The organism is Delftia sp. BGA-UO-ETr-SB1, assembly GCF_059567865.1.
Map to the genome: position 1 here is coordinate 109,956 of NZ_JCAQOW010000006.1, position 110,462 is coordinate 220,417.

Annotated in this window: 106 protein-coding genes, 1 pseudogene and 1 riboswitch (2 of these 108 cut by a window edge); of the genes and pseudogenes, 59 read left to right on the forward strand and 48 right to left on the reverse strand. The window is 68.4% G+C overall.

What is annotated here, in order from left to right:
• From AC57B5_RS19330 to AC57B5_RS19340, 3 genes are all read left to right on the forward strand, one after another.
• Nucleotides 1-590, forward strand: partial view of a YifB family Mg chelatase-like AAA ATPase gene (locus AC57B5_RS19330; protein WP_496400147.1) — the 3' portion only. 1,060 nt of this gene lie to the left of the window's left edge; only the last 590 of its 1,650 coding nucleotides appear in the window; its start codon lies beyond the left edge, outside the window; the stop codon is at nt 588-590.
• A 172-nt stretch (nt 591-762) separates the two neighbouring features.
• Nucleotides 763-1,062, forward strand: coding sequence for a helix-turn-helix domain-containing protein (locus AC57B5_RS19335; protein ID WP_088166555.1), 300 nt, complete (start codon nt 763-765; stop codon nt 1,060-1,062).
• A 7-nt stretch (nt 1,063-1,069) separates the two neighbouring features.
• Nucleotides 1,070-2,425, forward strand: coding sequence for a HipA domain-containing protein (locus AC57B5_RS19340; RefSeq protein ID WP_496400148.1), 1,356 nt, complete (start codon nt 1,070-1,072; stop codon nt 2,423-2,425).
• A gap of 3 nt (nt 2,426-2,428) precedes the next feature.
• Here the strand turns inward: AC57B5_RS19340 and AC57B5_RS19345 are convergent, their stop codons facing one another.
• Nucleotides 2,429-3,352 carry a LysR family transcriptional regulator gene (locus AC57B5_RS19345; RefSeq protein ID WP_065345440.1) on the reverse strand — a complete coding sequence of 308 codons (924 nt, stop codon included), beginning with the start codon at nt 3,350-3,352 and terminating at the stop codon, nt 2,429-2,431.
• A 102-nt stretch (nt 3,353-3,454) separates the two neighbouring features.
• Here AC57B5_RS19345 and AC57B5_RS19350 point away from each other — a divergent pair, with 102 nt between their 5' ends.
• Nucleotides 3,455-4,657, forward strand: coding sequence for a YbfB/YjiJ family MFS transporter (locus tag AC57B5_RS19350; protein ID WP_016448656.1), 1,203 nt, complete (start codon nt 3,455-3,457; stop codon nt 4,655-4,657).
• A 34-nt stretch (nt 4,658-4,691) separates the two neighbouring features.
• Complete coding sequence (locus AC57B5_RS19355; RefSeq protein ID WP_496400149.1) at nt 4,692-5,762, forward strand: NAD(P)H-dependent flavin oxidoreductase; 1,071 nt, start codon at nt 4,692-4,694, stop codon at nt 5,760-5,762.
• 4 nt (nt 5,763-5,766) lie between these two features.
• Here AC57B5_RS19355 and metC read toward each other — a convergent pair whose 3' ends face one another.
• The 4 genes from metC to AC57B5_RS19375 form a co-directional block, all read right to left on the reverse strand.
• Entirely contained in the window at nt 5,767-6,996 is a 1,230-nt protein-coding gene (gene metC / locus AC57B5_RS19360) for a cystathionine beta-lyase (RefSeq protein ID WP_496400150.1), read from the reverse strand.
• Nucleotides 6,996-7,994 carry a Bug family tripartite tricarboxylate transporter substrate binding protein gene (locus AC57B5_RS19365; protein ID WP_496400151.1) on the reverse strand — a complete coding sequence of 333 codons (999 nt, stop codon included), beginning with the start codon at nt 7,992-7,994 and terminating at the stop codon, nt 6,996-6,998. The genes metC and AC57B5_RS19365 overlap by 1 nt, the downstream gene beginning before the upstream one ends.
• A 191-nt stretch (nt 7,995-8,185) precedes the next feature.
• A complete protein-coding gene (locus AC57B5_RS19370) occupies nt 8,186-9,757 on the reverse strand; it encodes a rhodanese-like domain-containing protein (protein WP_496400152.1) in 1,572 nt (523 codons plus the stop codon).
• A 131-nt stretch (nt 9,758-9,888) separates the two neighbouring features.
• On the reverse strand, nt 9,889-10,425 hold the full coding sequence (locus AC57B5_RS19375) for a cysteine dioxygenase family protein (RefSeq protein WP_496400867.1): 537 nt from the start codon (nt 10,423-10,425) through the stop codon (nt 9,889-9,891).
• A 180-nt stretch (nt 10,426-10,605) separates the two neighbouring features.
• Between AC57B5_RS19375 and AC57B5_RS19380 the strand changes: the two genes are divergently transcribed.
• The 4 genes from AC57B5_RS19380 (at nt 10,606) to AC57B5_RS19395 (ending at nt 13,923) form a co-directional block, all read left to right on the forward strand.
• Complete coding sequence (locus AC57B5_RS19380) at nt 10,606-11,466, forward strand: LysR substrate-binding domain-containing protein (RefSeq protein WP_013800147.1); 861 nt, start codon at nt 10,606-10,608, stop codon at nt 11,464-11,466.
• 146 nt (nt 11,467-11,612) lie between these two features.
• Complete coding sequence (locus AC57B5_RS19385) at nt 11,613-11,939, forward strand: DUF3649 domain-containing protein (protein WP_013800146.1); 327 nt, start codon at nt 11,613-11,615, stop codon at nt 11,937-11,939.
• The gene (locus AC57B5_RS19390) at nt 11,936-13,645 is read left to right on the forward strand and encodes a PepSY-associated TM helix domain-containing protein (RefSeq protein WP_496400153.1); all 1,710 of its coding nucleotides are present in this window, start codon (nt 11,936-11,938) and stop codon (nt 13,643-13,645) included. Before AC57B5_RS19385 ends, AC57B5_RS19390 begins: the two co-directional genes overlap by 4 nt.
• Nucleotides 13,642-13,923, forward strand: a complete 282-nt coding sequence (locus tag AC57B5_RS19395) for a DUF3325 domain-containing protein (protein WP_013800144.1) — start codon at nt 13,642-13,644, stop codon at nt 13,921-13,923. The genes AC57B5_RS19390 and AC57B5_RS19395 overlap by 4 nt, the downstream gene beginning before the upstream one ends.
• 17 nt (nt 13,924-13,940) lie before the next feature.
• On the opposite strand, the gene AC57B5_RS19400 is transcribed toward AC57B5_RS19395, so the two are convergent.
• Complete coding sequence (locus tag AC57B5_RS19400) at nt 13,941-14,732, reverse strand: SDR family NAD(P)-dependent oxidoreductase (protein ID WP_496400154.1); 792 nt, start codon at nt 14,730-14,732, stop codon at nt 13,941-13,943.
• A gap of 93 nt (nt 14,733-14,825) precedes the next feature.
• On the opposite strand from AC57B5_RS19400, the gene AC57B5_RS19405 reads away from it, so the two are divergent.
• The 4 genes from AC57B5_RS19405 (at nt 14,826) to AC57B5_RS19420 (ending at nt 18,575) form a co-directional block, all read left to right on the forward strand.
• Nucleotides 14,826-15,761, forward strand: coding sequence for a LysR family transcriptional regulator (locus AC57B5_RS19405; protein WP_043780301.1), 936 nt, complete (start codon nt 14,826-14,828; stop codon nt 15,759-15,761).
• Nucleotides 15,762-16,021: 260 nt separating this feature from the next.
• A complete protein-coding gene (locus tag AC57B5_RS19410) occupies nt 16,022-16,795 on the forward strand; it encodes a ferredoxin--NADP reductase (RefSeq protein WP_012202207.1) in 774 nt (257 codons plus the stop codon).
• Nucleotides 16,796-16,839: 44 nt separating this feature from the next.
• Nucleotides 16,840-17,646, forward strand: a complete 807-nt coding sequence (locus AC57B5_RS19415) for a helix-turn-helix domain-containing protein (protein ID WP_492905714.1) — start codon at nt 16,840-16,842, stop codon at nt 17,644-17,646.
• Between the two features lie 155 nt (nt 17,647-17,801).
• On the forward strand, nt 17,802-18,575 hold the full coding sequence (locus AC57B5_RS19420) for an SDR family oxidoreductase (protein WP_012202205.1): 774 nt from the start codon (nt 17,802-17,804) through the stop codon (nt 18,573-18,575).
• A 92-nt stretch (nt 18,576-18,667) separates the two neighbouring features.
• On the opposite strand, the gene AC57B5_RS19425 is transcribed toward AC57B5_RS19420, so the two are convergent.
• The 12 genes from AC57B5_RS19425 to AC57B5_RS19480 form a co-directional block, all read right to left on the reverse strand.
• Nucleotides 18,668-18,967 (reverse strand): HigA family addiction module antitoxin, encoded by a 300-nt coding sequence (locus tag AC57B5_RS19425; protein ID WP_349614699.1) that lies wholly within the window; start codon nt 18,965-18,967, stop codon nt 18,668-18,670.
• A 42-nt stretch (nt 18,968-19,009) separates the two neighbouring features.
• Nucleotides 19,010-19,291, reverse strand: a complete 282-nt coding sequence (locus tag AC57B5_RS19430; RefSeq protein WP_099732503.1) for a type II toxin-antitoxin system RelE/ParE family toxin — start codon at nt 19,289-19,291, stop codon at nt 19,010-19,012.
• Between the two features lie 129 nt (nt 19,292-19,420).
• The gene (locus AC57B5_RS19435) at nt 19,421-20,596 is read right to left on the reverse strand and encodes an ABC transporter substrate-binding protein (RefSeq protein ID WP_013800139.1); all 1,176 of its coding nucleotides are present in this window, start codon (nt 20,594-20,596) and stop codon (nt 19,421-19,423) included.
• Nucleotides 20,597-20,773: 177 nt separating this feature from the next.
• Entirely contained in the window at nt 20,774-21,481 is a 708-nt protein-coding gene (locus AC57B5_RS19440) for an ABC transporter ATP-binding protein (protein ID WP_043823207.1), read from the reverse strand.
• Nucleotides 21,468-22,232 (reverse strand): ABC transporter ATP-binding protein, encoded by a 765-nt coding sequence (locus AC57B5_RS19445; protein ID WP_012202201.1) that lies wholly within the window; start codon nt 22,230-22,232, stop codon nt 21,468-21,470. Before AC57B5_RS19445 ends, AC57B5_RS19440 begins: the two co-directional genes overlap by 14 nt.
• Nucleotides 22,219-23,193: a branched-chain amino acid ABC transporter permease gene (locus AC57B5_RS19450; protein ID WP_012202200.1), complete on the reverse strand. Its 975-nt coding sequence runs from the start codon at nt 23,191-23,193 to the stop codon at nt 22,219-22,221. The genes AC57B5_RS19445 and AC57B5_RS19450 overlap by 14 nt, the downstream gene beginning before the upstream one ends.
• Entirely contained in the window at nt 23,194-24,057 is an 864-nt protein-coding gene (locus tag AC57B5_RS19455) for a branched-chain amino acid ABC transporter permease (RefSeq protein ID WP_043823209.1), read from the reverse strand.
• Between the two features lie 236 nt (nt 24,058-24,293).
• On the reverse strand, nt 24,294-25,232 hold the full coding sequence (locus tag AC57B5_RS19460; RefSeq protein WP_043780296.1) for a LysR family transcriptional regulator: 939 nt from the start codon (nt 25,230-25,232) through the stop codon (nt 24,294-24,296).
• A 124-nt stretch (nt 25,233-25,356) separates the two neighbouring features.
• Nucleotides 25,357-26,343: a YihY/virulence factor BrkB family protein gene (locus tag AC57B5_RS19465; RefSeq protein ID WP_034397739.1), complete on the reverse strand. Its 987-nt coding sequence runs from the start codon at nt 26,341-26,343 to the stop codon at nt 25,357-25,359.
• Nucleotides 26,344-26,413: 70 nt separating this feature from the next.
• Nucleotides 26,414-27,979, reverse strand: coding sequence for a galactarate dehydratase (garD, locus tag AC57B5_RS19470; protein ID WP_496400155.1), 1,566 nt, complete (start codon nt 27,977-27,979; stop codon nt 26,414-26,416).
• A gap of 160 nt (nt 27,980-28,139) precedes the next feature.
• Entirely contained in the window at nt 28,140-29,138 is a 999-nt protein-coding gene (locus AC57B5_RS19475; RefSeq protein ID WP_141832844.1) for a Bug family tripartite tricarboxylate transporter substrate binding protein, read from the reverse strand.
• Nucleotides 29,139-29,188: 50 nt separating this feature from the next.
• Nucleotides 29,189-30,505, reverse strand: coding sequence for an enolase C-terminal domain-like protein (locus tag AC57B5_RS19480; protein ID WP_492386143.1), 1,317 nt, complete (start codon nt 30,503-30,505; stop codon nt 29,189-29,191).
• Nucleotides 30,506-30,587: 82 nt separating this feature from the next.
• Here AC57B5_RS19480 and AC57B5_RS19485 point away from each other — a divergent pair, with 82 nt between their 5' ends.
• From AC57B5_RS19485 to AC57B5_RS19515, 7 genes are all read left to right on the forward strand, one after another.
• Nucleotides 30,588-31,376: a FadR/GntR family transcriptional regulator gene (locus AC57B5_RS19485; protein WP_012202192.1), complete on the forward strand. Its 789-nt coding sequence runs from the start codon at nt 30,588-30,590 to the stop codon at nt 31,374-31,376.
• A 148-nt stretch (nt 31,377-31,524) separates the two neighbouring features.
• Nucleotides 31,525-32,502, forward strand: coding sequence for a Bug family tripartite tricarboxylate transporter substrate binding protein (locus AC57B5_RS19490; RefSeq protein ID WP_013800130.1), 978 nt, complete (start codon nt 31,525-31,527; stop codon nt 32,500-32,502).
• A gap of 46 nt (nt 32,503-32,548) precedes the next feature.
• Entirely contained in the window at nt 32,549-33,460 is a 912-nt protein-coding gene (gene kdgD, locus AC57B5_RS19495) for a 5-dehydro-4-deoxyglucarate dehydratase (protein ID WP_012202190.1), read from the forward strand.
• A gap of 58 nt (nt 33,461-33,518) precedes the next feature.
• A complete protein-coding gene (locus AC57B5_RS19500; RefSeq protein ID WP_012202189.1) occupies nt 33,519-34,478 on the forward strand; it encodes a Bug family tripartite tricarboxylate transporter substrate binding protein in 960 nt (319 codons plus the stop codon).
• A gap of 105 nt (nt 34,479-34,583) precedes the next feature.
• Entirely contained in the window at nt 34,584-35,570 is a 987-nt protein-coding gene (locus AC57B5_RS19505) for a 2-hydroxyacid dehydrogenase (RefSeq protein WP_496400156.1), read from the forward strand.
• Nucleotides 35,571-35,614: 44 nt separating this feature from the next.
• The gene (locus AC57B5_RS19510; RefSeq protein ID WP_099732508.1) at nt 35,615-36,952 is read left to right on the forward strand and encodes an enolase C-terminal domain-like protein; all 1,338 of its coding nucleotides are present in this window, start codon (nt 35,615-35,617) and stop codon (nt 36,950-36,952) included.
• A gap of 36 nt (nt 36,953-36,988) precedes the next feature.
• Nucleotides 36,989-38,437, forward strand: a complete 1,449-nt coding sequence (locus tag AC57B5_RS19515) for an aldehyde dehydrogenase family protein (protein WP_496400157.1) — start codon at nt 36,989-36,991, stop codon at nt 38,435-38,437.
• Nucleotides 38,438-38,541: 104 nt separating this feature from the next.
• Here AC57B5_RS19515 and AC57B5_RS19520 read toward each other — a convergent pair whose 3' ends face one another.
• The 3 genes from AC57B5_RS19520 to AC57B5_RS19530 all read right to left on the reverse strand — a co-directional run bounded on the left by AC57B5_RS19520 (nt 38,542) and on the right by AC57B5_RS19530 (nt 40,927).
• A complete protein-coding gene (locus AC57B5_RS19520) occupies nt 38,542-38,856 on the reverse strand; it encodes a hypothetical protein (protein ID WP_238001575.1) in 315 nt (104 codons plus the stop codon).
• Between the two features lie 899 nt (nt 38,857-39,755).
• The gene (locus AC57B5_RS19525) at nt 39,756-40,448 is read right to left on the reverse strand and encodes an LrgB family protein (RefSeq protein WP_013800125.1); all 693 of its coding nucleotides are present in this window, start codon (nt 40,446-40,448) and stop codon (nt 39,756-39,758) included.
• Between the two features lie 5 nt (nt 40,449-40,453).
• Complete coding sequence (locus tag AC57B5_RS19530) at nt 40,454-40,927, reverse strand: CidA/LrgA family protein (RefSeq protein ID WP_046240705.1); 474 nt, start codon at nt 40,925-40,927, stop codon at nt 40,454-40,456.
• Nucleotides 40,928-41,003: 76 nt separating this feature from the next.
• Between AC57B5_RS19530 and AC57B5_RS19535 the strand changes: the two genes are divergently transcribed.
• Together AC57B5_RS19535 and AC57B5_RS19540 are read left to right on the forward strand one after the other, a co-directional pair.
• Nucleotides 41,004-41,912: a LysR family transcriptional regulator gene (locus AC57B5_RS19535; protein WP_012202182.1), complete on the forward strand. Its 909-nt coding sequence runs from the start codon at nt 41,004-41,006 to the stop codon at nt 41,910-41,912.
• Nucleotides 41,913-41,916: 4 nt separating this feature from the next.
• A complete protein-coding gene (locus tag AC57B5_RS19540) occupies nt 41,917-42,552 on the forward strand; it encodes a pseudouridine synthase (RefSeq protein ID WP_496400158.1) in 636 nt (211 codons plus the stop codon).
• Here AC57B5_RS19540 and AC57B5_RS19545 read toward each other — a convergent pair.
• Together AC57B5_RS19545 and AC57B5_RS19550 are read right to left on the reverse strand one after the other, a co-directional pair.
• The gene (locus AC57B5_RS19545) at nt 42,549-43,580 is read right to left on the reverse strand and encodes a hypothetical protein (protein ID WP_496400159.1); all 1,032 of its coding nucleotides are present in this window, start codon (nt 43,578-43,580) and stop codon (nt 42,549-42,551) included. The two genes, AC57B5_RS19540 and AC57B5_RS19545, sit on opposite strands and share 4 nt — an antisense overlap.
• Nucleotides 43,581-43,582: 2 nt before the next feature.
• Nucleotides 43,583-43,939: a zinc ribbon domain-containing protein YjdM gene (locus AC57B5_RS19550; RefSeq protein ID WP_043783113.1), complete on the reverse strand. Its 357-nt coding sequence runs from the start codon at nt 43,937-43,939 to the stop codon at nt 43,583-43,585.
• Between the two features lie 138 nt (nt 43,940-44,077).
• On the opposite strand from AC57B5_RS19550, the gene AC57B5_RS19555 reads away from it, so the two are divergent.
• The 3 genes from AC57B5_RS19555 to AC57B5_RS19565 all read left to right on the forward strand — a co-directional run bounded on the left by AC57B5_RS19555 (nt 44,078) and on the right by AC57B5_RS19565 (nt 46,912).
• Nucleotides 44,078-44,971, forward strand: a complete 894-nt coding sequence (locus AC57B5_RS19555) for a LysR family transcriptional regulator (protein ID WP_013800119.1) — start codon at nt 44,078-44,080, stop codon at nt 44,969-44,971.
• Between the two features lie 94 nt (nt 44,972-45,065).
• Nucleotides 45,066-45,788, forward strand: coding sequence for a DsbA family oxidoreductase (locus AC57B5_RS19560; RefSeq protein WP_013800118.1), 723 nt, complete (start codon nt 45,066-45,068; stop codon nt 45,786-45,788).
• A gap of 92 nt (nt 45,789-45,880) precedes the next feature.
• Entirely contained in the window at nt 45,881-46,912 is a 1,032-nt protein-coding gene (locus AC57B5_RS19565; RefSeq protein ID WP_016448695.1) for a cyclase family protein, read from the forward strand.
• Nucleotides 46,913-47,056: 144 nt separating this feature from the next.
• On the opposite strand, the gene argE is transcribed toward AC57B5_RS19565, so the two are convergent.
• On the reverse strand, nt 47,057-48,220 hold the full coding sequence (gene argE, locus AC57B5_RS19570; RefSeq protein WP_013800116.1) for an acetylornithine deacetylase: 1,164 nt from the start codon (nt 48,218-48,220) through the stop codon (nt 47,057-47,059).
• 164 nt (nt 48,221-48,384) lie between these two features.
• On the opposite strand from argE, the gene AC57B5_RS19575 reads away from it, so the two are divergent.
• From AC57B5_RS19575 to AC57B5_RS19595, 5 genes are all read left to right on the forward strand, one after another.
• The gene (locus AC57B5_RS19575; protein ID WP_071953865.1) at nt 48,385-49,698 is read left to right on the forward strand and encodes an MFS transporter; all 1,314 of its coding nucleotides are present in this window, start codon (nt 48,385-48,387) and stop codon (nt 49,696-49,698) included.
• 318 nt (nt 49,699-50,016) lie between these two features.
• A complete protein-coding gene (locus tag AC57B5_RS19580) occupies nt 50,017-51,360 on the forward strand; it encodes a C4-dicarboxylate transporter DctA (RefSeq protein WP_043823239.1) in 1,344 nt (447 codons plus the stop codon).
• Nucleotides 51,357-52,043, forward strand: coding sequence for a GntR family transcriptional regulator (locus AC57B5_RS19585; RefSeq protein ID WP_496400160.1), 687 nt, complete (start codon nt 51,357-51,359; stop codon nt 52,041-52,043). The genes AC57B5_RS19580 and AC57B5_RS19585 overlap by 4 nt, the downstream gene beginning before the upstream one ends.
• Before the next feature lie 171 nt (nt 52,044-52,214).
• Nucleotides 52,215-53,558: a glycerophosphodiester phosphodiesterase family protein gene (locus tag AC57B5_RS19590; protein WP_496400161.1), complete on the forward strand. Its 1,344-nt coding sequence runs from the start codon at nt 52,215-52,217 to the stop codon at nt 53,556-53,558.
• Between the two features lie 98 nt (nt 53,559-53,656).
• Nucleotides 53,657-54,028: a DUF2195 family protein gene (locus AC57B5_RS19595; protein WP_052155365.1), complete on the forward strand. Its 372-nt coding sequence runs from the start codon at nt 53,657-53,659 to the stop codon at nt 54,026-54,028.
• 184 nt (nt 54,029-54,212) lie between these two features.
• On the opposite strand, the gene metH is transcribed toward AC57B5_RS19595, so the two are convergent.
• The gene (gene metH / locus AC57B5_RS19600) at nt 54,213-56,969 is read right to left on the reverse strand and encodes a methionine synthase (protein ID WP_496400162.1); all 2,757 of its coding nucleotides are present in this window, start codon (nt 56,967-56,969) and stop codon (nt 54,213-54,215) included.
• Between the two features lie 27 nt (nt 56,970-56,996).
• Nucleotides 56,997-57,123: riboswitch (S-adenosyl-L-homocysteine riboswitch) on the reverse strand.
• Between the two features lie 277 nt (nt 57,124-57,400).
• Here metH and AC57B5_RS19605 point away from each other — a divergent pair.
• Genes AC57B5_RS19605 through AC57B5_RS19625 form a run of 5 tightly spaced genes read left to right on the forward strand, consistent with a single transcriptional unit; the run spans nt 57,401 to nt 61,168 of the window.
• Nucleotides 57,401-58,222 (forward strand): FadR/GntR family transcriptional regulator, encoded by an 822-nt coding sequence (locus AC57B5_RS19605; protein ID WP_496400163.1) that lies wholly within the window; start codon nt 57,401-57,403, stop codon nt 58,220-58,222.
• Nucleotides 58,219-59,025: a transporter substrate-binding domain-containing protein gene (locus AC57B5_RS19610; protein WP_071953866.1), complete on the forward strand. Its 807-nt coding sequence runs from the start codon at nt 58,219-58,221 to the stop codon at nt 59,023-59,025. Before AC57B5_RS19605 ends, AC57B5_RS19610 begins: the two co-directional genes overlap by 4 nt.
• 31 nt (nt 59,026-59,056) lie before the next feature.
• Complete coding sequence (locus AC57B5_RS19615; RefSeq protein ID WP_496400164.1) at nt 59,057-59,785, forward strand: amino acid ABC transporter permease; 729 nt, start codon at nt 59,057-59,059, stop codon at nt 59,783-59,785.
• Nucleotides 59,782-60,435 carry an amino acid ABC transporter permease gene (locus AC57B5_RS19620; protein ID WP_012202167.1) on the forward strand — a complete coding sequence of 218 codons (654 nt, stop codon included), beginning with the start codon at nt 59,782-59,784 and terminating at the stop codon, nt 60,433-60,435. The genes AC57B5_RS19615 and AC57B5_RS19620 overlap by 4 nt, the downstream gene beginning before the upstream one ends.
• Nucleotides 60,422-61,168 (forward strand): amino acid ABC transporter ATP-binding protein, encoded by a 747-nt coding sequence (locus AC57B5_RS19625; RefSeq protein ID WP_012202166.1) that lies wholly within the window; start codon nt 60,422-60,424, stop codon nt 61,166-61,168. Before AC57B5_RS19620 ends, AC57B5_RS19625 begins: the two co-directional genes overlap by 14 nt.
• A 70-nt stretch (nt 61,169-61,238) precedes the next feature.
• Here the strand turns inward: AC57B5_RS19625 and AC57B5_RS19630 are convergent, their stop codons facing one another.
• The 7 genes from AC57B5_RS19630 to urtA form a co-directional block, all read right to left on the reverse strand.
• Complete coding sequence (locus tag AC57B5_RS19630) at nt 61,239-61,598, reverse strand: FmdB family zinc ribbon protein (RefSeq protein ID WP_496400165.1); 360 nt, start codon at nt 61,596-61,598, stop codon at nt 61,239-61,241.
• 46 nt (nt 61,599-61,644) lie between these two features.
• The gene (gene fmdA, locus AC57B5_RS19635) at nt 61,645-62,874 is read right to left on the reverse strand and encodes a formamidase (protein ID WP_496400166.1); all 1,230 of its coding nucleotides are present in this window, start codon (nt 62,872-62,874) and stop codon (nt 61,645-61,647) included.
• Nucleotides 62,875-63,055: 181 nt separating this feature from the next.
• Nucleotides 63,056-63,745 (reverse strand): urea ABC transporter ATP-binding subunit UrtE, encoded by a 690-nt coding sequence (gene urtE, locus AC57B5_RS19640; protein ID WP_012202163.1) that lies wholly within the window; start codon nt 63,743-63,745, stop codon nt 63,056-63,058.
• A gap of 20 nt (nt 63,746-63,765) precedes the next feature.
• Nucleotides 63,766-64,509 (reverse strand): urea ABC transporter ATP-binding protein UrtD, encoded by a 744-nt coding sequence (urtD, locus tag AC57B5_RS19645; RefSeq protein WP_012202162.1) that lies wholly within the window; start codon nt 64,507-64,509, stop codon nt 63,766-63,768.
• Between the two features lie 19 nt (nt 64,510-64,528).
• Nucleotides 64,529-65,725 (reverse strand): urea ABC transporter permease subunit UrtC, encoded by a 1,197-nt coding sequence (gene urtC, locus AC57B5_RS19650; protein WP_496400167.1) that lies wholly within the window; start codon nt 65,723-65,725, stop codon nt 64,529-64,531.
• A 72-nt stretch (nt 65,726-65,797) separates the two neighbouring features.
• Complete coding sequence (gene urtB / locus AC57B5_RS19655) at nt 65,798-66,712, reverse strand: urea ABC transporter permease subunit UrtB (RefSeq protein WP_013800106.1); 915 nt, start codon at nt 66,710-66,712, stop codon at nt 65,798-65,800.
• 179 nt (nt 66,713-66,891) lie between these two features.
• Entirely contained in the window at nt 66,892-68,157 is a 1,266-nt protein-coding gene (gene urtA, locus AC57B5_RS19660) for an urea ABC transporter substrate-binding protein (RefSeq protein WP_012202159.1), read from the reverse strand.
• 214 nt (nt 68,158-68,371) lie between these two features.
• On the opposite strand from urtA, the gene AC57B5_RS19665 reads away from it, so the two are divergent.
• Together AC57B5_RS19665 and AC57B5_RS19670 are read left to right on the forward strand one after the other, a co-directional pair.
• Entirely contained in the window at nt 68,372-71,872 is a 3,501-nt protein-coding gene (locus AC57B5_RS19665) for a hybrid sensor histidine kinase/response regulator (protein ID WP_496400168.1), read from the forward strand.
• Between the two features lie 19 nt (nt 71,873-71,891).
• Nucleotides 71,892-72,866 carry a response regulator gene (locus AC57B5_RS19670; RefSeq protein ID WP_496400169.1) on the forward strand — a complete coding sequence of 325 codons (975 nt, stop codon included), beginning with the start codon at nt 71,892-71,894 and terminating at the stop codon, nt 72,864-72,866.
• Here the strand turns inward: AC57B5_RS19670 and AC57B5_RS19675 are convergent.
• Nucleotides 72,839-73,333, reverse strand: a complete 495-nt coding sequence (locus AC57B5_RS19675) for a PACE efflux transporter (protein WP_012202156.1) — start codon at nt 73,331-73,333, stop codon at nt 72,839-72,841. The genes AC57B5_RS19670 and AC57B5_RS19675 overlap by 28 nt on opposite strands.
• 74 nt (nt 73,334-73,407) lie before the next feature.
• Here AC57B5_RS19675 and AC57B5_RS19680 point away from each other — a divergent pair, with 74 nt between their 5' ends.
• The 4 genes from AC57B5_RS19680 to AC57B5_RS19695 all read left to right on the forward strand — a co-directional run bounded on the left by AC57B5_RS19680 (nt 73,408) and on the right by AC57B5_RS19695 (nt 77,363).
• On the forward strand, nt 73,408-74,340 hold the full coding sequence (locus AC57B5_RS19680) for a LysR family transcriptional regulator (protein ID WP_496400170.1): 933 nt from the start codon (nt 73,408-73,410) through the stop codon (nt 74,338-74,340).
• 68 nt (nt 74,341-74,408) lie between these two features.
• Nucleotides 74,409-76,055 (forward strand): M30 family zinc metallopeptidase, encoded by a 1,647-nt coding sequence (locus tag AC57B5_RS19685; RefSeq protein WP_496400171.1) that lies wholly within the window; start codon nt 74,409-74,411, stop codon nt 76,053-76,055.
• Between the two features lie 5 nt (nt 76,056-76,060).
• Nucleotides 76,061-76,462 carry a hypothetical protein gene (locus tag AC57B5_RS19690; protein ID WP_013800101.1) on the forward strand — a complete coding sequence of 134 codons (402 nt, stop codon included), beginning with the start codon at nt 76,061-76,063 and terminating at the stop codon, nt 76,460-76,462.
• Between the two features lie 28 nt (nt 76,463-76,490).
• Nucleotides 76,491-77,363: a PPK2 family polyphosphate kinase gene (locus AC57B5_RS19695; RefSeq protein ID WP_013800100.1), complete on the forward strand. Its 873-nt coding sequence runs from the start codon at nt 76,491-76,493 to the stop codon at nt 77,361-77,363.
• 24 nt (nt 77,364-77,387) lie between these two features.
• Here the strand turns inward: AC57B5_RS19695 and AC57B5_RS19700 are convergent, their stop codons facing one another.
• Nucleotides 77,388-78,206 (reverse strand): fumarylacetoacetate hydrolase family protein, encoded by an 819-nt coding sequence (locus AC57B5_RS19700; RefSeq protein ID WP_496400172.1) that lies wholly within the window; start codon nt 78,204-78,206, stop codon nt 77,388-77,390.
• 176 nt (nt 78,207-78,382) lie between these two features.
• On the opposite strand from AC57B5_RS19700, the gene AC57B5_RS19705 reads away from it, so the two are divergent.
• The 7 genes from AC57B5_RS19705 to AC57B5_RS19735 all read left to right on the forward strand — a co-directional run bounded on the left by AC57B5_RS19705 (nt 78,383) and on the right by AC57B5_RS19735 (nt 85,096).
• Complete coding sequence (locus AC57B5_RS19705) at nt 78,383-79,687, forward strand: Glu/Leu/Phe/Val family dehydrogenase (RefSeq protein ID WP_013800098.1); 1,305 nt, start codon at nt 78,383-78,385, stop codon at nt 79,685-79,687.
• A gap of 310 nt (nt 79,688-79,997) precedes the next feature.
• Nucleotides 79,998-80,966 carry a Bug family tripartite tricarboxylate transporter substrate binding protein gene (locus AC57B5_RS19710; RefSeq protein ID WP_012202149.1) on the forward strand — a complete coding sequence of 323 codons (969 nt, stop codon included), beginning with the start codon at nt 79,998-80,000 and terminating at the stop codon, nt 80,964-80,966.
• Nucleotides 80,967-80,995: 29 nt separating this feature from the next.
• Nucleotides 80,996-82,576, forward strand: coding sequence for a class I adenylate-forming enzyme family protein (locus AC57B5_RS19715; protein ID WP_496400173.1), 1,581 nt, complete (start codon nt 80,996-80,998; stop codon nt 82,574-82,576).
• A gap of 20 nt (nt 82,577-82,596) precedes the next feature.
• Nucleotides 82,597-83,595 carry a tripartite tricarboxylate transporter substrate binding protein gene (locus tag AC57B5_RS19720; protein WP_496400174.1) on the forward strand — a complete coding sequence of 333 codons (999 nt, stop codon included), beginning with the start codon at nt 82,597-82,599 and terminating at the stop codon, nt 83,593-83,595.
• Between the two features lie 26 nt (nt 83,596-83,621).
• Nucleotides 83,622-84,074 carry a PaaI family thioesterase gene (locus tag AC57B5_RS19725; protein ID WP_043783107.1) on the forward strand — a complete coding sequence of 151 codons (453 nt, stop codon included), beginning with the start codon at nt 83,622-83,624 and terminating at the stop codon, nt 84,072-84,074.
• Between the two features lie 36 nt (nt 84,075-84,110).
• A complete protein-coding gene (locus tag AC57B5_RS19730; protein WP_496400175.1) occupies nt 84,111-84,521 on the forward strand; it encodes a Rap1a/Tai family immunity protein in 411 nt (136 codons plus the stop codon).
• 32 nt (nt 84,522-84,553) lie between these two features.
• Nucleotides 84,554-85,096, forward strand: a complete 543-nt coding sequence (locus AC57B5_RS19735) for a hypothetical protein (protein ID WP_496400176.1) — start codon at nt 84,554-84,556, stop codon at nt 85,094-85,096.
• A gap of 77 nt (nt 85,097-85,173) precedes the next feature.
• Here the strand turns inward: AC57B5_RS19735 and AC57B5_RS19740 are convergent, their stop codons facing one another.
• From AC57B5_RS19740 to AC57B5_RS19775, 8 genes are all read right to left on the reverse strand, one after another.
• Nucleotides 85,174-85,719 (reverse strand): hypothetical protein, encoded by a 546-nt coding sequence (locus tag AC57B5_RS19740; protein WP_012202143.1) that lies wholly within the window; start codon nt 85,717-85,719, stop codon nt 85,174-85,176.
• A gap of 138 nt (nt 85,720-85,857) precedes the next feature.
• The gene (locus tag AC57B5_RS19745; RefSeq protein ID WP_496400177.1) at nt 85,858-86,925 is read right to left on the reverse strand and encodes a Bug family tripartite tricarboxylate transporter substrate binding protein; all 1,068 of its coding nucleotides are present in this window, start codon (nt 86,923-86,925) and stop codon (nt 85,858-85,860) included.
• A gap of 187 nt (nt 86,926-87,112) precedes the next feature.
• Nucleotides 87,113-87,985 (reverse strand): HpcH/HpaI aldolase/citrate lyase family protein, encoded by an 873-nt coding sequence (locus tag AC57B5_RS19750; RefSeq protein WP_496400178.1) that lies wholly within the window; start codon nt 87,983-87,985, stop codon nt 87,113-87,115.
• 23 nt (nt 87,986-88,008) lie between these two features.
• The gene (locus AC57B5_RS19755) at nt 88,009-89,016 is read right to left on the reverse strand and encodes a tripartite tricarboxylate transporter substrate binding protein BugD (protein ID WP_017406883.1); all 1,008 of its coding nucleotides are present in this window, start codon (nt 89,014-89,016) and stop codon (nt 88,009-88,011) included.
• A gap of 103 nt (nt 89,017-89,119) precedes the next feature.
• Nucleotides 89,120-90,484 carry an MmgE/PrpD family protein gene (locus tag AC57B5_RS19760; protein WP_012202139.1) on the reverse strand — a complete coding sequence of 455 codons (1,365 nt, stop codon included), beginning with the start codon at nt 90,482-90,484 and terminating at the stop codon, nt 89,120-89,122.
• A gap of 41 nt (nt 90,485-90,525) precedes the next feature.
• Nucleotides 90,526-91,728 (reverse strand): CaiB/BaiF CoA transferase family protein, encoded by a 1,203-nt coding sequence (locus AC57B5_RS19765; protein WP_496400179.1) that lies wholly within the window; start codon nt 91,726-91,728, stop codon nt 90,526-90,528.
• Nucleotides 91,729-91,738: 10 nt separating this feature from the next.
• Nucleotides 91,739-92,905 carry an acyl-CoA dehydrogenase family protein gene (locus AC57B5_RS19770; RefSeq protein WP_012202137.1) on the reverse strand — a complete coding sequence of 389 codons (1,167 nt, stop codon included), beginning with the start codon at nt 92,903-92,905 and terminating at the stop codon, nt 91,739-91,741.
• 30 nt (nt 92,906-92,935) lie between these two features.
• Nucleotides 92,936-93,841: an HTD2 family dehydratase gene (locus tag AC57B5_RS19775; protein ID WP_496400180.1), complete on the reverse strand. Its 906-nt coding sequence runs from the start codon at nt 93,839-93,841 to the stop codon at nt 92,936-92,938.
• Nucleotides 93,842-94,048: 207 nt separating this feature from the next.
• On the opposite strand from AC57B5_RS19775, the gene AC57B5_RS19780 reads away from it, so the two are divergent.
• The 5 genes from AC57B5_RS19780 (at nt 94,049) to AC57B5_RS19800 (ending at nt 99,437) form a co-directional block, all read left to right on the forward strand.
• The gene (locus tag AC57B5_RS19780) at nt 94,049-94,966 is read left to right on the forward strand and encodes an SDR family NAD(P)-dependent oxidoreductase (protein ID WP_230357383.1); all 918 of its coding nucleotides are present in this window, start codon (nt 94,049-94,051) and stop codon (nt 94,964-94,966) included.
• Nucleotides 94,967-94,979: 13 nt separating this feature from the next.
• Complete coding sequence (locus AC57B5_RS19785; protein ID WP_496400181.1) at nt 94,980-95,873, forward strand: MaoC family dehydratase; 894 nt, start codon at nt 94,980-94,982, stop codon at nt 95,871-95,873.
• A 212-nt stretch (nt 95,874-96,085) separates the two neighbouring features.
• Entirely contained in the window at nt 96,086-96,895 is an 810-nt protein-coding gene (locus AC57B5_RS19790) for an enoyl-CoA hydratase/isomerase family protein (RefSeq protein ID WP_496400182.1), read from the forward strand.
• Nucleotides 96,892-98,193: an acetyl-CoA hydrolase/transferase family protein gene (locus tag AC57B5_RS19795; protein WP_013800085.1), complete on the forward strand. Its 1,302-nt coding sequence runs from the start codon at nt 96,892-96,894 to the stop codon at nt 98,191-98,193. Before AC57B5_RS19790 ends, AC57B5_RS19795 begins: the two co-directional genes overlap by 4 nt.
• A 35-nt stretch (nt 98,194-98,228) precedes the next feature.
• The gene (locus AC57B5_RS19800) at nt 98,229-99,437 is read left to right on the forward strand and encodes an acetyl-CoA C-acetyltransferase (RefSeq protein WP_013800084.1); all 1,209 of its coding nucleotides are present in this window, start codon (nt 98,229-98,231) and stop codon (nt 99,435-99,437) included.
• A 10-nt stretch (nt 99,438-99,447) separates the two neighbouring features.
• Here AC57B5_RS19800 and AC57B5_RS19805 read toward each other — a convergent pair whose 3' ends face one another.
• Genes AC57B5_RS19805 through AC57B5_RS19815 form a run of 3 tightly spaced genes read right to left on the reverse strand, consistent with a single transcriptional unit; the run spans nt 99,448 to nt 102,751 of the window.
• On the reverse strand, nt 99,448-100,455 hold the full coding sequence (locus AC57B5_RS19805) for a Bug family tripartite tricarboxylate transporter substrate binding protein (protein WP_034397674.1): 1,008 nt from the start codon (nt 100,453-100,455) through the stop codon (nt 99,448-99,450).
• Complete coding sequence (locus AC57B5_RS19810; RefSeq protein WP_198819887.1) at nt 100,452-101,471, reverse strand: NADPH:quinone oxidoreductase family protein; 1,020 nt, start codon at nt 101,469-101,471, stop codon at nt 100,452-100,454. The genes AC57B5_RS19805 and AC57B5_RS19810 overlap by 4 nt, the downstream gene beginning before the upstream one ends.
• A gap of 56 nt (nt 101,472-101,527) precedes the next feature.
• The gene (locus AC57B5_RS19815; RefSeq protein ID WP_496400183.1) at nt 101,528-102,751 is read right to left on the reverse strand and encodes a CaiB/BaiF CoA transferase family protein; all 1,224 of its coding nucleotides are present in this window, start codon (nt 102,749-102,751) and stop codon (nt 101,528-101,530) included.
• A 131-nt stretch (nt 102,752-102,882) separates the two neighbouring features.
• On the opposite strand from AC57B5_RS19815, the gene AC57B5_RS19820 reads away from it, so the two are divergent.
• From AC57B5_RS19820 to AC57B5_RS19845, 6 genes are all read left to right on the forward strand, one after another.
• Nucleotides 102,883-103,845 carry a LysR family transcriptional regulator gene (locus tag AC57B5_RS19820; protein WP_496400184.1) on the forward strand — a complete coding sequence of 321 codons (963 nt, stop codon included), beginning with the start codon at nt 102,883-102,885 and terminating at the stop codon, nt 103,843-103,845.
• Nucleotides 103,846-104,000: 155 nt separating this feature from the next.
• Nucleotides 104,001-105,008: a Bug family tripartite tricarboxylate transporter substrate binding protein gene (locus AC57B5_RS19825; protein WP_013800080.1), complete on the forward strand. Its 1,008-nt coding sequence runs from the start codon at nt 104,001-104,003 to the stop codon at nt 105,006-105,008.
• A gap of 14 nt (nt 105,009-105,022) precedes the next feature.
• Nucleotides 105,023-106,534, forward strand: coding sequence for a class I adenylate-forming enzyme family protein (locus AC57B5_RS19830; RefSeq protein WP_496400185.1), 1,512 nt, complete (start codon nt 105,023-105,025; stop codon nt 106,532-106,534).
• A 354-nt stretch (nt 106,535-106,888) separates the two neighbouring features.
• Nucleotides 106,889-107,860 (forward strand): tripartite tricarboxylate transporter substrate binding protein, encoded by a 972-nt coding sequence (locus AC57B5_RS19835; protein ID WP_071953887.1) that lies wholly within the window; start codon nt 106,889-106,891, stop codon nt 107,858-107,860.
• A complete protein-coding gene (locus AC57B5_RS19840; RefSeq protein WP_013800077.1) occupies nt 107,838-108,098 on the forward strand; it encodes a hypothetical protein in 261 nt (86 codons plus the stop codon). Before AC57B5_RS19835 ends, AC57B5_RS19840 begins: the two co-directional genes overlap by 23 nt.
• The gene (locus AC57B5_RS19845; RefSeq protein WP_013800076.1) at nt 108,082-109,473 is read left to right on the forward strand and encodes an amidase; all 1,392 of its coding nucleotides are present in this window, start codon (nt 108,082-108,084) and stop codon (nt 109,471-109,473) included. Before AC57B5_RS19840 ends, AC57B5_RS19845 begins: the two co-directional genes overlap by 17 nt.
• 63 nt (nt 109,474-109,536) lie before the next feature.
• Here the strand turns inward: AC57B5_RS19845 and AC57B5_RS19850 are convergent, their stop codons facing one another.
• From AC57B5_RS19850 to AC57B5_RS19860, 3 genes and pseudogenes are all read right to left on the reverse strand, one after another.
• Nucleotides 109,537-109,746 carry a hypothetical protein gene (locus AC57B5_RS19850; RefSeq protein WP_063327789.1) on the reverse strand — a complete coding sequence of 70 codons (210 nt, stop codon included), beginning with the start codon at nt 109,744-109,746 and terminating at the stop codon, nt 109,537-109,539.
• A 57-nt stretch (nt 109,747-109,803) separates the two neighbouring features.
• Nucleotides 109,804-110,013, reverse strand: a pseudogene (locus tag AC57B5_RS19855) (ABC transporter substrate-binding protein); the annotation flags it as partial.
• Between the two features lie 231 nt (nt 110,014-110,244).
• A protein-coding gene (locus AC57B5_RS19860; protein ID WP_034397659.1) for a tripartite tricarboxylate transporter substrate binding protein crosses the window boundary here: on the reverse strand, nt 110,245-110,462 show its final stretch. 808 nt of this gene lie beyond the right edge of the window; 218 of the gene's 1,026 nt are visible here — the last part of the coding sequence; its start codon lies beyond the right edge, outside the window — the gene reads right to left on this strand; its stop codon occupies nt 110,245-110,247.

Below are 110,462 nucleotides of genomic sequence, written 5' to 3' on the forward strand. Positions count from 1 at the left end.
AGTTCGCACGCAGCGCGCTGGAGGCGCTGCGCGAGCCGCTGGAGACCGGCCAGATCACCATCGCCAGAGCCGCCCAGCGCTGCGAATTCCCCGCGCGTTTCCAGCTCGTCGCGGCCATGAATCCCTGCCCCTGCGGCCATTGGGGGTCGACGGTGCAGCGCTGCCGCTGCACGCCCGACAAGGTGGCGCGCTACCAGGCGCGCATCAGCGGCCCGCTGCTGGACCGCATCGACCTGCATGTGGAAGTCGGCGCCCTGCCCCCGCAGGAGCTGCTGGCCGCGCGCTCGGGCGAAACCAGCGAGGCCGTGCGCGAGCGCGTGGTCCAGGCCCGCGCGCTGGCCGTGCAGCGCCAGGGCAGCGCCAACCACCAGCTCCAGGGCCAGGCCCTGGACGACCACCTGGGCCTCTCGCCCGAGGCCCTGGCCTTCGCCCACAAGGCCGCAGCACGCCTGGGCTGGTCGGCCCGCAGCACCCACCGCGCGCTCAAGGTGGCGCGCACCATTGCCGACTTGGCCGGCAGCGCGGCAGTGGAGACGGGGCATGTGGCGGAGGCCATGCAGTATCGGAGGGTGTTGCGGTTGCCGTCATGAGGTTCTGCGTTGGGCGCGGTTGCCTGGGTTTGTTGGATTTGTTTCTGAAATTCCGAAATTTCCACTTGAATGAAACGAAATACTCCCGAATTTCGGAATATTGGAAATTGTTTTGAAAATTGCCGAAGAAATCCTAGAATTTCGGAATATCAGAAATAAGGCCAATCCATCCATGCCGTCTTCCACGCCCATGAACGACCCGCAGCAGGATCGCCCGCAGCCCGGGGCCGTGGTCATCGCTGACCTGTCCGGGCTCGGCGCCCAGATCCGCGCCATGCGCAAGGCCCAGCAACTGCGCATCGATGACACGGCAGCCCTGTGCGGCGTGTCGCTGGATCTGCTCTCCCGTCTGGAGAACGGCAAGGGCGGCGTGGGCTCCGACAAGCTGCTGGCCGTACTCGACGGGCTGGGCCTGGCCATGGTCATCGCGCCCAAGCAGGACGCCCTGATGGCACGACTTCCACGGGCCTGAAGCGCACATGGCCACGTCGCCGTCGCTTTCGCTTTCGCTGTGGAACGATGTCGGCACGCACGTGGCCGATGTGACCCACGACCCGCACAACGATCTTTGGGGACTGCGGTATGCGCCTGCATGGCTGGAGCAGGAACGGCCTTTCTACCTGGCGCCCTGCCTGCCGCTGGCCGCTCCCGAAGGGGGCTACGACTCGCGCTCCATCCGGCGTTTCATCGAGAACCTGCTGCCCGAAGGCGCGGCGCTGGATGTGGTGGCCAGAAGTCAGGGCATAGGCAAGGGCAACATCTTCGGTCTGATACGCGCCCTCGGCGCCGAGACCACCGGGGCTTTCCGGTTTCAGGCCGACGGCAGCAAGCCCGATCCCCAGGCCGCCAATGCCGCTCGCCCCATATCGACAGCCGAACTCGCCCAACGCATTGCAGACCGAGACACACGCCCTTTCATCGAGTGGGATGGCAAAGTGCGCATGTCGGTGGCCGGCTACCAGGACAAGCTGCCCGTGCACGTGGAAGGCGAGAGCGTGCAGGAAGACACCATCTTCCTTCCCGACAACGTTCCGTCCACCCACATCCTCAAACCCCAGCCGCGCGACAGCGCGGTGCCGCACATGGTGGTGAACGAGCATTTCTGCATGCGCCTGGCAGCGGCCATGCGCTTGCCTGCAGCCGAGGTGCAGATGCTGCACGTGCCACAGCCGGTGCTGGCAGTCAGGCGCTTTGACCGCGTGCGGCAGGCGCCGCAAAGGCGGGTCCTGCGCACCCACATCATCGATGCATGCCAAGCGGGCGATCTGCCCGTCAGCTACAAGTACGAGCACCACATCGGCAGCGTGGGCGATGCCCGGCTCTACCGCGACGGCATGAGCTTTCCCCGGCTGTTCGGTCTACTGGAGCACTCGGTGGCAAAGGCTGCGGACAAGCTGGCAATGATCCGATGGGCGCTGTTCCAGATACTGATCGGCAATGGCGACGCACATGGCAAGAATTTCTCCTTCCACGTGCTGCCGCAAGGCCTGGCGACCGCACCCTGGTACGACCTCGTCAGCGTGGCCCAGTATCCCGATGTGTCCCAGGAACTGGCCATGGCCTTCGGCGACTGCTTTGCGCTGGAGGAACTCACACCCTTCGAGTTTGCGCATTTCGCCCACCTGTGTGCGATAGACCGCAGGCTGCTCACACGTGAAGCCCAGCGCATGGCCAAGGCAGCCCCTGGTGCGGCGGCCAAGGTTCTGCGCGAATCGCCTTACACGCCAGAAGAACACGCCTTCGCCCAGCGCATCGCCGCCTATGCGACCGCCCAGGCCCAAAGACTGGTGGACATCGCCCAGAAGGCAGCAGCCTTGCCTTCCGACCTGTTCTGAGCCTCAGGCAGACGCCGCCGGGACTTCCTCCAGGCCAAGGGCTGCCTCGCCCTGCACACCCTCGATCCCCAACACCTCCACGCACGCATGCAGCGCAGGCGACCAGCCCTGGCGCGCGGGCACGACGAACCAGGTTTCCACGCGGGCGACTTCCTGGGCGAGTGCTCCGGGCAGGGCCGTGATGTGCACGCCGAAGCGGTGCTGCTGGGCCTGGACCACGCTGCGCGGCAGCAGGCCGTAGCCCATGCCGGCGGCCACGCAGCCGAGGATGGCGTCCAGCGATCCCATTTCCATGATGCGTGCCGCTACGCCGCGCGCGGCCAGCAGCAGTTCGATGCGCTGGCGGTAGCTGCAGCCCTGGCGGAAGGCCAGGAAGGGCACGGCGCTGAGCTGGGCGGCATCGGGAAAGCGCGGCAGCGCGAAGGCGGTGACCAGCACCAGCTCCTCCTCGAAGACGCGCCAGCCCTGCAGGCGGGACTGGGGCGGCATGCCCGAGACAAAGGCGCAGTCCAGCCGCCCGGCAAGCAGATCGGCCAGCAGCTCGGCCGTGGTGGCCGTGCGCAGCTCCAGGTCCAGGCCGGGCTGGGCCTGGTGCAGGCGCGCCAGCAGCGGCGGCAGGCGCAGCGCGGCCGTGGTTTCCATGGAGCCTATGCGCAGCGCGCCTGCGGCCCGGGCGCTGCCCTGCAGCAGGGCCAGCGCCTCGTCATGGTCGGCCAGCATGCGCCGCGCGTATTGCTCCAGCAGGCGGCCGGCAGGCGTGGCGTGCACGGGTGCGCTGCGTTCCAGCAGTTGCACGCCGGCCTCGTCCTCGAGCTTTTTCACATGGGCCGTCACGTTGGACTGCACGGTGTGCAGTTGCTGCGCGGCGGCGCCGAAGCTGCCGCTGTCGCAGACGGCCAGGAACATGCGCAGGGACTTCAGTTGCATCGCGGCTCCAGTGACATCCATCTTCAATCGAGATCGACGCCATCATTTTGAATCATTGGACATGATGGGCGGCAGCGCCTAATGTATGCCCATCCTCCCCGCATGGCGCCCACTCCCGTGATCCAACGCAACGAAACTTCCCTGCTGCTGACCGGCTTCATGGCCACGCTCAGCGGCGTCGGCCTGGCGCGCTTTGCCTACACGGCGCTGATGCCGCAGATGGTGCATGCCGGCTGGTTCAGCGGCGAGCAGGTGGCCTACCTGGGTGCGGCCAACCTGCTGGGCTATCTGATCGGGGCTCTGGCCGCCGCGCCGCTGGCCGAACGCCTGGGCGCGCTGCGCGTGCTGCTGTGGTGCTGGGTGGCCCTGGCGCTGAGCTTTGCGGCCTGCGCCTGGCCGCTGCCCATGCCCTGGTTCTTTGCCTGGCGCTGCATCTCGGGCATTGGCGGCGCCATCCTGATGGTGCTGGGCCCCTCGGTGGCCCTGGCGGCCACCCCCCTGCAGCGGCGTGCGGCCCTGGGGCCGCTGATGTTCTGCGGCATAGGTGCCGGCGCCCTGCTGTCGGCCACGCTGATACCGCTGCTGGCGCGCCAGAGCCTGGGAGCCGTCTGGTGGGCGCTGGCGGCGGTCTGCGCCTGGGCCGGCTGGCTGGGCTGGCGCCATGTGCGGCGGCTGCCGGTGCCTGCACCCATTGCCATCACGCCCCATGCCCGGCCCGTGCCCGCCGCGCCCCTGTGGACGCTGCCCGTGGTGCTGGTGATGCTGGCCTATATGACGGACGCCTTCGGCTTTGTGCCGCACACGGTGTTCTGGGTGGACTACCTGGCGCGCGAGCTGCAGTTGGGCGATGCCTACGCCTCCACGCAGTGGGCCGTGTTCGGCCTGGGCGCCATTGCCGGGCCGCTGGTGGCCTCGCTGTGCGCCACGCGCTTTGGCTGGTGGGGCACGACCACGGGCGCCTATGCGGTCAAGACCCTGGCCATTGCCATGCCGCTGTTCTGGGTGGGATTTGCGGGGCATGCGACCTCGTCCTTTCTGGTGGGCGCGCTGTCGCCGGGCATGGCGGCCATCACCTCGGGCTATCTGATGCAGCTGATCGGCCCCGTGCAGCACAAGCGCATGTGGGGCTATGCGACGGCGGCCTTTGCGCTGATGCAGGCCGTGTCGGGATATTTCATGGCCTGGAGCTATGCGGGCCTGGGCTCGTACCAGCGCCTGTTCGTCATCGGCAGCGTGTCGCTGCTGCTGGGCACGCTCATGATCGCCGCCAGCCGCGCCAGCGCGCGCCGGCAGGCCGCCGCATGAGTGCGCGGATTCGAGACAGGAAACAAGGAGTCGTATGAGCACTGCAAAGACCGCGTGGATGGCCCGACTGGGCATGCGCCATCCCATCATCCAGGCCCCCATGGCCGGCACGTCCACGCCCGCGCTGGCGGCCGCCGTCACCGATGCGGGCGGCCTGGGCTCGCTGGGCATTGGCGCCAGCGGCACGGAGCAGGCACGCCAGCAGATCGTGCAGACGCGTGCGCTGACATCGGGCGCCTTCAACGTCAACCTGTTCTGCCACCGGCCGGCCCGGGCCGATGCGCAGCGCGAGGCCGCCTGGCTGGACCATCTGGCGCCCGAGTTCGCGCGCTTCGGCGCCGCGCCGCCTGCCACGCTCAACGAGATCTACGCCACCGCCGTCGGCAACGCCGCGCTGCAGGCCATGCTGCTGCAGGAGCGGCCTGCCGTGGTGAGCTTTCATTTCGGGCTGCCTGAGCAGGGCTTCATCGACGCGCTGCGCGCGGCCGGCGTCGTGACCCTGGCCAGCGCCACGTCGCTGGACGAGGCGCGCCAGGTGGAGCAGGCCGGTGTCGATGCCATCGTGGCCCAGGGCGTGGAGGCCGGGGGGCACCGCGGCACGTTCGACCCCGCGCAGGACCGCATGATGGGCACCTTCGCCCTGGTGCGCGTGCTGGCGCGCAACACGGCCCTGCCGGTGATCGCGGCCGGCGGCATCATGGACGGCGAGGGCATTGCGGCCGCGCTGGGCCTGGGCGCCTGTGCGGCGCAGCTGGGCACGGCCTTCATCCTCTGCCCTGAATCGTCCGCCAGCCCGGCCTACCGTGCCGAGCTGCGCAGCGAACGCGCCCACCACACGGGCATCACCGCCGCCATCTCGGGCCGGCCGGCGCGCGGCATGGTCAACCGGCTGCATGCGCTGGGCGCCAGCCATGGCCAGCCCCTGCCCGACTACCCGCGCGTCTACGACGCAGGCAAGGCGCTGCACCAGGCGGCGTCCGCCCAAGGCAGCTCCGACTACGCAGCCCACTGGGCCGGCCAGGGTGCGCCGCTGGCGCGTGAGATGCCGGCCGCTGCGCTGGTGCAGACGCTGGCCGGCGAACTGGCGCGCGCTCAGAGGGCCTGATCGCTCAGGCAGGCATGTCCAGCGCCGCCAACCCCTGCTCCAGGTCGGCGATGAGGTCGCGCGGCGACTCCAGGCCGATGTGCAGGCGCACCACGGGCCCGCGCGCACTCCAGTCGGTGACGCTGCGCGCCTGCGCCATGTGCGCGGCCGTTGCCAGGCTTTCGTAGCCGCCCCAGGAGGCGCCGATGCCGAAGAGGCGCAGGCCGTCGATGAAGCGGTCCACGGCAGCCTCGGCGGTGCCGGGCTGCAACTCCAGCGACACCAGGCCGTTCGTGCCCTGGCAGTCGCGCAGCCACAGCGCATGGCCGGGGTGCGTGGGCAGCGCGGGGCAGAACACGGTGGCCACGGCCGGGTGCTGCTGCAGCCAGTGCACCACCTCCAGCGCATGCGCCTCGTGCATCTGCAGCCGTGCGGCCAGCGAGCGCATGCCGCGCAGCACCAGCCAGGCATCGTCGGGGCTGACCGCCATGCCGAAGGCATCGCAGCGCGCAGCCAGCGGCTCCCAGGCGGCCTCGGTGGTGGCCACGGTGCCCATCATCACGTCGGAGTGGCCCGACAGGTACTTGGTGGCTGCCATCACCGAGACATCGGCCCCCAGCGCCAGCGGCCGGTACTGGCAGCCCGACCCCCAGGTGTTGTCGGCCACGACCAGGGCGCCGCGCGCATGGGCCATGGCCGCCAGCGCGGGCAGGTCGCACATCTCGTAGACCAGCGATCCCGGGCATTCGGCATAGACCATGCGGGTGTTGGGGCGCATGCGCGCCTGGGCGTCGCTGCCATCGGCCGCGAAGAAGTCGTACTCGATGCCGTAGGGCCGCAGCCATTGCCCGGCCAGGTGGCGCACGGGCTGGTAGGCGCTGTCGGTCAGCAGCACATGGTCGCCGGGGCGCAGGTAGCTGAGCAGGGCCATGCCGATGGCCGCCAGGCCGGTGGGCAGCAGCCGCGTGCGGTGGGCGCCTTCCAGCTCGCTGACGGCGTCTTCCAGCGCAAAGCCGGTGGGCGTGCCGCGCGCGCCGTAGCTGAAGATGCGCTCGCCGGCGCGGCGCTCGCGCATCTCGCGCTGCTGTGCCGTGCTCTCGAACAGCACGGTACTGGCGCGCACCAGGGGCGGGTTGACGGCCGTGCCGCCCGCATAGGCCGGGCGCTTGCCCGCATGCAGCAGCCGGGTCTGCAGGTCCAGCGCGGGGGCGCCAGGGGCGGATGCGCCAGGCACGGGGGCGTGTGCGGCAGCCATCAGTCGATCTTCGCGCCCGAGAGTTTGACCACGCGCGACCAGCGCTCCATGTCCTGGCGCAGCTGGGCGGCAAAGGCCTCGGGCGTATTGGCCACGACTTCGCTGCCGCCATCGACGACCAGCTTGGTCACTTCCGGCAGTTGCAGGGTGCGCACGATGGCGTCGTGCAGATAGGCCACGCGCTCGGGCGGCGTGCCGGCGGGTGCGAAGAAGCCGTACCAGTCCTCGAAGCGCGCATTGCGCAGGCCCAGTTCCTCCAGCGTGGGCACCTTGCCGAACACGCCGATGCGGCGCGGGCTGGTGACGGCCAGCGCGCGCACCTGGCCCGCCTGGATCATGCCGGCCACGGATGAGGTGGAGGTGATCAGCACATCGACCTGCTGGCCCAGCAGATCGTTGATGGCCGGTCCCGCGCCCTTGTAGGGCACATGGGTCATGGGCACGCCGTTTTCCTTGGACAGCACCACGCCCACCAGGTGCGACAGCGTGCCGTTGCCGGGCGTGGCATAGGTGACGCGGCCCGGCTCGCCCTTGCTGCGCGCCACCAGGTCGGCAAAGCTCTTGAGGGGCGAGGCCGAGGCGACCACGATGGCCAGCGGCGCCGCGTTGATCTGCGTGATGGGCACGAAGTTCTTGAGCGGATCGAAGCCCGGCGCGCTGTAGAGCGCGGGGTTCACCGCCATCAGCGAGACCTGCCCCGTGAGCACGGTGTAGCCATCGGGCTTGGCCTCGGCCACGGCCTTGGCGCCGATATTGCCGCCCGCACCGCCCCGGTTTTCCACCACGGAGGGCTGGCCCGTGGCCTCGGTCAGGCGCGTGGTGACCCAGCGTGTGCTGGCGTCGTTGCCGCCGCCCGGCGGGAAGGGCGAGATGAAGCGGATCGGCTGGGCCGGATAGCCGTTGCGCGCAGCCAGCGGCTCGGCCATGGCCTGCGAGAGCATGGCCAGGGCCGCGAGGCTGGCGGCCAGCATCCTGGCCAGGGTGGGGATTGCGAACATGTCTTGTCTCCTGTCGTTATGTGATCTGATTTATGTCGCTCTACGGCAAGTCAGCGATATATGGCGCTGCCTTTGCAACTGACGTGACTTTGGCCAGGGGCACCAAGCAAGGGCCGCCCCCGCAGCGAGGGTGCCGTCCCCCTCCCGCGCAGCGAGAGAGGGGGAAGCGGCGAAGCCGCTCAGGGGGAGCTTCATGCACTCGGCAGGCGGAAGGCGGCCAGTTCCTGGGCATCGAGCTGCGGCACCAGGCCCGTCTCCCAGGCCAGGTAGCGGCGTGCCGCTTCCTTGTTGCCGTCGTGGCGGTCGTGCACGAAGAACAGGTAGTCGATGCACTCGGCGTCGGTGGGGCTGTCGGGCGTGGCCTCGACGGGCAGGCCGGCCTGCTGCCATGCGGCCAGGCCGCCTTCGAGCAGCAGCGGCGCGGCGCCCTGCAGTTCCAGCGCGGCCCATTGCGCCATGCCGGGCTCGTCGGCCACCAGCACGATCTGGCGCGTCTCGCCGGCCAGATCGCTGGCAAGGCACGGGCGGATGGACCAGCGGGCCCCGGCGATGTGGCCTGCGCGGTACTTCATGCCCGCGCGCAGATCGACCACGGCCACCTCGCCCTGGTGCATGCGCTCGTGCAGGGCCTGCGCCGTGATGCCTGCCAGTGCGGGGGTCTGGGGCAGTTGGGCCGGTGCGAGGTCCAGGCCGCTGTGCAGGCCGCCCCGCAGCACGCAAGCGTCATGGCCGAGCTGGCGCAGCCAGCTGGCCACCACGGGGGCGCGCACGCCATCGCTGTCGAACAGCACCAGGCGCGCACCGCGCACGCCCACGTACTGGTCGCCGGCCTGCATGAGCTGGCCGCCGGGCGTGTGCTGGGCGCCGGGCAGCGAGCCGGCCTTGAATTCCTCGGGCGTGCGCACATCGCACAGGAACAGCGTGCGCGCAGCATCCTGGCTCCAGGCGCGCACGGTGTCGGCATCGACCTCGGGCACGTCGAAGCGTTCGGCCAGGGCACGGGCCTGTGCTTGCAGCGCGCTGCTGGCCGAGTCGTCGCCATAGCGGTGCGTGCCGCCGTGCTCCAGCGGCAGGTCGGCCAGGTACCAGCCCTGGGTGCCGTTCTCCAGCGCGTAGACGGGGTTGGGAATGCCCAGGTTGATCAAGGTCTGCGCGCCGATGATGGAGCGCGTGCGGCCCGCGCAATTGACCACGATGGGCGTGGCCGCATCGGGCACCAGACGGCTCACGCGCAGCGCCAGCTCGCCATTGGGGCAGCAGATGGCGCCGGGGATGTTCATCTTGTGGAACTCGGAGACGGGCCGGCCGTCCAGCACCACCAGGGGCAGGCCCGCCGCCTGGCGCGCCGCCAGCTGCTGTGCCGTGATGCGCGGCGTGCCATAGGCGTGTTCGGCCAGTTCGCCAAAGGTCTTGGAAGGCAGGTTCACGCCGGCGAACAGCGTGTAGCCCGCAGCGCTCCAGGCCTTGGCACCGCCTTCGAGCACGGCGACATGGGTATAGCCCAGGGCTTCGAGGCGGCGCGCGGCACGCTCGGCCACGCCCGCGCTGGCATCGCCCTCGCCACCGTCGTAGGTGACGACGCGCACCTGCCTGCGCGGCACCAGGCGGGGCACATCCAGCTCCAGCCGGCTGTAGGGCAGGGGCGTGGCGTAGAACAGGTGCGACTCGCCGTACTGGCCGTGCTCGCGCACGTCGAGCAGCGCGATCTCCTGGCCGTCGTGCAGCCAGGATTTGAGGGTGTGGGCGTCAATGGATGCGGTCATTGCATGCGGTCCGGGAAAAAGATCGGCAAGGAATTTCGGGCAAAGCCCTGCCACGCACGCCCCGTGGGGCGCGCTGCGGCATGGACAGTGAAAAGGCAGGAAGCGGGAGATAGCGGCCGGAAGGCCTGGGCTCAGCGGCGCGTCTGCACGCCGATGGCCATGGTCTGGCAGGTGCCGGTGGCCAGGTCGTAGCTGGTGCGCTCGTTGAGCGTCTCCAGCGCGCGGCCGTACATGTGCAGGTGGCGGATGACCTGATCGCCCTGGATCTCCACGGAGTGGATGTCCTCGGGCATGAGGGCGATGCCCTGGCCTGGCGCGACCACCACAAGCTCCGTCTCGCGCAGCGTGCCCTTGCCGGGGACGGAGCCGTCGTCGGTGCGCTCGTAGACGCGGTTGTGCTCCGTGCCTTCCACGGCGGCAATGCAGGCCCAGGTCGTGTGGTTGTGCGGCACGATGCGCTTGCCCGGGCGCATGACGTTGAGGTACAGCGCATAGCTCTGGTCGGCGTCCTCGGCGATCAGGTAGCGCGCCTGGTGCTCGCCCTGCTCGGGTGCGGCGTAGTCGGCCTGCTGCCAGAAGTCTCGGCGCGCGGCCAGGCCCAGCAGTTGCTGGAGCACGGCGTCCAGGCTGGCGCGCGTGGCCGCGTCCTCGCCAATGGCCTGCTTCATGCTGTCGATGGCCGCTGCCACGGCGGCGCTGCGCTGTTCGGTGATGGTGTTGTTGGTGGTGTTGGTGATGGTGATGGTGTTCAAAGGGGGCTCCTTGTCGTCGTTGAAGCCCACTGTAGTGAGGCGCCCCGCCCGCAACAATCCACGCATGCCCAATAAATACTTCAATAAAATTGAAGTATGGAGACGCTTGACCTGGACCTGCTGCGCACCCTGGCCGCCATTGCCAGCCACGACAGCTTTGCCGCCGCCGCCGTGCAGATGGGGCGCACGCAATCGGCTATCACCCAGCAGATGCAGCGGCTGGAGGAGAAGATCGGCCACGCGCTGTTCGAGAAGCAGGGCCGGCAAAAACGCCTCACCGACCATGGCCAGCGCCTGCTGGGCTATGCGCGCCACATGCTGGCCATCCACGACGAGGCGCTGCGCAACCTGCAGCACCGCCAGGTGCAGGGCCTGGTGCGCATTGGCGCGCCCCACGACGCGGCCGACAACATGCTGCCGCCCGTGCTGCAGGAGATTGCGCTGAACTTTCCCGGCATGCAGATCGACATCCATGTGGGGCGCAGCCCTTTCCTGATGGAGTCGCTCAAGCAGGGCGAGCTGGACCTGGCCATCTCCAACCGGGAGGATGAGGGCTTCGAGGGCTTTGCCCTGCGCTCCACACCCACCGTGTGGCTGTGCGGCGCGGGCTATGCCCATGACCCGGGCAAGCCCGTGCCCCTGGTCATGGCAGACGGGCCCAGCATCTTCCGGCGCCTGGGCTGCGATGCGCTGGATGCGGCCGGCATTGCCTGGACGCCGCGCCACACCTGCACCAGCCTGGTGGGCATACGCGCGGCGCTGCGCGCTGGCCTGGGCGTGACGGCACGCGGCGTGGAGCAGCTCGACCCGGGCCTGCGCGTGCTGGGCGCGGGCGACGGCATGCCGCCGCTGCCGGACCTGGCCTACCGCCTGTACATCCGCAGCCATGTGATCAGCCCCGTGACACGCCAGATCTTCGAGAACCTGCAGGCCCGCATGCGCCAGCCGGCGGGCTGAGCGCCGGGGCGCTTGGCGCGCGGCAGCGCTGGATGTGGCGGCGCACTTGACTGCACCGCTTGTAATGGGACTTATTCTCAAATAACATCCGCGCCACCGCCGCCCCCTCCAGCCGGCGTTTTTCGAGCCTTTCCAGGCCCCGTGCCATGCCATCTCCCACTCTTGCCCGCACCCATGACTGGTTCCGTGACTGGTTCCGTGACTACGGGCCGCTGATCTCCCGCATCCTCGCCGCGCTGTTTGGCGGCTACGCCGTGGCGGCGCTGGCCAGCGTGGCCGTGCTGGCCCTGCCCGCAGACCGCACGCAGGCGGCGATCTCGGGCACCTTGCTGAGTTTTGCCGTCTATGCGGGCGCGGTGATCTGGGTGTTTGCCGTGCGCAGCGCCACGCGCGCCTGGGCCGGCCTGCTGGTCGCCGCCCTGGTGCTGGCGCCTGCCGCGTGGTGGACCTGGGGCAAGGGGCTGGGCGCATGAACACGAACACCATGGACACCACGAACACGGCCGGCAAGCCCGCCAAGCCCGCGAAAGCCGCCAAGGCGCCCGGCATCCGCCAGACCATGTCCGACCTGCATACCTGGGTCGGCCTGCTGCTGGGCTGGTTCCTCTACGCCATGTTCCTCACGGGCACGGTGAGCTATTTCAGGAACGAGATCACGCAGTGGATGCAGCCCGAGCAGCCGCACCAGAGCCAGGCGAGCGAGCCCGCGCTGGTGGCCCAGCGTGTGGGTGACGCCATGGCGCGCCTGGCACCGCAAAGCCCTCGGTGGCTGATCAACCTGCCCGATGAACGCAGCACGGTGGCCACGGTGTTCTGGAGCCCTCCCGAAGGCCAGGGCAAGCGCCGCTTCGAGAACGGCCGCTTCGACCCGGCCACCGGCACGCGCCTCGAAGGCCCGGTGCGCGAGACGCGCGGCGGCGAGTTCTTCTACCGCTTCCACTTCCAGTTCCACTACATGCCCGTGCTCTGGGGCCGCTATCTGGCGGGGCTGTGCGCCATGTTCATGCTGGTGGCCATCGTCAGCGGGGTGATCACGCACAAGAAGATCTTTGCCGACTTCTTCACCTTCCGCTGGGGCAAGGGCCAGCGCTCCTGGCTGGACGCGCACAACGCGCTGTCGGTGCTGGGCCTGCCCTTTCACCTGATGATCACGTACACCGGGCTGGTGACCCTGGCCTTGATGTACATGCCCTGGGCCAATCTGGCCACCACCATGACGCCCGAGCAGCGCGTGGTGGCCGGCCAGCAGCTCAGTGCCTTTGTTCCCGCTGGCAAGCCCTCGGGCCAGGCCGCGCCCCTGGCACCGCTGGCCGACATGGTCCGCCAGGCCGAGCAGCGCTGGGGCGCGGGCCAGGTGGAACGCCTGAACGTCAACCTGCCCGGCGATGCCAATGCGCGCGTGACCGCCATCCGCGGCGAGAACGGCCGCGTCTCCATCAGCCCGCAGTTCATGATGTTCGACGGCGTCAGCGGCCAGCTGCTGCAGGCACAGGACAGCGTGGGCGCCGCCGCCGAGACGCGCGGCGTGCTCTATGCGCTGCACATGGGCCGCTTCGGCGACCTGCCCACGCGCTGGCTGTACTTCATCGTCAGCCTTGCGGGCACGGCCATGGTGGGCACGGGACTGGTGCTGTGGAACGTGAAGCGGCGCAGCAAGCTGCCCGACCCGGAAAGGCCGCATTTCGGCTTCCGGCTCGTGGAACGGCTGAACATCGCCACCATCGCCGGCCTGTCCATCGGCATGGCCGGCATGCTCTGGGCCAACCGCCTGCTGCCGGTGGAGATGGCGCAGCGCGCCGAGTGGGAGGTGCACGCCATGTTCATCGCCTGGGGCGCCACCCTGTTCTGGGCGATGGGCCGGCCCGCCAAGCGGGCCTGGATCGAGTTGCTGTGGGCCGGCGCCGCCGTTCTGGCCCTGCTGCCCGTGGTCAACGCGCTGACCACGGATCGCGGCCTCTTGGCCAGCCTGCGCGCGGGCGACTGGGTGTTTGCCGGCATGGACCTCATGCTGCTGGCCCTGGCCGCACTGCATGCCCATCTGGCCCTGCGCACCCAGCGCCACCAGCCCAAGGCCAAACCAGTGCGCGCCGCCCGGCCCGCGCCCAAGGCAGCCACTGCAGCAGCCGCCACGGCAGTGGCCGCCACAGCAGCAGCCGCCGCAGCGGAGACCAGCGCATGAGCATGGCCCATCTGTTCTGTCAGCTGCTGGCCCTGGGCGCCTTCGCCTGCCTGGCCCTGGCCATGGACCGCCACCAGAGCGACCTGTTCGGCAAGGAACTGCCATCTGCCCACACACGGCGCCTGCGCGCGGCCGGCTGGGTGCTGCTGGCGCTGTCGCTGTGGGCGGCGCTGCAGGTGGAGCCCTGGTCGCTGGGGCTGGTGGCCTGGTTCGGCCACATCGCCGCAGCAGCCGCCATCGTGCTGCTGTCCATGGTGGCGCGCGAGCGCCTGCGCTGACGGCCCTCCCGGCGCCTTCAGAGAAACATGCCGCCCGACGCCTCGATGCGCTGGCCCTGCACCCAGCCCATGCCGGGCTGCAGCAGGGCGGCCATCACGGGGCCGATGTCGTCGGGCTGGCCCACGCGGCCCAGTGACGTCTGGCTGGCCAGGGCGGCGCCCATCTGCGCATCGTCGCGCACACGGCCGCCGCCGAAGTCCGTGGCGATCGCGCCCGGCGCCACCGTGTTGACGCGAATGCCGCGCGCCCCCAGCTCGCGCGCCAGGTAGCGCGTCAGCACCTCCACCCCGCCCTTCATGGATGCATAGGCCGCGTAGCCCGGCTGGGTGAAGCGCGTGAGGCCGCTGGACAGGTGGATGATGCTGCCGCCATCGCGCAGCAGGGGCAGCAGGTGCTGGCTCAGGAAGAACGGCGCCTTCAGGTGGATGGCGACCAATTCATCGAACTGCGCCTCGGTGGTAGCCGCGAAGGGTGCATTGATGCCGATGCCGGCGTTGTGCACCAGCGCATCAAGGCGGTCGGCCTGCCAGGTATCGGCCAGCGCCTGGCGCACGCGGGCCGCAAAGTCCGCAAAGCCCGCGCTGCGCGCCACGTCCAGCTGCAGGGCGGCGGCCCGCCCGCCCAGCGCCTCGATGGCGGCCACGGCGGCCTGGGCCTCGTCGGCACGCTCACGGTAGGTCAGCACCACGTCCAGGCCCTGGCGCGCCAGGTGCTCGGCCGTATTGCGGCCCAGGCCGCGGCTGCCGCCCGTGACGAGGACGATGCGGCGGGCGGCAGGGGAAGAAGCGGTCGAAGGAGAAACTGTCATGGCGGACCTCGTTAGGTGGTTTGCAATGACAGCGACTGTATTGAAGGTCGATTTTTGGATAAATTGGCTGTTTCTGATTTATTTGTTCGCCCCATGCAAACAATCAAGCTTCTGGAGCAGATGCAGATCTTCAGCCGCGTGGCCGAGATGGCCAGCTTCACGCGTGCGGCCGACAGCATGGGTTTGCCCAAGGCCAGCGTCTCCCAGGCCGTGCAGCAACTGGAGGCGCGGCTGGGCACGCGGCTGCTGCACCGGACCACGCGGCGCGTGCAATTGACCCAGGATGGCCAGGCCTGCTACGAGCGCTGCCAGGACCTGCTGGCCGACGTGGACGAGTTCCAGGGCCAGTTCCAGCAGGCCGGCGACGCGCCGCTGCAGGGCAAGGTCCGGCTGGACATGACCACCGGCCTGGCGCGCCACGTCGTCATGCCCTTGCTGCCGCAACTGCTGCAAAGCCATCCGGCGCTGGAGCTGGAGCTGAGCTGCACCGAGCGCCGCGTGGACCTGGTGCGCGAAGGCTTTGATTGCGTGCTGCGCCTGGGCCCCGTGGACGAGCCCGGCCTGGTGGCACGCCCGCTGGGCCTGGTGGCGCTGGCCACCTGCGCCAGCCCCGGCTATGTCCAGGCCCACGGGCTGCCCGCCACGCTGCAGGATCTGGGCGGTCACCGGCTGGTGCACTACCAGCGCACGCTGGGCGCGCGGCCGCTGGGCTTCGAGTACGAGGAGGATGGCCAGCCCCGGTACCTGCCGATGGCGGGCGCGCTCACCGTGAACAACGCCGAGGCGTATCTCGCGGCCTGCCAGGCCGGCCTGGGGCTGATCCAGGTTCCGCGCCTGGCCGTGCAGCCGCTGCTGGACGCAGGGGAACTGGTCGAGGTGCTGCCCCGCCACCCGCCGCCGCCCATGCCGCTGTACCTGATCTACGCCCAGCGCCGCCAATTGCCGCGCCGCGTGCGCGTGCTCATGGATTGGCTGGCCGAAGCGGTCCTGCCCTGGACGCTTGGCGCTGGCCCGGCTGAAAAGCCCTAGTGAGCGCTGCAGCGATTCAGCCAGCGTCATTTTACTTATCACTAATCCGTATCAAGACAAAGGTTCGCGCCTGCCCCTTTTGACGCCATTTACCGGACAATAGCGACCTTGCCCCGGTCACCGGCCGCCACGAAGCAGCGGCAACGCGCACACCGCGCCTGCCCCCTGTGCTTCCCGCCACCGCGTGCCTGAATGGCACTGACCTCTCATTGCAACGTCCCGGCGGGCACTGCCTGCCCCGAATTCACCGTATTGCCAACATGAGTGCTTTTCTTGAAGAACGCGTGCTGTCCGTCCACCACTGGACCGACCGCCTTTTCTCCTTCACCACCACCCGTGACACCGCGCTGCGCTTTTCCAACGGCCATTTCACGATGATCGGGCTGAAGGTCGACGGCAAGAACCTGCTGCGTGCCTACTCCATCGCCAGCCCCAACTACGAGGAGCACCTCGAGTTCCTGTCGATCAAGGTGCCCGACGGTCCACTGACCTCGCGCCTGCAGAACATCCAGGTCGGCGACACCATCCTCGTCGGCAAGAAGCCCACGGGCACGCTGCTGATCGACTACCTGCTGCCCGGCAAGAACCTGTACCTGATCGGCACCGGCACGGGCCTGGCCCCCTGGCTGGCCGTGGCCCGCGACCCCGAGACCTACGAGCGCTACGAGAAGGTCGTCGTCGTGCACGGCGTGCGCCACGCCAGCGAGCTGGCCTACCAGGAGCTGTTCGAGAAGGAACTGCCCGAGCATGAATTCCTCGGCGAAATCGTCAAGGACAAGCTGGTCTACTACCCCACGGTGACGCGCGAGCCCTTCCGCAACCAGGGCCGCATCTCCAACCAGATCACGGCCGGCACCTTCCCGCAGAACATCGGCCTGCCCGAGCTCAACCCCGAGACCGACCGCGTCATGCTGTGCGGCAGCCCCGCCATGCTGAACGAACTCAAGGAGCTGCTGGAGCACCGCGGCTTCAAGGAAGGCAACACCACCACGCCCGGCGACTTCGTGGTCGAGCGCGCCTTCGTCGAGAAGTAAAGCCCACGACACCCCGTGGCGGGGCGGCTGCCGATAATCGGCGCATGCCGCCCTCCCGCACCCCGCCGCCCCAGCCCGGCGACGATGACCGCAACTTCATCGTCGCCCTGGCGCGCGGCCTTGATGTCCTGTCCTGCTTTCGCTCCGGCGAAAAGCTGCTGGGCAACCAGGACATCGCCAGGCGCTGCGGACTGCCCAGGTCCACGGTTTCGCGCCTCACGCACACGCTGACCACGCTGGGCTACCTCATCCATGTGCCCGAAGAGGGCAAATACCGCCTGGGCACAGCCACGCTGGCCCTGGGCAGCGCCATGCTCTCGCGCCTGGACGTGCGCCAGATCGCGCGCCCGCTGATGCAAAAGCTGGCCGCCACCACCGATGCCGAGGTGGCCCTGGCCGCACGCGACCGGCACAACATGGTCTACATCGAGCACTGCCCCAGCGCGCGCTTCACGCACCGCGACCTGGACATGGGCTCGCGCATCCCCCTGGCCACCACGGCCGTGGGCCGCGCCTGGCTGGCCGCCAGCCCCGCATCCGAGCGCCAGCGCGCGCTGGACTACCTGCAATCGCACGCCCCCGAGCAATGGGCCGCCGCCCAGGCCCAACTGCCGCTGTGGCCCGGTGCCAGCCCCCATCCGCAACCCTGGCTGTCGTGCTCGTTCGGCGACTGGCAGCCCGAGGTCAACGCCATCGCCCTGGCCTTCTCGCCGGGGCGTGGCCTGCCGCTGATGGCCGTCAGCCTGGGCGGGCCCTCGCGCTTCGTCACGGCCGATGCGCTGCGCCAGGACGGCGTGCCCGCGCTGCAGCGCATGGTGCGGCGGCTGCAGCAGGACATAGACCGCGCCTGACCGCAGACCGGGCCTGGCCGGCTGTCCCGCAGGCGCCCGCACAGTACCCGCGCATTACCCGCACAGTAGCCAAGACGACAGCGCGCGCCGCCCTGGCGCCCTAGCATGGAGGGCGTTGCTCAACCATCAGGAAACCAAGGCAGGAGACACCCAGCATGAGCGTGAAAGCACTGTTCAACCTCACCGGCAAGACCGCCCTCATCACCGGAGGCTCGCGCGGCTTGGGCCTGCAGATGGCCGAGGCGCTGGGCGAGATGGGCGCCCGCCTCGCCATCACGGCGCGCAAGTCCGACGAACTGGCCGAGGCCAAGGCCCACCTGCAGGGCCTGGGCTACCAGGTCGAGACCTTCACCAACGACCTGCAGAAGTTCGACACCATCCCCGCCCTGGTCGACGACGTGCTGACGCGCTGCGGCGACATCGACATCCTCGTCAACAACGCTGGCGCCACCTGGGGCGCCAAGGCCGAGGAATACCCGGACGAGGCCTGGAACAAGGTCATGAACCTCAACGTCTCCGCGCCCTTCTTCCTCACCCGCGAAGTGGCCAGGCGCGTGATGATCCCCAAGGGCCAGGGCAACGTGATCATCACGGCCTCGGTCGCGGCCTTCAAGGGCACGCCGCCCGGCATGAACACCGTGGCCTACAACACCTCCAAGGCGGCCGCCGTGCACCTGGCGCGCACCCTGGCCTCGGAATGGGGCCACTACGGCATCCGCGTCAACTCCATCTGCCCGGGCTTTTTCCCCAGCAAGCTGGCCAACGGCCTCATCGACAAGCTCGGCGACCAGCTCATCGCCCGCGCCCCGCTGCGCCGCATCGGCGGCGAGGAGGACCTCAAGGGCGCCGTGGTCTACCTGGCGTCCGATGCGTCTCGGCACATGACGGGGCAGGCGTTGGTGCTGGATGGTGGAGCGAGCTTGCTGTAAACAACGCAGCCCTGCAATGAGAAAGGCCCCTGTACCGCGGTGCAGGGGCCTTTCTTACTTGAGCCGCTGCGCAGCGACTCAGCATGTCTTCTTCAAGCCTGCAGGGCAAAGGGCTCGATGGTCTCCAGGTCGTCGCCGATGGACTTGCGTGCCATGTCGGCGTCGTACTGGCTTTGCAGATTCATCCAGAACTCCACGGACGTGCCAAAGAAGCGCGCAAGGCGCAGCGCCGTATCCGCGGTGATGGAGCGGCCGTTCTTGACGATGGCCGCGATGCGTGTCTGCGGGACATGGATGGCCTGGGCCAGGCGGTATTGCGTCAGGCCCATGGGCTCCAGGAATTCAGTGGCCAGGATTTCGCCTGGCGTGGGGAGGTTCAAAGGTTTGTTCATGGTCAGCACTCCTGCGCCAGATCCAGGATCAACGCTTTCGCTTCAGTGGTAATCGACGATCTCCAGCTCACTCGGGCCTTCATGGGTCCACACAAAGCACACGCGCCACTGGTCATTGATGCGGATGCTGTGCTGCCCCTTGCGATCCCCCTGTAGCGCCTCCAGCCGGTTTCCGGGCGGGACCCTCAAGTCCTGAAGCACATGAGCTGCATGCAGCATCCGAAGCTTGCGCAGCGCAACCACTTCAATGCTGCTCCACCGACGCACCCGCCTCTGCTGGAACAGTTGCTCGGTGTCGGGGCACTTGAATGACTGGATCGTCATGGAAGCAAATAATAACGCACCACGTCAGTAACGTCAAACGTAAGTATCAGGCAACTGAGTCCACAAGAAAGCGCCTGGGCCAGATCAAGCTGGCACCAGGCGCTTTCGGTCGAAAAACTGAGCGGCGCTCTACTTGTTCGCCACCGTCATCACCGCCTCAATCTTGCCGTCGCGCACAGCGGCGCCGCGTTCCGTGGTCAACGTGCCGCCACGCTCATCCACGCCCTTGACGCCGCCGGGGTTCACGTCGGGGCGCAGGGATTTGTAGGCCTCGTCCAGCTTGGCGTGGATGGCCTTGGTGTCCGAGGCCGAGCCGGCCAGCTGCATGGCCTTGACGGTGGCGTGCACGGCCGTGTAGTTCCACTGCGCCTCCGAGCCGGGGATGCGGCCCGGGTAGACCTTGCCGAAGCGTTCGACGAAGGCCTTGTTCTCGGGCTTGGTGTCCTCGGAGACGGGCATGACGCCGATGGCGCCTTCCAGCGGCGCATAGCCGCCGACCACGCGGGCCATTTCGTCGAGCTTGGCCTGGTCCATGACCACGAAGCCGCCCTTGAAGCCCAGCTCGCGCGCCTGCTTGACGACCAGGGCCGTGGGCTCGGAGGCACCGCCCACGAAGAGCACGTCGGGCTTTTCGGCCAGGGCCTTGCTCACGCCGCTGTAGAAGTCGGTGGCGCGGTTGTAGCTCATGGCGTTCTCGGCCACCACGGTGCCGCCCAGCTTTTCCCAGCCGGGTTTGAAGGCAGCGACCCAGGCCTTGGCGTAGTCGTGGTCGGCGCCGACCAGGGCCACCTTCTTGCCGAAGCGGCCCATCACGTACTTGGAGAACGGGTCGATGTACGAGGTGAACTCGGGCGGGATGCGCAGGGTCAGCTTGTTGCCCCGGTTGGTGATCTGCGGCACCGAGCTGTAGGCCAGCACGATGAAGTTGCTGCGCTCGTTGGTGGTCTGCAGCGCGAAGATGCCGCCCGAATGCGGCACCAGGATGGCCGCCGTCTTGTGCTGCTGCACCAGGCGCTGGGCGTTGATCGCGGTCTCGGACGGATTGTACTTGTCGTCCAGCGGCACGATCTCGATCTTGACCTTCTTGCCACCGATCTCGGGCGCTGCGGCATTGATCTCGGAGACGGCCATCTGCATGCCGTCGAGCACGTTCTTGCCGTACTGGGCAGCGCCGCCGGACAGCGGGCCCGAGTAGCCGATCTTGACCACCTCCTGCGCCAGCGCAGGGCCGGCGGCGGCCACGGCGGCGCAGGCCAGGGCCAGCGTGCCCACCCTGCGGCGGGTCAATGGTGCGAATGCTGTCATGTCTGTCTCCTTGGATAGTGAAGAACGAATCGCTGCTGACGCAACGCATAAATCCGGCGCAGCCCAGACCAGGGACGCCGAGCAAGGGCCGCCCCGCAGCGAGGGCGTCGTCCCCCTCCCTCGCGAAGCGAGAGAGAGGGGGAAGCCGCGCAGCGGCTCAGGGGGTGCAGTGTCATGTCATGCACCGATGTAGGCTTTTCGGATGGAGTCGTCAGCCAGCAGCTCGGCCGGCTTGCCCTCGCGCACGATGCGGCCGCTTTCCATCACATAGGCGCGGTGCGCGATCTTCAGCGCCGCATAGGCGTTCTGCTCGGCCAGCAGCACGGTGGTGCCGGCCGCGTTGATGCGCTGTATGGCCTCGAACATCTGCTTGATGACCAGGGGCGCCAGGCCCAGCGAGGGCTCGTCCAGCAGCAGGGCCTGGGGTCGGCCCATCATGGCGCGGCCGATGGCCACCATCTGCTGCTGGCCACCCGACAGCGAGCCAGCCGGGTCGTGCTGCTTCTCGCGCAGGATGGGAAACAGCTCCATCACCTCCTGCAGCGTCTTCTGGCTGGGGCCGGGGTCGCGGCGGTGCACGTAGGCGCCCAGCTGCAGGTTGCGCAGCACCGACATCTGGGGGAACAGCTTGCGTCCCTCGGGGCACTGCACCACGCCGGACTGCACGATGGCCGATGGCTTGCTGCCAGCCAGCTCCTTGCCATTCCAGACGATGGAGCCGCCCGCGGCCTTGTGGATGCCGCTGGCCGTGAGGAACAGCGAACTCTTGCCCGCGCCGTTGGCGCCCAGCAGCACCACCAGCTCGCCGCGGTCGGCATGCAGGCTCACCCCGTCCAGCGCCAGGAAGCTGCCGTAGCGCAGCGACACGTTCTCAAACTTCAGCATGCTCGCTCCCCAGGTAGGCATCGATGACGGCGGGGTTGCGGCGTATTTCCTCGGGCGTGCCCTCGGCGATCTTCTCGCCGTAGCTGAGCACCAGGATCTTGTCGGCCAGGCTCATGATCATGCCCATCTTGTGCTCGATCAGCGCCACCGTGATGCCATGGCGCACCAGCTTGCGGATCAGCTCGGCCAGGCCTTCGGTCTCCTCTGGGTTGACGCCGCCGGCAGGCTCGTCGAGCAGCATCAGCTTGGGGTCGGTGGCCAGGGCCAGCGCGAAGGCCACGCGCTTGCGCTCCTCCTGCGTGATGTCGCCCGCGATGCGGCCGGCCACATGCGACAGGCCCACGAAGTCCAGCGCGTCGCGCGCCTTCTCGCGGCACACGCGCTCTTCCTCGCGCAGGCGGCTGGAGCCGCGCAGCACGTCCCACAGGCCTGAGCGCGTGCGCAGCCGGTGGCCCACGATGAGGTTGTCCAGCACCGTGGCGCGGTCGAACAGCGCCGTGGTCTGGAAGGTGCGCGCCACGCCCAGTTTCGCCACCTGGTCGGTGCGCAGCGAGGTCACGTCCTGGCCGTTGAAGGTGATGGTGCCCGAGGTGGGCTTGTGCACGCAGCTGATCAGGTTGAAGAACGTGGTCTTGCCCGCGCCGTTGGGGCCGATGATGGCGTTGATGCGGCCTTCCTCGATCACGGTGCTGACATCGCTCACGGCGGCCAGCCCGCCGAAGGTCTTGGTCAGGTGGTCAATCTTGAGCATGCGGCTTGCCCTCCTTGGCATTGCGGCGCGCGCGCCATGCGGTGAAGCTGCCCACCACGCCGTAGGGCATGAAGATCACCAGCATCACGAGAATCGGGCCGAAGACGATGAAGCGGTACTCCTGCAGGAACTGCAGGTACTGCGTGATCCAGGGCATGCCGATGGCGCCCAGCAGCGGCCCCAGCACCGTGCCCATGCCGCCGACCATGGCGAAGATCATCATGTCGAAGGTGTGGTGCACGCCGGCCATGTCGGGACCGATGAAGCGCACGAAGCCCGCATACAGGCCGCCGGCCACGCCCGCGTAGACCACGCTCAGCATGAAGGCCAGCACCTTGTTGCGCATGAGGTTGATGCCCAGGGCCTCGGCCAGCTCGTCGCTGTTGCGGATGGCCATGAAGGTGCGGCCCAGCAGCGACCGGACGATGCGCCGCATCACCCAGACCGAGGCCACGAGGAAGGCCAGCACCAGGTAGTACAGCGCCAGCGGCGACTCGAAGCTCAGCGCGCCCAGGGCCTCGGGCGCGGGGATGCCCATGATGCCCACCGTGCCGTGGGTCAGGCCCTCCCACTTCTCGATCACGAGGAACATGATGTAGCCCACGCACAGCGTGAAGATCGAGAAGTAGTGCCCCTTCAGGCGCAGCGAGACGATGCCGATCAGGTAGCCCAGCACCGCGCACACCACGCCCGACATCACCAGCCCGCCCCAGAACGGCCAGCCATGATCCACCGTGAGGATGCCCACGGTATAGGCGCCCGCGGCCATGAAGCCTGCGTGCGCGAGGTTGAGCTGGCCCGTGTAGCCCGTGATCAGGTTCAGGCCCAGCGTGGCAATGGCGAAGATATAGGCCGTGCTCATCACCGTGAGGTGGTAGTCATTGCCCGCCAGCCAGGGAAAGGCGATGCCGGCGGCCAGCAGCAGGCCCCAGGCGACGCGGGAGTCGATGAATCCGTTCATTCAATGACTCCTCTTGGCGAACAGGCCCTGCGGGCGCAGCGACAGGATCACCACCAGCAGCACGAAGGCGATGATGTCCTTGTAGTCGGTGGAGATGTAGTAGGCGCCGAAGCTCTCGGCAAAGCCGATGATCAGCCCGCCCAGCACGGCGCCCGGGATGCTGCCCATGCCGCCCAGGATGATGATCACGAAGGCCTTGGTGATGACCAGGTGGCCCATGGCCGGATAGACCAGGTTGATGGGCGCATACAGCGTGGCCGCCACGGCCGCGAGCACGCCCGAGATGGCAAAGGTCAGCATGGACACGCGGTTGGCATCGATGCCCACCATGGATGCGCCTTCGCGGTTCTGCGCCATGGCGATGATGGTCGCGCCCGTGATGGTGCGCGTCAGGAACAGGTGCAGGGCCACCATCAGCGCAAAGGCCGCGCCGATGATCAGCAGGCGCTGCGCGGGCGCCGTGATGCCGCCCATCTCCACGATGGAGGTGTAGGGCGTGGGCATGCGCTGGAAGTCAGCGCCCCACAGCGCCTGGGCACCCGCTTCCAGGAACAGCAGCAGCCCGATGGAGGCGATCTTGGGATGCAGGGGCGAGGCCTTGCGCAGCGGATGGAAGATCAGCCGCTCGCTGACGATGCCCAGCACCGCCACCGCGATGGCTGCGGTCAGCATGGCCGCCCAGTAGCCCCAGCTCCAGGCCACCATGGCCTGGAAGGCCACGAAGGCGCCGATCATGTAGAAGCCGCCGTGCGCGAAATTGGGCACGTGCAGGATGCCGTAGACCAGGGTCAGGCCGAGGGCCACCAGGCCGTAGATGCCGCCCAGGGTCAGGCCGTTGAGCACTTGCTGCAGAAAAACGTCCATTCAACGCCTCCTGCGGAAAGGCGCGGCTCGGCGCCCGGCCAGGGTCTGTGCTTGCATTGTCTTGTCTCCTTTGCATGGCCGGCCGGCGCGGCGCGACAACGCATGCGGCAGACAGGCAAGGCCAGCTTAGGAGGGGGGCGGCGCCACGATCAACCCGAAGATTCCGCACAGCGGAATTCACCTGGGAAACCCCGAGACCCTCAGGGCCCCGCCAGTAACCTAGATGACAGCCGCGCTCAGATGGACAGGGCCGGCAAGTTGGCGGGCAGGCCCTGCATGGAGCGCTGCGTGTGCTCGGCCACGAAGTCCAGGAAGCTGCGCACGCGTGCCGGCATGAACTTGCGCGTGGGCAAGGTGGCGTAGAGCGTGAAATGGCCCGTGGTCCATTCGGGCAGCACATGGCGCAGGCGGCCCGAACGCAGGTGGCGCGCAATCAGGTCCAGCGGCTGGGTGCTGATGCCCGCGCCGTCCAGCGTGGCACGCAGCAGCGTGCCAGTGTGGTTGGCCACCAGCACGGGCTGCACGGCCACCTCGGCCTCGCCCGCATTGCCATCGAGCCGGCGCAGGCGCAGCACGTCGGAGCGGCCCTGGGCGCGGCGGCGCAGCAGGCACTGGTGGCCCGCCAGATCCTCGGGCACGGCGGGCACGCCATGGGCGTCCAGGTACTCGGGCGAGGCGCATGCCAGGCCGCAGGTGGTGACGATGGGCCGCGCCACCACGTTGCCGTCATAGCCCTCCTCGGCGTTGAGGAAGGTGATGTCGTACTCGCCCACGGCGGCCTCGCTGGCCGACTCCACGAAGACCTCGATGCAGATGCGCGGGTGCAGGCGGTGGAAGTCCGCCACCAGCGGCGCCAGCACATGCTCGGCAAACACGGGCGGCGTGAGCACGCGCACGGCGCCCGACAGCTCCAGCGTGTGCGCCTGCGCGAGGCTGAAGGCATCCTCCACATCGGCCAGGATGCCGCGCACGCGCTCCAGATAGGCCTCGCCGGCCTCGGTCAGCGACACGCTGCGCGTGGTGCGCTGCAGCAGCCGCGTGCCCAGGTGCTGCTCCAGGTCGGCCACCAGGCGCGTGACCGTGGGCACGGACATGTCCAGGCGACGCGCCGCCGCCGAAAACCCGGCCTCGTCGGCCACGGTCTGAAACACCCGCATGGTCTGCAATCGGTCCATGTTGTCCTTGGCCCCGGGCCTCGGTGCCCGGGGACTTTCGCTGCATTGTTCCACTCCCAAACGCCCTGCGCCGCGGCTTTGCGGGCCGCGGCGCAGGCGTTCATCTTCGTCGAAATGCAGCCGCTCAGCCCTTGCCGTCCGAAGTGTCCCTGGCCTGCGCTGGACCGGCGGGCGGCGCCCAGCGGATGGGGTGGGTGAAGCGCACCTCGGCGTCGCTGAAAGCCTTGGCCGTGGCGGCCGACAGCAGCAGGATGGCCGACGAGAAATAGATCCACATCAACAGCACCACCAGCGAACCCGCCGCGCCATAGGCCGAGACCACGGCCGCCGTGGACAGATACCAGGCCAGGGCCTGCTTGCCCAGCGTGAACAGCAGGGCGCCGACGATGGCGCCAAAGATCAGATAGCGCAGCCGGGGCTTGGGGCCGCTGCCGATGCGCATCAGCCCCACGAAGAGCAGCACGGCAATGCCGAAGGACACGCATTCGTTGATCAGGCTGATCAGCGGCCCCAGCGGCTGCATCTGCAGCTTGGTGCCGGCCCAGTTGGTGATCAGCTGGATGGCCGTGGACAGGGCCATGGACACCAGCAGCAAGAAGCCCAGCGCCAGCACATAGGTCAGGCCGCGCAGCCGCAGCGCGGCCATGCGCCACCACACGGCCTTGGGCGGCGGTGGCTCGCCGTTCGAGGTCCAGAGCTTTTCCAGCGCGGACTGCAGCTCCACGAACACACCCGTGGCGCCCGACATCAGCAGGATGAAGCCGAACAGCGAGGCCAGCCGCCCCTCGTCGGGCCGCTGGGCGCTTTCCAGCGCGCCGCGCACGACCTGGGCACCGCGCTCGCCGATCACGTCCTGCACCTGGTCGATCAACTGGTGCTCCACATAGCTGCGGTCCACCCACCAGCCCAGCAGGCCGACCAGCAGCAGCAGCAGCGGCGCCAGGCTCAGGATGCCGTAGAAGGACATGGCCGCGCTCATGCGCAGGCCATCGGCGTCCAGCCACAGCTGCACGGCATTCCACATGGCGCGCAGCGGGTTCAGCTCCATCAGGCGCTGCAGGCGTGCGGACCAGGACGAGGCGGGGGGAGTTTCCGGGGTATCTGAGGGCATGGCCCCCATTGTGCGCAGCGGCGCACCAGCGCCCTGTCAGCCTGTGCCGACAGGGGCCTGTGGGCGCGGCTCAGGTCACGGGCGCTGGATTGAACAGCACCAGGGCGTTGTGCAGCTTCCACTGCTCCGCCCAGGTCTTCTTGCGGCCGCTGGCCACGTCCAGCATCAGGCGGAACATCTCCCAGCCCACGTCCTCGATGCTGGCCTGGCCTTCGGCGATGCGGCCCGCGTTCACGTCCATCAGGTCATGCCAGCGCCGCGCCAGGTCGCTGCGCGTGGCCACCTTGATCACGGGCACCTGGGACAGGCCGTAGGGCGTGCCCCGGCCCGTGGTGAACACATGCAGGTTCATGCCGGCGGCCAGTTGCAGCGTGCCGCAGATGAAGTCGCTGGCCGGCGTGGCCGCATAGACCAGGCCGCTTTGGATGCCCCGGTCGGCCAGCCGCTGGCCCGGCGACAGCACGCCGGTGATGGGCGCCGTGCCGCTCTTGATGATGGAGCCCATGGCCTTCTCGACGATGTTGGACAGGCCGCCCTTCTTGTTGCCCGGCGTGGTGTTGGCGCTGCGGTCCACGCGGCCCTTGTCCAGGTAGGCGTCGTACCAGGCCATCTCCTCGATCATGGCTTCGGCCACCTCGGGGCTGGAGGCGCGCGAGGTCAGCTGGTCGATGCCGTCGCGCACCTCGGTCACCTCGCTGAACATCACGGTGGCGCCTGCGCGCACCAGCAAATCGGTGCAAAAGCCCACGGCCGGATTGGCCGTGACGCCACTGAACGCATCGCTGCCGCCGCACTGCACGCCCACCACCAGGGCGCTGGCCGGCACGGTCTCGCGCCGGCGCGCGTCCAGCCGCTCCAGATGCACCCTGGCGCTGCCCATGATGGAGTCCACCATGGACATGAAGCCCACATGCGCCTCGTCCTGCAGGCAGACCACGTCCAGCGCGGGCTCGCGCTCATCGACGATGGGAAACGAGCCCGGCGGCAGCAGCCGCTCGGGCTGCAGCTTCTCGCAGCCCAGGCTCACCACCATCACCTCGCCGCCAAAATTCGGGTTGTGGCTGATGTTGCGCAGCGTGCGCTGCGGAATCTCGGCGCCCACGGCATCGATGGCCACGCCGCAGCCATAGCTGTGCTCCAGGCCCACCACATCGTCCACATTCGGATAGCGCGGCAGCAGCTCGGCCTTGATGCGGCCCACCGCGAAATCCAGCACCCCGGCCACGCACTGCACCGTCGTGGTGATGGCCAGGATATTGCGCGTGCCCACCGTGCCATCGGCATTGCGGTAGCCCTCGAAGGTGTAGCCCGTCAGCGGCGGCAGCTCGGGCGGCTGCACCGTGGCGATCGGCAACCCCTCAAGAGACAGCGCCCCCGGCATGCGCAGCAGCCGCTCATGCACCCAGCTGCCCGCGGCAATGGCCTGCAGCGCATAGCCGATCACCACGTTGTAGCGGCGCACCTCACCGCCCTCGGCAATGTCCACCAGCGCCACCTTGTGCGCCTGCGGCACCTTGTCGACCAGCACCAGCCCCCCGGGCATCACCGTGCCCGCAGGCAACCCCCCGTCATTGGCCACGATGGCCACGTTGTCGGCCGGATGCATGCGGATGGAAAGAGGAAGTGGGGTACTCATGGCAATGTCTCAATTTTCTAGGGGCCTGTCGCAATCGGAGTGCAGCCCTCGCAACCGTCACGTCCCAACTCAGGAACGCCGAGCAAGAGCCGCCTCGCGGCGAAGGCGTTGTCCCCCTCCGCGAAGCGAGAAGGGGGAAGGCGCGAAGCGCCTCAGGGGGTCACTCTGCTTTAATTCCAGCAGCCTTGATCACCTTCCCCCACTTGACCACCTCGGCCTTCTGGTACTCGCCCAGCTCGGCCGGCGTCATCTGCGAGGGCAGCATGCCGAAGTTCTTCAGGCGCGCCTGCACCTCGGGCGTGGCGACGATCTTCATGATCTCCGCATGCAGCCGGTCCACGATGGGCCCCGGCGTGCCAGCGGGCGCGAACACCGCCTGCCACGATCCCATGTCGAAGCCCTTCTCGCCCGCCTCGGCAATGGTGGGCACATCGGGCAGGGACTCCAGGCGCCGCGAGCTGGTCACAGCGATGGGACGCAGCTTGCCGGCCTGCACATGGGGGCCGACGACCAGGGCGGTGTCGAACATCATGTCCACCTGGCCGCCGATCACGTCCTGCACGGCCGGGCCGCTGCCCTTGTAGGGCACGTGGGTGAACTTCACGCCCGTCTGGTAGCCCAGCAGCTCCAGCGCCATGTGGTTGGAGGTGCCGCTGCCCGGCGAGGCCGAGGTCAGTCCGCCCGCCGCTGCCTTGGCCTTGCTGGCGGCCAGCACGTCAGCCAGCGTCTTGTAGGGGCTGGAGGCCGGCACAACCAGCACCAGCGGGCCCGAGCCCAGCATGGCCACCGGTGTGAAGGACTTGACCGGGTCGTAGTCCAGCTTGGCGTACAGGCTCACATTGATGGCGTGCGAGCTGATGGTGCCGCCCAGGATGGTGTAGCCATCGGCCGGTGCGCGCGCCGCAATGGCCGAGCCCACGCTGCCGCCCGCGCCGCCCTTGTTCTCGATCACCACGGGCGTGCCCAGGGCCTTGCTCAGCGGCTGGGCGATCACGCGCGCCAGCGTATCGGTATTGCCGCCAGGCGGGAACGGCACCAGATAGGTGATGGGCTTGCCCGTGGGCCAGTTGCCCTGCGCGGCGGCGGGCATGGCGGCCAGGGCCGTGCCCAGCAGCAGGGCGCTGGCGAGGGAATGTTGGATGAGTGTGCGGCGTTGCATGGTGCTTGTCTCCGGGAAGGGCTTGTCGTTGGAATGGTGTGAAAGCGGGTTCAGAAGCGCGGCTGGTGGCCGGTGAACGCGGGGTCGTACTTGCGCATCTGCCCCAGGTCGTCGCGGTTGCGGATGCCGCAGTGCAGGTAGTTGTCGTGCAGGCGGGCCAGGGCCTCGCGGTCCAGCCGCACACCCAGGCCGGGCGCCGTGGGCACGCGCAGGCTGCCCTGCTCGAACTGCAGCCGGCCGCCCTCGACCACTTCCTCGTCCTGCCAGGGGTAGTGCGTGTCGCAGGCATAGGTCAGCAGGGGCACGCTGGCGCACAGGTGCGTCATGGCCACCAGGCTCACGCCCAGGTGGGAATTGCTGTGCATGGACAGGCCCAGGTCGAAGGTGCGGCACAGCGTGGACAGGCGCTGCGTGGCGCGCAGCCCGCCCCAGTAGTGGTGGTCGCTGAGCACGATCTTCACGGGGCAGCCCATGTCGGCGTTGCGGCGGAACTCGGCAAAGTCCGTCACCACCATGTTGGTGGCCAGCGGCACATCGCACTCGCGTGCCACGGCGGCCATGCCGTCCAGGCCGGGCGCCGGGTCCTCGTAGTACTCGAGCACGCCCTGCAGCTGCTGCACGATCTTCAGGCTGGTCTCCACCGTCCAGTTGCCATTGGGATCGATGCGCAGCGGCGTGCCCGGAAAGGCCTCGGCCAGCGCCAGGATGCCGGCCGCCTCCTGCTCGGGCGGCAGCGTGCCGGCCTTGAGCTTGATGCTCTGGAAACCGTACTGCGCAATCATGCGCCGCGCCTGCTCCACCAGCTGCTGCGGCGCCAGGGCCTCGCCCCAGGCGTCGGGCGAAGAATCTGGTCCATAGGGCCTGTCGATGTGCTCGGCGTACTTGTAGAACAGGTAGGCCGAGAACGGCACGCTGTCGCGCGCCGCGCCGCCCAGCAGGTCCACGATGGGGGCGCCCGCCATCTGGCCCTGCAGGTCCAGCATGGCGACCTCGAAGGCGCTGACCACCTTGGCCACGGTCTTGGACACATGCGTGCCCGGCGCCAGCGACACCTGCTGGCCCAGGAATTCGGAAGCCGTCAGCGCAGGCGGCGCCACCAGGGCCGCGACGCGGACCTCCATCTCGTTGAGCGCCCAGGGCGACAGCCCCACCAGCGCGGGCGCGGCCTTGGCCAGCGCATCGAGCATGGGCTGGTCGCCATAGCTTTCGTTGATGCCGACCAGGCCCGAGGCCGTCTCGATCTCGATGATGGAACGCAGCGCCCAGGGTTCGTGGATGCCGGCCGCATTGAGCAGCGGCGGATCGCGGAAGGCAATGGGCGTGATGCGTATGTGGCGGATCGCGTGGGTCGCGTGGGTGGTGCTCATCTGGAATGCGGGTTCAGGAGGATCAGAAAAACTCGATGGCGCGGACGTCTTGTGATACGTTGTCGTACAACTTGGAGCGATTATGATCAGCACCATGGAAAGTTCGGCAAAGGGATTTCCCGCATCACCCCCAACGATCGAGCTTCCCCTGCGAGGAAAGTCCGGTCGCAGCGGCCGCAATCTGGCCGCCCTGCTGTTCGACGAGTTCGCGAGCAAGATCCGCAACGGCCTGCTGGCCGAAGGCGAGAAGCTGCCCACGGAGTCGTCGCTGGTGCAGACCTACGAAGTCAGCCGCACCGTGGTGCGCGAGGCGCTGTCGCGCCTGCAGGCCTCGGGCCTGGTGGAGACGCGCCACGGCATAGGCACCTTCGTGCGCGCCGCCCAGCCCGCATCCACGCTGATGCTCAATGCCGACGAGCTGACGGCCGCCGTGGACGTGATGGCCGTGCTGGAGCTGCGCATCAGCCTGGAGACCGAAAGCGCCGGCCTGGCCGCGCTGCGCCGCAGCCCCGAGCAGCTGCAGGGCATACGCATGGCGCTGCAGGCCTTCGAGATCGCCTTTGCGCGCGGCGAGGACACGGTGGCCCATGACCTGGCCTTCCACACCCAGATCGCCGAGGCCACGGGCAACCGCTACTTCGGCGACATCCTGCGCCACTTCGGCGCCCAGCTGATTCCGCGCACGCGCATCGCCTCCATCCACCAGCCACAGCGCGACCCCGATTACCTGCGCCGCGTCAACCGCGAGCATGAGGAAATCCTCGCCGCCATCGAGCGCCAGGACGCCGACTCGGCCCGCGCGGCCATGCGCATCCACCTGACCAACAGCCGCGAACGCCTGCGCCTGGCGCAAAAGACCAGCGCCGCCTGAGTGCTCCCATGGGCCTTTCGGGGCCGATGGCGTTGTCACGGGAATTCAGACAACCAAGGGAAAACCCTTTATCACTGCTTGCAGATCTCGGTTAAAAATCGGCTTCAGTTGTACGACAACTGACAACATAAAACCCGGAGACAAGAGCATGACCCTGAGCCGAAAGCAGTTCCTGCGCGCCGCTGGCGCCACCGCCCTCGTAGCCACCGGCGCCGGTGCGCTGGCCCAGAGCAACTGGCCCACGCGGCCGCTGCGCCTGGTGGTGCCCTACCCGCCGGGTGGCAGCTCGGACATCATTGCGCGCGCCATCGGCCCGCTGCTGTCGGCAGAACTCAAGCAGCCCGTGGTCATCGAGAACAAGCCCGGCGCCAACGGCAACCTGGGCGCCGACATGGTGGCCAAGGCCCAGCCCGACGGCCACACGCTGATGCTGTGCGACCTGGGTGCGCTGGCCATCTCGCCCTCGCTCTACACCAAGCTGTCCTTCGACCTGTCCCGGGACCTGCGCGGCACGGCCATGCTGGCCTACTCGCCCCACCTGCTGGTGGTCCATCCTTCGGTGCCGGCCAACAACCTGCAGGAGCTGGTGGCCCTGTCCAAGAAGGAAGACCTGAGCTTTGCCGTCACCGCCACGGGCAGCGCCCCGCACCTGGCCGGCGTGGAACTGGCGCGCGCCACGGGCGCCCGCTGGGAATACGTGCCCTACAAGGGCGGCGTGCAGTCCATCCAGGACACGGTGGCAGGCCAGACCCAGGTGCTGATGAACGGCATGCTGGCCACCTACCCCCATGTGCAAAGCGGCAAGCTCAAGCTGCTGGGCCTGTCCAAGGGCACGCGCATGCCGCTGGCCGCCAACGTGCCCACCATCGCCGAGCAGGGCGTGCCCGGCTTCGAGACCGGCACCTGGCAAGGCGTGGTCGTTCCTGCCAAGACGCCCGAGGCCGTGGTCCAGCGCCTGCATGAGGCCCTGATCACCGCCATCCGCTCGCCCGAGGTGCGCGCCCGCCTCACGGGCCAGGGGGCCGAGGTCGTGACCATGAACCCCGCCGAGACCGCGCGCTTCCTGACCACCGAGCGCCAGCGCTGGCAAAAAGTGGTTCAAACAGCCGGTTTGAAGCTCGACTGATTCCACCCTTTTTTCTTTCTTCCCCACCCTTATTCCCGAGAGCACCATGACCCCCCAAGACCTCAAAGACGTGATGAGTTCCGGCCTGCTGTCCTTCCCCGTGACGGACTTCGACAGCAACGGCAACTTCAATGCCAAGGGCTATGCGGCCCGCCTCGAATGGCTGGCCCCCTACGGCGCCAGCGCGCTGTTCGCGGCAGGCGGCACGGGCGAGTACTTCTCGCTGTACGGCGAGGAATACGGCCAGATCATCAAGACCGCCGTGGACACCTGCCGCGGCAAGGTGCCCATCATCGCGGGCGCCGGCGGCCCCACGCGCACGGCCATTGCCCATGCCCAGGAAGCGGAGCGCCTGGGCGCCCACGGCGTCCTGCTGCTGCCCCACTACCTGACCGAAGCCGGCCAGGAAGGCCTGATCGCCCATGTGGAGCAGGTCTGCAAGAGCGTGAAGTTCGGCGTCATCGTCTACAACCGCGACCGCACCCGCTTCACGCCCGAATCGCTGGCCATCCTGGCCGAGCGCTGCCCCAACCTGGTGGGCTTCAAGGACGGCATGGGAAACATCGAGACCATGTCCGCCATCTTCATGAAGATGGGCGACCGCTTCGCCTACCTGGGCGGCCTGCCCACGGCCGAGGTCTATGCGGCCGCCTACAAGGCCCTGGGCACGCCGGTGTACTCCTCGGCCGTCTTCAACTTCATCCCCAAGACGGCGATGGCGTTCTACGAAGCCGTGCGCACCGACGACATGGCCACGCAGCACAAGCTGCTCAAGGAATTCTTCATGCCCTACCTGAAGATCCGCAACCGCGTCGAAGGCTACGGCGTGAGCATCATCAAGGCCGGCGCCAAGCTGGTCGGCCACGACGCAGGCCCCGTGCGCGCCCCGCTGACGGACCTCAAGCCCTCCGAGCTGGAAGAGCTCAAGGCCCTGATCGACAAGCTCGGCCCGCAATAAGCCACAAGACCGGACGCAGGGGCCAGTCCGGCCCTTGCGCCCCCCAGGAGACAAGAACATGAAGAAGATTCTGATCACGCTGGGTGCCGCACTGGCCCTCACGGCGCAGGCGGCCGGCAGCTTTCCGGACAAGGCCGTCAACATCATCGTGCCCTTCCCGGCCGGCGGCTCCACCGACACCGTGGCGCGCGCCATGGCCCTGAGCATGGGCGAGCAGCTGGGCAAGCCCTTCGTGGTGGAAAACCGCCCGGGCGCCACCGGCACCATCGGCGCAGGCGCCGTCAAGCGCGCACCGGCCGATGGCTACACGCTGCTGGTGGCCTCGCTGGGGCCCTTCGTGGTCACGCCGCACCTGGTCAAGAACGTGCCCTATGACGCAGGCAAGGACTTCGACTACATCACCATCCCCGTGCAGGCGCCCAACGTGCTCGTGGCCAGCCCCGCGCAGAAGGCCCGCACCGTGGCCGAGGTCATCGCCGCGCTCAAGGCCAACCCCGGCAAGATCAGTTTCGCGAGTTCGGGCAACGGCTCCTCGGACCATCTGTCGGCCGAGCTGTTCTGGCAGCAAAGCGGCACCGAAGGCATGCACGTGCCCTACAAGGGCGGCGCCCCGGCCATCACCGACCTGATCGGCGGCCAGGTGGACTTCTCGTTCCAGAACGTCAACGCCGTGCTGCCCCATCTGCGCAGCGGCAAGCTGCATGCGATCGCCGTGACCGGCAGCCAGCGCTCGCCCGTGCTGCCCGATGTGCCCACGCTGGCCGAAGCCGGTGTCAAGGGTGCCGAGGTCTACTCCTGGCAAGGCCTGGCCGCGCCCAAGGGCCTGCCCGCCGATGTGAAGGCCAAGCTGGCCAAGGCCGCCATCGCCTCCGTGCAGCAGCCCGACATCCGCAAGCGCTTCGTGGAGCAGGGCCTGGAGATCGTGGGCAACACGCCCGAGGAATTCACGCGCTACCAGGCCCAGGAATCGGAGCGCTGGAAGCAACTGATCCAGACCCGAAAAATCACCGCTGATTGAGCTAGAAACAACGGGCCGGCCCCAGGGCCGTTCCCGCTGGCCTGCGCACCGCAGGCCCTTTTCACCGGGGCTTCCAGCCCCTGCAAGTTCCAAGGATTCCAAGGCATGGCGACCTCCCGTCCACGCGTTCTCCAGTTCGGCAAGATGCCGCTGCCCCAGCTCGATGCCGAGCTGGCCCAGGCCTATGAGGTGACGCTGCTGTCCGAGCAGCCCGACCGCGAGCGCTTTCTCGCCGAGCACGGCGCGCAGTTCGAATACCTGGTCACCTCGGCCGCCATGGGCGTGCCCGCGAGCGTGGTGCAGGCCCTGCCCAGGCTGCGCTTCGTGAGCAGCTTCGGCGTGGGCTTTGACGCGCTGGACCGCGGGTCCCTGCTGCGCCAGGGCGCCCGCGTGGGCTACACGCCCGGCGTGCTGGACGACTGCGTGGCCGACATGGCCTTTGCCCTGCTGCTGGACGCGGCGCGTGGCCTGAGCGAGTCCGACCGCTTCGTGCGCCGGGGCGACTGGAGCCAGGGCCGCTTCGGCATCCGCACGCGCGCCAGCGGCAAGCGCCTGGGCATCTTCGGCATGGGCCGCATCGGCTCCACCGTGGCGCGCCGCGCGGCCGGCTTCGACATGGAGGTGGCCTATCACAACCGCCGCCCGGTCGAGGGGTCGCCCCACCTCTACCAGCCCTCGCTGCTGGAGCTGGCGCGCTGGGCCGACTTCCTCGTCATCACGGCCGCAGGCGGCGACGGCACGCAGCACCTGGTCAACGCCGAGGTGCTGGACGCGCTGGGCCCGCAGGGCTTTCTGATCAATGTGGCGCGCGGCAGCGTGGTCGACGAGGCCGCCCTGGTCCAGGCCCTGCAGCAGGGCCGCATCGCAGGCGCGGGCCTGGATGTGTTCGAGGACGAGCCCCGCCCCCATGCCGAGCTGCTGTCGCAGGACAACGTGGTGCTTGCGCCCCACATCGCCAGCGGCACGCATGAAACCCGCCGCGCCATGGCCGACCTCATGCTGCGCAACCTGGCGCAGTTCATCGCCACGGGCCGGCCCGAGGCCGAGGTGCCGTGGTCCGCCGCGCAGCAGGCGGCCACCGCCGCCGCATAGCCGTTTTTTCCCAGAGACCGATCCAAACGATCCAAGAGCACGCCATGTCCTCCACCCCGACCATCACCGAGATCGAAGTCATTCCCGTCGCCGGCCGCGACGGCATGCTCATGAACCTCAGCGGCGCGCATGCGCCCTACTTCACGCGCAACATCGTGCTCGTCCACGACAGCGCGGGCCACACCGGTGTGGGCGAAGTGCCTGGCGGCGAAGGCATACGCCAGGCGCTGGAGGACAGCAAGGCGCTGCTCATCGGCCAGTCCGTGGGCAACCACCTCAAGCTGCTGCAGAACCTGCAGCAGGCCCTGGCCGGGCGCGACACGGGCGGGCGCGGCCTGCAGACCTTCGATCTGCGCATCGCCGTGCATGCCGTCACCGCCGTGGAGTCGGCCCTGCTGGATCTGCTGGGCCAGCATCTGGGCGTGCCCGTGGCAGCCCTGCTGGGCGAAGGCCAGCAGCGCGACCGCGTGGAGATGCTGGGCTACCTGTTCTTCACCGGCCCCACCGACAAGACCGACCTGCCCTACGTCAGGCCCGGCGAAGACCAAAGCGGCAGCGACGACTGGACGCAGGTGCGCCACATGACCGCCATGGACCCGGCCGCCATCGTGCGCCAGGCCGAGGCGGCGCACGCGCGCTACGGCTTCAACGACTTCAAGCTCAAGGGTGGCGTGCTGGCCGGCGAGCAGGAAGTGGAGGCCGTCACCGCGCTGGCCAGGCGCTTTCCGCAGGCGCGCGTCACGCTGGACCCCAACGGCGGCTGGCTGCTCAAGGACGCCATCCGCCTCATGCGCGACATGCACGGCGTGCTCGCCTATGCCGAAGACCCCTGCGGCGCCGAGAACGGCTTCTCGGGCCGCGAAGTCATGGCCGAATTCCGCCGCGCCACCGGCCTGCCCACGGCCACCAACATGATCGCCACCGACTGGCGCCAGATGGTGCATGCGCTGTCGCTGCAGTCCGTGGACATCCCCCTGGCCGACCCGCATTTCTGGACCATGGCCGGCTCCGTGCGCGTGGGCCAGACCTGCCGCGACTGGGGCCTGACCTGGGGCTCGCACTCCAACAACCACTTCGACATCTCGCTGGCCATGTTCACCCACGTGGCCGCCGCCGTGCCCGGCAAGGTCACGGCCATCGACACGCACTGGATCTGGCAGGACGGCCAGTACCTCACCCAGAACCCGCTGCAGATCAAGGGCGGCTTCGTCGAGGTGCCCAAGACCCCGGGCCTGGGTGTCACCGTGGACCGCGCCGCGCTGCAGCGCGCCAACGCCCTGTACCTGGAGCACGGCCTGGGCGCGCGCAATGACGCCATGGCCATGCAATACCTGATCCCGGGCTGGACCTTCGACAACAAGCGCCCCTGCATGGTCCGCTGACCCCTTCCTTCCGTTACCCCTTTCCCGGAGCACCTCATGTCCCGCTACGACAACCTCATCAACGGCCAATGGAAGCCTGCCGACGGCTACAGCGCCAACACCAACCCCAGCGACCTGTCCGATGTGATCGGCGAGTACGCCCAGGGCAATGCCGCCGATGTGGAAGCCGCCATCGCCGCGGCGGCCGCAGCCTTCCCCGCCTGGAGCACCTCGGGCATCCAGGCCCGCCACGACGCCCTGGACAAGATCGGCAACGAAATCCTGGCCCGCAAGGAAGAGCTGGGCGACCTGCTGGCGCGCGAGGAAGGCAAGACCCGCCCCGAAGCCATTGGCGAAGTCGGCCGCGCAGGCCAGATCTTCAAGTTCTTCGCGGGTGAATGCCTGCGCCTGGCCGGCGAAACCCTGCCCTCCGTGCGCCCCGGCATCGGCGTGGAAATCACGCGCGAGCCCGTCGGCGTGGTGGGCCTGATCACGCCGTGGAACTTCCCCATCGCCATTCCCGCCTGGAAGATCGCCCCGGCCCTGGCCTTCGGCAACTGCGTGGTCCTGAAGCCTGCCGACCTCGTGCCCGGCAGCGCCTGGGCGCTGGCCGACATCATTCACCGCTCGGGCATTCCGGCCGGCGTGTTCAACCTCGTCATGGGCCCGGGCCGTGTCATCGGTGATGCCCTGGTGCGCCACAGCGACGTGGCCGCCATCAGCTTCACCGGCTCCGTCGGCGTGGGCCGCGGCATTGCCCGCGCCTGCGTGGAAAGCGGCAAGAAGGTGCAGCTGGAGATGGGCGGCAAGAACCCGCAGATCGTGCTGGACGACGCCGACCTCACCCAGGCCGTGGAGCTGTCCGCGCAAAGCGGCTTCTACTCCACGGGCCAGCGCTGCACGGCATCGAGCCGCCTCATCGTCACCGACAGGATCTACCCCGCCTTCATCGAGGCCCTGCAGGCCCGCATGGCCAGGATCAAGGTGGGCGATGCCCGCGCCGCAGGCACCGACATGGGCCCCGTGGTCAGCCAGGCCCAGCTGGAGCAGGACCTGAGCTACGTGGAAATCGCCAAGGCCGAAGGCGCCGTGCTGGCTGCCGGCGGCGCTGCCGCCGCCTGCCACACCGGCAGCGGCAACAAGGGCTACTACATGGCGCCCACCCTGTTCGTGGACACCCAGGCCGCCATGCGCATCAACCGCGAGGAAGTCTTCGGCCCCGTGACCAGCGTCATCCGCGTGAAGGACTACGAGGAAGCCCTGGCCGTGGCCAACGACACGCCCTTCGGCCTGGCCGCAGGCATTGCCACCACCAGCCTCAAGCACGCCACCCACTTCAAGCGCCACAGCCAGGCCGGCATGGTCATGGTCAACCTGCCTACGGCCGGCGTGGACTACCACGTGCCCTTCGGCGGCCGCAAGGGCAGCAGCTACGGCCCGCGCGAACAGGGCCGCTATGCGCAGGAGTTCTATACGACGGTGAAGACCGCCTACACGCTGGCCTGAACAGCATCCGGCTGACGAGAAAAAAGCACCTTTCGAGGTGCTTTTTCATTGGGCGGATTCCGGGTGTCAGCAGCCCGGGGCGCCCTGGCAAGCGGACCAGCGAATCAGCGCTGGAACGCCACCGCAGCAGCCGCTATCCGCCGCAGATACGCCGGGTCTTCCTGCAGGCAATGCACGTGGTTGACCTCGTCCTCCACCAGCTCCTCCATCCGCTGCGCGGCCCCGCAAATGGCCTGCAGCGCATTGGCCACCACCTCCAGATTGCGGTAGCCCTCGGGCCGCTCCAGCCAGGCCAGCGCCAGCTGGCCCAGCGAGTACACCTCGCTGCTGCCCTGCAGCGTCAGCCGGCCGATTTCGGTCACGGCATGGCTCAACTGCTGCGGCGTGGGCTGGGTCAGGGTTGTGGAAGCGGTACTCATGGCGCCACCCTTCCCACGGCAGACGCGCCAGAGTGAGGCGCTTGGGTGGCAGAGGGGAATGCAAAAGAAGAAATGCCGTGCATGGTTTCGTACTCCTTCGTGAGAACAAAAACCACCGGTCCGTGTTCTTACGCACAGACAGGTGGACGGGATGTTAAGAACACGAACGAAGCCGTGCGGACGCCCTTGCGGGTAGCCCCATCCCGTCCGTAACCGCAGGAACGCAGGCTTGCGCCCACGCTCCGGAAATCAGACGTGACAAGGCCTCCTTGACGGCGAGGCCGCACCGCTTCGTTTTGGGTGTTCTTACGCACCGGCCCCGGAACAGGGGGCTGCCGCGATGATAGAGGCTTTCAAGAGGGCAAGCGCCCCAGCACTCCAGGCCGAGCGCAGCGAAGGCCCGCACCCACTCCCCGTATGTCCGCGCCTGCGCCGTGGCGGTTGCGGGGTTGCAGTCCTGCCGAAGGACAGGACTGCTTCGTCATCTGACTCGCCGTGATTGTTTGAACGTAGCTCGCAGAGCGAAGTGAGTTTCACGGCGAACCCCGCAACCGCCACGGCGCAGGTGGCCCCGCAGCGCAGCGAAGGGGTCGCGGACATCCGGGTCGCCTTCTTTGATCTGACCTTTCTTGGCGAATCAAGAAAGGGCAGTCGGCTGCCGGGCCGAGACCCGGCCTCGAAAAACAACCACCCGGCAGGGGCAAAAGATTGCACCTAAGCCAAAAGCAATCGAGGCACAAACAAGGTGGGCGGGAGTCAAGAACATGTGCAAGGCATGCGGACGCCCTTACGGGCAGCCCCATCCCGCCCCAAACCCAAAGACAGCCAGGCCCCCAAAAGCCCCAGCCATCAAACCCCGGCCAAGGATGGCAGCTCCCGCATCACTTCAGAAAATCACTTCAGAAAAACAGCACCCTCACCCAAGGCGCCACCACCACATTCAACGCCCCCGCAATCATCATCACCAACGAAGCAACCACCGCCTGCACATCCCCGAACTGCCGCGCCTTCGCCACCCCGCTGCCATGCGCGGCACCACCCAGAATGGCGCCCGCAGCCAGCTTGCTGCGCACGTGCGGCAGCAGCCGCAGGATGGTCTCGCCCATGAGCATGCCGCTGACGCCCGTGAGCAGCACGAACAGCGCGGCCAGGTCGGTGGGCCCGCCCAGCACGCGCTCGGCCTCGATGGCGAAGGGGGTGGTCACCGAGCGCACGGCCAGGCCCTTTTGCAGGTCCACGGGCAGTCCGAAGGCCTGTGCGAACCAGATGGTGGTGGCAATGGACACGCCACTGGCCACGAGCACGCCGGTGGCGATCGACATCCAGTGCTTGCGCAGCAGGTGGCGGTTTTCGTGCAGGGGCAGCGCAAAGGCCACCGTGGTGGGGCCCAGCAGCCAGACCAGCCAGTGCGTCTGGGCGATGTACTGCGGGTAGCGCACATGGGTCAGCAGCGCCAGCGCGATCAGCACCATGGGCGTGGCGACGATGGGCATGAGCAGCGGATGCGGATGGCGGCGGTACACGCGCTTGTTGGCCGCATAGCAGGCCAGCGTGGCCAGCAGCGACAGCAGGCCGATGGCCTGGTCGGACATGGCGTTCACTCCTGCTCCCTGTGCAGCCCGGCGCGCGTGGAGCGGCGCCGGGCCAGCCACAGCTCCAGCCGGTAGACGCGGTCCACGGCCAGCGCCGTGGCGGCCATCACGCAGGCCGTGCTGGCCACGATGACGCCCAGGATGCGCAGGCCCTGGTGCTGGATCAGCTCGGTGTATTCGGTGACGACCAGCATGGCGGGCACGAAGAACAGCAGCATCTCGGCCAGCAGCCAGTTGGTGCCGCCCTGCAGCCAGCGCGCCTTGACCAGCCCGCTGAACAGGCCCGTGGCCAGCAGCGCGAAACCGATCAGCCCGGCCGGCATGCCCCAGCCGAAATGGGCGCGCACGGCCTCCATGGCCACCCACAGCGCACTGAGCAGCCCCACCTGCAGCACGCCGCGCAGCAGCGGCCAGCAGCGGTGCAGCAGGCCCTGAAACACCTGCGGCCGCAGGACGGGCGTGGCGGAAATCTTTGACATGGGGCAATCCTAGGGTTTGCACTCAGATTCGTAAAATGAATAATCTCCATTTTTCCCATGCATAAAAGGAATCCTCATGGACCTGCGCGCGCTGCGCTACTTTGTCGAGGTGGTGCGCTGCAACAGCTTCACGCGTGCGGCCGAGGCGCTGCATGTGACCCAGCCCACCATCAGCAAGATGGTGCGGGCGCTGGAGGAGGAGCTGGGCGGCCCGCTGCTGCTGCGCGAGGGGCGCGGTGTGCAACTGACCGACGCAGGCCAGGTAGTCCACGCGCGCGGCCTGCAGGTGCTGGAGCAGTCACGCCAGCTGCTGCAGGAGGTGGCCGAGGTGGACGGCATTGCGCGCGGCAGCCTGAGCGTGGGCATCATGCCCACGGCCGGGCACTACATGGCGCCCGTGATCGCGCGCTTTCAGCAACTGCATCCGGGCGTGGAACTGCATGTGCAGGAGCAGGGCGCACGCGCCCAGCGCCAGCTGCTGCTGGACGGCAAGCTGGACATGGCGCTGGGCCTGCACGGCGCGGGCGAGGCGGGTGGCGACCTGGCCGGAGAGGGCCTGGAGTACTGCACCATCGCCCACCAGAAGACACGCGTGGCCTTTGCCGCGCACGAGGTGCCCGACCCGGACGCACCCGTGCACTGGAGCGAGCTGGCCCGGCGGCCCTTTGTGTTCTACACCTCGGACTTCGCCCTGCACCAGGCCGTGCTGGAGCATTGCGCGGCGGCAGGCTTCAGCCCACAGGTGCGGCTGCAGACGCGCTACTGGGACTTCATCGGCGACCTGGTGGCAGAAGGCGTGGGCGTGGCCGTGATGTTCGAGCACGTGATCGCGCGGTTCGACCCCCGGCGCGTGTCCAGCCGCCCGTTGGTGGGGCCTGAACTGCACTGGGACGTGGTACAGCTGTGGCGCAGCGGCTATCTGTCGCGCGCGGCGAGGGCCTGGCTGGAGTGCGTGCGTGCGGTCTATCCCGACGACAATCGCTGAGTCCATGCAACCCAGAAAACGCCCACCCTTGCGCCCTTTTGCAGGCCCGGCCCTGCGCGCCCGACCCGCCTTCGCCGACCGGCCCGACACCGGCCCCTCACGCCTGCTGTGCTTCAACAAGCCCTACGGCGTACTCAGCCAGTTCACCCCCGAGGGCCGCTGGCGTGGCCTCAAGGAATACATCGACGTGCCGGGCGTGCATGCGGCAGGCCGGCTCGACGCCGACAGCGAAGGACTGCTGCTGCTGACCAATGACGGGCCGCTGCAGGCGCGCATCGCCGATCCGCGCTTCAAGATGGAGAAGACCTACTGGGTACAGGTCGAGGGACTGCCCGACGAGGCCGCGCTGCAGGCCCTGCGCGAGGGCGTGCAGCTCAACGACGGCATGACGCTGCCCGCGCAGGCGCGCCGGCTGGAGCCGCCGCCCGTGCTGTGGCAGCGCGACCCGCCCATCCGCGTGCGCCAGAACATTCCCGATTGCTGGATCGAACTGGTCATCCGCGAGGGCCGCAACCGCCAGGTGCGCCGCATGACGGCGGCCATTGGCCACCCCACGCTGCGGCTGGTGCGCGCGGCCATCGGGCCCTACACGCTGGACGGCCTGGAGCCCGGCCAGTGGAAGGACGTGGAGCCCGCCTAAGGCTCCGGATTGTCGGGAAGTGCCACAGCCTGCCAGCGTTGCAGGCCGAGCCACGGATGAAAGCGCCGCGCCTCGCCCACTTCCACGCGCTCCACACTGCCGGCCAGCAGCGGCCACAGGCGCTGCAATTGCGCCGAGCGCTGCTGCGTGCAGCGCCGCGCGCGGGCCAGCAGCTCGCTGCCCTGGCCCAGCAGGCGCGACAGTTCGCGCAGGCGCGGCGGCGGCAGGCATTGGGCGCTGGCCAGCATCAGCCACGAAGGCGTCTGGCCCGCCTGGGCGGGGCCGCTGGCGGCGAACTGCTCCAGCAAAGCGACATGGGCACTGAGCAGGGGCGCGGGTGGCTTCTCGGCCAGCATGATCTCCAGCAGCCTGCCCTCGATGCGCCAGCGGGCGGGCACCACGGCATGCTCGACCGAGTTGCCGAAGCGCGTGGACTGGCGATGGCGGACGGCACGGCTGCCCTGCTCCAGCAAGGGCTGCAGCAGTTCGGCCAGGGCCTGCTCGCGCTGCGCCGTGGGCGCTTCGGCCAGCGTGATGCGCAGCGGCACGGCCTCGTAGCCGCGCAGCTGGTCGCGCCAGGCCATCCAGCCCGCCGTGTCGGGGCCGCCCAGCAGCAGGGCGAGGAAGGCGCCCAGGCCGGCCAGGGCCGAGCCGGTCCACCAGGACACCTGCACAGGCTGCCGCCCGGCGATCAGCCAGCCCGTCAACCAGACCAGCGCCCCGGCGCAGGTGGCCGCCAGCAGGCCCATGCCGAAGGCGAGGAAGGGCGCACCATCGAGCCGGTCGGGCAGCAGCACCAGCATGGCCACGCAGGCCGCGCCGGCGCACAGCGCGATGGCCCACCAGCCCGCCACGGGCAGGGTGCGCGCGGTGCGCTCGGAGCGCTCTGTGTGGCCTATGCGCCCCGCCACCGCAAGCAGCATGAGGGCCACCACCGCGCCAGCGGTCAGCGCAATGAACAGGGGCGCAAACACCCACAGCGCCAGCAGCCCGAGGACCGCCGATACCGCAAGCGACAGCGCCAGCATGCTCAGGCCTTCTTGAGGAACTCCGACTTGAGCAGCATGGAGCCCAGTTCGGTCTTGCAGTCCACGTTGTGGCCGTCGGCGCCATCGACCAGGCGGATGCCCTTGATCTTGCTGCCCTTCTTGAGCACGGTGGACGAGCCCTTGACCTTGAGGTCCTTGACCAGGATCACGGCATCGCCGTCGGCCAGCGCATTGCCGTTGGCGTCGCGCACGATGCCGTCGCCAGCGGCGGCTTCGCCGGCCTCTTCTTCGGCCTGCATGGGCCATTCGAAGGCGCAGTCGGGGCAGATGTAGCTGGTGGCGTCGGGATAGGTGTTTTCAAGGCCGCACTGGGGGCAGGCGGGAGTGGTCTGGGGCATGGGATGGACAGATTCGGTGAAGACAAAGGGGCGCGGCGGGCGCGCCGTACCTGGCGATTGTCGCCCCTGCCCCCGCAGCCATGCCCCGGCAAACCCGAGCGGCCTGCTACGCTGCGCGCCACTCTTTGCTTTTTCCCCATGGATACGCTGACCCCCTTGCGCGCCTTCCGGCGCATCGTAGAACTGGGCTCCATCGCCAAGGCGGCCGACGCGCTGGACCTGTCCTCGGCCGCGCTGAGCAAGCAGCTGCGCGCGCTCGAAGCCCATCTGGGCGCCGTGCTGCTGCAGCGCACCACGCGCCGCATGAGCCTGACCGACACAGGCCAGGCCTACTACGCAGAGTGCTGCAGGCTGCTCGATGAATTCGATGCGCTGGAGCAGTCGGTGCGCGCGCAGTCGCAGCAGGTGGCCGGCCGGCTGCGCGTGAATGCGCCGCTGTCGTTTGCGCTGAGCACGCTGTCGCCGCTGCTGGCGCGCTTCATGCAGCGCCATCCGCAGCTGCAGATCGACCTGTCCATGGAAGACCGGCTGGTGGATGCGGTGGGCCAGGGCTTCGATGTGTCCATCCGCCTGAGCGCGGAGCTGGCGGACTCCTCGCTGATCGCGCGGCGCCTGGCCTCGCTGTCGCAGATGCTGTGCGCGGCCCCGTCCTATCTGCAGGCGCATGGCCGCCCGGCCAGTGCCGCCGCGCTGCGCGGCCATGCGCTGCTGAACTACAGCCTGGCGCATGCGCCCCGCGAAGCGGGCGAGAGCCCCCAGGCGCCGTCCGAGGCGCGCGCCAACGTCAACAACAGCCTGATGCTGCGCGACCTGCTGGTGGCGGGCCTGGGCATTGGCGCCCTGCCCTCGTTCCTGGCGCGGCCGGCGATTGCGGCAGGCCAGCTGGTCGCACTGGACCTTGCGGACCAGGCCGCGCAGGCCCGCCATGTCTACGCGGTCTATCCCACGCAGCGCCACCTGCTGCCCAAGGTGCGCGCCTTCGTGGACTTCCTGGCCGAGGAGCTGCCTGCCGCCATGGGCGAGGATTGTTGACGCCGCGTTAAGAGTTCCTCAAGCGCACGCCCCTTTTTCGCGCCGGGCCTGCGGCCTACGCTTGCCGTCCATCACAGCCATGAAGGACACAAGCATGACGCAATGCAATGATTTTTCCTGCGCCCTGCCCGCGCAGGATGCGGCGGCCCCCTCGCCGCAGCAGGCCCTGCAGGCGGCGCCTGCTGCGGCGCCCGCCGTCGCCCCCGCCATCGACTTCTTCCATGACGTGGTCTGCGGCTGGTGCTACGTGATGTCGCCACGCCTGCGCCAGGTGGCGCGCGAGCTGGGCCTGCGCGTGCGCCACCGCAGCTTCGTGCTGCAGGCCTCGCGCGCCGAGATGGTGGCGGCCTTCGGCTCCATGGAGCGCGCCAAGCAGGTCATCCTGGAGCACTGGCAGGCCTGCGCGGAGCATGACGACGAGGACCGCATCGACATCGAGGGCATGCGCCGCGAGGCCTTCGAGTACCCCAGCGGCATGGCCGGCGCACTGGCCTGCCAGGCGGCCCAGATCCTGGGCGGCGATGACGCGCACTGGGATCTGTTCGACGCCATCCAGCACGCCCACATGAGCGAGCACCGCAACATCGGCGACGCCGAAGTGCTGCTGGACATCGCCACGCGCACGGGCTTCGAGCGCAATGCCTTCGCGGGCTGCATGGAAGGTGCCCAGGCGCTGGAGCAGGTGCGCCAGGACCGCGCGCTGGCGCAGCGCATGGGCCTGCGCTCCATTCCCACGCTGATCGCGCCGCGCCTGCCGCCGCTGCAGACCCAGTCGCTGGCTGCGCTGCGCGAACGGCTGCACTTCCTGGCGGCCTGAGCGCCCCCGTCTTTGCTTTTTTCATCGGCGTTTTTCCGCCTTCCCTCGCGCGCGGCATGCGCGCCCTTTTTCAGCAGACCAAGGACTTTTCCATGACTCTCCAACGCTTCGCTCGCCGCATGGCGCTGCCCTCTCTCGTGATCGCCCTGGCCGCCGCCTTCGCTGGCACCGCGGCCCAGGCCCATGGCGGCCACGAGCCTCCGGCCGGCGCACGCCAGGACGTGGGCACCAGCCCCTGGGGGCCGGCCGACGAGATCGGCCGCCTGAACCTGATCACGCCGGCCTCGCGCGCGGCCATCCTGCAGCGCATCACGGGCGGGCAGGTCTATGACCTGGCCACCGAGTACTACGTGGGCATGCCCAGCTGGCAGGACGCGGGCGATCCGCACTACCAGTTCTGGATGACGCACACGCCGCGCGGCACCGTGGTGGACGATCCCATGAACGTGGGCAAGGACATGAACGCCACGCGCAGCTACACGGGCACGGCGTTTTCCATGTACAGCCACACGGGCACGCACATCGATGCGCTCAACCACTTCGGCATACGCGGCAGGATCTGGAACGGCTTCAGCGCAGACCAGCATCTGGGCGACCGGGGCTGGCAGCGCACGGGCATCGAGAAATTCCCGCCGCTGGTGGCGCGCGGCGTGCTGATCGACGTGGCGGCCGCCAAGGGCCTGGAGATGCTGCCCGACCAGTACCGCATCACGCGCCAGGACCTCAAGGATGCGCTGGCACGCCAGAAGGTGACGCTGCAGGAAGGCGACATCGTGCTGGTGCGCACGGGCCGCATGAAGCTGTACGGCCAGCCCCAGGCCTACATGGCCAAGCCGCCGGGCCTGGGCCTGGATGCCGCGCGCTTTCTGGTGGAGGAAGGCGGCGCCATGATCGTGGGCGCCGACAACCTGAGCCTGGAGACGTTCCCGTCCGAGGTGGACGACGACTACGTCCCGCTGCACAGCTACCTGCTGGCGCAAAAGGGCGTGCCCATCATGGAGCTGGTGGCGCTGGACGATCTGTCGCGCGACAAGGTCTACGAGTTCGCCTTCATCGGCGGCCCGCTCAAGATCCGCGGCGGCGACGCCGCGCCGCTGCGGCCCATCGCCATCCCGGTGCGCTGAGCGGGGCAAGACGAGATTTCTTGAGCTTGACCTCGAAACTCCCGCGCCCCCAAGGCGAGGGACACCGAGCAAGGGCCGCCCCGCAGCAAGGGTGTCGTCCCCCTCCGAAGAGAGGGGGAAGGCGCGAAGCGACTCAGGGGGTGATCACAGACTCGTGCCCATTTTGCTGAGGAAGCGCTCGCAGGCGTCGAGCTGGGCCAGCTCCACGAACTCGTCGGGCTTGTGCGCCTGCTCGATGGAGCCGGGGCCGCAGACCACGGTGGGAATGCCGGCGTTGTGGAACAGGCCGGCCTCGGTGCCGTAGGCCACCTTGCGCTTTTCCTGGTCGGCGGTCAGCGCGCGCACCAGCTGGGTGATGGCGGCTTCTTCCGAGGCTTCCAGCGCGGGCGCGCTGGCGCCGGTCTCGATCTCGATGCGCGCGTCGGCGAACTCGGCGCGCATGCGCGGCAGCAGTTCGTCGCGCACATAGGACTCGACCTGGGCCTGGATGCCATCCACCGACATACCGGGCAGGTTGCGGAATTCATAGGCGAATTCGCACAGCTCGGGGATGGTGTTGACCGCGATGCCACCCTGGATCTGGTTGGTGGTCATGGTGGTGAAGGGCACGTCGAAGAATTCGTCGTAGGGGCCGTGCGCCTTGAAGTGGTCGGCGATGTCCCGGATGCGACAGATCAGCCGCGCCGCGTACTCGATGGCATTGCTGCCGCGCGGCGTGAGCGACGAATGCGCGGCCTTGCCGTGCACGCGGCAGCGGTAGAGGTTGATGCCCTTGTGCGCCACCACGACCTGCATGCTGGTGGGCTCGCCGACCACGCAGCCGTCGAAGCGCGCGCCCTCGGCCTTGAGCTGGTTGATCATCACGGGCGCGCCCGCGCAGCCGATTTCCTCGTCGTACGAGAAGGCCAGGTGCACGGGCCTGGCGCGCTGCGTGGCCAGGAATTCGGGCACCAGCGCCAGCGAGGCGGCGATGAAGCCCTTCATGTCGCAGCTGCCGCGCCCATAGAGGCGCCCGCCCTTTTCGGTGAGCGCAAAGGGGTTGGTGCTCCACTGCTGGCCATCGACCGGGACCACGTCGGTATGGCCGGACAGCACGATGCCACCCTGCGTTTCGCCGTTGTGGGCCGGCAAAGTGGCGAAGAGATTGGCCTTGGCGCCGTCCGGAGAGTGGAACAATCGGGCACTCACGCCCAGCGTGGCCAACTCATCGCGTACACACTCGATCAGCGCCAGGTTGGAGTTGCGGCTGGTGGTGTCGAATGCGACCAGTGTTTCCAGCCAGTCGCGGGTGTTTTTCCAGGTAGTCATGTGGTTCCATCTGCGCCATGGCCTGCGCCGCCCTTCGTGGACGACGCAGGCCATGGCATAGGCATTGCATATGGCGAAGCAGTGTACGCCCGGGTTGCGGCCCGGGCAGGCACGCCGACCCATGCCCCGGGCGTGACTGCCGTCTTTTCAATCCCTTTTCGGAAATGGACCCTGCTTTGACCAAGCAAACCGTCTCGACCCGCAACATCGTGGCTGCCGTCATCGGCAACGCGCTGGAGTGGTATGACTTCCTGGTGTTCGCCTTCATGACACCCATCGTCGCCAAGCTGTTCTTTCCCAGCAATCCCGACAATCCGGACGACAACATCAACCGCATCCTGATGACCACGGCCGTGTTCGGCGTGGGCTTTTTCATGCGGCCCGTGGGCGGCATCCTGCTGGGCCTGTACGGGGACCGCAAGGGCCGCAAGGCGGCCATGGTGATGGTGACGGGCCTGATGGCGGTGGCGATCGCGCTGATCACGCTGGCGCCCACGTATGCGGCGGTGGGCATCCTGGCGCCGCTGTTCATCGTGCTGGCGCGGCTGCTGCAGGGCTTTGCGGCCGGCGGCGAGTTCGGCACGTCCACGGCACTGCTGATCGAGCTGGCACCGCCCGGCAAGCGCGGCTTCTATGGTTCCTGGCAGATGGCCGGCCAGATGCTGGCCCTGCTGATCGGCGCGGCCACGGGCACGCTGATCACCGAGATCTTCACCGAGGAGGAACTGATGGCCTGGGCCTGGCGCGTGCCCTTCGCCGTGGGCCTGCTGATCGTTCCCGTGGCGCTGTACATCCGCCGCCATGTGGAGGAGCCCGAGGTCTTCAAGGAAATGCAGGCTGCTCAGGCCAGCGGCAAGGCGCGCCAGATCGGCATCATGGAGATGCTGCGCACGCATGCGCGCGAGACGCTGGTGGGCATGGGCCTGGTGGTCACGGCCACGGTGTCCATCTACATCACCTTCACCTACCTGGTGACCTATGCCACGGTGACGCTGAAGCTGCCCATGCGCGATGCCTTCATGGTGCAGATGGCCGGCGCCGCGCTGATGGTGGTGATCATGCCGTTCTTCGGCGCCCTGTCGGACCGCGTGGGCCGCCGCATGCTGACCATCGGCTCGCTGATCGGCTACCTGGTGGTGCTCTACCCGCTGTATGCCTGGCTGACGGACGGCCCCACGGTGCAGAAGCTGCTGATCACCCAGCTGGTGGTCTGCGTGTTCGTGGCCGTGTTCTTCGGCGTGTTCAGCACGGTGATGGCCGAGCTGTTCCCGCCCCAGGTGCGTTCGGCCGGCATGTCCATGGCCTACAACGTGGCGGTGATGATCTTCGGCGGCTTCGCGCAGTTCATCGTGACCTGGCTGATCCGCTCCACGGGCTCGCCCATGGCGCCGGCCTTCTATGTGATGTTCGGCGTGACGCTGGGCCTGTTCGCGGCCTTCTTCATCAAGGACCGCGCTCTGGAGCGCAACCTGCGCTGATCCCGGTGCGGTGCGCAAGGCACCGCGCCCGCGCATGCCGCGCATGCCGCGCATGCCCCGCCACGGGGCCTGCGCCCCGCACGCGCACCCGCCTGCGCACCATGCGCGGGCATGACGGCCACCCGCCCTGCACCACGGCGGGGACGCCCGCCCGCATCGGCGGATTTCATGCAGAAAAAGTCAGGGCTGATGCTCTCTGGAGTGCCGCAAATCTGCAGGGAATACCCTCTGCTGGCACGCGTTTCGCTTGTCTACATTCTTGCATGCAAGTTGTAAATCCACTTGCATACAAGATTCCACAACTTGCGAAAGACGACTATGCGCCGCTTTGCCAGATCACTGTTCGGACAGGTGGTGATCGCACTCATCCTGGGTGTGCTCGCCGGAATATTGGCCCCTGAATGGGCCGTGAAGCTCAAGCCCCTGGGCGATGGCTTCATCAAGCTCATCAAGATGATCATTCCCGTGCTGGTGTTCTGCGTGGTGGTGCACGGCATCGCGGGCGCAGGCGACCTCAAGCGCGTGGGCCGGGTCGGCGTCAAGTCGCTGATCTACTTCGAGGTGCTGACCACCATCGCCCTGGTGCTGGGCCTGGTGCTGGCCTTCGTGTTCCAGCCCGGCGCGGGCATGAACGTGGACCCGAGCAAGCTCGACGCCTCGGCCATGAGCGCCTACGCCAGCAACGCCGACAAGCTGACCAGCGGCGGCACGGTGGACTTCCTGATGAAGCTCATCCCCACCACCGTGGTGCAGGCCTTTGCCACGGGCGACGTGCTGCAGGTGCTGCTGTTCGCCGTGCTGTTCGGCTGCGCGCTGACCATGCTGGGCGAGCGCGGCGCGCCCGTGCATGCGCTGATCGACACGCTGTCGAACGTGCTGTTCAAGATCATGGGCATCCTCATCAAGCTGGCCCCGCTGGGCGTGCTGGGTGCGATCTCGTTCACCGTGGGCCAGTACGGCATCGGCTCGCTCAAGCAGCTGGGCATGCTGGTGCTGCTGTTCTACGTGGCCGTGATCTTCTTCGTCTTCGTGGTGCTGGGCCTGGTGATGCGCTTTTCGGGCTTCAGCCTGATCAAGCTGCTGCGCTACCTGCGCGAGGAGCTGATGGTGGTCTTCGCCACCACCTCCTCGGACAGCGTGCTGCCCCAGATCATGGCCAAGCTGCGCAACATGGGCGTGCGCGACTCCACCGTGGGCCTGGTGATTCCCACGGGCTACTCGTTCAACCTGGACGCCTTCTCCATCTACATCACGCTGGCGGCCGTGTTCATCGCCCAGGCCACGAACACGCCCATCGGCATGGCCGACCTGCTGACCATCCTGGCGATTGCGCTGGTGACCTCCAAGGGCGCCCACGGCGTGCCGGGCTCGGCCATCGTGGTGCTGGCGGCCACGCTGCATGCGATTCCGGCCATCCCCGCCATCGGCCTGGTGCTGGTGCTGTCGGTGGACTGGTTCATGGGCATTGCCCGCGCGCTGGGCAACCTGATCGGCAACTGCGTGGCCACCGTGGCCATCGCCGCCTGGGAAGGTGACATCGACCGCGAGCGCGCCCATGCCGTGCTCAACGGCCTGGCCGACAATCAGGGGCCCGACGCCGAGCCCTCCGGCGCCGCCGCCGTCCCCGCAACCGTGACTCCTGCCCACCCTGCAACGCAATGACACCTGTAAGCCCCCAGCACATCGCCGAGCGCGTCGTCGAAGCCATCCTGGCCCAGAAACTGGCGCCCGGCGAACGGCTGGGGGAGCAGGAGCTGGCCGACAACTTCGCGGTCAGCCGCACCATGGTGCGCGAGGCGCTGATGCAGCTGCAGGCGCGCGGCTTCGTGCAGGTGCAGCCCCGGCGCGGCTGGTACGTGGTCCAGCCCTCGGCCGAGGAGGCGCAGGACGCCTTCGCGGCGCGCCGCATCATCGAGACCGGCATCCTGGGCGAGGCCGGCCGCCCCCTGCAAAGCGTGATCGGCCAGCTGCGCCGCCACATCGCCCAGGAGCAGGACGCCATTGCCGGCGCCGACGCGGCCACGCGCGCCTTCCTGCTGGCCGACTTCCACGTCTGCCTGGCCGAGCAGATGGGCCACCGCCTGCTGGCGCTCACGCTGCGCGACCTCACGGCCCGCACCACGCTGGCGGCCACCTTGTTCCAGTCCACGCACAGCGCCAGCCAGTCCTGCGCCGAGCACGAACGCATCGTCGAGGCGCTGGAGCGCGGCGACACCGAGGGCGCCAAGGCCCTGCTGCTGGAGCACATCGGCACGGTGGAACGCTCGCTGGAAATCCGCCCGAGCGAGGCGCCCGACGCCAGCGACCGCCTGCGCGCCACGCTGGCGCCCCTGTTCGGGGGATAACCCTGTGTCGGAGGGGCGGCAAATTTCCGTCGACCGTCGCTAAAACGCCAATCTGGGTCCTACGGGACGCACTGTCATGGTGCCGACACGGCTGACTGCATACGCTGCTGAGTTGGCGCATTGCGCGCCGTTCATCAACCCACCACTGCTTCGGATATGACCCAACGTCCTATGTCCTTTTCCCGCACTCCCCTGCTCGCGTCCCTGTGCGCGGCTGCAGTCCTCACGGCCTGCGGCGGTGACGGCGGCTCGTTCTACCTCACGCTCGACGGAAAGCAGCCCCAGGTGATCGCCCACCGCGGCTTCTCGGGCAAGTTCCCGGAGCAGACGCGCATGGCCTACGAGGCCGCCGCCGATGCAGGCGCGGACATGCTCGAACTCGACATGCACATGACGAAGGACTGCCAGCTGGTCGCCCGCCACAACGCCTGGCTCAGCGACAGTACCAACGTGGCCGACGTGGCCAAGACCAATGCCGAAGTGGCACGCCGCCAGCGCACCACGGCGGGCGTGCTGGTCAACGTGAAGTACCCCGCCGTGCCTGCCAACGGCCCCTCGCAATACCTGAGCGACCAGCTGGACGCCAACGATCCCAAGTCCGTGCTCAAGGCCCTGGTGGTCGATGGCGAGGACCACCGCAACGACTGGTCCATCAGCGACTTCACGCTGCAGGAGCTGCGCACCTGGCTGGGCGGCACGATCCTGGACAACCGCAGCGAGCGCCCCACCGAGTGGAACGGCAAGCTGCCCCTGATCAGCGCCCAGGACGTGCTGGACATCGCCGCCGCCAAGGGCAAGGCCCTGGGCCGCACCATCCCCGTCTACGCCGAGACCAAGAACCCCTACTGGAACAACCAGCAGGCGATCGCCAACGGCTGCGGCGCGCCCGGCTCGCGCCCGTTTGAAGACGCGGTGATCAAGCTGCTGGACCAGAACAAGCTCAACGCCAAGGACTCGGCCATCTACATCCAGAGCTTCGACCCGGCCAGCCTCAAGTACCTGCGCCAGGCCGGCATGAAGGCCAAGGGCGTGCAGCTGATCGACGGCAACGACTTCAGCCTGCGCGACGGCTCCATGGTCTACATCACCAACGATGAATGGACCTTCATCAGCGGCCGCCCCTACAGCTGGACCCTGGCCGGCGACGCCCGCACCTTCGCCGCCATGCTCACGCCCGCAGGCCTGGCCGACATCAAGACCTATGCCGACGGCATCGGCCCCTGGAAGCCCCAGGTCCTGGCCCACTCCGTCGTGCCCTACAAGGACGGCGCCGGCCTCAAGGACGTGAACACCGTCAAGGACACGGGCCTGATCCGCGACGCCCACAGGGCCGGCCTGATCGTGCACAGCTTCACCTTCCGCAACGAGCCGGGCCGCCTGGCCGGCCTGTACAAGGGCGACCCCGTGCAGGAATACCTGACCTACTACCGCCTGGGCATCGACGGCGTGTTCACCGACTTCACGGACACGGCCGTGGCGGCGCGCAAGGCGTACAACAAGGAAATCGGGCTCTGAAACTCCCATCCCGCTGACCCATGACAAGGCGCCTCGTGCGCCTTGTTTTTTGGGCGCGGCATCGGACATCCAACCGAACGGAGGCACACTTGTACGGCATGAACAGATACGCAATATCGGCCGCTCTTTTGGCTGGGTCCGCCTTTGCTGCCCATGCCGACCAGATAACGTTTCAGAACGATCTTTCAGCCTGCGTGTCGATCACGGCGACGAAGACTTCCACAGAGTCCAATGTGGTGTGGGCGAACACCCGTGTTCAACTGCGCAAATCGATTGGCGAGTGCGGATGCCTTTCGGCTCTGGCGACCTACACGAGCAGCGTGAACCGAGGGGGCGTCCGGCAGGTACTGCAGGAAGGCCTGATCGACCTGGGCAGCGGGGGGGAGAGAAAACTCGTCCTTGCGACCGATCCGGCCCTGGTCGCCAACAAGGAGGTGCGGGTTCGACTGGCGTGCACCGGGCCCTTGTAGGGCATCCTGGCCCCGGCAGCATCGGCGCGCGCTTGAACGCTCAGCCGGATCACATCTTCTGATCGACTGCCTGCGCCGCTGGCGCGCCCTGTCCGCTATTCCAGTCAAAGATGAATGCCTTTGTCCAAAATAGCGAAAAATCGCACGCCTGACCGGCGTAGCCAAGCCAGCGATCAACCCAATATCAGGCGAGATTCGGCGCCAGCAACCGGCGCAGTTCCTCGATATCCATGCCCCGGCGCGCGGCCATGTCGGCGAGCTGGTCCTCGCCGATCTCGCCGACGTTGAAGTAGACGGAGTCGGGGTGGCCGATGTAGAAGCCGCTGACGCTGGAGGCCGGGTTCATGGCCAGGCTTTCGGTCAGGCTCATGCCGATCTCGTCTGCCTTGAGCACGGCGAACAGGTCGGTCTTGGCGCTGTGGTCGGGGCAGGCCGGGTAGCCGGGCGCGGGGCGCACGCCCTTGTACTGTTCCTTGATCAGCGCTTCGTTGCTGAGGTCCTCGTCGGGCGCATAGCCCCACAGGTCCTTGCGCACGCGCTGGTGCAGGCATTCGGCGAAGGCCTCGGCCAATCGGTCGGCCAGGGCCTTGAACATGATGCCGGAGTAGTCGTCCAGCGCGTCCTGGAACTCCTTGTCCTTCTTCTCGGCGCCGATGCCGGCCGTGACGGCGAACAGGCCCGCGTAGTCCTGGATGCCCGATTCCTTGGTGGCCACGAAGTCCGACAGGCAGCGGCTGGGGCGCATCACGGGCTGGCCATCCGGGCCTTCCACCATCTGCTTTTCGGTTTGCTGGCGCATGCCGTACCAGGTCATCAGCACCTGGCTGCGGGACTCGTCGGCGTAGAACTCGATGTCATCGCCCACGCGGTTGGCAGGGAACAGGCCGATGGCGCCGTTGGCCTGCAGCCAGCGGCCTTCGATGATTTTCTTGAGCATGGCCTGGCCGTCGGCCAGCACCTTGCGCGCCTCGACGCCGACGATCTCGTCGTCGAGGATGGCCGGATAGGGGCCGGCCAGGTCCCAGGTCTGGAAGAACGGGCCCCAGTCGATGTACTCGGCGATCTCGGCCAGGTCGAAGTTGCGGAACACGCGCCGGCCCAGGGCGCGTGGCGCCACGGGGGCCTGGGAAAAGTCCACGGGCGTGGCGTTGGCGCGGGCCTTTGCCAGAGGCCACAGCGGCGTCTTCTTCTTGTTGGCGTGCTGGGTGCGGACCTTGTCGTAGTCGGCCTGGATCTCGGCCAGGTAGTTGCCCTTGTTCTCGCCCAGCAGGCTCTGGGCCACGCTGACGCTGCGCGAGGCATCGGGCACGTAGACCACGGGGCCTTCGTACTTGGGCGCGATCTTGACGGCGGTGTGCACGCGCGAGCAGGTGGCGCCGCCGATCAGCAGCGGAATCTTCTTGATGCGGAAGTAGTCGTCCTTGTGCATCTCGCCGGCGACGTATTGCATCTCTTCGAGGCTGGGCGTGATCAGGCCCGACAGGCCGATGATGTCCGCGCCCTCGGCCTTGGCCCGGGCCAGGATCTCATGGCAGGGCACCATCACGCCCATGTTGATGACCTCGAAGTTGTTGCACTGCAGGACCACGGTGACGATGTTCTTGCCGATGTCGTGCACATCGCCCTTGACGGTGGCGATGACGATCTTGCCCTTGCTGGACACGTCCAGGCCCGCCGCTTCCTGCTGGCGCTTTTCCTCTTCGATGTAGGGCACGAGGTGGGCCACGGCCTGCTTCATCACGCGCGCCGACTTGACCACCTGGGGCAGGAACATCTTGCCAGCGCCGAACAGGTCGCCCACGATGTTCATGCCGTCCATGAGCGGGCCTTCGATCACGTGCAGCGGGCGGCCGCCGCCCTGCACCACGATCTGCTGGTAGGCCTCTTCGGTGTCGGCGACGATGAAGTCGGTGATGCCGTGCACCAGGGCGTGCGACAGGCGCTCGCCCACGGTCTTCGGGTTCTCGGGCGTGCCGCGCCATTCGAGCTTCTTGCTGTCGTCCTTGGCGGCGCCCTTGGCGGCGTCGGCAATCTCCAGCAGGCGCTCGGCCGCGTCGGGGCGGCGGTTGAGCACCACGTCTTCCACGCGCTCGCGCAGCTGGGGCTCCAGGTCGTCATAGACGCCGACCATGCCGGCGTTGACGATGCCCATGTCCATGCCTGCCGAGATGGCGTGGTACAGGAACACGGTGTGGATGGCCTCGCGCACGGGGTCGTTGCCGCGGAAGCTGAAGCTCACGTTGGAGACGCCGCCCGAGACCTTGGCGCCGGGCAGGTTGTGCTTGATCCAGCGCACGGCCTCGATGAAGTCCACGGCGTAGTTGTCGTGTTCCTCGATGCCGGTGGCCACGGCGAAGATATTGGGGTCGAAGACGATGTCCTCGGGCGGGAAGCCCACCTCGTCCACCAGGATGCGGTAGGCGCGCTCGCAGATCTCGATCTTGCGCTGGTAGGTGTCGGCCTGGCCCTTCTCGTCGAAGGCCATGACCACGGCGGCCGCGCCGTAGCGCCTGATCAGCCGGGCCTGGCGCTTGAATTCATCCAGGCCTTCCTTCATGGAGATGGAGTTGACGATGCCCTTGCCCTGCAGGCAGCGCAGGCCGGCCTCGATGACCTCCCACTTGGAGCTGTCCACCATGACCGGCACCTTGGCGATGTCGGGCTCGGAGGCGATGAGGTTCAGGAAGCGCACCATGGCGGCCTTGCTGTCCAGCATGGCCTCGTCCATGTTCACGTCGATCACCTGGGCGCCGTTTTCCACCTGCTGGCGTGCCACGGACAGCGCTTCCTCGTACTGCTCGTTGAGGATCATGCGTGCAAAGGCCTTGGAGCCCGTGACGTTGGTGCGCTCGCCCACGTTGACGAACAGCGTGCCCTCGCCGATGGAGACAGGCTCCAGGCCCGACAGACGCATGGGAGGGGGAGTGAAAGAGGACGACATCAAGCTCACCTGCAAAAACGGCATGGCAACAGGTGAGCGTCGTTGGCACCGTGGGCGCGGTCCGGCCGGGAACCTGCACCTGGCCCAAGCCTGACGCGACACGCGATCCGGTGTACGGATGGGCGGGTGCCGCGCTGCAACGCTCCTCGGGCCAAAGCCCGGGATTCTACGGCGGCTGGCGGCGGCCTGCAGTGCGGGTTTTACGCCCGCATTCGGGGCAGGCCTGCACAAAGCCATGCGGCACTGCACCAAAGCGCGGCAGCGCGGGCCGCCGGCGGCGCCTTCGGGGCGGATTGTCGATGTCCCATCGCCCCGGATTCTTTGCAATGCCTGAAGACAACGCTCCTTTTTTTGCATCTGGCACGCAATTCGCTATCTGCTGGGTACGTGGTCTGACCAGTCAGGCCAAAACCCTCCACCCGCGCCAGCCCATGCAAAGCATTCCGATCTCGATGGCCCAGACGCTGCAGCAGCACATCCTGAGCGGCCACTACCCCGGCGGCAGCCAGCTGCCGCCGCAGCGCGAGCTGGCCCGGCAGCTGGGCATCAGCCGCGCTTCGCTGCGCGAGGCGCTGTCCATGCTGGAGGCCCTGGGCCTGGTCGAGATCCAGCCGGGCAAGGGCGTGCGCATCAACGGCCCGCACAGCGGCCGTGCACGCATGCACCGCGCCTATGCCACCCCGGCGCTGGGCACGCTGTCGCCGCGCCAGCTGATCGAGCTGCGCCTGGTGCTGGAGCCCGGCTGGGCCGCGCTGGCGGCCGTGCGCGCCGACGACAGCGGCCTGCGCCAGCTGCAATGGACCCAGTCCCAGCTGGCCCACGCCCTCGCCCGCAGCGACCTGCTGGCCGCCGCCGACGCCGATCTGCAGTTCCACCTGCTGCTGGCCCAGCTGTCGGGCAACCCGGGCCTGGTGGCCATGGCGCGCCAGCTGGAGCTGGCCATCAGCCACAGCCTGCGCCTGCCGTTTGCCTGGAGCGGCGCCGACGACCAGCCCGTGCGCGAGCACGACGCCATCGTGCAGGCCGTCTGCGCCGGCGATGCGCCGGGTGCCGCGGGCGCCATGCGCGCCCACCTGCTGTCGGCCGCCAGGCGCAGCGGCATCGATCTCGACACACCGGACGACGCGGCGGCGCCCGACGCGACGGCGCCCGACGCGACAGCGCCCGACGCAACGGCGCCCGATACATCTGCGCCCGACCCTGACCCGCTTTCCTTTCGCCTCACCCCACCTTCCGAAGGAGCTTTCGCATGACTTCCCCCCTGACACCCCGCCGCGCATTCATCCGCACCGCCCTGGCGGCCGCCACCCTGGCCGCTGCCGGCCTGGGCGGCGCAGCCCATGCCGACATGCTGGCCAACATCCAGAAGGCCGGCGTGCTGCGCGTGGCGATTCCGCAGGACTTCCCGCCCTTCGGCTCGCTGGGCACCGACCTGAAGCTGCAGGGCTATGACATCGACATGGCGGCCCTGGTGGCCCAGGAGCTGGGCGTGAAGGTGGAGCTGGTGCCCGTGACCAGCACCAACCGCATCCCCTTCTTGACCACGGGCAAGGCCGACATCGTCATCTCCAGCCTGGGCAAGAACGCCGAGCGCGCCAAGGTGATCGACTTCACCCAGGCCTATGCGCCCTTCCCCAAGAGCGTCTACGGCCCCAAGGACGTGAGCATCAAGGCCCCTGCCGACCTGGCCGGCAAGACCGTGGGCGTGACGCGCGGCTCCACCGAGGACCTGGCCCTCACGCAGGTGGCGCCGGCCTCGGCCACCATCAAGCGCTACGAGGACAACAACGCCACTGCGCAAAGCTATCTGACGGGCCAGGTGCAGCTGGTGACGCTGGGCAACATCGTGGCCAACGCCGTCAACGAGCGCACCAGGCTGCGCCAGCTGGACGCGAAGTTCGCAGTCGAGGACACGCCCTGCTACATCGGCGTGGCCAAGGGCGAGCCGGCGCTGCTGCAGAAGGTGGACGCCATCATCACCAAGCTCAAGGCCGACGGCCGCCTGACCGGCCTGTCCCAGCGCTGGATGAAGATGCCGCTGCCCGCCACCCTGTAACCGCTGCGCCCCTGTTCCCGGAAATCCTTCCATGGCCTATCAATTCGACTTCGGCGCCGTGTTCGACTACAGCGGCCTGCTGGCACAGGGCGCAGGCTTCACGCTGGCGCTGACGGCGGCGGGCGCCGTGCTGGGCGGCGCCATCGGCGTGGCCGGCGGCGTCAGCCGCGCCTGGCGCATTGCGCCGCTGCACTGGCTGTTCAAGGTGTACGTGGAGGGCATACGCAACACGCCCTTCCTGGTGCAGCTGATGTTCGTGTTCTTCGGCCTGCCTTCGCTGGGCGTGCAGATCAACGAATGGCAGGCCTGCCTGCTGACCACGGTGATCAACCTGGGCGCCTACATCACCGAGATCGTGCGCGCCGGCATCCAGGAGACGCCGCGCGGCCAGCTGGAAGCCGCTGGCGCGCTGGGCATGGGCCGCTGGGCGGTCTTCCGCCATGTGGTGCTGCGCCCTGCGCTGCAGCGGGTCTGGCCCTCGCTGAGCAGCCAGATCGTGATCGTGATGCTGGGCACCTCGGTGGTCTCGCAGATCGCCGCCCAGGACCTGACGTTTGCGGCCAACTTCATCCAGTCGCGCAACTTCCGCGCGTTCGAGACCTACCTGGTGGTGACGGCGGCGTACTTCGTGCTGGCCCTGGCACTGCGCCAGTTGCTGGCCTGGATAGGCCAGCGCTTCGTGGTGGGCCGCCGCACGCCGCGTGCAGGCCGGCCCGCTGCACCCGCTGCACCTGCAACCACTGCCGGAGACGCCGCATGATTGCCGACATTCCCCTGCTGCCCATCCTGGCCAAGCTGGCCGAGGGCCTGCTGGCCACGCTGGCGCTGTCGCTGCTGGCCTTCGTGCTGGGCGGCGCCACCGGATTGCTGGTGCTGTTCGCCCGCGTGGGCCGCAGCCAGAACCTGCGCCGCCTGGCCAAGGCCTATATCCAGGCCTTCCAGAACACGCCGCTGCTGATGCAGATGTTCATCGTGTTCTTCGGCTCGTCCATGGCCGGCCTGGACATCTCGCCCTGGACGGCGGCCGCCATCGGCCTGACGCTGTACACCAGCGCCTACCTGGCCGAGGTCTGGCGCGGCTGCGTGGAGTCCATCCCCAGCGGCCAGTGGGAAGCCTCGTCCAGCCTGGCCATGGGCTACCTGCAGCAGATGCGCCATGTGGTGCTGCCGCAGGCGCTGCGCCTGTCGATAGCGCCCACGGTCGGCTTCTCGGTGCAGATCATCAAGGGCACGGCCGTGGCCTCGATCATCGGCTTCAGCGAGCTGACCAAGCTCGGCTCCATGCTGGCCAACGCCACCTTCCAGCCCTTCCTCATCTACGGCCTGGTCGCCGCAGGCTACTTCCTGCTGTGCTGGCCCCTGTCCCTCTACGCATCCCATCTGGAGAAGAAACTCTATGCCGCTCGTTGATGTACGCGCCGTTCACAAGCATTACGGCAACAACCATGTGCTCAAGGGCGTGGACCTGAGCGTGGACAGCGGCCAGGTGGTCGCCATCATCGGCCGCAGCGGCTCGGGCAAGAGCACGCTGCTGCGCTCCATCAACGGGCTGGAGGCCATCCAGTCCGGCCAGATCGTGGTGGACGACGCCGTGCTCAAGGGCTCGGAGGGCAGCGCGCCCTCGCCCGCCCAGCTGCGCGCGCTGCGCCTGAACGTGGGCATGGTGTTCCAGCAGTTCAACCTGTTCCCCCACCTGACGGCGGGCGAGAACGTGGCCCTGTCGCCCACCGTGGTCAAGGGCGTGAAAAAGCCCGAGGCGGCGGCGCTGGCGCGCCAGATGCTGGCCAAGGTCGGCCTGGGCGACAAGTACGACAGCTACCCCGACCAGCTCAGCGGCGGCCAGCAGCAGCGCGTGGCGATTGCACGCGCGCTGGCCATGCAGCCCAAGGTGCTGCTGTGCGACGAGATCACCTCGGCCCTGGACCCGGAACTGGTCAACGAGGTGCTGGCCGTAGTCAAGCAGCTCGCCGCCGAGGGCATGACGCTGATCATGGTCACGCACGAGATGCGCTTTGCCCGCGACGTGGGCGACCAGCTGGTGTTCATGCACCAGGGCCTGATCCATGAAAGCGGCCCGGCCAAGCAGCTGTTCGCCAACCCGCAGACGCCGGAGCTGGCGGGCTTCATCGGCGCCGTGCACTGAGCGGTACGCCCAGGCAGGCCAAAGGCCCGCGTCGCGGGCCTTTGTCATTGGTGCGGCGCAGGGGCCGAGGTCAGTGGCTGATCATCCAGGGCCGCTTGGTCGGGAAGGTCTTGGCGCCGTTGGGCGCCGTGACCGTGGAGCCGCGCTTGCTGGAGCCGCTGCAGCAGCCGCAGCCCGAAGGGTGGCGCATGCGCGCGTAGCTGCCCTCGGCCACATCGCGTGAGCGCCTGGGCTCGTGCCGGGCGCGCTCGTTGGTGTCGTAGGCGCGGCGCTGTTCGGGGCTGGTGCAGGCCAGGCGCGGCGCGCTGACGAAGACGCGGGGCGAGGCCGCCTCGCAGCTGGGGCAGGGCGCGGGCTCGTTGCGCTGCGAGAGGCTGCGCAGCGCGTCGAAGCCGCCGCATGCGGTGCAGTGGTAGTCATAGGTGGGCATGGGCGGCCTCTGGCGGATGGTGGATAGCGGGTGTCGTATGCCGGGCTTACTTGTCCTGGGCGATGGGCAGGTCCACCCCGCCCGTGATGATCTTCTGTGGTCCCTCGGCCGTGGGATTGATGTCGAAGTCGAAGATCTCCGTGGGCAGCCACAGCGTGGCGCAGGCATTGGGCACGTCCACCACGCCGCTGATGTGGCCCTGCACGGGCGCCGTGCCCAGCAGCGAGTAGGCCTGGGCGCCGCTGTAGCCGAATTTCTTCAGGTATTCGATGGCGTTCAGGCAGGCCTGGCGGTAGGCCACGGTCACGTCCAGGTAGTGCTGCTTGCCCTTTTCGTCCACCGAGATGCCTTCGAAGATCAAGTAGTCCTTGTAGTTGGGCGTCATGGGGCTGGGCTTGAAAATGGGGTTCTTGATGCCGTACTTGGCCATGCCGCCCTTGATCAGCGAGACCTTCATGTGCACCCAGCCGGCCATCTCGATGGCGCCGCAGAAGGTGATCTCGCCATCGCCCTGGCTGAAGTGCAGGTCGCCCACGCTCAGGCCCGCGCCGTCCACGTAGACGGGGAAGAACACGCGCGAGCCGCGCGAGAGGTCCTTGATGTCGCAGTTGCCGCCGTGCTCGCGCGGCGGCACGGTGCGTGCGCCTTCGGCGGCGGCCTTGTCGCGCGCCTCGCCCTGCATCTGGCCCATGTGGGCGGTGGTGGCGTTGGGCGGGTTGGCCAGGCCGGGAATGCGGTCGGGGTCGGTGGCGATGAGGCCGGTCTCGCGCTCATTCCAGCTGGCCAGCATCTTGGGGTCGGGCAGGCAGCCGATCAGGCCCGGGTGGATGAGGCCTGCGAAGTTGACGCCGGGGATGTGGCGGCTCTTGGTGAACATGCCGTGGAAGTCCCAGATGGACTTCTGGGCCAGCGGGAAATGCTCGTCCAGGAAGCCGCCGCCGTTCTGCTTGGAGAAAAAGCCGTTGAAGCCCCAGAGGCTGTCGTCGCGCGCGCCGATGTCCAGCAGGTCCACCACCAGCAGGTCGCCGGGCTCGGCGCCCTTGACGCCCACGGGGCCGGACAGGAAGTGGACGGTGGACAGGTCCACGTCGCGCACGTCTTCGGCGCTGTTGTCGTTCTTGATGGCGCCGCCGGTCCAGTCATAGGTCTCCAGCTTGAACTCCGCGCCCGGCTCCACCCAGACCGCCATGGGAATGTCGGGATGCCAGCGGTTGTGCACCTGCGGGTTGTCGTAGGGGGACTGGTTGAGATCGACCTTGATCAGGGTTTCGGCCATGGTGTGCTCCTTGCGATGGCAGTGGAAAAAGAGAGGAACTCGGCGCCTGCATCGACCGCGGTGAATGAAACCGGCACGGCACAACCCAGGGACACCAAGGAAGGGCCGCCCCGCACCGAGGGTGTCGTCCCCCTCCCGCGTGCGAGAGAGGGGGAAGCGGCGCAGCCGCTCAGGGGGTGCTTCATACAGAGAGGTAGGACTTGATGCGCTGCTCGTCGGTATCTGCTCTGGCCGTCTCATGGACCAGGCGCCCGCCCTCGATGACGAACAGCCGGTCGGCCACATCCATGGCGAAGGAAAGCACCTGCTCGCTGACCACGATGGTGATGCGGCGCAGCTTGCGGATCTCGTTGAGCGCCTTGGCGATGTCCTTGATGATGGAAGGCTGTATGCCCTCGGTGGGCTCGTCCAGCAGCAGCACCTTGGGGTCGGTGACCAGGGCACGCGCAATGGCCAGCTGCTGCTGCTGCCCGCCCGAGAGGTTGCCGCCCTTGCGCCGGCGCATGTCCCAGAGCACGGGGAACAGGGCGTAGATGTCGTCGGGCACCTGGCGCGTCTTCGCGTTCTCCAGGCCCGTCTGTATGTTCTCCTCCACGGTCAGCGTGGGGAAGATCATGCGGCCCTGGGGCACGTAGGCAATGCCCTTGGCCACGCGCCGGAAGCTCTCGTCCTTCGTGACGTCCTGGCCGGCCACGGTGATCTGGCCGCTCTTGGCGGGCATGACACCCATCAGGCTTTTGAACAGCGTGGTCTTGCCCATGCCGTTGCGGCCCATGATGGCCACGGTTTCGTTCTCGCGGCCCTCGAAGCTGATGCCGTGCAGCGCCTCGCTCTGGCCATAGGCCACGTACAGATCCTTGACTTGCAGCATGTGAATTCCTTGTGCGTGCCTCAGTGGCCGAGGTAGACGTCGATGACCTTGGGGTCGGCCTGCACCTTGTCCATGGGACCCTCGGCGAGGATCTTTCCCTGGTGCATGACGGTGACCTTGTGCGCGATGCGCGCCACGAACTCCATGTCGTGCTCGATGACGATGACGGAGCGGTTCTTGCAGATGCGCTGCAGCAGCTCGGCCGTCAGCTCGCGCTCGCGGGCGCTCATGCCGGCGATGGGCTCGTCCAGCATCAGCAGCTCGGGCTCCTGCATGAGCAGCATGCCGATCTCCAGCCACTGCTTCTGGCCGTGGCTGAGCAGGCCGGCCTCGGTGTCCAGGCGCTCGTCCAGGCCGATGTCGGCGGCCACGGCCTGCACGCGATCGCGCACCGCCTCCGTGCACTTGAAGGCCAGCGCGCCGAAGACCGAGCGGCCTTGCGGGTAGGAGACCTCCAGGTTCTGGAAGACCGAGAGGTTCTCGTAGATGGACGGTGTCTGGAACTTGCGCCCGATCCCCAGGCGCACGCGCTTGTGCTCGGCCATGCGCGTGAGTTCCTCGTTCTTGAACTTGATGCTGCCGGCCGTGGCGCGGGTCTTGCCGCAGATCAGGTCCAGCAGCGTGGTCTTGCCCGCGCCGTTGGGGCCGATGATGACGCGCAGCTCGTTCTTGTCGATGTACAGGTTCAGCGCGTCGATGGCCTTGAAGCCGTCGAAGGAGACCGTCAGGTCTTCCACGGCCAGCGTGAAGTCGGTATTGCTCATGGTGTGCTCCCGCTGTGGTTCAGGCGCCCTGGCGGCCCATGCCTTCGGACAGGGCGGACGTGGGCTTGGTGGCGGCCGGGGCAGGTGCTGCCTGGGCTCCCTGGGCTGCGGCAGGCGCTGCGGCAGATGCCGTGCCCTTGCGGCGGCTGTTCCACCAGGGAACGATGCGGCTTTCCCACAGGCCGGCCAGACCCATCGGGAAGGCCATGGTCACGCCGATGAACAGGCCCGCCATGAGGAACAGCCACAGGTCCGGGAAGCTCTCCGAGAAATAGGTCTTGCCCGCGTTGACCAGCAGCGTGCCGTACACGGCGCCCACCAGGCTCATGCGCCCGCCCACGGCGGCGTAGATGACCATCTCGATGGAGGGCACGATGCCCACGAAGCTGGGCGACATGAAGCCCACCTGCAGCGTGAACATGGCGCCGCCTATGCCCGACAGCGCAGCGGCCAGGCAGAACACGAAGACCTTGAAGTTGGCCACGTCGTAGCCGGAAAAGCGCACGCGGTCTTCCTTGTCGCGCATGGCCAGCAGCAGGGTGCCCACCTTGCCGGTCTGTATCCAGCGGCACAGCACGATGGCACCGATCAGCAGGGCCACGCAGACGTAGTAGAGGATGTACTTGGCGCTGTCCGTGCGCGTGTCCCAGCCCCACAGGGTCTTGAGGTCGGTCATGCCGTTGACGCCGCCCGTGTAGCCCTGCTGGCCGATGATGAGCACGGTGACGATCAGCGCCACGGCCTGCGTGATGATGGCGAAGTACACCCCGCCCACGCGGCGCTTGAACATGGCGAAGCTGATGAGCCAGGCCAGCAGCGTGGGCACGGCGATGACGGCGGCCAGCGAGAACGGCAGGCTCTTGAAGGGCAGCCAGAACGAGGGCAGCTCGGTCAGCTGGTTCCAGTCCATGAAGTCGGGGATGCCGGGCGTGGACTGGATCTTGGTGCTGATGGGGTCGGACGCCTCCAGCTTCAGGAACATGGCCATGGCGTAGCCGCCCAGGCCGAAGAACACGCCCTGGCCCAGGCTGAGCACGCCGCCATAGCCCCAGACCATGACCAGGCCGATGGCGACGAAGGCATAGGTCAGGTACTTGCCGACCAGGTTGAGGCGGAAGATGTCCAGCGCCAGGGGCAGCACCACCGCCAGCAGGACGGTGAGCAGCACCAGGCTGGCGAGCTGGTAGCGCTGTATCCAGGCTTTGAGGGCTTGCATGGAATGACTCCGGTGAACTCAGGGGAAATCGGGGGAACGCGGGGAAATTCGTGGACAGGGCCGGCGCCGGGATCAGCGCCGCACCTTGGAAGCGAACAGGCCCTGGGGACGCAGCATCAGGATGAAGACGATCAGCGACAGCGTGATCACCTTGGCCATGGAGCCCGCGAGGAAGAACTCGGTGATGGACTGCGTCTGCGCAATGCCGAAGGCCGAGACCACGGTGCCCAGCAGGCTGGCCGCGCCGCCGAAGGTGACCACCAGGAAGGCGTCCACGATGTACAGCGAGCCCGAGGTGGGGCCGGTGGAGCCGATGGTGGTGAAGGCCGCGCCCGCCACGCCTGCGATGCCGCAGCCGATGGCAAAGGTCAGGCGGTCGGTCTTCTTGGTGTCGATGCCGATGGCATTGGCCATCACGCGGTTGCTGACCGTGGCACGCACGCGCAGGCCCCAGCGGCTCTTGTGCAGCGCGATCAGCACGCCGGCCGTGACCACCGCGGTCAGCGCCAGCACGAACAGGCCGTTGATGGGAATGTCCAGCCCCTCGGCCGGCGCCCACGAGCCCATCAGCCAGTCAGGCAGGGTGGGGCTGACTTCCTTGGGTCCGATGAAGGTGCGAAAGCACTGCTGCAGCGCCAGGCTCACGCCCCAGGTGGCCAGCAGCGTGTCCAGCGGGCGCTTGTAGAGGTGGCGGATCAGCCCCCACTCCACCAGCCAGCCGGCCGCGAAGGCGAACAGGAAGGCGGCCACGATGGCCAGCGGGAAGTAGTAGGGCATGAACTCGGGCGCGTGCTGCGCCGTGAGCGTGGAGCCCAGGTAGATGGTGTAGGCGCCAATGGTCATGAACTCGCCATGCGCCATGTTGATCACGCCCATCTGGCCAAAGATGATGGCCAGGCCCAGGCCCATCAGCAGCAGCACGGCGAACAGGCTCAGCCCCGCGAAGCCCTGCATCAGGCCGATGTTCATCATGTCGGAAAAACTCATGGTGCTGCTCCTGCGCGCAAGCCAATCGGGAAACGCAATCAATGCGACGAGCCGCCCCTGCCTGAAACTGGCAGAGCCCGACGCGGGAGACACCGAGGAAGGGCCGTCCCGCACCGAGGGTGTCGTCCCCCTCCCGCGTAGCGAGAGAGGGGGAAGCCGCGCAGCGGCTCAGGGGGTGCTTATTGATATCCCTTGGGGAAGGGATCGGGTTTGATCAATTCCGGAGATTCCGAGACCACCTTGAACGTGCCGTCCGGCTGCCCCACGGCAATGCGCGACTTGCTCCACAGGTGGTGGTTGGCGTCCACCTTCACGTAGCCTTCGGGCGCGGTCTTGAGTTCCAGCCCCGGCGATGCGGCCACCACCTTGTCCACGTCGAAGCTCTTGGCCTTTTCCACGGCGGCCTTCCACAGCCAGGGGCCCAGGTAGCCGGCCTGGGTGACGTCGCCGATGACGGCATTGGGGCCGTACTTGGCCTTGAAGGCGGCCACGAACTTCTTGTTGTTCTCGTTGTCCAGCGTCTGGAAGTACTTCATCGAAGAGTAGAAGCCCGTGAAGTTCTCGCCGCCCACGCCGGTCATCTCGTCCTCGGTCACCGACAGCGTGACCAGCAGTTGCTTGTCACCCGTGATGCCTGCGGCCTTGAGCGCCTTGTAGAAGGCCACGTTGGAGCCGCCCACCACGGCCACGAAGATGCAGTCCGGCTTTTGCAGCTTGATCTTGTTGACCAGCGAGCCGAAGTTGGTGCTGCCCAGCGGGTAGTACTCCTCGCCGACGACCTTGCCCTTCTGGAAGTTCTCGATGTGCTTGCGCGCGATCTTCATGGAGGTGCGCGGCCAGATGTAGTCCGAGCCGATCAGGAAGAAGGTCTTGGCCTTCTTCTCGGCCTTGGCCCAGTCCAGGCTGTACAGGATCTGCTGCGTGGCTTCCTGGCCCGTGTAGATCACGTTCTTGGACTGCTCCAGGCCTTCGTAGAAGGTGGGGTAGTACAGCAGGCCGTTTTCCTTCTCGAACACGGGCAGCACGGCCTTGCGCGAGGCGCTGGTCCAGCAGCCGAAGACGGCGGCGCAGCGGTCGTTGATGAGCAGTTTCTTGGACTTCTCGGCAAAGGTGGGCCAGTCGGAGGCGCCGTCTTCCTTGATCACGCGGATCTTGCGGCCCAGGATGCCGCCCATGGCGTTGATCTGGTCGATGGCCAGTTGCTCGGCCTGGATGGAGCCGGTCTCGGAGATCGCCATGGTGCCCGTGGCCGAGTGCAGCTGGCCCACGACGACCTCGGTGTCGGTCACGGCCAGCTTGGTGGTGTTGACCTGGGCCGTGGGCTGGGCGAAGGACCAGGCCGGCAGCCCGGCCACCGAGGCGGCGCCAAGCGCCTGCAGGACGCGGCGGCGGCCCATTTCCGTGCCGGGGGAACCAGGTGTGCGGGGGTCGGAGGGGTGGCTCATGGTGACTCTCCTGTAAGGATCGGTTGGGTGATCTGCAAGTGGCTGAAAACTGGCGTTGCGGTTACGGCTTGTTTCCGCGCTGGGTCCAAGATTAGGAAGAACCCTTGAAACCGCCCATACGTCAATTGACGTAGCCATCTGCGTACGCACCCCACGCAACCCTCTTGAAAGCCGCTCCAGCATTGGCCCCGCACGTTTCTTGCTACACCTGGGAATGCACTCCGCCCCCCCGCCCGACAGCCCCGCCAGCACCTCGCCCGCGCCGCAGACCATCTTTCGGTTCCGGCGCGAATACAACGCCTGGGTGGCCGACGAGACCATGGAGGACTACGCGCTGCGCTACACGCCGCGCAGCTTTCGGCGCTGGAGCGAGTTCCGCGTGGCCAACACGGCCTTCGGCTCGCTGTCCTTCCTGGCGCTGGAGGCGATCGGCGGCGCCATTGCCCTGAACTACGGCTTTGCCAACGCCATGTGGGCCATCGTCACCGTGGGGCTGGTGATCTTCCTGACGGGGCTGCCCATCGCCGTCTGCGCGGCACGCTACGGGCTGGACATGGACCTGCTGACGCGGGGCGCGGGCTTCGGCTACCTGGGCTCGACCATCACCTCGCTGATCTACGCCGTCTTCACCTTCATCTTCTTCGCGCTGGAGGCGGCCATCATGGCGCTGGCCCTGCAGCTGGTGGTGGACTGGCCGCTGCAGTGGTGCTATGCGCTATCGGCCCTGGTGGTGCTGCCGCTGGCCATGCGCGGCATCACGCTGATCTCGCGCCTGCAGGCCTGGACGCAGCCGCTGTGGCTGTTCCTGCTGGTGCTGCCCTTCGTGTGGATGGCGCTGTCCCAGCCCCAGCTGTACCGCGACTTCGCCAGCCTCACCGGCCTGCGCTCGGGCAGCAGCCAGTTCGATCCGCTGATGTTCGGCGCGGCGGCGGCCGTGATCTTCGCGCTGGTGGTGCAGATCGGCGAGCAGGTGGACTTCCTGCGCTTTCTGCCGCCGCGCACCCGGGCCAACCGCCTGCGCTGGTGGGGCGCGGTACTGGTGGCCGGGCCGGGCTGGGCCGTGATGGGCATGCTCAAGATGGCAGGCGGCGCGTTTCTCGCCTTCGCGGCCATGCAGCTGGAAGGGGTGGACGCCTCGCGCGCGGCCGAGCCCACGCAAATGTTCCTGGCAGGCTTCCAGCAGGTGCTGCAGGCCCTGGGCCTGCCGGGGCTGGCCGTGGCGGTGACCGTGGTCTTCGTGGTCATCTCGCAGGTCAAGATCAACGTGACCAATGCCTACGCGGGGTCGCTTGCCTGGTCCAACTTCTTCGCGCGCATCACGCGCAGCCATCCGGGGCGCGTGGTCTGGATGGTGTTCAACGTGGTCATCGCCACCTTGCTGATGACGCTGGGCGTGTTCGGCGCGCTGGAGAAGGTGCTGACCATCTACAGCAACGTGGCCATCGCCTGGGTGGGCGCGCTGGTGGCCGACCTGGTCATCAACAAGCCGCTGGGACTGAGCCCGCCGGGCATCGAGTTCCGCCGCGCCCATCTGTACGACTTCAATCCCGTGGGTCCGGGCGCCATGCTGCTGGCAGCCGCCGTGGCCTGCTGCGCCTATGCGGGCCTGCTGGGCGAGACGGCGGCCGCGTTCTCGCCCTTCATCGCGCTGGCGCTGTCCATGCTGCTGTCGCCGCTGCTGGCCTGGCTGACGGGCGGGCGCTACTACCTGGCGCGGCCCGCAGGCAACCTGTGGAAGCCCGGCGAGACCGTGCGCTGCGCCGTCTGCCAGAAGCATTTCGAATCCGAGGACATGGCGCACTGCCCCGCCTACGGCGCGCCCATCTGCTCGCTGTGCTGCTCGCTGGAGTCGCGCTGCCATGACCGCTGCAAGACCGGATCGCGCGCGGGCGAGCAGTTGCATGCGCTGGCCTCGGCCCTGCTGCCGCCGCGCTGGGCGACCAAGGTGAACTTCCGCGCGGGCCAGTACCTGGTGGTGATGCTGTCGCTGTGCGCGGTGACGGCCTTCATGGTGGGCGTGGTCTACATGCAGGAAAGCCTGCAGGCAGGCAGCGTCGATGGCGGCGCGCTGCGCATCCCCTTCCTCAAGGTCTTCGCGCTGCTGGCCCTGCTGTGCGCCGTGGCCGCCTGGTGGGTGGTGCTGAGCACGGACAGCCGGCGCATGGCGCAGGACGAGTCCGAGCGCCAGAACCAGCTGCTGCTGCAGGAGATCGCCGCCCACAAGCGCACCGATGCCGAGCTGCAGGCCGCCAAGGACCATGCCGAGCAGGCCAGCCAGGCCAAGACGCGCTATGTGGCCGGCATGACGCACGAGCTGCGCTCGCCGCTCAACAGCCTGCTGGGCTATACGCAGATCCTGCTCAAGAGCCCGCAGGTCGATGGCTGGGTGCGCGAGACCCTGTCCACCATGCAGCACAGCGGCCAGCACCTGCGCGCGCTGATCGACGAATCGCTGGAGCTGGCCAGCATCGAGGCCGGCCGCCTGCGCCTGGACCTCGCCCCCCTGCCCCTGCCCGCGCTGATCGACGGCATCGAGGCCATGATGCGGCCCCAGGCCCAGGCCAGGGGGCTGCAGTTCTCGGTCGAGACGCTGGGCACCATGCCGCGCTGGGTGCGGGCCGACGCCAAGCGGCTGCGCCAGATCCTGATCAACCTGCTGTCCAACGCCGTGCGCTTCACCCAGCACGGCGAGGTGCGGCTGCGCATGGACTTCAGGCCCCATGTCTCGCGCATCGAGGTCATCGATACCGGCATCGGGATCGAACCGCAGGACATGGAGCGCATCTTCGTGCCCTTCGAGCGCGGCAGCGCGGGCCGGCGCGTCAGCGAGGCGGGCACGGGCCTGGGGCTGACCATCACCCATCTGCTGACCGAGCTGATGGGCGGGCAGCTCACCCTGAGCAGCACGCCCGGCGAGGGCAGTTGCTTCACCGTGCGCCTGTACCTGCCCGAGATGGCGCCCGACGCGTCCTGGGTCCCTCCGGGCGCCGCCGCCACGCTGCACACCGTCATCGGCTATCTGCCGCCCCGGCGCACCCTGCTGGTGGTGGACGACCAGCCGCTGCAGCGCCAGCTGCTGGCCGGCCTGCTGCTGCCGCTGGGCTTCGAGATCCGCGAGGCCGCCAGCGGCCGCGAGTGCCTGGAGATCGTGGAGCAAAGCCCGCCCGACCTGGTGCTGCTGGACATCAGCATGGACGACCTGGACGGCTGGCAGACCGCCGCCCTGCTGCGCGCGCGCTGGGATGCGCAGCAGCTGCCCGTGGTCTTCGTCTCGGCCAACCTGTTCGACAACGACCCGCCGCGCCTGGCCGATGCGCGCTGCCAGGGCTTTGTCGCCAAGCCCGTGACCGAGTCCGAGCTGCTGCAGGTGCTCGAGCGCGTGCTGCGGCTGGAATGGGTGCATGACAACCGCCCGCTGCTGCTGCCGGCGCCGCGTGCAGAGCAGGCAGAGGCCAAGGCAGAGGAGGCGCCGTCAGCCGCCCCCTTCCCGCCCGATCTGCGTGAAGACCTGGCCCGGCTGGCGCGCTCGGGCCAGGCCACGGCCCTGCGCGAGCGCCTGCGCCAGGCGCGCCAGCAGGCGCCCGCGCATGCCGCGCTGCTCGATGCGCTGCAGGCCTGCGCGAACCGCTTCGACTTCGATGCGCTGGCGCGCATGCTGCCGCGGCCCGAGCAAGAGGATGAAGAAGACGAAGAAAGAGAGGAGACCGATGAATGAGAACCCGCAAAGGCCACAGATGACGACCGCCGACAGCAGCAGCCACCCCAGCCATCCCCCTCACAACGCCCACGTCATCCTCGTGGTGGACGACGCGCTGGACAGCCTGCGCATGCTGTGCGACGCGCTGGCCGCCGAAGGCTACGTGGTGCTCGCCGCCCGCGACGCCGACGAGGCCCTGCAGCGCTTCGCCCTCACCGTGCCCGACGGCGTGCTGCTGGACGCCGTCATGCCCGGCATGGACGGCTTCACGCTGTGCCGCACGCTCAAGGCCACGCCGGCCTGGGCCCATGTGCCCGTGGTGTTCATGACCGGCCTGTCGGACACGGACCAGATCATCCGCGGCTTTGCCAGCGGTGGCGTGGACTACGTGGTCAAGCCGCTGCGCATCCCCGAGGTGCTGGTGCGCCTGGCCACCCATGTGCGCAATGCCCGCGCCACGCGCCAGGCGCAGGAGGCCGTGGACGTGGCGGGGCTGGGCGTGGTGGTGCTCGACGGCCAGGGCCGCGTGGCCTGGCGTTCGCCCCAGGCATCGCGCTGGCTGGAGGAGGCCTTTGCGGACCAGCCCTTCCCGCTGGAGGCGGCCGGGGACTGGCTGGCCGGCGCCCGCCAGCCGGATCAGCACGGCAAAGCGGATCAGGAGGGCCAGCCCGCCCCCCAGGATCTGGCGCTGGCCCTGGCCGATGGCCGCCAGCTGCTGGCGCGCCACATGGGCGCCAGCGGCCTGGGGGAGTCGATGGTGCTGCTCAGCCACGAGGCGCCGCAGACGCCGGCCGCGCGCCGGCTGCAGCAGGTGGCGCTCACCCCGCGCGAGACCGAGGTGCTGTCATGGCTGAGCAAGGGCAAGACCAACCGCGACATCGCCGACATCCTGGGCATGAGCCCGCGCACGGTGAACAAGCACCTGGAGCATATCTTCGAGAAACTCGGCGTGGAGACCCGCACGGCCGCCGCCGCCGTGGCCGGTCAATTGCTGCAGGCCGGCTCGCCCTGAGCACGCGGGGCCACCGCAGCGGACGCCGAGGCCGAGGCCGGCAGGCCGAACACATGGTCGAAGCACCAGTTGAAGACATAGGTGTAGACCAGGAAGAAGACCAGCAGGCCGGCCTCCATCACCGTGGCCTCCCACAGCGTGACGCCGAACCACCAGGCCATCAGCGGGATCAGCACCATGGCCAGCCCGCCCTCGAAGCCCAGGGCGTGCACCACGCGGCGCATCACCGAGCGGCCCTTGACGCTCTGGCGCGCCTCCCATTGCTCGAACAGGTGATTGAAGGTCAGGTTCCAGACGATGGCCAGCGTGGAGGCGGCAATCGCCATGCCGCCCGAATGCCCGGCGCTCTGGCCGATGGCCATGAACAGCAGGCTGGAGGCCGCGATGGCGATCAGTTCATACAGGGTCACGAAGACCACTTTGCGCTTGGGCCCCTGGAGGCCCTTTTTGTGTGTCTGCAAGGTCATAGGGGGCGCAGTTTATTTGTCCGGAATTGAACGTTAAAGTCAGATTCTTTCAATAAAACTGACAAGTTCCCGCCATGTCCTTCCCCGCTGACCAGGTGCCGCTGTTCCTTGCCGTGCTGGACCACGGCTCGTTTTCCGCCGCCGCACGCCGGCTGGGGCGGGTGCCCTCGGCCGTGAGCATGGCCATCGCCCAGCTGGAGGCGGAGCTGGACCTGCAGCTGTTCGACCGCAGCGGCCGCGAGCCCCGGCCCACGGCGGCGGCGCGCGCACTGGAGCCCCAGGCCCGGCTGCTGGCCGCCCAGCTGCAGCAGCTCAACCACCAGGCGCTGGCTCTGCACCAGGGACTGGAGGAGCGGCTGACCCTGGTGATCGCGCCCGAGCTGCTGTCCACGGCCTGGGCCGCGCCGCTGCAGCCGCTGGTCGAGGAATTCCCGGGGCTGGAGGTGGAGGTGCTGGTGGCCGCCCAGGTCGATGCGCTCAAGGAACTGCATTCGGGCCGCGCGCATCTGGCCCTGGTCTTCGAGCGCCCGGCCATCGACGGCCGCGAGGATTTCCAGGAGATGGGCCAGGAAACCATGGTCGCCGTGATGGCGGCCAGGCACCCGCTGGCCCGGCAACTGGGCGTGGACGGGCAGCAGCGCCTGGACGTGGGCCAGCTGGCCGGCGCGCGCCAGATCCTGCTGGCCAGCCGCGACCTGGCCCATACCGATCCGCGTTTCGTGATCTCGCACCAGCTGTGGCGCACGGACAGCCATCTGGCGGCCCTGTCGTTGGTCTCGGCCGGCCTGGGCTGGGGGTGGCTGCCCTTCAGCGTCGCCGAGCCCCTGCTGCAAACGGGCGCGCTGCTGCGCATCCCGCTGTGCAACATCAGCAACGGCACCCAGCTGTTCGTCGACTGGGTGTGGTCCAAGGAGCGCCCGCTGGGGCTGGCGGCGCGGCGGTTCGTGGAGCAGCTGCAGGTGCCGGTGCGGCTGGAGCCGGACAGCGATGCGGATCGCATCGGGTAGCATCTCTCGCCATATCGGACCAAAAATCCACATCTCCAGCAGCAGGTCACACAAGAGGAAGGGAAAACATGTTCTTTGATCATCAGCACAGCAAAACCGCCATCGCACTGGCTTTGGGCGCCGTTCTGGCCGGTTGCGGCGGCGGTGGAGGCGGCGGGCCGTCCGGCCCGTCTTCCCAGTTGACGGCCGCCTGCTCGGGCACGGCCTGCGGCGCGGCCAATGCCACCACCTATTCGGGCCAGGGCGTGGGCGTCTGGAGCTACACCAACACCACGCAGGCCGAGCTGCAGATTCCTGTGGCGCTGACCAACCTGGGCAGCAAGCAGGTCACGCTGATCTACACCAACAACGGCGACGCCAGCGTGCCCATGCCCGCCCTGACGCTGACACCGCCCGCGGCGACCACCGCCACGGCCCAGAAAAGCCTCAGCGCCGCATCCACAACGGTCAACCAGATTCCCGAGCGCATCCGCAACTTCAAGCCCCGCCTGACGGCAGCGGACACGCAGGCGCGGCAATCCATCAAGCCGCAGGCAGCGGCCATCCTGCCCGTGGGCAGCCAGCGCAGCTGGTTCGTCCAACCCGGCGACTCCCGCATCGAAACCCGCCAGGCCACGCTCAGGCGCCAGGCCAGCGTGCCCACGCCCACCGGCACCCGCACCATCAACGTCTGGCTGGAAGACAGCGAGTACGACGCGGCCAAGGTCAGCGATGCCATGCTCGACACGCTGGTCCAGCGATTCACCAGCGGCTCCGACGCGGTCTATCCCCTGATCACCGGACTGTCTGGCGAACCCTGGGGAGCACACTCCTACGGCGACCTCATCGACCCCGACCAGCCCCTGGACATCGTGTTCGTGAATTTCGTGCCGGACCGCACTCCGTACGGGCTGCTGGGCTATTTCTGGTCGCTGAACAACTTCAAGGCGGACCCTGCAGATCCCGATGTCAAGTACAGCAACCAATCGCTGTCCTTCTACATGGATACGGAAACGCTGTACCTGGACCCTGCCGCCGGCATGACCAACCAGATCAGCACGCTGTCCCATGAGTTCGTCCACATGACGAACTTCTACCGCCGCAGCGTCCAGCTGTCCAAGCCGGGAACCGACTACGCGTTCGACACCTTCCTGGAGGAAATGAGCGCCATGATGGGCGAAGACATCGTGGCCCAGCGCGTCACGCCGGGCTTCAACTCCATCGCCAGCGGACGCGTCCCCTCCTGGCTGTCCCGCTCTGGTTTCAACTGCGATCCGGCCGCCTGGAGCGCCGACACCGCCGCGCCCTGCTTCGGCTACGACGTCAACGGCAGCCTGGGCGCCTATCTGGTGCGCCAGTACGGCGTGGGCTTCTACAAGCAGCTGCTGAGCAACACCACGTCCACCGATTCGCTGCAGGTCCTGGGCAATGCCATCCAGCAGGCCGGCGGTCCCACGCTGCCCGTTGCCGTCCAGCGCTGGGGCGCGAACATCGCCCTGCTGCCCGCAGACAGCCCCGGCGGCTTTGGCTGGCCTGCGCGCACGGAGCAGGGCTTCACCCTGGCGGCGATCAACGGCAGCAGCCTGGCGTCTTCCCGGGTCCTGCCCACCACGGTGCCGGTGAACCTCAATGCGCGCGGCCATTTCCCCTTCCTGCGTCAGCCTGATGCGCAAGGCACCTACCAGGAACAGCTGCGTGTTCCGGCAGGCAGCACGCTGACAGCCGTCGTACGCTGAACGCCATGAACCACGCACACCCGACTGCTTCCGCCCGCGGCCTGCGCCGCAGTCTGCCGCTGCTGCTGGCCAGCGGCCTGGCCCTGCTGAGCGCCTGCTCGGCCCCGGCTTCGCCCGCCGCCAGCGCGGCTGCACCGGCCTCGGGCGCGGCGGCCGAACCGGGCCAGCCCCTGACCCTGCAAGGCCGTCTGGTGCTGCGTGGCAATGCGCCCCATGAGCAGCCCGTGCTGCAGACTGCCTCCGGCGAGACCTGGCAGCTCAAGGGCCTGAGCGCCGAGCAGGTCACGCAGTGGCAGCGGCAGAACGTGGAGGTCCGGGGCCAGCCCGGCCCCAGGCCCGCCGCTGGCGCCGCGCCTTCGATGGCGCCGCCGCAACTGCAGGTGCAATCCATTCGCGCCCAGCCCTGACCTTCCCCGCTCACCCACCGCTCAAGCCATGGACGCCTTCAACCCTTTCTCCAGCCGCGATGCGGCCGTGCAAAAGCTCTGGGAGCAGTGGCAGCCGCGCTCCGCCAAGTCCGACAAGGACAAGCCGATTGCCCTGGCCGACTTCGACCCCGGCGCCAAGCCCTTTTCCAACGGCAACGGCAAGACCGAGGACAAGGCCGCCGTCGAGGCCCTGGCCGAAGAGATCGATGCGCTGCAGAACCTGCTGTACGCCGACCGCCGCTACAAGCTGCTGGTCGTGCTGCAGGGCACGGACACGGCGGGCAAGGACGGCACCATCCGTGGCGTCTTCGGCCGCACCAGCGCCCTGGGCATGAACGCCGTGGGCTGGAAGGCGCCAACCGATGCAGAGCGCGCGCACGACTACCTGTGGCGCATCCACCAGCGCGTGCCGGGCGCAGGCGAGATCACGGTATTCAACCGCAGCCACTATGAGGATGTGCTGGTGCCCGTGGTCAACGGCTGGATCACGCCTGAGCAGCAGCGCCAGCGCTTTGCCCACATCAACGACTTCGAGCGCATGCTCAGCGAGACGGGCACCGTGGTCGTCAAGTTCCTGCTGCACATCAGCGCCGACGAGCAGCGCGCGCGCCTGCAGGAGCGCCTGGACGACCCGGCCAAGCACTGGAAGTTCGACGAGAACGACATGAAGGTGCGCACGCAGTGGAAGGACTACCAGCAGGCCTACGGCCAGTTGCTGGGCGCCACGCACACGCCTTGGGCGCCCTGGACCATCGTGCCCGCGGATTCCAAGACGCACCGCAACCTCATGATCGCCACCTTGCTGCGCGAGGTGATGCGCAACCTGGACCTGCGCTTTCCCGAGGGCGATCCGGCCCTCAAGGACTACAAGATCACCTGATCACTCGATGGCCTGCCTGAAGCCTCACAGCTGCAGGCGGGCCTCGGCGATGCCGTCCAGCTCAGCCACCACCAGGTCACCGGCCTGCGCAAAGGCCAGTCCATTCCACGTGCCCGTAGTCACCACCGTGCCTGCGGGCACGCTGCCATAGCGGCGCACCAGTTCCTGCAGCCAGCCGGCCAGCAGCCACAGCGGGTCGCCCAGCGGATGCGTTCCGGTGAACGCCTGCAGCGGCGCCGCGCCCACGCGCAGCCGGCAGACCTTGGCTGACCAGTCCCGCGGCGACTCGCGTGGCAGCAGCCGCGAAGCGTCCTGCCAAGGTCCCAGCACTAGGGCGCCATGGCACAGGCCGTCGGCGGCCAGCAGCAGCGGCGGTGCCTTCAGGTGCTGGCGCCAGCGCGTATCCACCACCTCGATGGCGGCGGTGATGCCGTCGATCAGCTCCAGGCCCTCGCCGGGCTGCAGGGCGGCGGCCATCGCGGCCGTGACATCGCGGCCCAGACGCAGAGCGATCTCGGCTTCGATGCCGCGCAGGTGCAGCGGCGCGCCGCCAGCGACCGAGGGGCTGGCCCAGACGCCTTCTTCGGGCAGCGGCGCATGGGTCAGCGGGGCATCGCGGCGCGGCGCGCCAGACTTCCAATAGCCCGGAACGCGGCCCGGCCCCTGCGGGCTGCCGGCCACGCGCCAGCCCAGGGCGGGCGCAATGGCGGCCTGCACGGCCTGTGCATCTGCGGGCGTGCGCACCACGTCGGCCCAATCGTCGGCGTCCAGCAATTCGCCGCTGTGGCGTGCCTGGAGCAGCGCGTGGGCCAAGGCTGTGGGAGTGCGGGGCGTGTTCGTCATGGAGCGGCTTTCCTGGAGTGCATCGGTGGGTCTCAAGCGGCCCCGATTGTCCGCTGGACAAGGCGCTCCCAGGGTTATGCATTAAATGCATAAGGCTCTCGCTCATAAGGCGTTGGACAGCGCATAGCCCCGGGAATAAGCTCAAAACCCTCAGACAACTCTTGTGTGGAACCACCATGCAGCAACCCGCTTCGGCCGGCGTTACCAACCACGCCATCCCTTCCTACCTGCAGGCCGATCACCTCGGCCCCTGGGGCAACTACCTGCAGCAGGTCGATCGCGTCACGCCCTATCTGGGCCATCTCGCCCGCTGGGTCGAAACCCTCAAGCGCCCCAAGCGCATCCTGATCGTCGATGTGCCGATTGAGCTGGACAACGGCACCATCGCCCACTACGAAGGCTACCGCGTGCAGCACAACCTGAGCCGCGGTCCCGGCAAGGGCGGCGTGCGTTTCCACCAGGACGTGACCCTGTCCGAAGTCATGGCCCTGTCGGCCTGGATGTCGGTCAAGAACGCGGCCGTCAACGTGCCCTACGGCGGCGCCAAGGGCGGCATCCGTGTCGATCCCAAGACGCTGTCGCGCGGTGAGCTGGAGCGCCTGACGCGCCGCTACACCAGCGAGATCGGCCTGCTGATCGGCCCCTCCAAGGACATCCCCGCGCCTGACGTCAACACCAATGGCCAGATCATGGCCTGGATGATGGACACGTACTCCATGAACACCGGCGCCACCGCCACCGGCGTGGTCACGGGCAAGCCCGTGGACCTGGGCGGCTCGCTGGGCCGCGTCGAGGCCACCGGCCGCGGCGTGTTCACCGTGGGCGTGGAAGCGGCCAAGCTGACCGGCCTGTCGGTCCAGGGGGCGCGCATCGCCGTGCAGGGCTTCGGCAACGTGGGCGGCACGGCCGGCAAGCTGTTCGCCGACGTGGGCGCCAAGGTCGTGGCCGTGCAGGACCACACCGGCACCATCCACAACGCCAATGGCCTGGACGTGCCGGCCCTGCTGGCCCACGTGGCCGCCAAGGGCGGCGTGGGCGGCTTTGACGGCGCCGAGGCCATGGACGCTGCCGACTTCTGGAGCGTGGACTGCGACATCCTGATCCCCGCCGCACTGGAAGGCCAGATCACCAAGGACAACGCCGGCAAGATCAAGGCCAAGATGGTGATCGAGGGCGCCAACGGCCCCACCACCACCGAGGCCGACGACATCCTGACCGAAAAGGGCGTGCTGGTGCTGCCCGACGTGCTGGCCAACGCCGGCGGCGTGACGGTGAGCTACTTCGAATGGGTGCAGGACTTCTCCAGCTTCTTCTGGAGCGAGGACGAGATCAACGCCCGCCTGGTGCGCATCATGCAGGACGCCTTCGCGGCCATCTGGCAGGTGGCCCAGCAGCACGGCGTGACGCTGCGCACCGCCACCTTCATCGTGGCCTGCCAGCGCATCCTGCATGCGCGCGAGATGCGGGGACTGTATCCTTGATCACCCCCTGAGGCGCTGACGCGCCTTCCCCCTCTCTGCTTGCTTCGCAAGGGAGGGGGACGACACCCTCGCGGCGGGGCGGCCCTTGCTCGGTGTTCCTGACTTGGGCCGCGCCAGTTTTTGGCGCTGTGCACCCCACAGGCGCTTCGGCGCCTTTTTTCTTGTGTCCGCCTTTTCGGCAACGGGTTAGCACCCGTTCCAGCAGGCCTAAGCGCGGGTTTCCGAATGGCGAAGCGGATCTCCAGTCAAACCCTGGTGCCCTGGGGCCCAGGGTTTTCTATCGTTGCGGGCAGTGAACTGGAGACTGCCCATGACCGTCCGACGCAGCCTGCTGGCCTTGCTGGCCGCTTTGCCTTTTTTCTCTCTGGCTCCTGCCGCCGCGCTGGCGGCGGCCTGGCCTGAACGCCCCATCACCATCGTGGTGCCGGCCGCCGCTGGCGGCACCACGGACATTGCCGCGCGCGTGCTGGCCGAGAAGATGGGCAAGGACCTGGGCACCTCGGTGGTGGTGGAGAACAAGGGCGGTGGCGGCGGCAGCATCGGCACGGCCCAGGTGGCGCGCGCCAGGCCCGATGGCTACACGCTGCTCATGGGCAACATCGGCCCAGTGGCCATCAATTTCAGCCTGTACAAGCAGCTCAGCTACAAGGAAAGCGATCTGCGCGGCATCACCAATGTGATCTCCGTGCCCAACATCCTCGTGGTCCATGCCGATTCGCCCGTGCGCAGCGTGCGCGAGCTGGTGGAGCTGGCCAGGACCCGGCGCCTGAACGTGTCCACGTCGGGCGTGGGCCAGTCGCCGCACATGTCCTCGGAGATGTTCCGCCAGAAGGCCGGCATCGAGGTCACGCTCGTGCCCTTTCCCGGGGCCGCGCCTGCGGTCACGGCGCTGCTGGGCCAGCAGGTGGACTACATGATCGACAACCTGCCCAGCTCCATGCCGCACATCAGGAGCGGCAAGTTCCGTGCGCTGGCCATCACCAGCGCCACGCGCTCGGCCCAGTTGCCCGAGGTGCCCACCATGACCGAGGCCGGCGTGCCCATGCAGGTCACGGCCTGGTTCGGGCTGCTGGCCCCTGCCGGCACGCCCGATGCCGTGGTCGAGCGCATCCAGCAGTCGGCCCGGCGCGCCATGCAGACGGCCGAGGTGCGCCAGCGCTTTGCCGACCTGGGCGGCGTGCCCGGTGGCGAGACACCGGCCGAGTACGACGCCTTCATCGCCCAGGAACGCAAGAGCTGGGCCCAGATCGTCAAGGCCGCAGGCCTGTCGCTGGAATAGTGGTCCCCTCCCGTCCCTCCCACCCTCCCATGCAAGAAGACATCGCCTCCCTGCTGCGCCAGCCCTTTGGCTCGCTGCCCGAACTCGTCGCGCTGCAGGCCAGCCAGCGCCCCCGCCACACCGCCCTGGCCATGGATGGCCGCAGCCTCGACTACGCCGCGCTGCGCCTGGGCATGGACCGCGTGGCCCTGCGCCTGCAACGCCAGGGCCTGGGCCCCGGCGACGTGGTGGCCATCTGCGCGGGCAGCTCGCCCGAGTATGTGCTGGCCTTCCTGGGCGCGCTGCGCGCGGGCGTGGCCGTGGCGCCGCTGGCCCCGTCGGCCACCGCCGGCCACCTGAGCGCCATGCTGGACAACTGCGGCGCCCGGCTGGTGCTGCGCGACGCGGACACCGCCGCGCAATGGCCGCTGCAGGCCGGACAGGATCTGCAATGCGTGGCCCTGGACGGCGCTGTCGAAGCCGGCATGCCGTGGTCGCAATGGCTGGCTGCGGACGAAGCGGACCATGGCACGGCACCCACGCCCATCCACCCCCAGCCCGACTGGCCCTTCAACGTCATCTACTCCTCGGGCACCACGGGCGTGCCCAAGGGCATCGTCCAGTCCTGGGCCATGCGCTGGGCCCATGTGCAGCGCGCCATCCACAACGGCTACGGGCCCGATGCCGTCTCGCTGTGCGCCACGCCGCTGTACTCCAACACCACCCTGGTCGCGGCCCTGCCCACGCTGGGCCTGGGCGGCACCCTGGTGCTGATGCGCAAGTTCGACGCGGCGCACTACCTGGAACTGGCCGAGCGCCACCGTGCCACCCACACCATGCTCGTGCCCGTGCAGTACCAGCGGCTGATGCAGTGCCCGGGGTTCGACGGCGCCGACCTGAGCCGTCTGCAGCACAAGTTCTGCACCAGCGCGCCCTTCCATCCCGCGCTCAAGGCCGAGGTGCTGCGCCGCTGGCCCGGACGGCTCATCGAGTACTACGGCATGACCGAAGGCGGCGTGCGCTGCGAGCTGCACTGCCATGACTTCCCCGACAAGCTGCACACCGTGGGCAGGCCGGGACCGGGCGCCGACATCCGCTTCATCGATGAGCAGGGCCGCGAACTGCCGCCCGGCGAGCAGGGCGAGATCGTGGGCCGCTCGGCCGGGATGATGAGCGGCTACCACCGCCTGCCCGACAAGACGCAGGAGGCCGAATGGTTCGATGCCCAGGGCCTGCGCTTCATCCGCAGCGGCGACGTGGGCCGTCTGGACGAGGACGGCTTCATCGTGCTGGGTGACCGCAAGAAGGACATGATCATCACGGGCGGCTTCAACGTCTACCCGAGCGACATCGAGTCCGTGCTGCTGCAGCACCCGCAGGTGGCCGAATGCGCGGTGATCGGCGTGCCCTCCGATGCTTGGGGCGAGACCCCCGTGGCCTACGCCGTGGCGCGCCCCGATGCCACGCCCTCGGCCGCCGAGCTGCGCGAATGGCTCAACGCCCGCGTGGGCAAGACCCAGCGCGTGGCCGAGCTGCGGCTGGCCGCCAGCCTGCCGCGCAGCGAGATCGGCAAAGTGCTCAAGCGCGCGCTGCGCGAGCAGTACCAGGCCGGCGCCCTGTCCTCTTCATGAAACGGAGTCCCCCCATGCCCATGCCCATGCACCCACTCCCGCGCCGCCGCCTGCTGTCCTGCCTGGCCCTGGCGACCTGCGCCCTGCTGGCCCCGGCCGCCCATCTCGCCCATGCTGCCGATGCCTGGCCTGCCAAGCCCATACAGCTGGTCATTCCCTACCCGCCCGGCGGCAGCGCCGACCTGCTGGGCCGCCCGCTGGCCGTGCAGCTGCAGCAGCAGCTGGGCCAGCCCGTGGTGCTGGAGTACAAGCCCGGCGCAGGCGGCACGCTGGCCTCGCAATACGTGGCGCGCGCCAGGCCCGATGGCTACACCGTGCTCATGGTGCTGGCCGCCCATGCCATCAACGACAGCCTCTATCCCAAGCTGCCCTACGACACCCGCCGCGACTTCGCGCCCGTGTCTTTGGTGGCCAACCTGCCCATGGTGGTTGCGGCCAGCAGCAAGCTGCCGGCAAAGAACATCCAGGAACTCATCCAGGCCGCCAAGGCCAACCCCGGCAAGCTCACCTTCGGCTCGGCGGGCAACGGCAACACGGGGCATCTTGCGGCCGAGTACTTCGGCTCCATGGCAGGCGTGCGCATGACCCATGTGCCCTACAAGGGCAGCGCGGGCGTGGTCAACGCCATGCTGGCCGGCGACATCGACCTGACCTTCGACAGCATCTCCACCTCCATGCCCCACATCCGCAGCGGGCGCATGCACGCGCTGGCCGTCACCAGCCCGCAGCGCTCGGCGCTGGCGCCCGAGGTGGCCACCATCCAGGAGCAGGGCATCGCAGGCTTCGACGTGACCGGCTGGTACGCCGTCATCGCGCCGGCCGGCACGCCCGCCGAAGCCACCCAGCGCCTGAGCCGCGAGATCGCCACCGCCCTGCGCCAGCCCGCGCTGCAGGCCCAGCTGGCCGCCGGCGGCTACGAACCCGTGGGCTCCACGCCCGAGGCGCTGCAGGCGCATATCGACAAGGAAATCACGCGCTGGGCCACTGTCGTCAAATCGACAGGTGCACGGGTGGATTGAGTCATGCCGATGCGATGATTGCCCGCATGAATACACCCATCAAAGACCACCCGGCCAACCCCTTCGAAGGCGAGGCGCCCGGCATCCTCTTCGGCCTGCCCATGCCCATGGCCCGCGCCATGAAGCTCAGCGGTGAACGCATCGGCGAGGACCGCGCCCAGATCCGCATGGGCTTTCAACCGGATCAGGCCAACAGCCGCGGCGACGTGCACGGCGGCGCCATCGCCTCGCTGCTGGACTGCGCCCTGGCCTCGGCCTGCCGCTCGCATGACCCCACGGCCTTCGGCGTGGCCACCATCGACCTCACGCTGCACTACGTCTCGGCCGGCAGCGGCGATCTCATCGCCACCGCCCACTGCGAGCGGCGCGGCCGCTCCATCAGCTTCGCGCGCGGCGAAGTTCGTTCCGAGGACGGCACCCTGGTGGCCCTGGCCACCGGCACCTTCAAGCTGATGGCGCGTGGCGGGGCTCAGGCCTGAGGCGCGGTGTCAGTCCCTGACCAGAGCGTTTTGGCCATGACCTGCATCCGTGCCATGGTCTTGCGGCCCATTTCCGTGCTTTGTTTGGCATGGGGTCTCGGCACATCGGTCTGTGCGCACGCCGACACCCGGTTGACACGCCCGACGGCAGACTCTCAGCGGTTGATCATCGAGAACAACAACCTGACGGCGCAGGCATTCTTTTCGGCTTACATGAGCAAGGAAGTGCCGGAAAGAAGGTATGCAGAGATGTACCTGCTCGGCGTTCTCGACGCCACGGAAGGCCGGGCCTGGTGTGACTACCGGCACCTCAAGACCATCACTCTGGCAGAGGTGCTGCACAGCAGTTTGCGAAGCATGGATGCCAGGCAGCGCGCAACTCGGGCTGCCCACGTCATCACCGACATTCTTGCCAAACAGTTTCCCTGCCAAACTGGGCCTCAATGAAACCCTCCCGCATGAGGCCGAAAATCCGGCGCTTGGTGCTGACCATCGGCCTGACAGGTGCAGCACTGGCGCAGGCAGCCCCTGACGCAGGGCTTGTGGGCCTGCTGGATGCACGCCGACCCGATACTGCCAACCTGTCATCGGAAGAACCACGGCCATCAACGGCCCCACGGCCTTACATCCGTCTCTTGCCCGAGCCCAGCCAGGCGCCCGAATGCTGCGTCACCACAGGTCAACCGGCGGAAAGCGGCATCCTGCGCTACCAGGGCAAAACGGGCACGGAGGCTGTTGCAGCGGCTGCACGTGCGGCGTTGTTCATGCCGCCCGTCGCCGAGGGATTCATTGGCCTGCAACTGGCCGAGGGTGCGAGAGTCCGGGTGCTGGGTCCGCAGCGCCTGCTTGTCTGGTGGCCGGATCGGCCGGGGCTGACGCGGGTGGATCACTTCCTGTCCCGCGAAGGCCTGCATGTGCAGTGGCGTGAGCAGGTGGCGAGTGGAAGATGGGCAAGCGCGCAGCACTACTACCTGCCGCTGGGCATGGACGTGGAGCCCGACTGCTCCCCATCTGCCCAATAGCGCGCGCCGGGTCTTGCCCCCAGATCGCGGCGCGCACAAGGAAAGCGCATGCCGCGCTTTCCTTTTCACTCAAGCGGTCAGAGCCGCTTTTCCTTGGCCTCGATCAGCTTCTGCATCAGTTCGCAGACCTGCCGTGCCTGTTCCTGCGTGATGTCGATGTTCTCGATCACCGAGCGCTTGAACTGGATGCCGTTGACTGCGCCGCTGTTCTCGATGAAGCCCAGCGTCAGGGTGCGGTTCAGGAAGTAGATGACGGCGGCGATGCCCCAGCCGATCAGCATGACCACCAGGCCTGCAAAGAAGCTCTGGGCCATCATGGACCCGCCCATGAACAGGGACAGGGCACCGATGCCCAGCGCCGTCTTCCAGGGCTTGTGATAGCCGTAGTAGGTGGAGCAGATGCCCTGCAGCGGGATCAGGCGCGACTGGGTGCCCGACAGCGAGGCGCTGCTGAACTCCAGGCGCTCGCTGCCCACGCGGATGGTGGTGGTGGGATCGATGTTGACCTTGGACAGGATCCAGGCGACCAGGCCGCCTTCGCGGCCTGTGATGGCAATGTGGTTGCCCTTGTCGTCTATGGGTTGCTCGCTGGCCTTCCAGGCCTTGATGACCAATGCACTCACGGTAATACCCTCTCTTGAATGTTTGAGAAACCACGGGCTGTCCCGTCATGGCATTGCACCACCGGGGCCGCCTGAGGAGGGGCGATTACAGCACAGGGCGTGGGTGCAGCCTTGGGCAACCAGGGCCGCTGTGCGCCATCAACCGGGTTGCACCCCCGCCGACTGCAGCAGCCGCCCCCAGACCGGAGCCTCTTGCGCCCAGGCCTTGCCGAAGCGCTGAGGGCTGTCGTCATCAACAGGGACGAAACCGGCCGCGATGATGCGGGCCGTGCCTTCGCGGCTGGCCACGGCGCGGTTGGAGATCTCGCCCCATTGCCGCGTGAGGTCGGCCGGCAGGCCCCTGGGGCCGGCGATGGCCAGCCAGCCGGACAGTTCCATGGCCTCGTGGCGGTAGCCGGCCTCGGCAAAGGTGGGCACCTCGGGCAGCAGGGGCACGCGGCGCGTGCCGGTGACGGCCAGGGCGCGCAGCTTGCCTGCATCGATGTGGGGCTTGAGCGTGAGCAGGCTGCCCATGCCGATGGGGATGCGCCCGCCCAGCATGTCCTGCACCATCAGCGCCTCGCCCCGGTAGGCGGCATGCGCCATGCCGGCACCGGCCATGTCGCTGAGCACGGCGCAGGCCAGGTGGCCGTGCGAGCCTATGCCGTAGGAGCCATACGAGAGCTTGCCCGCGTTGGCCTGGGCCCAGGCCATGAATTCGCGCAGGTTGTTGGCGGGCACGTCGGCCGTGACCACCAGGGCGATGGGCGCCATGCACACGCGCGACAGGGGCGTGAGGTCGGTCAGCGGGTCGTAGGCGGTCTTCTTGTAGAGGTATTTGTTGGTGAGCATGGTGGAGGTGGTGCCCAGCAGCAGGGTGAGCCCGTCGGGCGGGGAGCGGACCACCATTTCGCCGCCGATCAGTCCGGCCGCACCGGGCTTGTTGTCCACCACCACGGTCTGGCCCAGCTGCTGGGCCATGCGCTCGCCCAGGATGCGCGCAATCACGTCGGTGGCACCGCCCGCCGCAAAGGGCACAACGATGCGCACGGGCCTTGTGGCAAAGCCGGCCTGCGCCAGCACGCTGGCGGGCCCTGCCGCCACGGCGCCGGCCGCCAGGGCCAGCGCCTGGCGCCGATTCAATCGGTTGTTCAGTCGGTCATTCAGACGATCATTCAATTGGCCGTTGAATCCGCTGTTCGATGCCGTCCCCGAGATCACTGCCATCACACGCTCCTTTGCCTGGGTGCCACCATGGACGGAGACACCGGATCAAGAAACCGCCGTCTCGAAATCAATCGAGTTGGCCAAGCGTATTCGAGGCAGATGGATCCACCATCAGGGAAATCATTGGACTGCTTGCGCCAGAATCAGAAAACTCTTGGCGCAAAACGGCCTATCAGTCTCATTTTCATCAAGACCGTGCTGCAGATCTCTGTTGCGCCCAGGCATGGCGCAGCAGCACCTGTTCGGCCTGCTTGAGCACGGGCGCATCGACCATGCGGCCGTCCAGCACGCAGACGCCGCCTCCGGCCTCGGCCAGGGCCTGGCGCAGGCGCTGCGCGTGGGCCACGGCCGCTGCATCGGGGTCGAAGACGGCGTGCAGGGGCTGGACCTGGGCCGGGTGGATGCACAGCTTGCCGCCAAAGCCCATGCGCCGCGCGCGTGCCGCGTCCTGGGCCAGCCGCTCGGGGTTGCGCGTGTCCACCGTCACGCCGTCCACGGCCGCGCCAATGCCGGCGCGGCGCGAGGCCAGGACCAGGGCCATGCGCATGGGCAGCAATTCTTCCTCGCCCTGGTCGCAGGCCATGCCCGCATCGACCTGGAAGTCCAGGTGGCCGAAGGCCAGGCGCACCACCTGGGGCGCGGCAGCCAGGGCGTCGGCCGCGTCCAGGCCGGCCACGCTTTCGATGAGGGGCAGCACGGCTGCCCGTGCGCCCGCAGCCTGGGCCACCGCATGTAGGGTCTGGGCGCGCTCGGCCTTGGAGACCATGGCGCCGGCCACGCCCTGATCCACCAGCTGCGCCAGCGCGCGCAGGTCATCCGCATACCAGGGCGTGCCTTCGGCGTTGATGCGCACCAGCAGGCGGGCACGGGCCGGGCCTTCCAGCGCACCCACGGCCTGGGCCAGCGCCTGGCGGGCGCCGTCCTTGTCGGCCGGGGCCACGGCGTCCTCCCAGTCGGCGATGACCATGTCGGCGCCGCTGTCCAGGGCCTTGCCCAGGCGCTCGGGCCGCGTGGCGGGGACGAAGAGAAAGGAAGTGGCCTGTCGCGCCAGATCGTGCATGCGGATGTCCTTGGGAGAGCGGTTTATTCGGCCGAGACGCCTGCGGCCTTGATGACCTTGTCCCAGCGCGCCACCTCGGCCTGCAGGTGGGTGCGCAGGCCTTCGGGTGTGGCCTTGTCGGGCGTGACCAGGTCGGAGCTGAGTTCGGCGATGCGTTTCTTGACGTTCTCGTCCTTGATGGCCACGTTCAGCGCCTTGTTGATGGCCATGACCACCTCCTTGGGCGTGCCCTTGGGCGCGTACATGCCGTGCCAGACCTTGACGTCAAAGCCCTTGAGGCCCTGCTCGTCCAGCGTGGGGATGTCGGGCAGCGAGGACAGGCGCTTGGGCGTGGTCACGCCGAAGACCTTGGCGCGCTGGCCGTCCTTGATCACGGGCACGGTCTGCGTGGTCTGGTCGCACAGCAGGTCCACCTGGCCGCCCATGAGGTCGTTCATGGCCGGGCCTGCGCCCTTGTAGGGCACGGTGGTGAGCTTGACGCCCGCCTGGTGCATGAACAGCATGCCGCACAGCTGGGAGACGGCGCCGATGCCGGCATTGGCCAGCGAGACCTTCTCCTGGTTCTTCTTCACGTAGTCCAGCAGCTCGGCAAAGTTGTTGGCCGGGAAGTCCTTGCGCGACAGCAGGGTCATGGGCACGTCCAGCACCTGGCCGATGTACTCGAAGTCCTTGAGCGGGTCATAGGGCAGCTTCTTGTACAGCGCAGGCGCCGTGGCCATGCCCATGTGGTGGATGAGGATGGTGTAGCCGTCGGCCTTGGCCTTGGCCACGCGGTTGGGCGCAATGGTGCCGCCCGCTCCCACGGTGTTTTCGACCAGCACGCTCTGGCCCAGCACCTGGCCCATGGGCACGGCCAGCAGGCGCGCCACCACGTCGGTGGGGCCGCCAGCGCTGTAGGGCACGACGAGGACGACGGGCTTGTCGGGCCAGGCCGCGGCCAGGGCGCCGGTGGTCGTCCCGCCGGCGGCAAGGGCGCAGGCGGCGGCCGCTGCGTAAACGAGGCGGCGGCGGAAAGAAGTGGTGCGTTGCATGGTTTGTCTCCTGTGCACTTTGGTGGAAGCGGGAGGCGCTCTGTGGTGGCGCCTTTCCCATGGATTCGCCGGCCGGGGCCGGCGCGAAAACTCAGTCAAGAACTCAGTCAAGCAGGCGCTGCACGCGCGGCCAGTGCGCGATCTGCCACAGCCGCGCTACGGCGGCCTGGGCGGGGTCGTCCTGCAGGGCACCGCCATAGGCGATCAGGCGCAGCGCCTTGGCCGTGATCTCCTCGCGCGACAGCGTGTTGCCCGGATCGCCCTTGGGCTCTTCCACGCGGCCGTGCAGCGTGCGGCCATCGGTGGTGAGCACGGTGACCTTGCCGATCCAGCGCTGCGGGTAGGCGGCATCGACCTCGGGGTCCAGCACCATGCCCACCTTCTCGCGCAGGGCCACCGTGGTGGCGGCCAGGTATTCGTTGTCGAACTCGTCCAGGCCCGCATGGCCGTGGCGCGCGGCCAGCGCCAGCACCGTGCCCATGGAGAACTTGCTCTGGTGCACCGTGCCGGGATCGACCACGGGGCCCAGCACGTCGATGGCGCCCTGGTGCACGTGGCAGGTGACCTGCGCCAGGTCGGCGGGGGCCAGGCCGTGATCCTGCATGACCTGCAGCAGCGCGTCGGCGGCCGGGTGCGTGTGGCGGCAGGAGGCATGCCATTTGAACGAGGTCTCGGCCGTGGCCCAGCGCGTGCCGATGCCGTCCGTGAGGCGCGTGGGATCGGCGTCCGTGGACATGCCTGCCGCCAGGCCCTGCGGCCCGGTGAAGATGTCCTGCGCACCGGTGAATCCGTCCCGGGCCAGGTAGGCCGACATCAGGCCCGCAGCGGCCGCATGCGCCGTGTGCAGTTGCTTGCTGTCGGCGCCCGTGCGCAGGAACTCCCACAGCCCTGCCGACTGCGTGCCGGCCGAGCCGAAGGCATGCTGCATCTGCGCGGGCGTGAGGCCCAGCAGCCGGCCCACGGCGGCCGCGGCGGCCAGGGTGCCGGCCGTGGCCGTGGTGTGGAAGATGCGGTAGTGGCTGCGGCCCAGGAACTCGCCCACGCGGATGCCGACCTCATAGCCGGCCACGCAGGCGGCCATGAGCTCGGCGCCGCTGGCGCCGATGCTCTGCGCCACGGCCAGCGCGGGCGGGAAGACCACGGCGGCGGGGTGGAAGACCGAGCCGTTGTGCACATCGTCCTGCTCGGCCACATGCGAGGCCGCGGCATTGGCCAGGGCCGCCATCATGGGCGAGGTGGTGTCGGCACTGCCCAGGATCTCGCTAGGCCCCTGCGCCGGTCCCTGGGACAGCGCAAAGCGCGTGATGCTCTGCACGGGGCGCGCGCCCTGGCCTGCCAGCACGGAGCCGAACCAGTCCACCCAGAGGTCTTCGGCGCGCTGCTGAACGGCGGCGGGAACGTCGTCCCAGCGCAGCGAGGCAGCGAATTGGGCCAGCGGATGGATGCTCACTTGGGTGTCGTTTTTCATGGGTTGGGTCTCCGGCGCATTCTTGGGCATGCGCCCTGGTTTCAGGGGGCGGTTTTTCCCGGGGGCGGGCACAGGGCACCGATGCGCTCGGCGCTCCAGCCCAGCTCGGCCAGGATGGCGGCGCTGTGCTCGCCCACGGCTGGCACGGCCTCCATGCGGTAGTCGAAGGCGCTGTTGGCGCCGGGCGGCAGCAGGGCCTGCACGGGTCCGGCCGGCGTGTCCACGCTGCACCAGCGCTGGCGTGCGGCCAGCTGGGGATGGGCCCACAGGCCGGCCATGTCGTTGACGCGCGCATTGGCAATGCCGGCCGCATCCAGCCGCTGCACGACCTGGGCGGCATCCAGCGCGTTGAACACGCCCAGGATCAGCGCACGCAGCTCCTCGCGGTTGGCGTTGCGGCGCGCGTTGCTGTCGAAGCGCGCGTCTGCAGCCAACGCGGGCTGCAGCAGCACCTGTTCGCAAAAGAGCTTCCACTCGCGTTCGTTTTGCAGGCCCAGCATCACCGTCCCGCCGTCACCGGCCTCGAACGGCCCGTAGGGATAGATGCTGGCGTGCGAGGCGCCGGTGCGCGGCGGTGGCGGCGCGCCGTCGAAAGCGTAGTACATGGGGTAACCCATCCACTCGCCCAGCGCCTCCAGCATGGACACGTCGATGTGGCTGCCCTCGCCCGTGCGCCCGCGCAGCAGCAGGGCCGACAGGATGTTGGTGTACGCATACATGCCGGCCGCGATGTCGGCCACCGAGATGCCGGCCTTGGACGGCACCTCGGGTGTGCCCGTGACCGAGAGAAAGCCCGCCTCGCTCTGGATCAGCAGGTCGTAGGCCTTCTTGTCACGGTAGGGGCCGTCAGCGCCGTAGCCGCTGATGTCGCAGACGATGAGGCGCGGAAAGCGCTCGCGCAGCGCCGCATAGGACAGGCCCATGCGCGCGGCCGCGCCGGGCGCCAGGTTCTGCACCAGCACGTCGGCACCCTCCAGCAGCTGCAGCAGCGCCTGCATGGCCTCGTCCTGCTTGAGGTCCAGCGCCAGGCTCTGCTTGCTGCGGTTGATCCAGGTGAAGTGCGAGGACTGGCCCTGCACGCGCTGGTCATAGCCGCGCGCAAAGTCGCCGCTGCCGGGCCGCTCGACCTTGATCACGCGCGCGCCCAGGTCGGCCAGCTGGCGCGTGCAAAACGGTACGGCCACCGCATGTTCCAGCGAGACGACGGTGGTGCCGTCCAGGGGCCTCAGGCGTTGCTGTGTCATGCGCGAGCCTTCAGAAAGAACGCGGGAGACCGAGGATGTGCTCGGCCACGTAGGAGTAAATGAGATTGGTCGAGATCGGCGCCACCTGGTACAGGCGCGTCTCGCGGAACTTGCGCTCCACGTCGTATTCGCAGGCAAAGCCGAAGCCGCCGTGGAACTGGATGCAGGCATTGGCCGCCTCCCAGCTGGCCTTGGCCGCCAGGTACTTGGCCATGTTGGCCTGGGCGCCCATGGCCTGGTTGGCGTCGAACATCTCGCAGGCCTTCCAGCGCATGAGGTTGGCGGCCTCGACCTCGATGAAGGCATCGGCAATGGGGAACTGCACGCCCTGGTTCTGGCCGATGGGGCGGCCGAACACGTTGCGGTCGCGCACATAGTTGGTCACGCGGTCCAGGAACCAGTAGCCGTCGCCAATGCATTCGGCCGCAATCAGCGTGCGCTCGGCGTTGAGGCCGTCGAGGATGTACTTGAAGCCCTTGCCTTCCTCGCCGATCAGGTTCTCCTCGGGGATTTCCAGGTTCTCGAAGAACAGCTCGTTGGTCTCGTGGTTGACCATGTTGGGGATGGGGCGCACGGTCAGGCCGCTCTTTTGCGCCTCGGCCAGGTCCACCATGAAGATGGACATGCCCTCGCTCTTTTTCTTCACCTCGGCCAGCGGCGTGGTGCGCGCCAGCAGGATCATCCAGTCGCTGTGCTGCACGCGGCTGATCCAGACCTTCTGGCCGTTGACCACGTAGCGGCCATCCTTCTTGACGGCGCTGGTCTTGATCTTGGTGGTGTCCGTGCCCGTGGTGGGCTCGGTCACGCCCATGGACTGCAGGCGCCATTCGCCCGAGGCGATGCGCGGCAGGTACTTCTCCTTTTGCGCCTGCGAGCCGTGGCGCAGCAGCGTGCCCATGTTGTACATCTGCCCGTGGCAGGCGCCCGAGTTGCCGCCGCAGCGGTTGATCTCTTCCATGATCACGCTGGCCTCGGTCAGGCCCAGGCCCGAGCCACCGTACTCCTGCGGGATCAGCGCGGCCAGCCAGCCGGCCTTGGTCAGCGCGTCCACGAAGGTCTCGGGATAGGCGCGCTGCTCGTCGATCTTGCGGAAATACTCGTCAGGGAACTCGGCGCACAGCGCACGGATGGCGTCGCGGATTTCGGGGAAATTGTTGGAAAGCGTGTGTTCGATCATGGTGGTCTCAAGGCTCGGTGTTCAGGGGTCTCAGGCCAGGGTGGCTTTTCCGGTCATGGTCAGCCAGCCTTCGTGGTCCTGGGCCCAGAGTTCGACGGTCTTGCCGTCCGCAGAAGGCTTGCCGTGCACGCTGAAGGCATGCAGGTCGAAGGTGGGGCGCACGGCCTTGAACTCGAAGGACAGCACGCGCGCCTGGGGCAGCTCGCGGCGCAGCAGGTCCAGCAGCAGCGTGGCGATCAGCGGGCCGTGCACGATCAGGCCCGGATAGCCCTCCACGCCCGTGACGTAGCGGCGGTCGTAGTGGATGCGGTGGCCGTTGAAGGTCAGGGCCGAGTAGCGGAACAGCAGCACGTCGTCGGGAACGATGGTGCGCGACCAGGTTTGCTGGCCGTCCAGCGGCGGCTTCTGGGGCGTGGGCGCGGGATCGCCGGGCTGGGCAGCGGCGCGGTAGACGATGTCGTGCTCCTCGGTCAGCGCCAGGCCCTGGTCGTTGCTGTAGGCATGCTCGACCAGCACGAACAGCAGCTCGCCCGAGCGGCCGCTCTTGTGGCTGACCGAGCCGATGGTGGAGCGGCGCTGCACCTTCTGGCCCACCTGCAGCGCGTTGCCTGCCTCCCAGCGCAGGCGCCCGCCGGCCCACATGCGGCGCGGCAGCGGCACGGGCGGCAGAAAGCCGCCACGGCGCGGATGTCCGTCGGGGCCGATCTCGCTTTGGCGTGCATGGGGCAGGAAGTACATCCAGTGCCACAGCGGCGGCAGCGCCGTGCCGTCGGCGGGCTCAGGGTCTTCCCGGTCCAGCGTGGCCGACAGCGCGGCCACGGGCGCGGCCGTGATGCTGTCTGCCAGGGTTTCGCTGCGGCCCTGCCAGGACTGAAGATGCGCCAGCGCGGCGGCGTCGAGGGTGTCGGTAGCTTGCTTGTCTGTCATGGACGCCATGGTCGGTGCAAGCGCGGCGGCCCGCAATCCGCGTTTTCTTAAGCAAGCCTTTGGCCGCGCTGAAGGCTGGGCCGGCGCGGCCTGTCCGCCGCTGCTTTCATTCCCGCGAAGTCCGCCCTTGTGATTGGCGAATGGCGCGGTGCGGCGTTTGCCGGCATCCTTGGTTCCGACTTCTTTCCAACGAACACTGAACGGGGACGACAGGCCATGGCGCAGAAAATGATGCAGGACAAGGTAGTGGTGGTGACGGGTGCCGGCGGCGGCATCGGGCGCGACATGGCGCTGGCCATGGCGGCCGAGGGCGCCAAGGTGGTGGTCAACGACATCGGCACCTCCACCACGGGCGAGGGCACGGACGCCGGCCCGGCGCAGAAGGTGGTCGATGAGATCAAGGCCGCAGGCGGCCAGGCCGTGGCCAACACCGACAGCGTGGCCGAGGCCGCCAGCGCGGCCCGCATCGTGCAGTGCGCCGTGGACAGCTTCGGCCGCATCGACGGCGTGGTCAACAACGCCGGCATCCTGCGCGACCGGTTCTTCCACAAGATGAGCCTGGACGAGTGGGACGCCGTCATCAAGGTCCACCTGTACGGCAGCTACTACATGAGCCGCGCGGCCGCCAACCATTTCAAGGAGCAGGAAAGCGGCGCCTTCGTGCACATGACCTCGACCTCGGGCCTGATCGGCAACCTGGGCCAGGCCAACTACAGCGCCGCCAAGCTGGGGCTGACGGCCCTGTCCAAGTCCATTGCGCTGGACATGCAGAAGTTCAACGTGCGCTCCAACTGCATCGCGCCGTTCGCCTGGAGCCGCATGATCGGCTCCATCCCCACCGACACGCCCGAGCAGCAGGCGCGCGTGGCCAAGATCCAGCAGATGACGCCCAACAAGATCGCCCCGCTGGCCGTCTACCTGCTGTCCGACGCGGCCCGCGACGTGAACGCCCAGGTCTTCGCCGTGCGCAACAACGAGATCTTCGTCATGAGCCAGCCGCGCCCGCTGCGCTCGGTGCACCGCAGCGAGGGCTGGTCGCCCCAGTTCATTGCCGAGCACGGCATGCCTGCGCTCAAGGCATCGTTCGTCCCCCTGGACCGCTCGGCAGATGTCTTCAGCTGGGACCCGATCTGACCGGAGCTGATTCATGGCCATCAGTTACCAGCACCTGAAACAGCGCCCCTTCGAGCCCGTGCGCCAGCACTATGGCGAGCGCGACACCATGCTCTATGCATTGAGCCTGGGCCTGGGCAGCGATCCGCTGTGCGCCGACGCCCTGCCCTTTTTCTACGAAGGGGCGCCCGGGGGGCTGCGCGCCCTGCCCTCGCAGGCCGTGGTGCTGGGCTACCCGGGCTTCTGGGCGCGCGAGGCCGATACGGGCATCGATTGGGTGAAGCTGCTGCATGGCGAGCAGCGCATGCGGCTGCACCGCCCGCTGCCGGCCAGCGCCGACGTGGTGGGCCACAACCGCATCACGCACCTGACGGACAAGGGTGAGGGCAAGGGCGCCATCATGGTCACCGAGCGGCGCCTGGAGACCACTGGCGGCGAGCTGCTGGCCACCGTGCAGCAGGTCAGCTTTCTGCGCGGCGATGGCGGCTACAGCCTGCTGGACGGCGGCCAGCCCAGCGACGCGCCCCTGGCGCCGCTGCGCCCCACGCCGGAGGACCGCGCGCCCGACTTCACCGACACCCAGGCCCTACGCCCCGAGGCCGCGCTGCTGTACCGCCTGATGGGCGACTACAACCCGCTGCATGCCGACCCGGCCGTGGCGCGCAAGGCCGGCTTCGAGCGGCCCATCCTGCATGGCCTGGCCAGCTACGGCCTGGTGGCCCATGCCGTGCTGCGCCAGTGCGGCGACCGCAATCCCGCGCGCCTGAAGGCACTGGATGTGCGCTTCACCGCGCCCGTCTATCCCGGGGAGACCCTGGTCACCGAGATCTGGCGCACGCCCGACCAGCCCTGCCAGCTGCAGTTGCGCGCCCGCGTGCTGGAACGCGACAAGATCGTGCTCAGCCACGGCTACGCCGAACTCGCTTGAATGGATCACCCCCTGAGTCGCTGTGCGCCTTCCCCCTCTCTCGCTTCGCGGGAGGGGGACGACACCCTCGCTGCGGGGCGGCGCGGCCGGCCCAGGCCCTTGCTCGGTGTCCCTGGCTTGGGACATGCCGATTTGGACGCCTCGTCAAAGGTGCGCATAGGAGCAAGCAAGACATTCCAGCTTTTGATCTCAAAGAATCCAACCTCGGCACCATGACTACATCACCTGAAACCTCCCCCGTATTGACCTCCGTCCAGGACGGCATAGGCACGATCACGCTGAACCGGCCCGAGGCCCGCAACGCGCTCAACCAGGCCATGCGCCCGGCCCTGGCCGCCGCCGTGGCGCAGATGCGCGATGACGCGCAGGTGCACACCGTCATCGTTACGGGCGCGGGCGGCGCCTTCTGCTCGGGCGGCGATATCAGCCAGATGATGGATGCCAGCCAGGCCGGCCTGCCCTGGCGCCAGCGCATGCGCAGCCTGCACCAGTGGTTTCCCGAGCTGGTCAACCTCGAAAAGCCCGTGATCGCCGCCGTGGACGGCCCGGCCTTCGGTGCGGGCCTGAGCCTGGCGCTGGCCGCCGACTTCGTGCTGTGCACGCGGCGCGCGAAGTTCTGCGCCGTGTTCGGCCGCATCGGCCTGGTGCCCGACCTGGGCGCCATGCACATGCTGCCGCGCATCGTGGGCCTGCAAAAGGCCAAGGAGCTGGTCTTCACCGCGCGCACCGTGCAGGCCGAGGAAGCCAGGTCGCTGGGCATGGTCTACGAGATCGTGGAAGACGGCGAAGCCCTGCAGGCCGCCGCCGTGGCGCTGGCGCGGCGCTTCGGCGAGGCATCCACGGCCGCCATCGGCATGGCCAAGACGGCCATGAACCAGGCCTTCGAGCTGGACGCACGCGCCATGGCCGAGCTGGAAGCCTATGCCCAGACGATGTGCCGTGGCTCCGACTACCACCAGGAGGCGGTGCAGCGCTTCAAGGACAAGCAGCCCACGCGCTTCGACTGGGACCGCGCGCCATGAGCGTGCTGTCGCCGGACGCCCTGCAAGAAAGGCTGCAGGCCCTGATCCGCCCCGGCGACACCCTGTGGTGGGGCCAGGCCACGGCCGAGCCGCTGACGCTCACGCGCGCCGTGGTCGCGCAGCGCCATGCACTGGCCCGGCACGGTGGCCAGGGCCGGCTGCGCGTCTTCGTGGGCATGGGCGCATCGGACACGCTGCAACCGGCGCATGCCGACGCCATCGACTTCTTCGGCTACGCGGCCGGCGGCCCCCACCGCGCGCTGGCCCAGGCGGGCGTGCTGGACATCCTGCCCAGCCACTACTCCCACCTGCCCGGCCTGATCGACGAGGGCCTGCTGCCTGCCGACGTGGTGCTGCTCCAGGTCTCGCCACCCGATGCACAAGGCCGCTACAGCCTGGGCCTGGTCCATGAATACCTGCCGGCCGCCATACGCAAGGCACGCGTGCTGATCGGCGAGGTCAACCCCGCCATTCCGTGGACGCACGGCAGCCTGCACCTGCAGGCCGGCGACTTCGCCCTGCTGGTCGATGCCGAACACCCTCCGCTGGACCAGGCGCGCAGCGCGCCCGGCCCTGCCGAGCAGGCCATTGCCGGCCATGTGGCCGCCCTCATCGAAGACGGTGCCACGCTGCAGGTGGGCGTGGGCAACCTGCCCGAGGCCGTGCTCGCCGCCCTGCACGGGCACCGCGACCTGGGCCTGCACAGCGGCGCCGTGGGCGACGGCATTGCAGCCCTGGCCGAAGCCGGCGTGCTGACCCACGCGCGCAAGAGCCAGGACCGCGGCGTGGGCATTGGCGGCATCCTCATGGGAGGCGAATCGCTCAGGCGCTGGGCCCACCGCAACCCCGCCCTGCAACTGCGCGAGACGCGCTACACGCACGACCCCGAGGTGCTGGCCGCCAGCCACAGGCTGGCCGCCATCAATTCGGCGGTGGAAGTGGACCTCACGGGCCAGATCAACTCCGAAGTGGCGGGCGGCGTCTACGTGGGCGCCGTGGGGGGCGCCGTGGACTTTCTGCGCGGCGCGGCACGCAGCCGCGGGGGCCTGCCCATCATCGCCCTGCCCGCCACGGCCAGGGGGGCCACGCGCATCGTTGCGCGGCTGTCCGGCCCCGTCAGCACGCCGCGCAGCGATGCCGGCCTCATCGTCACCGAACACGGCGTGGCCGACCTGCGCGGCCAGACGCTGTCGCGCCGCGTGAAACGGCTGATCGACATCGCGGCGCCGGAGCACCGCGCCGACCTGGAACAACAGGCACATACCCTGCTGCGCCAATGCGGCGCAGCCTTTTCCTGATCCACTGATCCACTGATTCCCAAGGAGACAACACCATGCGCAGAGCCGCCATCGTCACCCCCCTTCGCACGCCCGTGGGCACCTTCGGCGGCAGCCTGCGGCCGGTATCGGTCGAGGAGCTGGCCGCCACCACGGTGCGCGCCGTGGTCGAGAAAAGCGGCATCGACCCCGCACGCATCGACGACGTGGTCTTCGCCCAGTCCTACGCCAGCAGCGAGACGCCCTGCGTGGGCCGCTGGGCCGCGCTGCAGGCCGGCCTGCCGGTGACGGTGCCGGGCATGCAGCTGGACCGGCGCTGCGGCGGCGGCCTGCAGGCCGTGGCCACGGCGGCCATGATGGTGCAAAGCGGCGCCGCCGACGTGGTGATCGCGGGCGGCGTGGAGAGCATGAGCAACATCGAGTACTACAGCACCGACATGCGCTGGGGCGCGCGCTCGGGCAATGTGCGCTTCTACGACCGGCTGGACCGCGGCCGCGAGCGCTCCCAGCCCGTGGAGCGCTTCGGCAAGATCTCGGGAATGATCGAGACCGCCGAGAACCTGGCGCGTGACTACGGCATCAGCCGCGAGGCAGCCGACGCCTATGCCGTGCGCAGCCACCAGCGCGCCGCCGCTGCCTGGGAGGCGGGCCGCTTCGCCGACGAGATCGTCCCCGTCAAGGTGCCCCAGCGCAAGGGCGACCCCGTGCTGTTCACGCGCGACGAAGGCTTTCGCGCCGACGCCACCACCGACAGCATGGGCAAGCTGCGCGTGCTCATGCCCAATGGAACGGTCACGGCCGGCAACGCCAGCCAGCAGAACGACGCCAGCGCCGCCTGCCTGATCGTGGCCGAGGACCGGCTGGCCGAACTGGGCCTCACCCCCATGGCCACCCTGGTGGGCTGGGCCGCCGCAGGCTGCGAGCCCTCGCACATGGGCATAGGCCCCGTGCCCGCCGTCAAGAAACTGCTGGCGCGCCTGAACCTCACGCTGGACCAGATGGACCTGGTCGAACTCAACGAAGCCTTTGCCTGCCAGGTGCTGTCCGTGCTCAAGGGCTGGGAGTGGAACGACCAGGGCGCCATAGACCACAAGCTCAACGTCAACGGCTCCGGCATCTCCCTGGGCCACCCCATCGGCGCCACCGGCGTGCGCATCCTGGCCACCCTGCTGCACGAGCTGGAGCGCCGCAAGGGCCGCTATGGGCTGGAGACCATGTGCATCGGCGGCGGCCAGGGGATTGCGGCGGTGTTCGAGCGGGTGTGAGCTTCCCGCATCAATCCGCCCGCGCCCCCGACGCCTTCACGATCTCTTCCCACTTGCGGGCTTCGGCCTGGATGTAGCGCGCGAACTCGGCGGGCGTGGAGCCCACGGGCTCGGCGCCCAGGCGGCGGTATTGCGCGGCGATCTGGGGTTCGGCAAGCACGCGGCGGGACTCGGTCCACAGTTTCTGCACCACGTCCTGGGGCGTGTTCTTCGGCGCCCACAGTCCGTACCAGGTGCTGGTGCGAAAGCCCGGCATGCCGGCCTCTTCCATGGTGGGCACATCGGGCAGGGAGGGCGAGCGACTGGCCGAGGTGACGGCCAGCGCACGCAGCCGGCCCGAGGCGATGAAGGGCATGGCCGAGGGCATGGAGTCGAACATGAGCTGGATCTGCCCGCCCATCAGGTCGGTCAGGGCCGGCGAGCTGCCCTTGTAGGGCACATGCTGCATCTGCGCGCCGGTCTTCAGGCGAAACAGCTCGCCCGACAGGTGCTGTGACGACGCATTGCCGGCCGAGCCGAAGTTCACCTGCCCGGGATGGGCCTTGGCCCAGGCGATCAGCTCCTGCACATTGCGCACCGGAAGCTGGCTGCCCACGACCAGCACCAGCGGCACATCGACCAGTTGCGTGACCGGCTCGAAATCGCGGAAGGCGTCATAGGGCGCGCTGGCATAGACGTAGGGGTTGATGACGTGGATGGAGGCGTTGACCAGCAGCGTGTAGCCGTCGGCCGGCGCCTTGGCCACCAGGGCCGCGCCGACCATGCCGCTGGCGCCAGCCTTGTTGTCCACGACCAGGGGCTGGCCCAGCGCCTCGCCCAGCCGCGTGGTGACCACGCGCCCGACCACGTCGGTAGGCCCGCCGGGTGGATAGGGCACGACGACGCGGATGGGCGCCTTGGGATAGCCCTGGGCCCCGGCGGATGGCTGCGCGCCTGCCGTTCTCCATGCGGCCAGCGCCGCCGCGGCGCCCAGCAGGGTGCGGCGGGAAAGCGCGGGGCCTGTGCGTTGCGTTGTCATACCTTGTCTCCTTGAATGGCGAGTGCGAGCTTGCCGGTCACGTTGCGGCCGTGCAGCGCATCCAGCGCAGCCGGCAGTTCATGCATGGCGAAGACCTGGCTGACCTGGGGATGGATGCATCCCCGGGCAGCCCAGTCGAGCAGCGTGGCAATGACGGGCTGCAGCTGCGCCGCGAAGGCCTGGCGCTCATCGGCCGGCGTCCAGCCGATGTAGCGGCCGTAGAAGAAGCCGTGCAGCGTGAGGTTCTTGACCAGGGCTAGGTTCATGGGCACGGCGGGAATGGCGCCGCTGGCAAAGCCCACGCTCAGCAGCTGCGCGTTCTGCGCGGCCGCGCGCAGTGCCTGCAGCAGCAGATCGCCGCCCACGGGGTCGAAGACGACGGAGGCGCCCCGGCCCTGCGTGGCCTGCTTGACCTGGGCGGCCAGGTCCTGCGGGGTGACTGCCTGGTGCGCGCCACGGCGCAGCGCATCGGCGCGCTTGGCCTCGGTGCTGGCGCAGGCGATGACCTGCACGCCGGGCGTCTGCCGGGCCACTTCCACCGCCGCGGCGCCCACGCCAGAGCCGGCGCCCAGCACCAGCACCACATCGCCTTCCTGCAGGCGCGCGCGCCAGTGCAGGGCCGTGTAGGCCGTGCCGTAGGACAGGGGAATGGGCAGGGCCTGCAGCCAGGGCATGCCCGCAGGCAGGCGGTAGACGGTGGACGCATGCACCACCGTTTCCTGCGCAAAGGCACCCCAGTCGGCAATGAAGGCCACGGCATCGCCGGGCTGCAGGTGCTGCACCGCGCTGCCGCATTCCAGCACGCGCCCCACGCCTTCGGTGCCGGGCACGAAGGGTAGCGGCGGGCGCCGCTGGTAGCGGCCCTCGATCAGCAGGCCCGTGGCGTGGCTGACGTTGGCGTAGGCCACGGCAATCCGCGCCTGGTGCGCGCCCAGGGGCTGGCCGGGCCGGTCCATGGACTGCAGGCTGACCACCTCGTGCGGCGCGCCGAATTGATGGCAGACCAGGGCCTGCATGGAGGTGTCCGGGGAGGTGTCCGGAGAGGTGGGTGTGAACGTGGATGTGGAAGCGCTCATGCCATGACCTCCTGCGCGCACTGGTGCACCACGCCGCTGGCCATCCATTGCTCCATCTCCTGCGGCGTGCAGCCGGCCTCGGCCAGGATCTGGCGCGTGTGCTCGCCCGTGCGCGGCGCGGCGCCAAGGGATGCACCGGAAGCTGCTGCGTCTGCCGGCCAGGGCGACGCCGCATACAGCAGCGGCCCGAACCCGGGCTGCGCCAGCGTGGCGAACGATGCGCGGTGCACGGCCTGGGGGTGCGCCACCACGTCGGCCAGCGTGCGCACGCCCGCATGCAGGGCGCCCTGCGCCGCCAGGCGCTGCTCCCAGTGGGCGCGCGGCTGCTGCGCCAGCAAGGCCTGCAGCCCGGCATGCAGCACATGGCGGTGAGCCATGCGGCCCGCATTGGAGGCAAAGCGCGCGTCCTGCAGCCAGTGCGGCAGGTCCAGCGCGCGGCACAGCCGTTCGAACTGGTCGTTGTTCAGGGCCAGCACGGTGATGAAGCCATCGGCCGTGGCGAACACGCCGTTGGGAGCGCTAACCCCTTCGGCAGGCTGGCCGCCGCGCAGCGTGTCTTCGGCCAGCACCGTGGATTGCAGGGCGCAGCAGACCTCGAACAGGTTCAGCTCCACATGGCGCCCGCGCCCGCTGCGCGCCTTGCCCAGCAGGGCCGCCGTGCACGCCTGTGCGGCGTAGACACCGGCCGCGATGTCGGCCAGCAGCAGGCCCACGCGCTGGGGCTGGCCCTGCGCGTCGCGGTTGCTGGTCATCAAGCCCGTGTCGGCCTGCATGACGGAGTCGGTGGCGGGCCGGTCGGCATACGGCCCCGTGGGTCCGTAGCCGCTGATGGAGACGTACACCGGGTCCAGGCCGGCCGCGCGCAGGCTGTCGTAGTCCACGCCCATGCGCTGCACGACCTGGGGGCGGAAATTCTGCACCACGATGTCGGCCTCGCGCGCCAGCCGCAGCAGCAGCGCGCGCCCCTGGGCCTGGCGCGCATCGACGGCAATGCTGCGCTTGCCCGCGTTGTAGGTGGCCGACAGGCTGCTGTGCCCATCGCGCGAGATGCCCACGTGGCGCGCCCAGTCGCCTTCGGGCGGATCGACCTTGATCACCTCGGCGCCCTGGCGCGACAGCAGGTGGGTGCAGTAGGGGCCGGCCACGCCCTGGCTCAGATCGAGCACACGGTAGTGCGCCAGGGGCGCCGGCGGCGCGGTTTGCAAAGCTTCTTGGTTCACGGTCTGCGGCCTTTCGCCATGGTTTCCTCCATGCTAGGGAGGCAGGGCAGGCGCCACAATCCTCGCCAGCAGGCCAGGCCTGGTGACTCCCGATCAACAATGGCCGGCCCCGGCCCCGCAAAGAATGCGAGATGGACCTGAACCTGTGCCGCGTCTTCATCGACATCGCCGAGGCCAAGAGCCTCACGCGGGCGGCCGAGCGCGGCGGCATGACGCGCTCCAACGTCTCGCGCCGGCTGCGTGCGCTGGAGACCGAGATGGGCACGCAGCTGCTGCGCCGCACCACGCGCAATGTGGAGCTCACCCAGGCCGGCCAGCTGCTGTACCGGCGCTGCCTGGCCATGATGGAGGAGCTGCAGCGCGCCCGCGATGCCATCCACCAGTTGCGCTCCACCGTGAGCGGCGAGGTGGGCGTGCGCGTGCCCACCGGCTTCGGGCATTTCTATCTCAAGCCGCTGATCCTGGGCTTTTGCCGCGAGCATCCCGACATCCGCCTGCGCCTGCTGATCAACGACCAGATGGCCGACCTCGTGGCCTCCAAGGTCGATCTGGCGGTGCAGATCACCTCCGCGCCGCTGGACGATCTGGTGGCCACGCGGCTGTGCGATGTGCGCTGGAACTTCGTGGCCACGCCCGCCTGCCTGCAGGCGCTGGAGCAGTCGCTGGGCCGGCCCCTGCGCGCGCCTGCCGACCTGCTGCAGGCCCGCCTCATCCTGCCGCTGGCCATGGGCGGCAGGCTGGCCTGGCTGACCGGCAGCGGCGACGATGGCGTCGCCGCTGCCCTCGATGTGCTGCCCTCGCTGCAATCGGGCGACTACCGCCTGCTGTACGACGCCGTGCTGGACGGCCTGGGCCTGGCCCTGCTGCCCGACTACGTAACCTCGGCCGCGCTGGCCGGCGGCACCCTGGTGGCCGTGCTGGACCAAGTGGTGTTCTCCGGCCTGGGCAATGTCATGTACCTGGTGCGCATGCCCGACCGCCAGCCCACCATGGCGGCCCGCGCCTTCCAGCAGTTCCTGCGCGAGGCCATCGTCACCGCCGCACCCAGCTGGCAGGCGGGCGCCGAGGAGGCGGGCGCGGACCTGTCTTCCTAGGACGTCCTAACAGCCGGCAAACCCCGGCTTAGGCAAAAGCAGATTCCCAAGAAGCGCAGGCGTGCGCACCATTGCCTGCATGTCCGGCGCAGACCGGGCGCGCCGCCGTGCAGGCCACGGCAGCGCTTCATTCATTTTTTGCAGGAGACATGCACATGCCCGCCCAACACCGCCGCAAGGCCCTGGCCACCCTGGCCCATGCCCCGCTTCTGGCGTCCCTGGTGACCGCCCTGGCCACCCTGACCGCCCTCCCCGCCGCCGCGCAGGACGCGCAGCCCGTGCGCCTCATCGTGGGCTACTCGGCCGGTGGCCCCGTGGACCAGGGCGCCCGCCTGCTCAGCGTGGCGCTGACCAAGGAGCTGGGCGCCTCGGTGGTGGTGGAGAACAAGCCCGGCGCCAACGCCACCATGGCCGGCAGCGAGGTCGTGCGCGCCAAGCCCGATGGGCTGACGCTGTGGTTCGCGGCCAGCCCCACCATCACCATCAGCCCCAACGTGATGAGCAAGATGTCCTTCGACCCGGCCCGTGACCTCACGCCCGTGGCGCCCGTGCTCAGCTACTACAACGTGCTGGTGGTCAACAACAACGAGCCCTACAAGACCACGGCCGAGCTCGTGGCCTACGCCAAGGCCCATCCGCAAAAGCTCAACTACGGCTCGGCCGGCGTGGGCGGCTCCAACCACCTGGGCGCGCTGCTGTTCGCGCGGCGCAGCGGCATCGAGATGAACCACATCCCCTACAAGGGCAACGCACCGGCCATGACCGACGTGATCGGCGGCCAGCTGAGCATGATGCTGGACATCATCAGCACCGCCAGCACCTACATCCAGAGCGGCAAGGTGCGCGCCGTGGCCGTGACCTCGCCGCAGCGCAATGCCTCGCTGCCCGATGTGCCCACCTTTGCCGAATCCGGCATCGAAGGCCTCAAGGGCTTCGACGTGGGCGGCTGGTATGGCGTCTACGGCCCCAAGGGCATGTCGCCTGAACTCGTGGCCCGCCTGAACAAGTCCATCAACGCCGCCCTGGCCCAGCCGGAGCTGCGCAAGCGCCTCAAGGAACTGGGCTACGAAGAGTGGACCGGCGCCCCCCAGAAACTGGCCGAGCGCGGTGCCAAGGAGCGCGCGATGTGGGCCACCGTCACGCAAGGCATTGTGGTGGACTGAGGGATACGCGGAGCATGAATCAACGAATACACCATCTGCTGGACCGCTGGCTGGCCGAAGCGCCGCAGCGTCCCTTCATCCACCTGCCCGACGGCAGCAGCCTGAGCTTTGCCGACCTGGGCGCGCTGGCGGACACGGCCGAGGCCGAGCTGCGCGCGCTGCAGGTGCGGCCCGGCGACCGCGTGCTGGTCGTGGCCGAGAACTGCCCCGAGCATGCGGCGCTGATCCTGGCCTGCAGCCGCGTGGGCGCCTGGTCCTGCGGCGTGAACGCACGCATGGCGCCCGGCGAGATCGATGCCTTTGCGGCCAAGGCCGATGCGCGCGTGGTGTATTTCACCTCGGCCGCATCGGACAGCGCCAGCGGCCACGCGCGGCGCTTTGGCGCAGGCGACTCGGCCCTGGCCGGCATGCAGCACAGCCCCGTGCGCGCGCAGGCCGTGGCCGAATCCGGCACGCTGCAGGACGAGGTGGCGGCGCTGATCTTCACCTCGGGCACCACGGGCACGCCCAAGGGCGTGATGGTGGGGCATGACGCGCTGACGCTGTTCGCGCGCGTCTCGGCCGCGTCGCGCGGGCTGGGCCCCGAGGACCGCAGCTACGCCTTCGTGCCCATGACCCACATCTTCGGGCTGGGCACGGTGCTGCTGGCCTCGCTGCATGCGGGCGCGCAGATGGTGATGCGCCCGCAGTTCGACCCCGCCGATCTTCTGGATGCGCTGGCCCGCCACGGCATCTCCCAGCTTCAGGGGCCGCCCGCGCTGTACGCGCGCCTGCTGGCCTATCTGCAGGAGCAGGGCATTGCCCACCCGCAGGCGCCTGCGCTGCGCTATGTCTATACCGGCGCCGGCCCGCTGGACCTGACGCTGAAAAAGCGCGTGGAGGCCGCCTTCGGCCAGGCGCTGCACCATGGCTACGGCCTGTCGGAATACGCAGGGTCGGTCCACCTCACGCGACAGGGCGAGCAGCGGCCCGACACCAGCGCGGGCTACGTGGTGGAAGGCGCCGAGGTGCGCGCCGTGGACCCGGCCACGGGCCGCAGCCTGCCGGTGGGCGAGCGCGGCGAGCTGTGGATACGCGGGCGCGGCCTGATGCATGGCTACTTCCGCGATGACCAGGCCACGGCCGCCGTGATGCGCGAGGGCGGCTGGTACGCCAGCGGCGACCTGGGCGAGCTGCATGCCGACGGCGCACTCTTCGTGGTGGGACGGCTCAAGGAAATGATCATCCGCTCGGGCTTCAACGTCTATCCGGCCGAGGTGGAACTGGCGCTCAACGAGCTGCCCGGCGTGCAGCGCAGCGCCGTGGTCGGGCGGCCCGAGGGCGATGGCAACGAGGAGGTCATCGCCTTCGTCGAGCTGCAGCCCGGCGCCACGCTGGACAGCGCCGCAGCACGCTCCCACCTGCGCGAACGGCTGGCGCCCTACAAGCTGCCCGCCCGCATCGTGCCCCTGGCCGAGCTGCCCACCAGCCCCAACGGCAAGGTGCTCAAGCGCCTGCTGCAGGAACAGGCGCTGCGCGTTTCCTGAGCCCGGGCCGCCCAGCAGTTGCGCCGGCACCGCTGCCGGTGCAACCTTTGTCTTGCCCTGCCCCTTCCCTGCCCCATGTCCGGATGTGCGCACGCGCCACCGCCTTCCGGAACCGGCCTCTGCAGCATGGACGCAACACCCCTACATTGCGCATCCGCAGGCCTTGCACCCCATCCTTCATGATGTAAAACTATGGCACTCAATGTTTCAATAGTTTTAACAAATTCATTATTTTTTCGCCTGCCTTGGCCTTGGCTGCAGTTACCGGATCCATCGTGAGATGCATCCCGGCGTGTCGGCCCGGATCTGCACAGGGCATGCATCCTCTCCCCCGCAACCACATGAATCAAGCCCATGAAAAGAATCCTCAGCCTGTTTCTCGGAGGTATTTTCCTAGTCGCTGCCAGCCTGGTTCATGCGGCCTGGCCAGACCGGCAGATCACGCTGGTTGTACCTTTCCCGGCAGGCGGTGGCACTGATGTCGTGGGGCGCATCATCGCCAAGGAGCTTGCACAACGCCTGCGCGTCAACGTGGTGGTGGAAAACCGCCCTGGCGCCTCGGGCAACATCGGCGCGCGCCAGGTCTCCAAGGCCAGTCCCGATGGATATACGCTGCTGATCTGCACCACGGCCCAGACCATCTCGGGCGCGCTGTACACGCAGGCCGGGTATGACGTGGCCAACGACCTGGAAGCCATCTCCACCATCAACGACAGTCCTCTGGTGCTCATCACACGCCCGGGCCTGCAGCTGTCGTCGGTGCAGGACCTGATCGAGCTGGCGCGGCGCAGCCCCGGCAAGCTGACCTATGCCACGCCGGGCTATGGCAGCGCGGGCCACATGGCGGCCGAGGCCCTGAGCCTGGCCGCCGACATACGCATGCTGCACATCCCCTACCAGGGCGCCGCGCCCATGATGGCCGACCTGGTCAGCGGCCAGGTCGATATCGCCTTCGACCTGCTGATCACGGCCAAGCAGTATGTGAACCAGGGCAAGGTCAATCGCGTGGGCGTGGCCACGCGCGAGCGCTCGCCCCTCATGCCCGACTGGCAGACGCTCAGCGAGCAAAGCCCGGCCCGGCTCGGCAATTTCAACGAGACCGCATGGAATGTGCTCATGGCACCCAAGGGCACGCCGGCCGCGATAGTGAACGCCATCAATGCACAGATGAAAAATATCCTGGCCGATGAAAAGGTGCAGCGCAAATTCATGGAGCTTGGCAGCATTCCCCTTTGGAAATCCGTGGGCGGCACCAAGGCATTCGTATCCGACGACGCCAGAAAATGGAGAAAGGTGGTCAGTGATGCCGGCATCGCGAAAATCTGAAATACCCCCTTCGCCGCAGAAACTGGCAGGGCCCGATGTCAATGCGCTGCACGAATTGCTCAATGCGCTGAAAAAGCACGGCATCGACATCCCCTTCGAGCGGCTGGGACCCATCCTGGCGGAGCATCAGTTGCTGATGGAGCACCGCGGCCTCGTCAACGAACTGGCGCATGAGGCGGGTCCCTCGCACATCCACACCACCATTTCCCGTCAGAGCAACCATGCGCGGCAGTCCTGAACTTTCCATACGGCAGATGGCCAGCGCGCTGCGCGCCGGCAAGACCACCTCGGAGATGCTGACCCGGGCGGCGCTGGGACGCATCCGCGCCATGGACATCGACATCCATGCCTTCACCAATCTCGATGCCAGCGGTGCCATGGAGGCTGCGCGCAGCGCAGACATGGCGCGCGCCGAAAGCGCCGACCTGCCGCTGCTCCACGGCATTCCCGTGGCCATCAAGGACGTCTACGACGTGGCCGGCCTGCCGACCACCTGCCAGTCCTGGCTGAGCCTGGACTATGTGCCCGAGGAGGATTCCACGCCGGTGCGGCGCCTGCGCGATGCCGGCGCCATCATCCTGGGCAAGCTGGCCACGCACGAGTTCGCCATCGGCGCGCCCAGCCCCGACCTGCCGTTTCCCGCGGCCCGCAACCCCTGGGACCTGGCCCATATCCCGGGCGGATCGTCGTCGGGCTCGGGCGCCGCCATTGCGGCGGGCTTCACACGGCTGGCCCTGGGCACCTGCACGGGCGGCTCCATCCTCATACCGGCCGCCTGGTGCGGCGCCGTGGGGCTGAAGCCCACCTACGGCCGCGTCTCCAAGCACGGCGTGTTTCCGCTGGCCTGGACGCTGGACCACTGCGGCCCGCTGTCACGCAGCGTGGAGGACGCAGCCATCGCGCTGCAGGTGCTGGCCGGGCACGACCCGCTGGACCCGGCCAGCTCCACCGAACCCGTGGACGACTACTGCACGGGGCTTGAGCAGGGCGTGAAGGGCCTGACCATCGGCGTGCCGCAGGACCACTTCCAGTCGTCGCCCCAGGCATCGCCCACGTTCCTGTCGGCCTTCGACCGCACGGCCGCCCTGCTCGCCGAGGCCGGCGCCCGCCCCATCCACGTGAGCCTGCCCCACAGCCAGCAGTTCCTGGCGGCCGGCCGCGTCATCCTCAGTGCCGAGATGTTCACCATCCATGCGCAGGACCTGCGCTCGCGCCCGCTGGACTATGGCGAACTCACGGCGGCGCGGCTGCTGCTGGGCGCCACCGTGTCCTCGGAGGACTACCTGAACGCCCTGCGCGTGCGCCGCATGCTGGCGGCCCGCGTGGACGCGGCCCTGGACCGCTGCGACGTGCTGCTGACCGCCATCACCCTGGATACGGCGCCGCGCTTCGACCCCATGCCGCATTTCCGCCACTGGCCGGTGCAGACCCATGCCTTCAACGTGACCGGGCACCCGGCCATCAGCGTGCCGGTCGGCCTGTCGCCGCAAGGCCTGCCGCTGGCCGTGCAGGTGGTGGGACGCTACTTCGACGAGGCCCGCATCCTGCAGGTGGCCCGTGCCATCGAGCGGCTGACCGGCTGGGAAAACCAGCTGCTGCCCGACGGCACCTGACCGCCGTGCTTGGCTTGGACACAGCCGCAGCAGCAGCCCCGGTCCCCGCTGATCAGCCTGACCTCAGGCCTCCATGCGGATGATCTGGCGTATGGCCTCGCCACGCGCCAGACGGTCGAAGCCCTCGTTGATCTGGTCCAGCGTCAGGTGGCCGGTGACCAGGCGGTCCACCGGCAGCCTGCCGGCCGCATGCAGGGCCAGGTAGCGGTCGATGTCGCGGCGCGGCACGCAGCTGCCCATGTAGCAGCCCTTGAGCGTGCGCTCCTCGGCCACCAGGTGCCAGATAGGGCGCGGCTGCGCCCGTTCTCGTGAGTACGGCGGCGCGTGTCTTCATGATGTCTTCACCAGCTTGCAGCTGCTCTTGGACAGCGGGCGGAAGGCCTCGTCACCGGGAATGGTGGAGAGCACCTTGTAGTAGTCCCAGGGGTATCTGGATTCCTCGGGCTTCTTGATCTGCACCAGGTACATGTCGTGCACCATGCGGCCGTCCTCGCGCACCTTGCCGTTCTGGGCGAAGAAGTCCTCGATGGGCCTGCGCCGCCGCCGCCCACAGCAGGCCGGCGCCCAGCGCGCAGCCGGCAGCGCGCGCCTTGGTCAAGCCGCCTCGCATCAAGCCTTTCCGCATATCCGTCTCCTTGTCTCGGGGTTGTTTTTCTGGATACCGAAGGCAAGCCTAAGCAGGCCATAGCGGCCCGCCTATGCGCGATTGCGAAAGGCGGGGTTGCAGCGCTGCGAAGCCGGGTTTGCCCCGACTCCGGCCCGCCGCCGCGCTCAGTCCGCCTGGATGCCAGCCACCTTGACCACCTGGGCCCATTTGCGCAGCTCGCTGCTCAGGCGCTCGCGCATCTGCTGCTGGGTGCCGGGGTCGGCCTCGGCGCCCGCCGTCAGCAGGCGCTGGCGCACGGCGGCATCGCGCAGCGCGGTGTTGAAGTCGGCGTTGATGCGCGCCAGCACGGCGGGCGGCGTGCGGGCCGGCGCAAACAGCGCGG

Bases quoted from the DNA above. Each gene is read 5' to 3' on its own strand.
- AC57B5_RS19335 (WP_088166555.1), top strand. From the start codon at position 763: ATGCCGTCTTCCACGCCCATGAACGACCCGCAGCAGGATCGCCCGCAG.
- AC57B5_RS19340 (WP_496400148.1), top strand. From the start codon at position 1,070: ATGGCCACGTCGCCGTCGCTTTCGCTTTCGCTGTGGAACGATGTCGGC.
- AC57B5_RS19345 (WP_065345440.1), bottom strand. From the start codon at position 3,352: ATGCAACTGAAGTCCCTGCGCATGTTCCTGGCCGTCTGCGACAGCGGC.
- AC57B5_RS19350 (WP_016448656.1), top strand. From the start codon at position 3,455: ATGGCGCCCACTCCCGTGATCCAACGCAACGAAACTTCCCTGCTGCTG.
- AC57B5_RS19355 (WP_496400149.1), top strand. From the start codon at position 4,692: ATGAGCACTGCAAAGACCGCGTGGATGGCCCGACTGGGCATGCGCCAT.
- metC (WP_496400150.1), bottom strand. From the start codon at position 6,996: ATGGCTGCCGCACACGCCCCCGTGCCTGGCGCATCCGCCCCTGGCGCC.
- AC57B5_RS19365 (WP_496400151.1), bottom strand. From the start codon at position 7,994: ATGTTCGCAATCCCCACCCTGGCCAGGATGCTGGCCGCCAGCCTCGCG.
- AC57B5_RS19370 (WP_496400152.1), bottom strand. From the start codon at position 9,757: ATGACCGCATCCATTGACGCCCACACCCTCAAATCCTGGCTGCACGAC.
- AC57B5_RS19375 (WP_496400867.1), bottom strand. From the start codon at position 10,425: ATGAAGCAGGCCATTGGCGAGGACGCGGCCACGCGCGCCAGCCTGGAC.
- AC57B5_RS19380 (WP_013800147.1), top strand. From the start codon at position 10,606: ATGGAGACGCTTGACCTGGACCTGCTGCGCACCCTGGCCGCCATTGCC.
- AC57B5_RS19385 (WP_013800146.1), top strand. From the start codon at position 11,613: ATGCCATCTCCCACTCTTGCCCGCACCCATGACTGGTTCCGTGACTGG.
- AC57B5_RS19390 (WP_496400153.1), top strand. From the start codon at position 11,936: ATGAACACGAACACCATGGACACCACGAACACGGCCGGCAAGCCCGCC.
- AC57B5_RS19395 (WP_013800144.1), top strand. From the start codon at position 13,642: ATGAGCATGGCCCATCTGTTCTGTCAGCTGCTGGCCCTGGGCGCCTTC.
- AC57B5_RS19400 (WP_496400154.1), bottom strand. From the start codon at position 14,732: ATGACAGTTTCTCCTTCGACCGCTTCTTCCCCTGCCGCCCGCCGCATC.
- AC57B5_RS19405 (WP_043780301.1), top strand. From the start codon at position 14,826: ATGCAAACAATCAAGCTTCTGGAGCAGATGCAGATCTTCAGCCGCGTG.
- AC57B5_RS19410 (WP_012202207.1), top strand. From the start codon at position 16,022: ATGAGTGCTTTTCTTGAAGAACGCGTGCTGTCCGTCCACCACTGGACC.
- AC57B5_RS19415 (WP_492905714.1), top strand. From the start codon at position 16,840: ATGCCGCCCTCCCGCACCCCGCCGCCCCAGCCCGGCGACGATGACCGC.
- AC57B5_RS19420 (WP_012202205.1), top strand. From the start codon at position 17,802: ATGAGCGTGAAAGCACTGTTCAACCTCACCGGCAAGACCGCCCTCATC.
- AC57B5_RS19425 (WP_349614699.1), bottom strand. From the start codon at position 18,967: ATGAACAAACCTTTGAACCTCCCCACGCCAGGCGAAATCCTGGCCACT.
- AC57B5_RS19430 (WP_099732503.1), bottom strand. From the start codon at position 19,291: ATGACGATCCAGTCATTCAAGTGCCCCGACACCGAGCAACTGTTCCAG.
- AC57B5_RS19435 (WP_013800139.1), bottom strand. From the start codon at position 20,596: ATGACAGCATTCGCACCATTGACCCGCCGCAGGGTGGGCACGCTGGCC.
- AC57B5_RS19440 (WP_043823207.1), bottom strand. From the start codon at position 21,481: ATGCTGAAGTTTGAGAACGTGTCGCTGCGCTACGGCAGCTTCCTGGCG.
- AC57B5_RS19445 (WP_012202201.1), bottom strand. From the start codon at position 22,232: ATGCTCAAGATTGACCACCTGACCAAGACCTTCGGCGGGCTGGCCGCC.
- AC57B5_RS19450 (WP_012202200.1), bottom strand. From the start codon at position 23,193: ATGAACGGATTCATCGACTCCCGCGTCGCCTGGGGCCTGCTGCTGGCC.
- AC57B5_RS19455 (WP_043823209.1), bottom strand. From the start codon at position 24,057: ATGGACGTTTTTCTGCAGCAAGTGCTCAACGGCCTGACCCTGGGCGGC.
- AC57B5_RS19460 (WP_043780296.1), bottom strand. From the start codon at position 25,232: ATGGACCGATTGCAGACCATGCGGGTGTTTCAGACCGTGGCCGACGAG.
- AC57B5_RS19465 (WP_034397739.1), bottom strand. From the start codon at position 26,343: ATGCCCTCAGATACCCCGGAAACTCCCCCCGCCTCGTCCTGGTCCGCA.
- garD (WP_496400155.1), bottom strand. From the start codon at position 27,979: ATGAGTACCCCACTTCCTCTTTCCATCCGCATGCATCCGGCCGACAAC.
- AC57B5_RS19475 (WP_141832844.1), bottom strand. From the start codon at position 29,138: ATGCAACGCCGCACACTCATCCAACATTCCCTCGCCAGCGCCCTGCTG.
- AC57B5_RS19480 (WP_492386143.1), bottom strand. From the start codon at position 30,505: ATGAGCACCACCCACGCGACCCACGCGATCCGCCACATACGCATCACG.
- AC57B5_RS19485 (WP_012202192.1), top strand. From the start codon at position 30,588: ATGATCAGCACCATGGAAAGTTCGGCAAAGGGATTTCCCGCATCACCC.
- AC57B5_RS19490 (WP_013800130.1), top strand. From the start codon at position 31,525: ATGACCCTGAGCCGAAAGCAGTTCCTGCGCGCCGCTGGCGCCACCGCC.
- kdgD (WP_012202190.1), top strand. From the start codon at position 32,549: ATGACCCCCCAAGACCTCAAAGACGTGATGAGTTCCGGCCTGCTGTCC.
- AC57B5_RS19500 (WP_012202189.1), top strand. From the start codon at position 33,519: ATGAAGAAGATTCTGATCACGCTGGGTGCCGCACTGGCCCTCACGGCG.
- AC57B5_RS19505 (WP_496400156.1), top strand. From the start codon at position 34,584: ATGGCGACCTCCCGTCCACGCGTTCTCCAGTTCGGCAAGATGCCGCTG.
- AC57B5_RS19510 (WP_099732508.1), top strand. From the start codon at position 35,615: ATGTCCTCCACCCCGACCATCACCGAGATCGAAGTCATTCCCGTCGCC.
- AC57B5_RS19515 (WP_496400157.1), top strand. From the start codon at position 36,989: ATGTCCCGCTACGACAACCTCATCAACGGCCAATGGAAGCCTGCCGAC.
- AC57B5_RS19520 (WP_238001575.1), bottom strand. From the start codon at position 38,856: ATGAGTACCGCTTCCACAACCCTGACCCAGCCCACGCCGCAGCAGTTG.
- AC57B5_RS19525 (WP_013800125.1), bottom strand. From the start codon at position 40,448: ATGTCCGACCAGGCCATCGGCCTGCTGTCGCTGCTGGCCACGCTGGCC.
- AC57B5_RS19530 (WP_046240705.1), bottom strand. From the start codon at position 40,927: ATGTCAAAGATTTCCGCCACGCCCGTCCTGCGGCCGCAGGTGTTTCAG.
- AC57B5_RS19535 (WP_012202182.1), top strand. From the start codon at position 41,004: ATGGACCTGCGCGCGCTGCGCTACTTTGTCGAGGTGGTGCGCTGCAAC.
- AC57B5_RS19540 (WP_496400158.1), top strand. From the start codon at position 41,917: ATGCAACCCAGAAAACGCCCACCCTTGCGCCCTTTTGCAGGCCCGGCC.
- AC57B5_RS19545 (WP_496400159.1), bottom strand. From the start codon at position 43,580: ATGCTGGCGCTGTCGCTTGCGGTATCGGCGGTCCTCGGGCTGCTGGCG.
- AC57B5_RS19550 (WP_043783113.1), bottom strand. From the start codon at position 43,939: ATGCCCCAGACCACTCCCGCCTGCCCCCAGTGCGGCCTTGAAAACACC.
- AC57B5_RS19555 (WP_013800119.1), top strand. From the start codon at position 44,078: ATGGATACGCTGACCCCCTTGCGCGCCTTCCGGCGCATCGTAGAACTG.
- AC57B5_RS19560 (WP_013800118.1), top strand. From the start codon at position 45,066: ATGACGCAATGCAATGATTTTTCCTGCGCCCTGCCCGCGCAGGATGCG.
- AC57B5_RS19565 (WP_016448695.1), top strand. From the start codon at position 45,881: ATGACTCTCCAACGCTTCGCTCGCCGCATGGCGCTGCCCTCTCTCGTG.
- argE (WP_013800116.1), bottom strand. From the start codon at position 48,220: ATGACTACCTGGAAAAACACCCGCGACTGGCTGGAAACACTGGTCGCA.
- AC57B5_RS19575 (WP_071953865.1), top strand. From the start codon at position 48,385: ATGGACCCTGCTTTGACCAAGCAAACCGTCTCGACCCGCAACATCGTG.
- AC57B5_RS19580 (WP_043823239.1), top strand. From the start codon at position 50,017: ATGCGCCGCTTTGCCAGATCACTGTTCGGACAGGTGGTGATCGCACTC.
- AC57B5_RS19585 (WP_496400160.1), top strand. From the start codon at position 51,357: ATGACACCTGTAAGCCCCCAGCACATCGCCGAGCGCGTCGTCGAAGCC.
- AC57B5_RS19590 (WP_496400161.1), top strand. From the start codon at position 52,215: ATGTCCTTTTCCCGCACTCCCCTGCTCGCGTCCCTGTGCGCGGCTGCA.
- AC57B5_RS19595 (WP_052155365.1), top strand. From the start codon at position 53,657: ATGAACAGATACGCAATATCGGCCGCTCTTTTGGCTGGGTCCGCCTTT.
- metH (WP_496400162.1), bottom strand. From the start codon at position 56,969: ATGTCGTCCTCTTTCACTCCCCCTCCCATGCGTCTGTCGGGCCTGGAG.
- AC57B5_RS19605 (WP_496400163.1), top strand. From the start codon at position 57,401: ATGCAAAGCATTCCGATCTCGATGGCCCAGACGCTGCAGCAGCACATC.
- AC57B5_RS19610 (WP_071953866.1), top strand. From the start codon at position 58,219: ATGACTTCCCCCCTGACACCCCGCCGCGCATTCATCCGCACCGCCCTG.
- AC57B5_RS19615 (WP_496400164.1), top strand. From the start codon at position 59,057: ATGGCCTATCAATTCGACTTCGGCGCCGTGTTCGACTACAGCGGCCTG.
- AC57B5_RS19620 (WP_012202167.1), top strand. From the start codon at position 59,782: ATGATTGCCGACATTCCCCTGCTGCCCATCCTGGCCAAGCTGGCCGAG.
- AC57B5_RS19625 (WP_012202166.1), top strand. From the start codon at position 60,422: ATGCCGCTCGTTGATGTACGCGCCGTTCACAAGCATTACGGCAACAAC.
- AC57B5_RS19630 (WP_496400165.1), bottom strand. From the start codon at position 61,598: ATGCCCACCTATGACTACCACTGCACCGCATGCGGCGGCTTCGACGCG.
- fmdA (WP_496400166.1), bottom strand. From the start codon at position 62,874: ATGGCCGAAACCCTGATCAAGGTCGATCTCAACCAGTCCCCCTACGAC.
- urtE (WP_012202163.1), bottom strand. From the start codon at position 63,745: ATGCTGCAAGTCAAGGATCTGTACGTGGCCTATGGCCAGAGCGAGGCG.
- urtD (WP_012202162.1), bottom strand. From the start codon at position 64,509: ATGAGCAATACCGACTTCACGCTGGCCGTGGAAGACCTGACGGTCTCC.
- urtC (WP_496400167.1), bottom strand. From the start codon at position 65,725: ATGCAAGCCCTCAAAGCCTGGATACAGCGCTACCAGCTCGCCAGCCTG.
- urtB (WP_013800106.1), bottom strand. From the start codon at position 66,712: ATGAGTTTTTCCGACATGATGAACATCGGCCTGATGCAGGGCTTCGCG.
- urtA (WP_012202159.1), bottom strand. From the start codon at position 68,157: ATGAGCCACCCCTCCGACCCCCGCACACCTGGTTCCCCCGGCACGGAA.
- AC57B5_RS19665 (WP_496400168.1), top strand. From the start codon at position 68,372: ATGCACTCCGCCCCCCCGCCCGACAGCCCCGCCAGCACCTCGCCCGCG.
- AC57B5_RS19670 (WP_496400169.1), top strand. From the start codon at position 71,892: ATGACGACCGCCGACAGCAGCAGCCACCCCAGCCATCCCCCTCACAAC.
- AC57B5_RS19675 (WP_012202156.1), bottom strand. From the start codon at position 73,333: ATGACCTTGCAGACACACAAAAAGGGCCTCCAGGGGCCCAAGCGCAAA.
- AC57B5_RS19680 (WP_496400170.1), top strand. From the start codon at position 73,408: ATGTCCTTCCCCGCTGACCAGGTGCCGCTGTTCCTTGCCGTGCTGGAC.
- AC57B5_RS19685 (WP_496400171.1), top strand. From the start codon at position 74,409: ATGTTCTTTGATCATCAGCACAGCAAAACCGCCATCGCACTGGCTTTG.
- AC57B5_RS19690 (WP_013800101.1), top strand. From the start codon at position 76,061: ATGAACCACGCACACCCGACTGCTTCCGCCCGCGGCCTGCGCCGCAGT.
- AC57B5_RS19695 (WP_013800100.1), top strand. From the start codon at position 76,491: ATGGACGCCTTCAACCCTTTCTCCAGCCGCGATGCGGCCGTGCAAAAG.
- AC57B5_RS19700 (WP_496400172.1), bottom strand. From the start codon at position 78,206: ATGACGAACACGCCCCGCACTCCCACAGCCTTGGCCCACGCGCTGCTC.
- AC57B5_RS19705 (WP_013800098.1), top strand. From the start codon at position 78,383: ATGCAGCAACCCGCTTCGGCCGGCGTTACCAACCACGCCATCCCTTCC.
- AC57B5_RS19710 (WP_012202149.1), top strand. From the start codon at position 79,998: ATGACCGTCCGACGCAGCCTGCTGGCCTTGCTGGCCGCTTTGCCTTTT.
- AC57B5_RS19715 (WP_496400173.1), top strand. From the start codon at position 80,996: ATGCAAGAAGACATCGCCTCCCTGCTGCGCCAGCCCTTTGGCTCGCTG.
- AC57B5_RS19720 (WP_496400174.1), top strand. From the start codon at position 82,597: ATGCCCATGCACCCACTCCCGCGCCGCCGCCTGCTGTCCTGCCTGGCC.
- AC57B5_RS19725 (WP_043783107.1), top strand. From the start codon at position 83,622: ATGAATACACCCATCAAAGACCACCCGGCCAACCCCTTCGAAGGCGAG.
- AC57B5_RS19730 (WP_496400175.1), top strand. From the start codon at position 84,111: ATGACCTGCATCCGTGCCATGGTCTTGCGGCCCATTTCCGTGCTTTGT.
- AC57B5_RS19745 (WP_496400177.1), bottom strand. From the start codon at position 86,925: ATGGCAGTGATCTCGGGGACGGCATCGAACAGCGGATTCAACGGCCAA.
- AC57B5_RS19750 (WP_496400178.1), bottom strand. From the start codon at position 87,985: ATGCACGATCTGGCGCGACAGGCCACTTCCTTTCTCTTCGTCCCCGCC.
- AC57B5_RS19755 (WP_017406883.1), bottom strand. From the start codon at position 89,016: ATGCAACGCACCACTTCTTTCCGCCGCCGCCTCGTTTACGCAGCGGCC.
- AC57B5_RS19760 (WP_012202139.1), bottom strand. From the start codon at position 90,484: ATGAAAAACGACACCCAAGTGAGCATCCATCCGCTGGCCCAATTCGCT.
- AC57B5_RS19765 (WP_496400179.1), bottom strand. From the start codon at position 91,728: ATGACACAGCAACGCCTGAGGCCCCTGGACGGCACCACCGTCGTCTCG.
- AC57B5_RS19770 (WP_012202137.1), bottom strand. From the start codon at position 92,905: ATGATCGAACACACGCTTTCCAACAATTTCCCCGAAATCCGCGACGCC.
- AC57B5_RS19775 (WP_496400180.1), bottom strand. From the start codon at position 93,841: ATGGCGTCCATGACAGACAAGCAAGCTACCGACACCCTCGACGCCGCC.
- AC57B5_RS19780 (WP_230357383.1), top strand. From the start codon at position 94,049: ATGGCGCAGAAAATGATGCAGGACAAGGTAGTGGTGGTGACGGGTGCC.
- AC57B5_RS19785 (WP_496400181.1), top strand. From the start codon at position 94,980: ATGGCCATCAGTTACCAGCACCTGAAACAGCGCCCCTTCGAGCCCGTG.
- AC57B5_RS19790 (WP_496400182.1), top strand. From the start codon at position 96,086: ATGACTACATCACCTGAAACCTCCCCCGTATTGACCTCCGTCCAGGAC.
- AC57B5_RS19795 (WP_013800085.1), top strand. From the start codon at position 96,892: ATGAGCGTGCTGTCGCCGGACGCCCTGCAAGAAAGGCTGCAGGCCCTG.
- AC57B5_RS19800 (WP_013800084.1), top strand. From the start codon at position 98,229: ATGCGCAGAGCCGCCATCGTCACCCCCCTTCGCACGCCCGTGGGCACC.
- AC57B5_RS19805 (WP_034397674.1), bottom strand. From the start codon at position 100,455: ATGACAACGCAACGCACAGGCCCCGCGCTTTCCCGCCGCACCCTGCTG.
- AC57B5_RS19810 (WP_198819887.1), bottom strand. From the start codon at position 101,471: ATGCAGGCCCTGGTCTGCCATCAATTCGGCGCGCCGCACGAGGTGGTC.
- AC57B5_RS19820 (WP_496400184.1), top strand. From the start codon at position 102,883: ATGGACCTGAACCTGTGCCGCGTCTTCATCGACATCGCCGAGGCCAAG.
- AC57B5_RS19825 (WP_013800080.1), top strand. From the start codon at position 104,001: ATGCCCGCCCAACACCGCCGCAAGGCCCTGGCCACCCTGGCCCATGCC.
- AC57B5_RS19830 (WP_496400185.1), top strand. From the start codon at position 105,023: ATGAATCAACGAATACACCATCTGCTGGACCGCTGGCTGGCCGAAGCG.
- AC57B5_RS19835 (WP_071953887.1), top strand. From the start codon at position 106,889: ATGAAAAGAATCCTCAGCCTGTTTCTCGGAGGTATTTTCCTAGTCGCT.
- AC57B5_RS19840 (WP_013800077.1), top strand. From the start codon at position 107,838: ATGCCGGCATCGCGAAAATCTGAAATACCCCCTTCGCCGCAGAAACTG.
- AC57B5_RS19845 (WP_013800076.1), top strand. From the start codon at position 108,082: ATGCGCGGCAGTCCTGAACTTTCCATACGGCAGATGGCCAGCGCGCTG.